This is a genomic window from Picosynechococcus sp. PCC 11901, from assembly GCF_005577135.1.
Lineage (GTDB): Bacteria > Cyanobacteriota > Cyanobacteriia > Cyanobacteriales > MRBY01 > MRBY01.
The window spans coordinates 1-115343 of record NZ_CP040361.1; the positions used below are offsets into that span (position 1 = coordinate 1).

The following is a 115343-nucleotide window of genomic DNA, read 5'->3' on the forward strand; positions in this document are numbered from 1 at the left end:
ATGACCAAAGTCGCGATCGCCGCCGATTCTAAACTTGCCGCCAATATCGGCGCAGAGATTATCGCCCAGGGAGGTAACGCCATCGATGCCGCCCTCGCCGCCACATTAACTTCCATGTGTTGCGAACTGGGGGTCATGGCACCGGGCGGTAGTGGTTTCATCACGATTTGGCCCCAGGATCGAGAACCCGTTGTCATTGATGCCTATGCAGCGATGCCTGGTAAAGATTTCCCTGGCGATCGCCCCTACCCAGAGTTACAAAAGACCTTGCTGAACTATGGTGGTGGCATTTATACCGGAATTGGTTATGGTGCGGTGGCAGTGCCAGGGATGTTCGCCGGGATCGCCAAAGCCTCAGCAGAATACGGCCAATTGTCTTGGGCAGAATTAATCAAGCCCGTGGCCAAAGTGGTAGAGCAAGGCAGTCCCCTGTCCCGTGTTTCAGGAATGTATTTAGAACAGGCCCATGCAGCGATTTTTGGGTGGCATCCCGAAAGTTATCAGCTTGTTCATCCAAACGGCAAAGATTATCTCAAGGCTGGTGAGATCGTCCGCTTACCGGGCCTCGCCAAAACCTTACAGCTGATAGCCGATGAAGGCCCTGACTGTTTGTATCAAGGCACTTTAGCCCAGGAATTAGTCGCTGCAATGGAGCGATCGCACGGTGCCATTACCCAAGCTGACTTAGCAAGCTACGAAGCGATTATCAGAGAACCAATTCGGCTGAACTACGGTGACTGGGAAATTGTTACCAACCCGGCCCCCGCAGTGGGTGGTGCTTGTTTAGCCGCTTTACTCCTCCTCCAGCAAACCCGTCAAAGTCTCGACCATAAAACCATTGCTGCGATCCAAGAGGCCGTCCTTAACTATCGTTTTGAACATCTCAATGTTGACCAAGATCGATGGCAAGCAGTCACGGATCTGCTACATTTTGCCCGGACAAATCAGCTCGATCATTACCGCAGTTCACCTTCTACGATCCATGTGTCCACGGTCGATGATCAAGGTTGTGCCTGTTCGCTGACGGCATCGGCGGGTTATGGTTCTGGGGCGGTGATTCCCGGTCGTAATTTTTGGTTAAATAATTCCCTGGGTGAGTTGGAGCTGCATCGAGAGCAGAGTGAACCCATTGCGCCAGGCACGAGATTGATTTCAAATATGGCCCCCACCATTGCGCGTCACCGGAATGGATCTGTACTGTCGATTGGTTCCCCTGGTGCGTCGCGGATCACCACGGCGATCGCCCAGTCATTGACCAACTTTATAGTGCATGGTGATTCTCTCAGTGAGGCGATCCGACACCCACGCCTCCATGTGGAAGCATTTGACGACCAATTGATGATTGCCTACGAAGAAAATTTAAGGGCTGAGACTTTGTCGAATCTGTCGATGCCGCTCCGGGGGTTTCCGCCGCTATCAATGTATTTTGGTGGCGTACAGGCTGCATTGTGGTCTGAAGAAGAGCAGCAATTACAGGCGATCGCCGATCCCCGACGGGAGGGCAGTGTCGCTTTTGCCTAAAATCCAAAATTTTAGGTGTGGTTACTGGAAAAGGCTACTTTTCTCTAATGAGAGGAAGTTTGGGATAAATTTTGCAACTTAAATTGGGGATATCTTTCGGCTGTTGGCACCTTGCAACCACCCCGGAGGTGGATGTTTTGTGTTGGGTCTTCGACAATCTCTGCGGTATAAATTATTTGGCGATCGCCTTCTTGTTGAGCCGTGATCTGACACCGAAAAAACGTCTCGTCTTTATTCGCGTCTAATATTTGAAAATCAATCTCGTAGTCTAACCATTGCCAACCATGACGGTACCATAATTCTCGCTCTAAGATTTGTACCGGCGCAGGTAAAACGCCCCAGCCTCGATAAACTTTTTTGAGAAAATCTAAATCGCCTTGACGGGTCAGTAAAGATTGCAAGGAAGCCTCATCTAACCTGCCATAATAACGTCCTCCAGGAAACTCGATGGCCGTGGGCGCAAAGCGATGTCCACCGAAATGAGTTGCTTGCCAAATGCGCACTCGATCTTCAAGGTTTAATTCTTGAACCAATCGTACTGCTTGCCGATAAAAGGGCTTGCCATATTTTCCACAACACTTGTCATAAGTGCCGTGGGTACAAATAAGAATATCTCGTTGTTGTTGGCTTGAATCTGTTGTAGCAAAAAAACTATCTGAATCAGTGAAACAAGTTTCTAGGATTGGAATAACTTCTGCTAACTTCGAAATTGTAAATTCTTGGCGTTTGTAACCTCGAATAAATCCTTGCTCTTGTTTTAATAAAATAGCTCGACTTCGATCTTTTGACGACGATTCACCCCAAATAAATATGGGCCGGATTTGGATTTTTCTCGGTGCCAAAAAAGTTTGGTAAAACTTTAGGAGCGGTATAAATTGGGGATCACTCTCTAAAATGTTTTCGCGCCAAGGCTGGGCATATTCTAACAAAAGATAATAGGTTGTATTGACACCCCAGCCGATAGGATCTTCTCCTAGTTTGTGGGATGACTCGGCACAAAAAAATGAATTCATATCTCGATTAGTTAATCCCCCAAAAATCCTGTAAGGCTTTGAGATGTAGGAGCGAAGCCTTGTAGCCGTAAATCATACTTCGTATTAATTAGTGCTAGTGGATGTTGTTTCTTTTTGGGCGGCGATCGCCAATCTTGCTCCTTCAATTTGCCGCAGTTCATCCATTACTTCAATCACGGATCCATGGCTAACTGCTTCATCGGCATTGATAATCACCAAGGTTTCTGGGTTCTCAACCATTAGATTTCGGACACCAGCTTGGAGTGTAGCGATTTCAACGGGTACTTCGTTGAGAAAAATATCTCCCGCCGCATCTATGGTCACCGTAATTTCAGTGCTCGGTTGCTGTTGTGCTGTATTTGCCCCAGGTAGATTGACCGGTAGGCCCTCAGATTTCGTCAAATAGAGGGTCGAAATAATAAAATAGGCCAAAATTGAAAAGATAATATCAATCATCGGCACAATATTAATGCCTGCGGATTTTTGTTCTTCCTGGGGAATACGCATAGTAATAAATTTAAAACAAAAGAATTAAGCTTAAATGGATGGCTTATACATAAAAAAATAGCTGCACATCGTTTGATTGGCAGGCATTAGCGGTTCATGATCGCTGCTTCACTCTTTTCATAGAAACGGCGATATAGCAATTCTAACTGGCCACCATATTCTTGGATAAATGCTAGGTTACGTTGATATAACCCATTAAAGAGATTGGCAAAGAGCAGGGTGAAGATTGCCACAACCAGACCCATCACAGTCGAAACCAATGCTTCACTAATTCCACCAGTCACCCCAGCGGCATTGGTATTACCCACATCACCGATGTTGAGCGCCGAAAAGGATTGCATCAAACCGAGGATCGTTCCCAACAATCCCAGTAGGGGCGCAACAGCAATAATTGTGTCAAACACAGTATTAAACCGTTTTAGGGTTGGGATTTCGGCTTGGGTTGCACTTTCGAGGGCGAGACGAAACTCTTCACTGTTGGGATTTTCTAAATCAAGGGCTTCTAAAAAAATCCGGGCAATGGGTAGATCCGCGTTACGCTTCAAAAATTTCATCGCATTGAACGGATCTTGCCGATACAGACCGAGAGCATCCCGGACAACTTGACGCTGCCGACGATTAATCCGCCACCAAAATACAGACCGTTCAATAATACAAGCCACGCCAGCCAAGGAAAAGAGCAGCAATGGGTAGGCGACGATGCCACCGGCGGCAAAGAAATTTGTAATGTTCATAGTGCTATGGGTTCAAATGTGTGAGGGCGTCTAAGAAGCATTATCTGGCACTGCTGCCCAGATGACTAGAGCCTAACTCAAACTATTTTCAATAAATTTACTCTGATATATCAGAAGTCTTAGCAAAAATAAAGCCTTTAATTTAGAGTTGTAATTCCTAAAAATCCTTTTAATCCCTAATCTCAGTGGCTTTTAGACGATAAATGTGGCTTTGTGAAAATTTTAAATACAAGAGATTCTCGATAAAGAACTTGACAGTGGTTGAGATAATCTCTTAATCTTCCTGATCTAACGCAAGTCTTTAGCAATAAGTGTGAGGGAAGTTTCTTGAAAGAGTTGACCTATAGTCTTGGTATCGCCAGTGGGATGCTGGTCGCCCTGGCCCCGGCGGTAGTTGCCCAAACAGTAATTAGTAATATTCGGATTAACCCGACCTCCTTGGGTGTAGAAGTTTTTCTGGAAAGTGATCAGGCGATCGCCCCTGAAGTAAATCAACGGCTGGAAGGCGATCGTCTCATCCTGGAAATTGAAAATGCCCAGCTAGTAGAAGGTACGATTCTGCCTGATTTTGCGCCCCAAGCTGGTCTAGAGGCCATTGAAATTACGCAAATATCTGAAAATACCGTTGAAATTATTCTTGTGGGTGAAACAGCAGCGCCCTTTGTTGATGTGCTGTCTCAACCCTCTGGTTTACTTGTACAGGTAACACCGGATGATTTTGTTGATAATTTGGAATTAATCGTTACGGCAACTCGGACGGAAGCAGAAGAAGCGGCGGTACCCCGGTCTGTGACAGTGATTTCCCAGGCAGAAATTGCCCGTCAAGCGGATCTCAACCGCGATCTTTCCAGCATTTTGGCAAAGTTAGTACCGGGTCTCTCACCTTCGACGGAAACCACCAGTATTTTTGGACAAAGCCTCCGGGGTCGTAATATTTCGGTCTTGGTTGATGGGATACCCCAGAGCACAAACCGTAATGCCCAACGGGATTTGCGCACCATTGATCCGGGCGTGATTGAACGGATTGAAATTGTCCGTGGCCCCAGCGCGATCTATGGAGATGGTGCCACTGGTGGGATTATCAATATTATTACTAAGCAGGGAGCCGCTGCAGGCGTAGAATCCCGCAGCACTATTGGTTTTGAATTTTCCACGACCAATCCAGAAGACAGTTTTGGTTACTCACTCCAGCATTCTGTGTCTGGTACAGAGGACAAGTTTGATTATGTTGCGGACTTTGCGATTTCCAAGACAGGCGGTTTCTTTGATGCCGATGGCGATCGCATTCCGCCCGATCCGTTGGGTCAAGGGGGTTTAGCTGACCTCAGAAGCATCAATTTATTTGGAAAATTGGGCTACAACATCGACGAAAACCAACGGCTCCAATTCAGCTTTAATTACTTCTCCGATGACCAAGATTCTGACTTTGCCCTGAATCCATCTCCTAGTGGCGATAAGGCAGAAGCCAGACCTGGTCTTGTCTTGCCTGACCAACCCGGCACCGAAAATACATTGGTTAGTTTGGCCTACAGCAATGATGATCTCTTTGGCAGTCAGTTAAACAGTCAGCTTTACTATCGAGATTACTCCACCCGTTTCTATCCTTTCGATGATGATTTTGGCACCTTCGGGGATGAAGTTTTGCAATCGGAAGTGGAGTCCGAAAAAATTGGTGGTCGTTTAGATATCAATACGCCCCTCGCGGCAGGCGATCGCCTCAGTTTACTTTGGGGTGTGGACTATTTTTACGAAGAATCTGCTCAACCTGCTGATCTCTTTGATGAACCTACCTTTGAAGCGAGTAATGGCCTAGTTTTTGAGCGAATTGGCACTGGTTTCCTTTCCCCACCCACAGAACAGAAAAATCTTGGTCTATTTGCCCAGTTAAATTGGAATGTGACCGATCAGTTAGTTCTCAATGGTGGGATTCGCCAAGAATTTATTGATGTCAGTGTGGATGATTTCACCACTCTAGCGGGCAATGATGTCACAGGGGGCGAACTGAACTACGATGCGACCCTCTTTAATGTGGGCGCTGTGTATGCCCTTAATGACAATGTAAATATTTTTGGGAACTTTGCCCAAGGCTTTTCCATTGCGGATGTGGCCCGTTCCCTACGGACTTCTCCGGGGGGCAGTGTGGAAAATCTACGGCCTGAAGCCCAACGGGTTGATAACTATGAGTTAGGGATTCGCGGCAACTGGGGTAATGTGCAAGCTTCCATTGCTGGCTTTTATAGTTACTCAGATCTCGGTACTACCTTTGATAGTGCGTTTACAACGATTCGTGATCCCCAGCGCATCTACGGTGTTGAGGCCGATCTACGTACTCAACTCAGTGAACAACTCGCCCTAGGGGGAACCTTTACTTACACCGATGGCGAGCGGGATGCCAATAACGATGGCGATTTTGAAAGTGGCTTACCTAGTTTCCAAATTCCCCCTGTTAAACTAACCGGTTTTGTGGAATATGAACCCGTTGAAGGTTGGGAAAATCGTCTGCAATTATTGTATTCAGCGGGCCGTGATCCCAAGGGTAATGGCTTTGGTTTAGGGGAAGTAGAAAGTTACTTAACTGCTGATTTTATCAGTAGCTATGACACTGGTGCTGGCAAGATTCAGCTCGGCGTTGAAAATCTTTTTAATGCTGAATATTTCCCCATCATTGCCCAGGTTTATGGGGGCAGAAATCAATTTGCTGGCAGAGGTCGTACCATCAGTTTAAGCTACAGTTTAGATTGGTAAAATCCAGGGCGATCGCCTGCGTATTTCAGAAGTTAATTACGTCTTAGTTTGGGATGGAGAGGAGGATTTTATTTTGCCTTTTCATCCTATTTTTTTAAAATTAAAAAACCTTTAAAATTTATGCAATATCAAAAAAATAAACCTACGATTCGACCCCAGATCCTTGGCTTAATCTGCCTAGTAAGTATGAGTTTAAGCGGCTGTTTTGCCACGACCCAAAATCCATCTCCCACAACGACCCCAGAGCCTGTTTCTCAAGTTTCTGACGAAGCAACCCGCACCATTGAACATGCCATGGGAACGACAGAAATTAGCGGCACTCCCCAACGAATCGTCGTGCTCACCAACGAAGGCACAGATATGTTAGTTGCTCTAGGGGTAACACCCGTCGGTGCCGTCAAGTCCTGGCAAGGAGAGCCTTATTATGGGTACCTTAGTGCTGAATTAGAAGATGTACCCGTGATTGGTGACGAATTTCAGCCAAATTTAGAAAATATTGTCGCTTTAAAGCCAGATTTGATTATCGGCTCTAAAGTCCGGCAGGAGCAACTCTATGGCAAATTACAGGCGATCGCCCCGACCGTTTTTTCCGAAACCCTGGGTGCCACCTGGAAAGAGAACTTCAAACTCTACGCCAAAGCCCTCAACCGGGAAGCCGAAGCCCAAACTTTACTTGAGCAATGGGATCAGCGGGTCGCCAACCTCAAAGAACAATTAGGTGATCAGCCGCCAACTGTTTCCCTCGTTCGGTTTATGCCAGGGACAGCGAGGATTTATTATGAACAATCCTTTCCGGGGCAAATTGTCGCTGAAGTGGGCTTACGACGGCCTGAAGTACAACAAAAAAATGACTTTGCCGCCGAGATAGGCCTAGAAAGTATCCAGGATCTCGAAGCCGACCATCTGTTTTATTTCACATTTAATGAGGCTGAAAACCGAGGTGAAGAAACCCAAAATCAATGGCAAGATCATCCCCTTTGGCAAAATCTTGCTGTGGTTGAAAATGGTAATGTTTACCAAGTTAATGATGGGGAATGGACAAGTTCTAGTGGTATTTTAGCGGCTAATCAAGTTCTCAATGATCTCGCGAAACACATTTTAGATGAAACACAAAATTAGTAATTATTTGAAGTGTGGCAACTAAAAAAGAGAGTATTTTTCAATACTCCCTGAAAAAAGAAATAATTTGCTATGTCAAATCACCCTGGGCAATCATTTGGATCAAGCGTGGCATCGTCGGATCAAACCCTCCTAAATCCCATGACAAAGGATCTTTTGGATCAACCAAACTCAATTTGTAGGGGGCCAGGGTCACATAAATGGCCTTGACATTAGGGTTTACTTTGCGGCGATATTCCGCCAGTTTTTGGCAGGGTTGCGTGCCCACCCAGGATTCGCAATCTGTCCAGAAGCAAATTACATCGGCATGAAAGCGATGTTTAAGCGCCCATTTGTAGACAGAGGAAGCATCGGTGCCACCGAAATTTTGATCACTCGTTTTTTGTAAAGCCGTGCGGAAACTATCGCTGGCGGTAATGCCTAGATCTTTAAACGCGGTAGAAAAGCCACGAATGGCATAATTTTTCTCGGCTTTTGCGGTGACCAGGGCCATGGTTGTGGCTATCTCGGCACAGGTTAAATGGACAGAACCCACAGAGTAATAGGACATCGACCCCGACACATCCACCGCATGGAGAAACGTTTTCCCGGTGGCAGGCACTGTTTCAAAGGACATCTCCAGGGCTTTTTCGAGGATGTCGATAATGCGGGGTACAGGTTCCCAGGTTTTTTTGCTGCGCCCCAATCGACCCCCAGATTGATAGGTTTTTAGGGCTTTGAGGATGTCAATGGGATGGATGCGACCTTTGCGCAGGCGTTGTTTATCGTTTAAAACCATCGCCGCGTGCTTGAGGTTTTTCTGGCGGTTGACCCGCAATACCCCAATTTCGGTTAGGGAACCCAGGTTCCGTAACAGGGCACCAATGGGCATCTCTAGCATCAACAGTTTCCAGGTCTGCTCATCCATTTGACCAATGGGGGCGACCATTTCGTGGGTAAGGTGGCCTTGGGCGATCGCCTTTTTCGTTTGATCGGGGTTGCGCTTTAGCCATTCGTACCACCAAATTTGTTCAAGGGCAGTTGCAGAGGGCTGTTTCGGTAACTGCTCCCAACCGTTAACGACCCAGTTATATAAGGTTTGATGCTCGACACTTGGGGGTTTAACGTGGAATAAACGCAACGCATCCCGGTGGCTAAACCCGTACCGTTGTTGATACTTCAGCAGTTGATAGGCCAAAGCTTGCACATCGTCCTGACTGAGCCAACCTTTACCGCACTCACGCACCACTTTTCCGAATCCCCGCAGGGCTTTGGTGTAGCTTAACCATTCATAGAAATGGCTCCCGGTGCGCACCACCTGGGGAAAGATTTTCATAAATGCCTGTTTCGCTGCTGGGGTTTCCCCCATGGATAACAGCGTTAATGCATATAAAGGGGCGCTATTGTTGAGCGATCGCCCATCGCTCGCATAGAAAATTTCCTGGGCGACCCGGCCTGGATCCGCCACCACGCACTGCTGCACAACCTGGGTAAACTCACCCGTCAACTCATGTTTATCAGCATAAAAAGTATTTTGGGCGGTACCGATTAATAAACAGCGCCGCAACATGACCCAAATCCCTGGATCGAAGTGATAACCACCAGCTCGCCCCTGCACCATTTCTGTCGCTCGACCCGGAATTGGTTGCGATTGGGGCGTTTGGCCACGGGCTGTAAAAAATTGATATGACATGACAACTCCGTCCCTTGCGGGATAACAACTTTAGATCAAAACCCCATGCGGGGAAGGGAGACGAGCCGGAATCGAACCCGCATCTCGGCGGACAAAAGGGAGATTCGTCCATAGCGATAACCTTTAGTCCTGCGGCCCCTAAGGGCAAATATTGCGCTCTACCATTGAGCTACCGTCTCCAGGTTTGCCATTTTTCTAAATGGGTGGACAGGGAAAGACTTGAACTTTCGACCCGATAATCTTGATGCAGCGACCCGTTGGGGTAAAAAAAGTGCAGCAAGAATCTGCTCTACCAACTGAGCTACCTGCCCAAGTCATTTAGGAAAGGATCTTGGCGAACGGAGGAGGAATCGAACCTCCATCTCCCGCTTAACAGGCGATAACCCTAAATTCAGCGACCCTTACGGATGAATAAATGAATCAGGGAAGATTGGTGTTTTGCCATTAAACTATCCGTTCATTGCGTTGCTTTTAATGTATGGGCTACTGCTCCCCTGATTCCAATGGGAGTTAAATCACCTGAAATGGTTACGATATCGGGCTTTGGGATTAGGGGGGCCGATAAAAGTTATGGTCTCCCCCCAACTTTCTAACAATGCGATGCTTAATCGGCGGCGATCGATCGCCCAAACTTCGCCTAAAATTTTCGCCGATGCTGGAAGCGTAACCTGCACATTTAGCCTCAAGGCATGAATTGAGTCTGAAATCAGGCAATAGTCGTGGCCCTTGCAAGAAAACCCTAGAGACTTCTGCACTAACCATGATCCGGATGACTATGTGTCAAGAATATGACAAGAAATATGTTTCTTCGCCGAGTTCCAGTAAGATGGATGTTAACTTTTGACACCATGGAGAAATGAAAAGAAAAATTCTCGACGGTCGTTATCGGATTTTGCAGAAATTGGGCCAGGGTGGTTTCGGGGATACATTTCTCGCTGAAGACTTGCATATGCCATCCCTAAGACGTTGTGTGATCAAACGTCTCAAACCCATTGCTAATGATCCCGTTGCCCATCAGCTCGTGCAGGATCGTTTTGAACGGGAAGCGGTGCTCCTCGAAAAATTAGGTGATGGCCATGGGCAAATACCTTGCTTATATGCGTATGTCGCGGGAGCAAAGGAGTTTTATCTCATTCAAGAATGGATTGAAGGAGTTACCCTACAGGATGCGCTGCAATACGAAGGCCCTTGGTCGAGTGCTGATGTCAAGAAATGGCTCTTGGAAATTTTGCCTGTCCTCGACTTTATCCATAGCCAAGGACTGGTACACCGAGATATCAAGCCAGACAATATCATTCTCCGCAAAGGCGATCGCCAACCCGTGTTGATTGATTTTGGTGCCGTCAAGGAGACCATGAACATGACAAAAGCTGGTTCAGACCAAAACAGCAAGTCAATTGTGATTGGTACGCCAGGTTTTATGGCCTCAGAACAAAGTATTGGTCGGCCTGTCTTCAGTAGCGATTTGTATAGTCTCGGTTTGACGGCGATTTATCTGTTGACCGGGAAGTTACCCGGTGAATTACCAAATGACCCCGTAACAGGCAAGATTCTCTGGCGTCTCTGGTTTCAGAGTAATAATGAAACTGACGAACATCTAGCCGCAGTTTTAGAACAGGCCATCCAACCCCAGGCCAAAGACCGTTTTAACGATGCCCAAGCGATGATTGCAGCTTTGCAAGCCGAGATTCCTGTTCCAACGCCATCGCCCATCGTTGTTCCTCCCACTCCTCAACCCCAAACAATTCACAATCCTACGGTTGCTGTGGCAGGCAGCAGTATGGCTATTGATAATAGTCAGATGCAGTTGCCTGCCAAGGGAATGGCTGATTGGCAGAAAGCACTGTTAACGGGAAGTGTAATCGGTGCTTTTTTATTAGGGGGGATTGTTCTTAGTACGCAATTGCTCAATCGTCCTAGTGGTGAAGAGATTATTTCACTGGGGAATGGTCAAGCTGAAACGAATTCTTCTGCTACGGATAGTTCAAAACAAGATGCAGAAACGCTGCCTTCTCTAGCTTATAAAGAGAGTTGCGGTGACTCGTTGGGTAATGCAAGCACTTGGTACCGGGTGGTTGGCGAGGCTACGGTATTAGAACGGATTAAAAATAACTATTGTGGTGATGCTTTCTTGCGGGGTGATAATACAGTTCAGGTGGCCAGTTTTGCCTCACGGGATAAAACCCAAAGCTTTATTGATCAATTAACCCAAGAAACAGGTCAAACTTTTCGGATCGAGGAAGCCCAAAAATCATCACCGCAACCTGCTGCAATATCCCAGGGAGAAGCGGCAAATGTGGTAGTTGATTGGCTGAACTGTAAGCAGGATTTGTTTGATTATCCCTATAATCGCGGTTGTGGCACGCAGATTTTGACAGGCAAAGCCTTTAATGACAATATTCGCCGCAGTGATGGCCAACAGAGCTCGGTGGAATGGCTTGAAAGTAATGGGGCTTACTATGCCTTTGCGAATCAAGTATTAGAAGAAGTCAGAAACCTCCAAGTTGTGGATGGACAACAGGCGATCGCCGATGTGGTTGTTACGGAACAGCGAACACTCTATAACGCTAATGGCAATATTGATCGCAATGCTAGTGGCTATGATCAGCGATTAGTGCGCTATAACCTCCGTCGAGTCAATGGTGCCTGGAAAATTGCCGACTACAACACCCTTGAAGTAATTTGGCGTCGGTGAGGTTGACTCAACTCAGCTTCGTAATTTTTTTATTTAATTCTGTGGAGGTTCACCCGTTTGAATCAGCCTACTCCAAAATCATCTCAGCCAAAACGCCGTCCCAGATCCCAAATTTCCATGAGTCCCCAGCAGTTTGTGGCCCTAGTGGGTGGCATGGCGATCGCCATTGTTGTTGGTGGTATTTGGCTGATTCGAGCTTCTCTGGGGCCACCTCAACAAGCAATTGAGTCAGCTCAGACTGCCGAAACTGAATCTCAAGAAGAGTTTCTTCCTCCTGTTAGTCCAAATTCAACTGATAATGAAGTAGCCATTGTTCCAGAACCCCTGTTAGTGCAACGAATTTGGAATGCTTGGTACAATGCCCAAGATCCACTGCTCAGTTACGCTTTTAGTGCCGACTTACAGGGCATTATCACAGAAATTCAAGGGCTAGCCCAGGCCGAAAATCTCCCCCTAGAAGCAATGTCTGTGGTGCTTGTGGATCTAAATCGTCAGGCGATCGCCAACTACCAACCCAATATTCTTCACTACCCTGCCAGTGTCCCTAAACTCTTTTGGCTCGTTGCGTTTTACGCCCAAGTTAAACAAGGTTTATTAAATTATGCTGACCATGCAGAGGATATTGCCCTCATGGTTGCGCAATCTGACAATAATGCCACCAGTCGAATTATTGATGCGATCACCCGCACGACCCAAACCCAAACCAGCGCAACTCCTGATAATTTCAACGCTTGGTATGCCCAACGCGAACAACTCAACAGCTTTTTTCAGGCTGCTGGCTATGGGGATTTAAATATCACCCAAAAAACCTATCCGATCACCGATGTAGAGATCATGGAACCCATCGGCTTTGATCGGCAAATGCGAGAAAATCCCGAAGATCCCACTAAACTAATTCGTAACCGTTTGAGTGCTTATCAAGCTGCTCGGTTAATGGCGGAAATCGCGCTTGGGGACGCTGTTTCACCTACTGCTAATCCAGAAATTTTGCGACTGTTAGAGCGAGATCTAAGCCAAGATTGGCAAAGTCCGAAGACCTATTTTAATCCGGTGCAGCATTTCTTTGGTGAAGGTCTTCCCCCAGACACAAAGCTTTATTCAAAGGCTGGTTGGACGAGTCAAGGCCGCCATGAGGTTGCTTATATTGAGAGTGTCGATGGTCAACAAAAGTACATTCTGAGCGTTTTTGCTGATCACCCTGCCTATTCAGAAAATGAAACTTTTTTCCCGGCGATCGCCCAACTTGTCCACTCGAAAATCAAGCCTTTTGCTAGCTCTACACCACAAACTGAGGCTCAGTCGAGGGTAGAGCCTACTAACTAACTACCTTCTGTTAGGTGACAATTGCCAGATTTAACTAACTTCCAAACACCATCTTTTTCTTCTTTGACTTCAGCGGGCTTAATCAAGTTTACAAGGGTACCTTGGCCATCATGCCTAAAAATATCTTTTCCCATATCGAGCCAATTTAACTGTCCGTAATAAGGAGAAAGAAAATCTGGCACCAAAAAACATTTTTTGTCAAATTTAATAATCATAAACTCTGCATCACGGTGGGTTTCTACTTGATCAAATTGGATAACTTCGTCTTTGTTAATTTGTGTACTTAACGTATGATGACTAATAGTAACGGGATAAGCACTATCAAAGAATGCTTGATTCTTTTCGTTAAAAGCTTCTACTAACATCTCAAATTCAGCGTTTTTACCAAAATATAAGCCTGATTCTTGAATGCGCCAGCTATGATCATCGATTTGTTGTACTTTAGCTGGTTTTTTTAATATTAGTTCTTCTCCGGAACCATATACTTTAAACATCTTGGTGCCTGAGTAAAGAGATTCTAAATCTTTGTAATGGGGAGACAAAAAATTAGGTACGACAAAATGCTCTTGGTTGACCTGTACGCTAATAAATGCGGCTTTTGAAAGACCTAAAACCTGCCTTAGGTCGGCTTTTGAGTTTTGTGTTCTCTCTTTTTTAGGGATTGGAGTGAGTAAAACCATGCCGCGTTCTGTGAAGAATGTTTCATCTTTATTACTAAAAGCGGTAACGACTGTGCGGGCGGAATAATTTTCGATGGAATGGTCAAAAATATTTTTGGGCTGCGCTGGTGGTTGAAATGATGTTTGGACAGAGATCTGGGTAAATATTTGAGATTGGGCTTCCTTAATGCCCGCAATAGAATCTTGTTGACTAATAATAATAGAGCTTAATTCTCTATTTTTACTTTTTAAGGTCTGGAGTTCTCTTTCTAATTTTTGAATAGTCTGCTCTAAGTAATTTAGTTTTTGATTATTTTGTTTGAGGGCTGCATTTTCTGAGCTATTATTGGCAAGATATTGGGAAACTTTGTTTTGGACTGTAGGAATATTAAACTTCTGTCTAAATTCGTCTTCGCTTAGAGAACAGTAATAAATTCCTTCAATTATGCCAATAATTGTTGGGATATAAGTCCAGAAAAATAAAAGATAAAGAACTCCAAGGAATACTTCTCCTAGATAAAATTTATGAATACCGAAGGAGCCTAATAAAATGGCGAGGAGTGCTGCTGAATTTCTGCGAACCATAATTATTTTCTAAAATATTTTTATTTGCGGATTCAATTTATAAACTAGAAAAAATTGATAAATTGTCCATATCGTCTAATTTTAGACATTCTCCTAGATGAGTTAAGAGCCAATTTCCATTAGCATCTTTCTCGACTTGTGCAGGTGTCTTTAGGTAAAATTCTTTACCGGAACCACTAGTGTTAAATGTGTCGGAAAAAGTTTCCTGAGAAATAAATTGCTGGTAATAAGGAGACATAAAGTCAGGTACTAACAGATGAGTATTGTCAACTTCAATAATCATAAATTCTGCGTCACGATGCTGTTCTACTTCATTAAAATAGATTTTTTGGGTGTCTTGTTTTTTTGCGTAATTTATTGTCACCAAATAAGCAGAGCGAAAATATCGTTGTGACTGTATGTTAAATGCGGAAATTAGTTGTTGATTTTTACTAGTATCTTGTTTAAGAGAATTTTGTTTCGCTTCGTTATTTGTAGTTTTCTTTATTTTAGATTTTGAATTTTGAGTTTTGAGTTTTTTATTATCTGACTTAGTTTGAGAATAATATTCATAGTCAAAAAGAAGAAGAGAGCAAGGTTCTATTAAATTCCATATACCATTTTCGCTTTGAGAATATTGGACAATGCCAGGTTTAATCAGTTCGATAGTTTGTCCGTGACCTTGGTAATCAAAAATATCGTTATTCTCAGATAACCATTGATCTAGATTTGCATAGTATGGACTAAAGAAATTAGGAATTAGTAAATATTCAGAGTTGAGAATGACGGCTAGACAAAGAGCATCTCTAGGGTTATCAATATTAAAAAATTTTACGATTCTTTTTGCTTCTGTGCTTGTATAATCACTAGCAAGCGTACTCTCATCTAAAGCCAAATAATAGGTGTTTTGCCGGAAGAAAGTTGTATCTTTGTTATTGAAAGCTGTAATGACCTCCTGATATGGATCTTGTTGTACAACTGAAGCAGGCTGTGAAAAACCCAAAAAGTGTGGATAGTCAGTTTTTTCTCTGATTTGATATTGTTGTTTTTCTTGAAACTTTGGTGCTGAAAAAGAGCTTTGAGAATGATCTGAAGAAATTTGTTTCTTAAATTGTTCGAATTCTTTCTCTAAATTTTGTATACTCTGATTTAATTCTTTGATTGTTTCAGACGAGCGCTTACGAAAATCACGACTTTTTTCCTCCCCTGTTTCAATCCAAGATTTCAATTGTGTGCATGCTAAAAAACTTCCAACTGAAAAGAATGTAACAATTAATAGACTTAAAATATCTAGTGGGAAATTTCTTCTGCCTGCTCTCTCAGAACTATCAGTATTTTGGGTCTCAAGATCTTCTTGATTATTGGGATTGCCAGACTCTGCTTGGGTTTCAATGTTATCTTGGGAAAATTGACTTTGAGCACGATCTCTTGGCCCACATGAGACAATATTCCCTGTAACAAGTAGAAGAATGAGTAACCATCTAAAATTTTTCATTATGGCTTAGATCTAGAATATGCTTTCTAAATTGAATTCATTAAATCAGTTTAAATTAACTGTAATCTTACGGGTTCCATTAGATTCCAGATGCCATTTCCGCTTTGAGAGTACTGGACTTTGCCAGGTTTAACCAGTTCGATAGTTTGTCCGTGACCTTGATAATTAAAAATATCGTTATTTTCAAACAACCATTGATCTAGACTTGCATAGTATGGACTAAAAAAATTAGGAACCAGTAAATATTCAAAGTTGACATTGATGGCTAAACAAAGAGCATCTCTAGGGTTATCGATATCGACGAATTTTACGATCCTTCTCGCTCCTGCACTAGTCTCACCACCAACAGTACTTTCGTCTAGGGCTAAATAATAGATATTTTGTCGGAAGAAGTTTGTATCTTGGGCATTGAAAGCTGTAATGACCTCTTGATATGGATCTCGCTGTACAACCGGAGCAGGTTGTGAATAAACAGGATAATTTATCTCATCTCCGATTTGATATTGTTGTTTGTCTTGAGATCTTGATGACGAAAAAGAGCTTTTAGAATTGTTAGAAGAAATTTGTTTCTTTAGTTCTTTGAATTGTTCCTTTAAACCTTGGGTCTGAAAAGCTAAATTTTGTACATTTCGATTTAGCTCATTAATTGTTTCAGACGAACGCTTACGAAAATCATGACTTTTTTTCCTCTCTGTGTCAATCCAAGATTTCAATTGTGTGTATCCTACAAAACCTCCAACTGAAAGTAATATAACAATCAATAGATTAAAAACACTTAGTAAATTTTTGCTACCTTCTTCTTCAGAACCATCAGTATTTTGGGTCTCAGGAGCTTCTTGATTAGTGGGATTGCCAGACTCTGCTTGGGTCTCAGGAGCTTCTTGATTAGTGGGATTGCCAGACTCTGCTTGGGTCTCAGGAGCTTCTTGATTAGTGGGATTGCCAGACTCTGCTTGGGTCTCAGGAGCTTCTTGATTAGTGGGATTGCCAGACTCTGCTTGGGAAGACTGACTTTGAGCACGATCTCTTGGCCCACATGAAATCATGTTTCCTGTAATAAGTAGAAGAATGAGTAACCATCTAAAATTTTTCATCTTCATTTTTATTTGCCTCCGTTACTACGAGCCCAACGACTAGCCAGAATATCCATAAAACAGCGTAACTGCAAGAGGAATGTAGACTCCAGCTCAAAATCTTCTTTCTTACCGAGTTTTCTCTGACAAGTATCTTTCACAACTTGCTGGAGCACTTCTTTTAGATCTTCTGGAATGATTTGATCTCCTTGAATTTGCATCCCAGGCAAAGCTTGGATACTACCAATTCTCTCCTGAGTAATGATTTGATTAAAATTTTGGATATACCGTTCTAGTTCTTGGGTACTGATAACATTAAAACTGGTGATTTTTTCCCATGCTTCAGGAAGATCAAGAACATCAAGAGCAGCAAATTCTTTTCCGTTAACTTCGCAGATCTCACCGACAAGAGGATTACTTTGTTCAACACGTTGGAGTGTACTTTCTTGGGGAATAATCAAACCTTCACATACCTCTGATTTTGGATGGACTGTTCGTTGGATCGGTTCACTTTTGGGATTAGGCTTAAGCTCAGAAGATCTTTCCATGACCCCTAATAGAACTTTATTAATTTCAGAGCTGCTATTGTATTCCCCAGTAGGTGTTAACCAATCTAAGAAACGAGAACCGTTGCCCCCAACAAAAACAGTAGCCGTACAATCATTTTTATCTTGGGATGCGTATTTTTGAACTAGCCCTAAATAGTGGTATAGTCCGCCGATGGCAAAAACGAGTAGAGTGCGAAATTCTTTGTTTTTCTGCTTACTTGCATTGACCGCATAGCCCCCTTCAAGAATTTTGCGGCCATTACCACGCAGGTAGTTATCAAGGGCAGAATTGAAATTATTACCCTTAAGAACCTCTTGTAAACTCTTGGCGTCACGCTCAGAAAGACCAAACACATCACCAATGGCATTCAGGTTTAGCTTGAGTAAACGGTGATAAATATCTCGACCTGCATAGGCAACCGAAGTTTGATAAATGACTTGACTATCTCGGAAAATTGCAATGTCTGAGGTTCCACCACCAATATCAACACAAATAGTATTCAGAAGATTATCTTCTACCCCTGCACAAACATTCCGGTAATATTCTGCAAAAGCAATACTCTCAGTTCGATGAATATTTTCGTCATACAAGTGGCGCTGATATGTAATTTGTTCCATATCCCGTAATGTCCGCTTCCAGGTCGCAAAGTACATTTGCTCTTCATGGGGAGAGAAGGCAGAAGGATAAGAAACGACCCAAGTAATACTCGTTACTCCCTCAAGGGCTGCTTGGGCTGCCACAAGCCGCTGGAGGTGTCGTAGGAACGGATCTTGGAAACGGATTTGATCCCACTTGATGTTGCTTTTAACGTGTTCAACATTAAAGTCAAACTTATCCAAACGGGGGACGAAAATTCGAGCTTCCTTGAGGGGTTCAGGAATGGCAGTACTAGAAGATTCTGTCCAACCTATCGTTGTCAACAAGGTCGCCATGGGTAGTCGTTCTCGCTCGTCCTTGATAAAGGTTTCCGGCACAAACATTTCTCGGTAGGCCCGATCTCGAATGGATAGGGGCGCTTCGGTAATCGAGAGCATTTGGGTTTGGAGATCCAGCCATTGGGGCTCACCATTGCCGCGACGGACAGCCAGATTAGTAAAGGATGTCCCAAAGTCAACGCCGACTGTCCATTCTCTCGTTTCTCCCAATTGGACTCGGGGAATTCTCAGGGGCAGTACTCCTAGAGGACGACCATCAGCATTTACTGCTTCAAGAATATTGGGGTGCTGGGGACATTCCCAATATTGATAACGGGCCTGTTGTCCCATATTGCGGAAGAAGGACGTCGCTCCCACCGTTGGTGGCGCTAGGGAAAATGCTGTTTCGACATTTTCTGAAGCATCTGTAAAAACAAAGAACTGCTTCCAAGTGCCGACGGGAACATTGGGCCACATCCCAACTACGGGGATCGCTCCTGATAGGCTATTTTCTGGCTTAAGGGGGAATTCTTTGGAAACTTCGTAAAATATGGGTCTACTACCATGGCCGGATAAAGGCACTTTGAGTGAAACTCTTACTTTACGGTCAGACCCTTGGCCGATTAAGCTAAGACTGGTTACTTTCTCAAGATCGGGACTCGCAAAATAATGTTTTAGTAGTGGGTTGAGTGGCAGTAAAAGTGTTTTTGCGCCTCGTACCCGATTGGTTTGCGCATCGATACTGTCATAAACATTTAATTTATCGGTGATCCAAGTCCCTGGGAGCAGTTTATCTCCTTCGATGTAGAACAATTCATCGAGGAAAAAATCTTCAGGTTTTAGGAAATAGGCATCGTCGCGCCCATGGGTGACTGGATTAAAGATCTGCAGGGAAATTGTGCCGTAGACAATAATTTCACCGGGGCGATGGCCTAATTTAGCGGGGAGACGTTCTTGATCAATGAGGTAAATGGGTCGCTCCGGAGAAAAACCTACTGACGGCAAGATTTGTACATTGGAACGGGGTGCACTCCCTTCTTCTGCGAGCTTCATCGGTGCGAGATATTTCAGAGGAGCGGGTTCCAATAAAATGCCGAAGCCGTCTTCATTTTGATTGATTTCGATTGGTGACAGTTGGCCACCACCAAGGTCGTTGGCAAAATCTTGGAGTTCTTGAATTAGGGAGTTGATGAGCTCTCGATTGCCACTGTCCCAAACATTATTCAGTTCATTACAGAGATTTTTGAGCCATTCGATCACCACATAACGCTCACGGCTGCTGAGGGACTGGGTAGGATCTGTAAAGCGATTGCCCTTAATCCAGTGAATTTGTTGTCCTAGGGTATCATCAACATGGGGCGCTGGTGTAACGAGGGTTGCGGGGCTAGTCATCCCCAGCACATGGTCATTGCAATAAAAAACATAGGGTTTCAGCCAGGGGTCTGCCTGACCAAAAGACCGACTTAAAACGCTCTGATTGGCATCGGGTTTGAGAGTGATGAGTGCCCTACTGAGTTTTGTCTGTCGTAGCTCCTCTTTTGCCAGGTTAATCTCTTGGGCTCTGATTGAGAGGTTTAAGTATTCTGATAGGGCCAAAGCCGCTAGGAAGCCCCGATATTGACGCAGTAAGCCTGCTCGAGCCTTATATTTTCGATCTGAGATTGCCGCCATAAATTGGAGGGGTCGAGCCCAGGGACTCGGAATGGAATGAATATCAGCATCGTCACTGGCTTCAAAATCAAGATCATCGGCCAAGTTTTTAATTTGGCTGAGGTTAACAGCATTAAATTTACCGGGTTCAACGGCGGGAATAGAGGTGCGGTCAGAAAGGAGGGCAGGGAGGCAGGGATGGGTACTTTCAGTCGTCATGGTAAATATCGGAAAAAAGAGTTAAAGAATTCAAGAAAAAAATTTGGGAAAAAAGACTCATTGATTAGGCATTCTTGAAAAGGGTGTGAACAAGACCAACAACACCATGTTCCTGAATGTCAGTGTTATCAAGGTCTGCTAGGGTGTTTTTGATAGTATCAACGCAATCTTGCCGTTCTTGCTCTGGGCTAACGGCTTGATCGGTGACCAGCTTACTGAGTTTGTCTTTGTAGGTTTTTTCTTGGGCATTGGCCTTGACATCATTTAGATTGAACAGGCGATCGCCCCGGTGGTGGGATTTAGAAAGTTGCTTTGCCCACAGAAGAAAAGCATCGGCCCAAATATCGAAAGCTTTAAGGGACTGAATTTGGTCATCATCGGCAACAGTAGGTAAAAAATCACCACTTGTTTTCTTATTATTTGTGCTGGTCTTAATACTATTCGTGTCAAAAAAGCGCGGGAACCAAGGGGCACCAATGGCAAATTGTTTCGGGCCAATTCGACTGGCGGCCTGAAGCTCAAGGGAAAAATTATGCATCCACATATAGGCAACCCGCACAGCTCCCCCTAGATTTTTTTTCAGACTAGAACCGTCCGGAAAATCTTCCCAAATTAAATGGTCTTGGTTGCGGCGACAGATGTAGTGGACCCGGGTATCGTCAGCGGAAGGAGTACTCAAGGCATCTTGACGACGTTTCATAATATCTTTAATTGCTAGGGCAGCATATAGTTCCACGAAGTGAGCATCATTTTTTTGCTCCTCGCCCCCTGTTTTTGAACCATAGGTTGTAGAGGCACTATTGCCAATGATGTAAATATCCTTAAAAATCTTTTCATGTTGGCTTTGTTGGTACAAAAACTTGAGTGCGGCCTGGGTGTTAAGGCTAAAGAAACGTTTCTCTGCAAAAACTTTTTCTTCCTCAGGGGGCTTCTCAAAATCAAAATAGGGCAGCAGGATGGATGTATTGATTTCAATGCCAATCCCCGTATCATTACGGAGGCGATCGCCGATTAATTTCGCCAAGCTTGGCACACCAGAAGCCCCAGTTCCCCCAAAAATACTGCCAAAGAGATGAATAAACGTCCCTGTCGCTCCCTCTGAATTTTGGACATCATTGAGCATTCGTTCAAGGGGAGTCTGTTGTCTACGAGAACCGCCGTCGATACCGAGAGTCCCTAAAATTGCTGAACCGACAGGCGGGCGACCCCGGAAACCCACATCAAAATCCATTACCCGCTCGTTGGGGCCATAAAGCACTTCAAATAAACCCCGGAGTGGATCATTAAGACGCAGTTCTAACATTTGCTCAAAAGAACTACCAACAGATTGCTCCAGGGGATTCCAAACCCCCCAATCTTTGATTTGTTCCGCCATAAAACGGGAAGAACGTTTTTGAAAATGCCGATAGCAATTGATCGTTTTTGTAATGTTTTGTTGGGTACGGGTTAAATTTCCATTGGTTGGGTCTGCATCGATCAATAAAATATTAAGTTCACAGTTTTCTCCGTAGGCACCGATGGCGTGTAAAAAAGTGACCGCCTCAATACATTTAGCACCACTACCACCAACACCAATCGCATAGATTTTTGACATGATTTTTTAACCTCCGTAAAATTTTCTGAGTTTGATTGCTAGGGGGGGAATATTTCTTAGGGAGCGTGGTGTAGCAAGGGCTGAAGGCAACCAAAAGATCAAGAGGGTATCCAGCAAAAGACAGCCTGGGTACCATAACCAGAACTCTATGTATCGGCCTTCATCGAGCCAGCCCAAAAAGTAAGAAGTGCCAAAAAAGATGAGTAGACAAGCAAAAAAATGAAATAGAGCGGATAGCCACCAAGTGAAGCGCTTGGCAAGAACTAATTCAGCACGGATGAATTGTTTGTTATAGGCTTTAAATATCCAAAAACCTAGCAATAAAAATCCTAAGACTAAGCTAATAATATTATTGAGCCAAAAAATATCAGCAAGCCAATCGTCGATTTCTGTATTCGTTGCGCTTAGGGGTAATATTGGCTGGTAGAAAAGATAGTATTTTCCTAGTAAGCTCCAAACTAAGGCGATCGCCACAGCAAAGACTAAAGCAAACCAGCTTTTTAAGGATTTTCCAGACATACAATTTAAGTACCTTTTACAAAAGAGACGACATAAACGTTAGTTAATACCGATACAGAATTTCACCGCATCATCGCTGGGGACTCGCGCTGTACCAGTATCCGGGTCGGTATTTTGGAGGGCCATTCCTTTAACGGCTTCCCGCAGACCATAGACAAAAAGCAGGAGATTTTGGGTTTTGGCACCATTGGGGTTAGCCGCCGTGGAATTCCAATCTGCCCAGACTGCCTCATCTAAATCCCGTTGGGAAAGCGTTAGGTAGGCGGTTTCTCCACGTCGTGACCCCTCACCAGCATTAATGCGGGTTTGGACATTGAGGCGATCGCCTTGGACATTTACTGCTTCAACATTCAAAATCGGATTAGAACTGACTAATTTTTCGGGACTAATTGTCGCGCCCAACAGAGATGTGGAAGGCTCAGACCAAACATCGATCACCGTTTCTGTTTCTCCCTGGCAACCCCGCTGCTCCAAGATGAGCCATTGGTTTGCCTGTTCCTTTGGCGGACGTTGACGGCCAATATTACCCCGCTGGATTGTACATTCATTGACAGGATCTGGTACAGATGTTTTATCTAAAGTGATCACATCTATATCTGAACTCGCAAAGGAAGTGACCCGGAATGCTTCACTCACATCTAGAGGTAAATTATTAAAACTATTGATGATTTCGTCTAAAGCTTTTTCTGGCCCCGTCATCACCAGATAAAAAGGGCGTCCAGATTCCGTGACATTTGTGTCATCAGTCGAATAGTCACCAATGACCACTTGCCCCGTTTCAGCAGAGAAGACATTACCGTTAAATTCGCTCCGTACTCCCACGAGAACGGCTTTGTAGTCTTGATTTTTTTGAAGTTCCTGGCTCACTCGACTCGATAATTCGGCGATCGCCGATTGATTAGGCTCTAGATCAGTAATCAAAATCTTGACGACTTTTTCTGAATCAACTACTTCATCTATTGCCGCGTCTTCCGTCTGGGCTACTGGGTCTTCATTAGAATCCGCAGATCCATCAAGCTCATAGATCTGATGTAAAGTGCTTGACACACAGGGATAGTCAGAGCCTGTCACTTTACAATCATAAAATTGGGGAAATTTTGCTTCTAAAAATTGTGCTGTTGTAATCGCCTGAGCCTGGGTTGTATCTGTTTCTAAAGATGAACCGATCCGCCAGTACCTTGTTGCGATATTACGATTACCAATTAGGGTACTGAGGGAGTCAATTGCTTGGGTATATAGGGTTCCAGAGCGACTGACAAAGCCAACCATCGAACCACTCCCATCAATGCCAATGTCTATGCTGACATTTTCAAAAGGATTACTTGAAGTTACTTCTGCAATTTCTGGCTTGTTTACGCAATCAAGCTGATTAGAACGGCTACGATTTCTTGTCCTGGTGCAAGATGTTAAAAGTAGGCCTAGCAAAATACAGAAAAAAAATTGACTCGATTTAAATTTAAAAAACTTTCCTGTCATGAAAAAATCCAAAGTCGTAAAAACGCAAGATCTTTACGGGTTAAGAGCGAGTTTGTTTCTTTTATTTTTTAGCATAGATCTTTATTTATTACTTTAAAATTACCCTAAATTTGAAGCTAGTTTTATTAGAGAAATTTACTAGAGCTAAATTTCTAAAAATCATATCACACACTATGAGTTGGTGCAATTAAAATTTCTCCACAAAATTACGTGCCTAGAAATAGCGATAAATGATAGAGATTAAATAGGCCAGAATAGACAATATGAAAAAAATGACTTTTTCTGAAATGCTTTGAATAATCTTCCTCGATTAATGAAAAAAATAGTTCGAGGGGTTTTCCTGCAATTCCACTAAGTTTTTGTGAGGCGGCTTTTGTTAAATAAAATTTTCGCAGAGAAGTATTAAGATAAATTAATAAAAAGACTGTACTACTTACGTGGATTACTAGAATAAAATGTTCAGCGTTAATTTTCTAGATCAAACATTGATATATAAATTGTGTTGAATCGAAATAACTTTCCTTTGTAAGACGCCATGTGTCCTAAATTATTGAATAATCAATACTCGTTTAGAAGCATCAAAGATTTATTGATAGATAGCATTGGCGATGTCGTCGTTAAAGGCCGTGGCGGGCATATCCAAAATAATCTGACCCGCACGCATCCCTAAAATGCGATCGCCGTAGCGTTTGGCGAGATGAACCTGATGGAGGCTACAAATCACAGTGAGGCGTTTTTCGTCACAGAGGGAGCGCAGTAGTTGTAGCACCAATGCCGCAGTTTCTGGATCAAGGCTTGCAATGGGTTCATCGGCCAGGAGCAGTTGGGCTTTTTGGGTCAGGGCGCGGGCGATCGCCACCCGTTGTTTTTGTCCCCCAGATAGTTGGTCAGCCCGTTGAAAAGCAACATCGAGGAGCTGCACCCGTTCTAGGGCGGCTAAAGCTTCACAGAGCATCGCTTCAGGAAAACGTCCCAGTAAACATCGCCAGAGAGGTAACTCTGGTAACCGTCCGCCCAGGCAATTTTCGAGGGCCGTGCGGCGTCGCACCAAGTTAAATTGTTGGGCAATCATCGCCATTTTTTGCCTGGCTTGGCGTAACTGTCGAGGTGATGCGGTGGTTAGATCGAGACCTTGAAAATAAACTTGGCCAGCATCGAGGGACACCAACTGGGGCAAGCAGCGCAGCAGGCTTGTTTTGCCCGCACCACTGGAGCCAAGGAGGACAGTAAAGCTATGGGGCTCGATGGTAAAGCTAATGTCCTGGAGGCTGAATTGACCGTGGGAATAGGCTTTTGTGAGTTGGTGAACCTGCAGCATAGAATTTTTTTGAAAATGAATTTTTTAACCCAACGTTAGTTGTGAGGTAAATGTAAAAGTGAATTTTTCAGTGCGGCGATCGCCCTTGATCTGCACCATCGGACGGCGTGATCAGGGCGAAACTTTGTTCAGTGCAATCAATATTCTAGAATTACTGTAAAAATACCTCAAATAAGACGGTAAAGCAGGAAAAATAAATAAATTAATCACAATTACATCGAATTAAGCGAAAATCTTCCTTTTTGAGGCCATAAAGGCTACTGTAAGCGACGGCGTAAATAGGCACTCAAGGCATCAATTAAACTCACCATAATCAAAATCAAGATCAAAATTGTGGCCAAGCGGGGAAAGTCGAGTAGCTTCAGGCTAACCAGCAATTCGTAGCCAATGCCGCCGGCACCGACAATGCCGAGGATTACGGAGGAACGCACGTTAAACTCCCAGAGGTAGAGACTAATGCCTACCAAACCCGGTAATGCTTCGGGAAATACCGCAAAGGCAAAGGTGCGCAGGCGATCGCTCCCGGTGACTTCGATGGCCTCGATGGGTTCAGGGGGAATTGATTCGAGCACTTCACCGTAGAGTTTGGCCATGGAACCTGCCGTGTGACAGGCGACCCCCAACACCCCAGCAAAGGGGCCAAGACCGACAATTGACACAAAAAAGAGGGCAAAGATCGCGGTATCAATGCCCCGCAGTAAATTTAAAAAACTCCGTAAGCCCGTGGCTAACCAGCGATTTGGGGTTGTATTGCGGGCCACGCACAGGGCGAGGGGTAAGGCCACCAGCATCGCCGCCCCTGTGCCGACAATGGCGATCGCCAACGTTTCCCAGATCGCCACCAAAAAATTGGGCAACTCCGAAAAATCCGGCGGAAATAATTGCTGCAGCCATTGACCCACCGTTGGTAAGCGCTGCCAAAACTGCTGGGGATCAATCTCGGCGGTGCGCACGGCCATGACCAGGATCGCTACTCCCAGGACTCCCCAAAAACCAGACCTGAGTAATCGCCACAAACTATATCGGCGGCGTCGTTCCTGTCGGAGGATTTGGGCAAAATCGCTTGCTTTGGCGGGTTGCTGCAAGAGGGTCACTACTCCAATACCTCTAGGGCAAGACCTGCTGCTTCGATGGGCTGATAATTGCTGCCATCGGAAGCGACAAAACCGGTGTAGTTCTCTGGTAAAAGGGCAGTGGCCTCGGCGGGAGTGAGATTAACTAATTTTTGTTGGAGTTGTTTTTTGTAGGCTTCTGGAAAATTGCCCCGCACCACAATGGGATCGTTGGGTAAAGGTTCAGACTGCCAAATGATTTTAATTTCGTCAGCCTGAATGCGTCCTTCAGCAATCATCACATCGAGATTACGGTTGTAATCGGAAGCAATGTCGATCTGGCCCGTGCTCACACCAATCACCTGGGCGGCATGGCTCGCTCCTTCGCTATAGTCAAATACGGCTTCGGGATCGAGGTTACGGCGTTTAAATTCTGCCTGGGGAATTAACCAACCAGATGTGGAACCGACATCGGCCAAGCTAAGTTTCAGTTTTTCACCCTGCTGACTGAGGGCGATCGCCTCTTCGAGGGTGTCAAAGGGGGCATCGGCGCGGGCAATCAAAACGCTGTAGTAAACAGGTTCGTCCTGGTATTTTACGGTGGCGATCGCCTCTAGGGAAGGATCATTATGGTGCGCCAGAACGTAACCCCAAGGCCCCAACCAAGCCACATCTAAGGTGCCAGAACGTAGGGCTTCAGAAATGCCAATCCAATCTTCGGTGACGGTGACATCTCCGGGGAGATCCAGTTCGGCGGCGAGGGCATCAAAGAAAGGCTCGAATTGTTGGCGGTTCTCGTTGGGCGTCGGGAAATAGGGGCCAACACCAAAGGAAATGCTATCGAGGGTCGTTGTACTTTCTGGCCCAGGATCAGACTGGTTATTGGCCGAGGCACAGCCCACTAACAAGACACCCACAGTCCCGATCAAGATATTTTTCCACTTTCTGATCCGTTGCATTTGCCTGATTATGCTTCCATCAAAATTTGATCAACAAAGCCTAAACCTTGATTTAGACCTAGCTACGTTCAGCATAGCGAAAATGGTTTGAGAAAAATGAAAAATACCTTAAAAATTTGTTGATTTCCCTGATTTATGACGGTCTGAAGCATGGTCTGATGTTTGCAATTCTCCACATTTGTGGCGGCCCTAGGGATCTTCGCTAGAGTGATGAAAAGCCTTCCAAAAGGCGATCGCCTTAATTTATCGCTCCCCATGCCATCGACCCACCAGCCGACAACAACCACAAACATTGGGAAAGTGGTTTCCGTGCGCGGTAGTGTCGTTGATGTGTGCTTTTCCCAACGGCTGCCCAGCTATCTCCATCAACTTAATGCCGGGGAAAAAGGTCAAATCATTATCGAAGTCGTCGCCCACCTAAACGCCACCCTTGTCCGGGGCATTGCCCTGACCCCCACCTCCGGCCTCGCCCGGGGAGCCACCGTGACGGATACCGGCCATCCCCTCAAAATGCCCGTGGGCCGCGCTTTACTCGGACGTATGTTTAATGTCTTTGGTGAGGCGATCGATCAAGGCAAACCCCTAACTGCAGTTAAGCATCGCTCAATTCACCAAGCCGCTATTCCCCTCGTCCAACAATCAACCCAAGCAGAAATCCTGGAAACAGGAATCAAAGTAATTGATGTCCTCGCCCCCATCGAACGGGGTGGAAAAGCAGGCCTCTTCGGGGGAGCGGGCGTTGGCAAAACGGTCTTAATTACCGAAATGATCCATAACATGGTCAGTCAACACCAGGGGATTAGTCTATTTTGCGGTATCGGTGAACGGAACCGAGAAGCTGAGGAACTCTATCGGGAAATGCAGGCGACGGGGGTACTAGACCAGACGGTGTTACTGTTTGGCCAGATGAATGAACCACCGGGAGCCAGGTTTCGGGTAGGCCATGCGGCCTTAACTATTGCTGAATATTTCCGGGACGAAGCCCGCCAGGATGTGTTGCTCTTGATTGACAATATTTTCCGCTTTATTCAAGCTGGCCAGGAGGTTTCGGGTCTAATGGGAGAGCTGCCCTCGCGGGTGGGCTATCAACCTACTTTGGCGACAGAATTGGCTGCCCTCGAAGAACGGATTACCAGCACAAAAAATGGGGCGATCACCTCGGTGCAGGCGGTGTATGTGCCCGCTGATGATTTTACCGATCCGGCTGCCGTACATACCTTTGGCCACTTATCGGCATCCATTGTGTTGTCACGCAAGCGGGCCAGTGAGGGGTTTTATCCAGCCGTCGATCCCCTACGTTCGAGTTCCAAAATGTTGATGCCCGCGATCGCCGGTCGGCGTCACTACGAAATTGCCCTGGCGGTGCGTCAGACCCTCGCCACCTACGAAGAACTCAAGGACATGATTGCGATGTTGGGGATGGCGGAACTTGCGGCGGGCGATCGCGCCATTGTGTACCGTGCCCGTCGGTTAGAACGATTTCTCACCCAGCCTTTTTTCTCAACGGAACAGTTCACCAACAAAACAGGACGAGTGGTCAGTTTAGAGGCGGCCTTAACGGGTTGTGAGCGAATTTTAAACGATGAATTTGCCGATGTACCCGAAAGCGCTCTTTATATGATCGGTGCCATTGGGGAGGTGCAGCGGCCATGATTGCCCAGATGGATCTCAAGGTACTGTGTTTGACAGAATTGCTGGTGGATCAGCCAGTACGAAAAGTGACGGCAGAAGGTGATGGGGGCGGCTTTTGTCTATTGCCCAACCATGTGGATTATGTGGCGGTTTTGCCAGCGGGTCTCTTGATCTTTGAGAGCATCACGGGAGAAGAACATTGTCTGGCCATTGATGAAGGCATTTTAGTGAAACAGGGGGCTGCCGTTTGGGTGTCGGTGCGCAATGCGGTGCGAGGGGATAATCTTGATGATTTACAGCAGGCAGTGCAAGCGCAATTTACCCAGTTAGATGAACAAGAAGAACGGGCAAGGAGTATGTTGGCGCGCCTAGAAAGTAGCATTGTGCGGGACTTTATCGATTTGGGAGGTGCCCTATGACCACACCAGAAGGCGATCGCCACCGGGAAGATTTTGAACGGCAGATCCAGCAAAAATCCCAACAAAAACTCCAGGCCAAACGGGAAGGCGATCGCAGTTTGTGGTTAGGATTTGGGGTCTTTGGGATGGTGGGTTGGTCGGTGATGGGGCCGACCCTACTGGGGATCTTTCTGGGGATTTGGCTCGACCGCCGCTTTCCGAGTCCCTATTCCTGGACATTAACGGGCTTATTTCTGGGGATTATTCTCGGCTGCTGGAATGCATGGTTATGGATTCAACGGGAGCAAAATCGATGAGGTCGAATTATTTAACTGTTCATGCAAAAGATAAAAATATCAAAGGCGATCGCCTAATCCAATCGCTAATCTAAACTCGATTAAAAAACGAATTTAAAAACTCAATTAAAATTACAATGAATCTATTTTTAGAAAAAATAACGCCTAATTTATTTGTTTTTCCCCTCGGCTTTGGTTTGGGATTATTTTACTTTACGGCACTGTGGTTTACCGTTAAACAATTAACTCGTTCTCAACATCCAGTATTACTAATAATTACCAGCGGTGTGGTGCGCTTAATGCTCGCTATGACAGCCTTATATTTTATGATTGGTGGCCATTGGGAACGGGTACTAATCGCCCTTGCAGGTTTTTTATTAGCACGAACGATTTTAATCAATCGTTGGCGACCACAAACTTCATTATCGGAACTGTTGCTGGAGGAATAAATGTAAGATGCAAATTACACCGGATAACATCATTTTTTATCAATATCAGTTTGTGGTGATTAATGCCACTTTGGTTTACACATGGCTCACCATGGCCCTATTAGTAATAGGAGCAGCTTGGGTAACAAAAAAATTAGTGGTGCGTCCGAAACTTCCCCCTTGGCAAAATTTTTTAGAAATAGTTGTTGATGGCATTTATCAACACATTGCAGAGGTCACCCAACAGGAACCGGAACCCTATCTTGCTTTTGTGGGCACTTTATTTTTATTCATTTTAACGGCTAACTTATTAACTGTAGTTCCCGGTTATCAAGCCCCCACTGGCTCCCTTTCAACCACCACTGCTTTGGCGATCGCCGTATTTATTGCGGTGCCGATCTACGGAATCCGTCAGCGGGGAATTTTAGGGTATCTCAAAAGTTATCTCCAGCCGACGCCGATTATGTTGCCCTTTCAAATCATTGGTGAATTTTCCCGAACTTTAGCCCTGGCCGTGCGTCTTTTTGGCAATATTATGAGTGGAAACCTTTTGGCGGCAATTTTATTAGCCCTTGTCCCGTTATTTGTACCTGTGGCGATGAATTTACTGGGACTTGTATTTGGCGTCATTCAAGCCTATGTGTTTGCGATTTTAGCCTTGGTTTACATTGCTTCTGCCGCGACGGTGCAGGAGAAAAAACAAAGTATTTCGATGGAGGAAAATTCATGAGTGATCTCGCATTAATCGGCTCGGTAGCGATGGTGACCGCTGGTATTACCATTGCCATTGGCTCCATTGGCCCGGCCCTAGGGGAAGGCATGGCCGTAGCCAGGGCTTTGGGGGCGATCGCCCAACAACCCGATAAGGCCAATATGATTACTCGCACTCTATTTGTGGGCCTCGCGATGGTGGAATCAACGGCGATTTATTGCTTGGTGGTGTCAATGATTTTGTTGTTTGTCAATCCATTCTGGAACTATTTTCTCAACCAGGGGGGTTAACGGTGTTAATTGACTGGTTTACGGTGTTTGCCCAAATCCTCAACTTTGTCATTTTGCTGGGGTTGTTGCGCTGGTTTTTGTATAAGCCCATTTTGCAGGTGATGGCCAAGCGTCAGGCCCAACTCGCCGAACAATGGCAAACGGCCACGGATCTCCAAGTCCAGGCCCACCAAGCCCTAGAACAATATCACCAGGAACAACAGTCACTTCAAGCGCAACGGGCTTCATTTTTGGCGGCAGCGCGGGCAGCAGCAGATGAGGAGCGACAACGGCAATTATCAACCCTGCGTGAGGATATCCAAGCCCAACGGGAAGCCTGGGAAGCGGATCTGCACCAGGAACAGAGGGCTTTTTTCCATACGCTCCGGCAACAGGTCAGCCAACAGGTGGTGGCGATCGCCCGGCAAGCCCTCCGGGATTTGGCGAATGTAAACCTCGAGCAACAAATAGTAGAGCGTTTCTGTGAACAACTGCAACACCTTTCTCCGGCCCAACGACAACAGATCAATCATTTAGAAACCCCACCAGAAGCTGTCTTTATCCGGACAGCATTCCCCCTGGATGTCACCCACCAAGCGCAAATCAAACAAAGTCTTGCCACCGTTCTAGAGCTTGACCGAACGCCCATTCATTTTGTCACGGTGCCGGAGTTGGGCTGTGGCATTGAACTGAAACTGGCTGGCCAAGAAATTGTTTGGGGCCTTGATCCTTATCTCGATCAACTCGAAGAAACCCTGGCGATCGCCACCCGTTAATGCCCTGAATTTTTTGACCCACTGCTCACCATGGAATCCCTGGCCCAATCCCTCCAAGGCACTTACACAGAGGCCTTACAGCAAATTCAGCAAACTTTGGCAACCTTTCCGGCCCAACTGACATTCCGGGAAACGGGGGTTGTGGAATCCGTCCGGCCTGGCATCGCCAGAGTGAAGGGATTACCCAACGTCCAGGCCGATGAATTGGTTTATTTTTCGCACTCCAGTGCTGGGGGTGAACCGCTGCTGGGGATCGCCTTTAACCTCGATCCCGATGAAGTGGGCGTAATTTTGCTAGGAGATAGTCACGCCCTCCAGGCAGGGGATGAGGTCTACCGCACCGAAAGGGTGATGGATGTGCCCGTGGGAGAAATGCTACTAGGGCGGGTGTTGACCGTCCTGGGAGAGCCTTTGGATGGTCGGGGTGCCCTCAAAGCAGTGGAATGGAAACCCGTCGAACGAGAAGCCGCTGCAATTTTGGACCGCGCCCCGGTAACGGTGCCTTTGCAGACAGGGCTGAAAGTGGTGGATGCCCTGATTCCCATTGGTCGGGGGCAGCGGGAACTGATCATTGGCGATCGCCAAACGGGAAAAACCACCATCGCCATCGATACGATCCTCAACCAAAAAGACCAGGATGTGATTTGTCTCTACTGTGCCATCGGTCAACGGTCAGCGGCGATCGCCAAGGTGATTGCGACCCTCCGGGAACAGGGGGCCATGGACTACACCATCGTGATTGTGGCGGCGGGCCAGGATCCCCTTGGACTGCAATACATTACCCCCTATGGCGCGACGACGATGGCGGAATATTTTATGGAACAGGGGCGCGATGTGTTGATCGTTTACGATGACTTGACCCACCATGCCCGCACCTACCGTGAACTGTCCCTTTTGCTGCGACGGCCACCGGGGCGCGAGGCGTATCCTGGGGACATTTTTTACCTCCATTCGCGGCTTTTGGAACGGGCAACCCACCTGGCGGAAGCTTTGGGGGGCGGCTCCCTGACCGCTTTGCCGATTATCGAAACCCAAGCCCAAAACCTTTCGGCCTACATTCCCACAAATTTAATTTCCATTACCGACGGCCAAATTTATCTCTCCCCGGAACTGTTCCAAAAGAGCATTTTCCCAGCGGTGGATGTGGGTAAATCCGTGTCCCGGGTCGGTGGAAAAACCCAACTGGCCGCCTACCAAGCTGTTTCTGGAGCGCTGCGCCTTGCCTATGCCCAATTCCAAGAGGTCGAAGTATTTTCCCGGTTTGGGACGCAACTGGATGAACAAACCAAACAAACCCTCCAACGGGGAAAACGCATCCGGGAGGTGCTCAAACAAAATCAAAGTCAACCCCTCACGGCGGCGGCGCAGATTGCCATTTTGATCGCTGTGACCCAAGGCTTATTAGACCATGTGGCCCTAGAAGACATTCCAGCGGTAGAACAAAAACTGGCCCAGGCGATCGCCCAAGAATTACCCGACCTTGTGGAACGCATTCAATATTCCTATCCCCTCACCGAGGCCGATCAAACCCTCCTTTTGGAAACCCTCCAAGCCGCCATCAAAACCTAAGCAATGCACACCCTCGAATCCCTGCGCAACACCATCAACAGTATTGAAGATCTCCGGGCCGTTGTCCGCACCATGAAAGCCTTGGCCATGGTTAGCATTCGGCAATATGAACAGGCCCGCACGGCTCTCCAAGATTACAACCACAGCCTCGACCTAGGTTTTCAAGCCCTGCTCCAGCATCGGCGTTTTGCAGAAACCGATCTTGATCAGCCGTTGCCCTTGGTTAGCAATTCCCCACAGGGAAAAGTGGGGTTGATTTTGTTTGGCTCTGACCATGGTCTGTGTGGTCAATTTAACGAACAGCTTGCCACCTATGCTCTGCAAGCTTGCCAACAACGGCATCTGACAACTGCTGATTATGCTTTGGCTACCGTCGGCGATCGCCTTTTGCCCTATTTACAGCCCTTAAACCACCCCCACCACACAACCTTCCGACTGCCCAATTCCCTCGCAGGAACGCCCCGCTTGATCCAAAACCTCCTAGGCTTGATTGATCAATGGTATTTCGAGGCCGAAACATCACCCGTTCGCCAGATTCTCTTGATCTATCATCAATCCCAATCCAAAACCCTTTACCAGCCCGTCACCCGACAACTATTACCCCTAGACCGTCAATGGCTCCGGGAAATGGGCGATCGCCCCTGGCAATCCACCGCCTTTCCCCTCCTCAATGGCCCCTGGGCACCAACCTTTGCGGGTGTTGTTCGCCAATACCTTTTTTTAAGCCTGTACCGTGCCGCCGTAGAATCCCTCGCCAGTGAAAATGCAGCTCGTCTTGCATCCATGCAGGCTGCCGAAAAAAATATCGAAGAGCGACTGGGCGATCTCCAGGCCAACTATCGTCAGCAACGACAAAATTCCATTACCGAAGAACTCTTAGACATCGTTTCTGGGTTTGAAGCCCTCAACCCCAACCGTACCCGTTAGTAACAACACCCAAACATCTAACCCACACAAACTTGATTACGTCCACTGCGTTTGGCGCGGTAACAAGCCTGATCCGCCTGGGCCATCAAATCATCCACGGAAGGCAAAGGAGCCGATTCTGACGTGAGCAAAATTAAACCAATGCTGATTGTGATCTGAAAGATTTCTTGTTGCCAAGTAAACGTATAGTTTTTGAGAACGCTGACTATTGCCTCTGCAATGGAAAGACCATTTTCTAGGGTGCAATTCCGCAATAACAGGGCAAATTCGTCACCCCCGACCCGGGCGACTTGGTCTTCGGCACGGACTTGTTGGGCGAGCAAACGAGCAATATTTTGTAGGAGGACATCCCCAGCATTGTGACCGACGGTGTCATTGACGGGCTTGAAATGGTCGAGGTCGCAAAATAACAACACATGGTGGGCCAGACCAGAATTTGCTTCACTCCGGGCTTGTTCTAAGGTGGCAAAAAAGGCCCGCCGATTTAACAAATCCGTCAACGGATCATGGCTGGCCTGGTAGCTATTGATGACTGCTTGGCGACGCTCGGCCAATTCCTCGGCGGTGACCAATAACAGGAAAGATTCGTTGAACAATAACAAAATAAGGGCAATGGTTAAGACCAACTGAGGTGTGTAGGATTTTTTGGCCCAAATTAAAGCTTCAGTGGGCTGAATTTGGAGTTGCCAAGTGCGCCCCCAGTAACGAATGGGTACAGTAATGGGCTCGGTTTCGGTGGTGGCGATCTCTCCGAGATCCGCTTTGCGGTGCGCCGTTGGATTGGGTGGATCTAACTGGTCAAGATTAAGGGTCTGACCCGATTCCGTAGTGTAGAGCAAGGCCACCCGTAAATTTTGTTGCTGGGCGCAGGTGCCGACTGAAAAAACTTCCGCCAAGAGATTGTCCAAGCGGTAAACACCCACCGCAAATCCTCGCACCGATTCTCCTTGTGAATTGACCGGTAGTAGCACGAGGATACTCCGTTGTCCATTGGTGTCTTGGAGCAAGGTCAGGGGTTCTGTGGCATAGGCTTGGTCGGTTTCCATGCTGTTGATAACTGCCGCTGCCCGTTGGGGATCCGATTGAATATCAAAGCCTTGGACGATTCGATGTTTTTCATTAAAGGGTTCGATAAACTGCACGACCACGTAGGAAGGCCGTTTTTGAGCCGGAATTAGTTCGCCATTGGGGAGCCGTTCGGTAATTTGAAAATCGTCTGGTATCAAGGGATCGAGCCGTTGCTGGGTCTCGAAGGCTTGGCGTTCTGTATCAAGGACAAATGGATTCCAAGAGAGGGCAGATAAACCAGGCAAGTTCTCTAAACTGTGGCGGGTAAAGGTGCGAAATTCGCTGGCTGTAACGGTTTCGCTAGAGAGGATAAAACTTTCAACACCTTGGAGGGCTTCGGTGTGGCGGGTTAGATTTTTCTCAAATTGGTGCGCCATATTTTGGGCACATTCTTGTAACTCTAGGCGAATCCGTTGTGTTTCAAAGGCGTAAATTTGGTCGTAGGCGATCGCCGCCATGATCATCAACAGGAGAGACGGAAAAAGTACCTTTGTGCGACGTCCCTGCCACTGATACTGCATTGTGGGGAGAAACATCAAAGTTGCTGGGGTAAACACAATGATCCCCAAAACATCGCCAGCCCACCAGGTAAAGGCAGAAAAAGGAATTTGGCTAGCGGTGATTTCCCCAAAAAAATATTGAGCGTAGGCTCCCACACTACTGCCCAAGAGACTACAAATTGGCCCCATCACAATCAAGAAAGGCAGAATTTCTTTGGGATGACGCAGGGCGGGAGTAACCCCAGAGATGCGACGGCCACACCAAGCTGCGAGGGCTATTTGCAAAGTCGATCCAGCCGCTAAAGTCAGCGCTAAAGGCAGATGCCAATCGCTTAAAACCCCATCGACCAGTACAGACCCCAGGGCGATCGCCGGTAGGTAACGGTATCCATGGGCCAAAACAATGGCGATCGCCAAGCCCGCCGCAGGCCAGAAGGGAAAAGATAGACTTAAACCCTGGGCGAGATAACTTGTGCTGAGGCCGATCCCTGCATAGGCTAATGTCAGAGCAACACTGCGCCATAATAATTTTGTTCGAGCCTTCACCCTGAAAAAAGTCTCCCTGTGCCGTGGAATGGAACTTTTAAAATCAATGCCAAAACGAAAGCAACGCTAACAGACATTAATTATATGGCTTACTGGATAGCTAAGTGTTTATTTTTCTGTTTGCTCTGGTCTGCATCGGACTGATTGTTGCTAGAAAAATATCGAGGCGATCGCCAAAAGACCTAGTCTTAAAATTCCCTGAAGAATTTCTGCGGAAATCACCGTAGTGAACTAAGTTTCCAATAATGTCGTGAAAATGATTACCATTAAAAATGTCTTCTCAATTGATAATCAATGTAAAAAAAATCTCAGTAAATTTTGTCTTATGAGAAGGATGAAAAATCTTAGATTTTGCATAACTAAATTAATCTGCTAATTTCTGCCAAACGGAATTTACATAATATTTTTGTTGATCTGAAAAAGTATGTAGTACCCGAAAGTGATGCTGCTCCGCCAGTTCCTTAATCTGTTTGCGGGAATATTTCCGGGAGGTTTCCATGTGAATCGCCTCCCATGCCTCGAAAATATAACTCTGGGACAGTTTATTGAGAGTAACGGTTTGGGTACAGGTACTAACGAGATAACTTTGCGCCTCGCCGGTGAGGGGATGATAAATGGGGCAATGTTGAAAATGATCCAGTTGAAAATCACCCTCTAGTTCTCGATTAATTCGTTCGAGTAAATTGAGGTTAAAAGCACGGGTCACTCCCTGGCTATCGTCGTAAGCTTTGAGGATAATTTGGGGATCTTTCATCAGATCAAAACCCAACATAATCAAGTCACCTGGATCAAGATTGCGGGTAATATTTTGCAGAAAATCAGCGGTTTCTTGGTCTGAAAGATTACCAATGGTTGAACCTAAGAATAATAAAATCTTGCGCCGACTTAAATCATGATCCAGAAAATCGGTATGAAAATAATCTCCTTGAATTGGGGCGATGGTTAGATTGGGTAAATCAGCCTGAATGGTCTCTGTTAAATGGGTCAGAATATTTTCAGAAATATCGACGGGGGCATAGATAAAATCAACAGCTTGACTTAGAAAGTAATCAAGTAAAATCTTGGTTTTTGAACCATCCCCAGCACCCAACTCCACCAGGGTAAACGGTTGGCGATCGCCATAAAATAAGTCTAGGATATGTTGCTTTTGGGTTAAAAAAATTTCCCGCTCACAACGGGTTAAATAATATTCATCTAAGGTCATAATTTGCTGAAATAAAGCATCACCTTGGGCATCATAAAAATATTTACAAGGTAAACTTTTAGGATAGTGAGATAAGCCCCGGTGGACATCTAAAGCAAAGGAATTAAGGGTTAAATTTTGACTGGGCATAACATTTTGAATTAGTAAAAATAAAAAAAGTGGCAAATTTTCTTGGTCTTAACAATATTCCGCAAGGCGTAAGCCGGAAAATTGCCAACGCATTTGTGGGTGAAAAAAGTTACGGTATGTGGGGCGGATATGTTCCCTTAAGGTCGCACAGGAACCACCCCGGAGTACCATCTGATTCACCATAAATTTACCGTTATATTCCCCCAGGGCACCCGCCGGAATTTCATAGTACGGATAGGGGCAATAGGGACTACTAGTCCATTCCCAAACATCCCCATAAAATTGTTTACTGTGTTGTCCCCGTGGTTGGGGATGTAGCTGCTGCGGGTCTAAAAAATTAGCAGTTTGAGGAATCTCAGGTTCGGACAAATTGCAAGCTACTTCCCACTCAAATTCGGTGGGTAGACGTTTTCCGGCCCACCGAGCAAAAGCATCGGCTTCGTAGAAACTAATGTGGGTGACGGGAGCGTCCCAATCGAGGGCTTCATAACCATGCAATGTGTAGTGGCACCAACCTTGCTGCTCTGGGCTTTGATCCAAGTGCCAATATAGGGGAGCTGTGAGGTTTTCTGTCTGGATCCATTCCCAACCTTCCATGAGCCAATATTGGGAATTTTGATAGCCGCCAGATTCGATAAATTCTCGGTATTCACCGCAAGTAATTAGACGGTCGAGGATGCGGTACTGATGCAAAAAAACTTGATGTCTGCCCCGTTCATTATCAAAATAAAATGAGTCACCTTGATGGCCAATTTTATAGATACCTTCGGGGATTTCTAAATAATGTTGTGGTGGAGTTGATGTTAGTTTATGGGGTGTTTGTTGGGTCTCCAAAAGAAATTTGGTTACATAGGCCGGAAACAAAGGATTATGACCGAGAATATATTTTAAGTCGTATAACAATAGTTCTTGGTGTTGCTGTTCGTGGTGGATACCGAGGGTAATTGTTTCGTAGATTTGTTCTTGTTCGGATAAATCAAATGCTTCGATATCTAGTAATAATGTTTCGAGGGATTGATCAACAGCATGACGGTATTCGATAATTTCAGCAACCGTTGGCCGTGATAAAAAACCCCGTTGCGATCGCCCCCATCTTTCTCCAGCCTGTTCATAGTAACTATTGAAAAGATAGGCATATTGGGGATGATGAGCTTGGTAATCTTTAAGGTTTTTTTGGAGAACAAAAGTTTCAAAGAACCAAGTGGTATGGGCGAGGTGCCATTTAGGGGGGCTCACGTAGGGCACAGGCTGAACAACCTGATCTTCTGGGGCGAGGGGCTCGGCCAGTTTAAGGGTGAGCGATCGCGTTTTTTGATAGTTTTCAAGGAGTGAAGCAAACATGGGCGATGTGATCATGCAGGTAAAGTAAAAGTAATTTTAGAAGAGGCATTTACCAACCCCATGTGCCCACTTCTCCTTTAAAGGGGCCGACAATATCAGCGGTAATCCAACCGCCATAAAAATTACCCGCTTGGGGAGTGACTTTTTCTCCATTAACGTAGCAGGCATCCATTCCCTTGGCACTAAAGCCATAGAAATTTTCAATGTCTTGGAAGGCTGGGGTCGGTTGAAAAAAGCGCCAGGCAGCAGCTTCAAGACGGCGATCGCCCACCACTACATCGTAGTATTCGTAGCGGCCTTTCCATTCACAGATTCCCCGTTGGCGGTTGGGCACGAGGTACTGGCATTGGACGGCGGCGGCGGGAAAATAATAGCTTGGTGGATGGCTGGTTTCGAGCACCCGTTTTCCCCCAGTGGTCTCGGCAATGGTGATCTGATTACAGATAACGATGAGATGTTTCGCTGTGTCTTCTAGGCGGGCGGGACGGGGATAGTCCCAGACAGACTCTTGGTGGGGTTCAGGCTGAATTGGAATTGGGCGCATGAAAACATTCTTCCTCTCGAAAAATTATCCCGCCAAAGGCGATCGCCTTCTAGTGTGTGCTGTTTTGGCCTGGAAATTCAAGTCTGAGAGGTTTTCCGAGGGATGCTGTCTAAAATTTCAATGCACCACTATAAGCTTGGGGTAACTTGTCCATAGGGAATTGCCTTCTCGGAGCCAGACTGTTCTACGAAGACACGACCGATTTCTCTGTCTACTCTTGCCACGGTGTATTCGCCAAATGAAGCCCCAAAAACCGCTTGCACTGTATCCCCTGCCTCTACATCGGGGACGAGCGGTACAGGTTTACAATCTGCTTTGTCATAAACCTTCATTCTGCCCGCAAAACCCAGGGTCAAGACTTTTTCGCCCGCAACTTTGACAATTTGCACAGAATTCCATCTTTCGCCATCATTGGCCGCAATCATATTGCCTTCTTGCCAAGGGTCGGTAATCTTTACGAAGGAATCGGGCGCAAGTGGATATTCCGTTGCACCGATAGATTTACCGCTGTCTTGGTCTGTTGCCGGATTGTCATAGGCCAAATCCAAATACATAACCACGGGTTCTTGGGGGTTTGCATCATCCACAACGATTGCGCGTTGCATCCCGGAGCCAGTTTGCCACCAGGTCAGGACGATGTCGCCTTTTTGCGCTGTTTGCCCTTTTGGGATCGGGATAATCATCGCGTTCGGCATTGTGACAATCCCGTCAAAGGTTGAGTCAATATCTGATTCAACCTCTCCTGGTGCGGACATCTGTGCAGAATAGTAAATGTAGGTTTCGTTCGCCGGGTTTTCTGAGGTTATGGCATTTGTCCACATCCTGTTTGTGGGGGTCAGTACATAATCTCCGGCTTCGGCTGTGATGCCCACTGTCGGGAAATCGAAGGGAGTCATGCCAGGGGCGATCGCTGTTGTTTCTTCTGTCACTTCGACTTCTGAAGTTTCAACTTGTGGCGTATTCTCGGTGTTGCTGTCTTCATTAGTACCGCAACTGCTCAAGGACACCAGCATACCGCTCGCTATTAGGGCTGTGGCAACAAATTTTTTGAACGTCATAATCCAGAGAGTTTAACTTTTTTCTAATCTATTTGTTTCTCAGATTAGGAGAGACTTACCTCAACAAAAATTAATCCTAAGAAAACCCTTAGAAAGTCTCTGGTTATGATGGTGACTACACAACTTTTACTGGATTTACTGCCTGAATAGTTTATCTTTGGGTTGAGATGGTTGCGATAAAAGCTATTATTAAATCTTTTTTGAATATCTTTTTAGTTGTAAATTAAATCTATTGATTCCCCTTGGCAATTGTGAAATAATCAGAATAAAATCAAGAAAAATTTGTGATAATTTGCGGTTTGAATCCACTAAAATTTTGTCTAAATAAAAACTATTTTGGCGAGAAAAATAGTGACAACTAAATAAGCTTTATTGCACTTTAGTTTCATGTGCTCAAAATTGCTTTGAAATTTATTTCAAGACATAGCCCACACTGCGTACCGTATGGATCAATCGCTTCGGATTGGTTGCTTCGAGTTTCAGCCGTAAAGCCCGAATGTAGACTTCAATCACGTTGGATTCTCCCATAAAGTCATAGCCCCAAACTTTTTCGAGGATCTGCTCGCGGGTTAAGACTTGCCGTGGGTGGCGCAGGAGTAACTCTAACAAATCAAATTCCTTGGCGGTGAGCTGGATCAGTTGGCGATCGCGGTAAACTTCGCGGGTAATACCATTGAGAGAAAGATCCTCAAATTCTAATTGGTCAACCACTTCCCGGCGAGCACGGCGGAGATGGGCATTGACACGGGCCAGTAGTTCTTCAATGCTAAAGGGCTTTGTGACATAATCATCAGCCCCGGCATTTAACCCAGAGACCCGATCAGAAATTTCATCCTTTGCGGTCAACAGAAGAATCGGCGTTTCGATGCCACTAGAGCGGAGTCGTAGACATAAATCTAGCCCCGACAAGCCCGGCATGAGCCAATCGAAAATCAATAGGTCATAGGTATTTTCTCGGATTAAATTTAGACTATCGATGCCGTTGTGGGCAACGGTGATCAAATAACCTTCTAGGCGTAATTCGGAGGCAACGAATTGAGCGAGGTTTTGGTCATCTTCGGCCAGTAAAATATGGGGTTTCATGGTCAGTGGGTGGTCGTTGGTAAGGGAAATTAATAAAGATGTGGTGGTGCATATTTGCAGAAAACTCAATGATCAACGTCTTTGTAAAGGAGAAATGCTTGGGGTTTAACCATGACGGCGTAGTCCATCCTGCTCAGAGTTGTGGCTTGTGGAGACGGACTGAATATCCCACAGGGGAAGCTTTAGGGTAAAGCAACTGCCTTGGTGGGGCTGGGAACGGAGGCTAATTTTGCCGCCCATGCCTTCGATGAGACTTTTGGCGATCGCCAAACCTAAACCCGTGCCATCCCGGGAGCGGGTCATGGTTTCATCCACCCGATAAAATCGTTCAAAAATGCGAGCTTGGTGGGCTAAGGCAATGCCAATACCCTGATCAACGATGTGAATCAAAGCTAGTGGTGAAGCGGTTTCGAGGCAAATTTCAATGGCCTGGTCAGGAGCAGAATACTTTAGGGCATTATCAATTAGATTTAACATCACCTGTTGCAGTCGGTCTTGATCGGCGCGAATCACGACATCTTCTGGGGGTGTTTTGAGGTGAATGGGGCGTTGGTTGATCTGTTGACCCATGGCGCTGACTTCTTCGAGAAATGTATTGAGCATGACGGGCTGGGTGCGGAAATGTAAATGGCCCCCGTCGGCCCTGGCCAAATCCAACAAATCTTGGAGCATTTGAATGGTGTGGGTTGTTTCGGTGGCAGCGGTGGCGATTGCCTGTTGTTGATATTCACTAAGGCTATCCTCGCGACGTAGGAGACTCTGGAGATAACCTTCGATAATCGTCAGGGGAGTACGGAGTTCGTGGGAAACATTGCCGACAAACTGCCGTTGGTTGTCCCAGGCACTCGATAACCGGGACAACATTTCGTTAAATACCTGGGCCAAACCTAAAATTTCATCGGGCGCTTGCTGGAGTTCTAATTTTGCCCCTTGGAGGTCATCCGCAGAAATCGCCTGGGCCATGTGACTCATTTGGGCGAGGGGTTGGGTGACTTTTTGAATGCGGTGTATGATCGCGGCGATCAATAAAATAAGTGTTACCCCACTGACCAGACGTAACCGCCACAAACTGACGTAGAGTTTTTGCAGATCGGCGGTGATGTCCTGGGATAAATACAGTTGGCCTACGGGTTCCCCCGCGATCGCTAGGGGACTAATGCAAAGGACAATTTGGCGATCGCCTACGCGCACAATTTGGGGGGGCATTGCCCCTTGCTCAAAGGTCATCAGATCGGGCACTTGGGCGACAAAATCAGCCGTCGCCGTTGATTGGGTCACCAGTTGACCGTCAGGATCTTTCACCCAAGCCATAACATCAGCAGTCGTCACCCGCTGGAGAGTTCGTACCAGACTGGTTTCCACGGGTTCCATTTCGCTATACAGTTCTAACTGTTCCGGGAATCGCGAGGCAATGTAATCTAGGGTTTGTTTGTGGGCTGCCACGAGGTTTTGCTCCATCTGCCAGCCCGCCCAAATGGCAACGATGCCGAGGCCACAGATCGATAAACCAGCCAGCTCAAAGGTGAGGCGAAATTGCAGGGAACTCGTCGAAAAATGCCAATGATTTAATTTCAAGCGTTTGGCGATCGCCTTTTTTAGTTTTTTTAGCCCCATCGCTTACTACCGGAAAAAAGATTAAAAATTTGTTGCTCTACCCTGGTCGAGATCAAATTCAAAGCGCTGGTCATAGTCAGTTTCTCCATACACATTAAAGCTAATGGTTGGCGTCGTGCCCAATGCCTTCACCCGATGGATCGCGTCTGGCATTAAACAAACCAAATCCCCAGGATTTAATACTAAGCTCCCAGCCTCCACTAACTGGGTCGAATCTCCAGGCGATCGCCGCCAAAATTGATTTTCCTCTTGGCCTTGCAATAGAGCGACCAAGCCCCAACATCCATGGTTATGGATCGGCGAGACCCGTTGGGGTTCCCAGGCCACAAGCTGCACTGTGAGCGGAAAATCCGGTTCATCATACAAAATTTCCACAGCCCAACCTGTTTTTGGATCTGGCGCAATGGGGATCAGTTGCAGCCATTCTGAACTCTGCAACAAACGCTGCACTAAAGGATATAGGGCCTGTAAACGTTGGCGATCGCCTGGCTCACGGTTTAGCAGATCTTCCAAATCTGTCAGGAAACGATAAAGCCGATAGGGTTGTGTTTTCGATGTCGGGAACTCAGTGGCTGGCCAAAGCTCCTGGGTGCCGCCGCGATCAATAAACCAAGTTTGTGGGGCCATAAATTCATGCAAAAGATGGGACGGCTTGTTTTTCTACAATGACATTTTTGCCTGAGCGATCGCTGATGGTAGTCTGAATTTTTCCTGAAGATTGCTCGATATTGTATTGCTCAATATTTTTAAGTTTTCTCTAGTTTCCCCTCATCTGCGCTTCATGTTTAGCCGATTTAATCAAGCTCAAGAACCACGGCAAAGCTTTGGTTTTAACTCAGCAATCTAATTAATTTCAGGAGAATGACCATGAAAATTCGCTATGCTGCCACCCTCGTATCGATCTCTTTGCTAAGTCTGGGGGCGATCGCCGGCTGTTCCGGTGTCAAAAACCCTTGCGCTGGACTGTTTAAAAATCCCTGTGCGAGTAAAACAGAAACAACCGATCCCTGTGCCTCTAAAGCAAACCCTTGTGCGGCGAAGGAAAACCCCTGTGCTTCTAAAACCAATCCTTGTGCGGCAAAAGAAAATCCTTGCGCTTCTAAGGCAAATCCCTGTGCCGCGAAGGCCAATGAAGCGGAATAAAAATACTTGCTGGCGATCGCTGCTGAAAACATTATGAATTTACGAAAAAAATTATGAAACAGGTGTCGCGTCTTGCGTTGTCGTTATTGCTGTTACGGCTCAGTGTTTTTATTGTGATGTTTGTCTGGACATTGGATAAATTTTTTAACCCAGACCATGCCAGGGCCGTTTTCGAGAATTTTTATCTGATTTCTGGCCTCAGCAACGGGGTGATTTTTCTCATCGGTATTGTGCAACTGGCCATTGTGTTGGGTTTCGTGACGGGGTTCCAAAAAAATCGTTGTTATTTTTTGGTGCTGCTGCTCCATGCAGGATCAACTTTTGCTTCCTTTCGGCAATACCTCGATCCCTTTAATAACCTCCTCTTCTTTGCGGCCTTACCGATGCTAGCGGCTTGTTTTACGCTCTTTCTGTTGCGGGATGCAGACACCCTCTGGACGGTGGATTAGAGGCGATCGCCGGATAAAAAGAATGATTAACTTGAGGGAAATTTGATGAAACCTGCTAACTTAAAGGGTGACACCAATCAAAAAATTAGGCATCAACGGCAACCAAAAAAATTACCTTGTTGGAAAAGCTTTACGGGTTTAGCCTTGGGTGCATTCGGGGTAAGTATGCTTTTAGAAGTGGTTGCACTCTCAACATTTTTCGCTGGCATGGCGACGGCGGCCAGTTCAACATCAACCTTTGTCCAGGGGCTTTTTGGCACAGGATTTGATCCCCAGGCTTGGTTACTCCAGGGCTTGCAATGGATCGATAGTCTGGGTGCCTTAGGGGCGATCGCCTTTATGGTGCTTTATGTGGTGGCGACGGTGGCTTTTCTGCCGGGGTCGATTCTGACCTTGGGAGCCGGGGTTGTTTTTGGTGTCGCTTTAGGATCAATTTACGTCTTTGTTGGCGCAACCCTAGGGGCGATCGCTGCTTTCCTAGTGGGTCGTTATCTGGCCCGCCAATGGGTGAGCCAAAAAATCGCCGACAACCCGAAATTTCGTGCCATCGACGAAGCTGTGGGCAAGGAAGGCCTGAAGATTGTTCTCCTGACGCGTCTCTCACCTGTATTTCCCTTTAATCTCCTTAACTATGCCTATGGGGTCACGGGTGTTTCCCTAAAAGACTATGTTCTCGGCTCTGTGGGGATGATCCCTGGCACCATCATGTATGTCTACATTGGCTCCCTGGCCGGAAATCTCGCAACCCTCGGCACAGGAAGCACCAGCGCTAACCCCATTGCCCAGTGGTCGATCCGGATTCTTGGTTTTGTGGCTACTGTTGCTGTGACTGTCTATGTCACCAAAATCGCCAGACAGGCCCTAAACAAAACCGTGACTGATTTGAAGTGAGCTATTCTTGGCGCAGTTTCTAGGGACATAACTGATTCGTGCAAGCTTTGCCTTTCTCCAGTGCCTGTAAATTATCTAAGGTCGTCGTTGCAATATTTCCCAAAGCTTCCTGGGTGAAAAAGGCTTGGTGGGCAGTGATCACTACATTCGGAAAAGATTGTAATAACTGAAACGTATCATCTTGAATCACCGTATCCGATAGATCTTCAAAAAAGAGGTTTTCTTCTTCTTCGTAGACATCGGTGCCAAAATAACCCAACTGACCTGTTTTTAGCGCTTCGATGACAGCCCTGGTATCAATTAAGCCACCTCGACTGGTATTAATCAGCATGGCACCGGGTTTGATCTGGGCGAGGGAGTTGGTGTTAATCAGGTGATAGGTGTCGGGTACTAAAGGACAGTGGAGGGAAATCACATCGGCTTGGGTGAGCAAATCTGGTAAATCTTTGTATTGGACACCCAAATCTAAACAGACAGAATTTTCTTGGGGATCGTGGGCCAGTAAACGACAGCCAAACCCTTGCATAATTTTGGCAAAGCATTCGCCAATTTTTCCGGTGCCAATAATCCCGACTGTTTTACCGTGGAGATCGAAACCCAGGAGGCCATTAAGGGCAAAGTTATCGTCCCGGACACGGTTGTAGGCGCGATAGAGTTTGCGGTTGAGCATCAAAATCAGTCCCACGGCATGTTCGGCCACGGCATAGGGGGAGTAGGCAGGCACCCGAACAACGGTCAAGCCTAATTTGCGGGCGACCTCAAGGTTGATATTGTTGAACCCGGCACAGCGTAGGGCAATGTATTGAGTGCCGTTGTGGGCGAGTTGTTTGAGGACAGCTTCTCCTAGGTCGTCGTTGATAAATGCACAAATGGCCGGAAAACCAGCGGCGAGGCTAACGGTATCGGGGGTGAGGCGTGGTTCGAGGAAGACCAGTTCGTGGTGAAAACGTTGGTTGGTGTTGTTAAAGGAGACTTGATCGTAGGGCTTGCTGCTAAAGAAGGCGATTTTCATGGTGCTTTGGGGTAATGGAGATGGTTTTTTTGGTGATTTCTTAATAATTAGGGTTAGAATCACAAAATAGGTCACAAAACAGACGGTATTGGCTGTGATGTTGGCCAGAATTTTTTAATACTGTAGCGATTTCAGGATTATCTTGCGGCGCTAGGTTTAGATGAAACATTCTTCTCGATATTCTGATGATTGGCAGGCGATCGCCTTACAAGTAAAAGAGGATGCAGACTGGCGCTGTGAACTCTGTGGCTTGGTTTGTATTCCGTCGGATGTGAAGGTCAAAGGCATTGATCGTCACCTGCGGGCTGTTTTAACCTTAAGCGTTCACCACAAAAATTACATCCCCGAAGACAATCGTCGGGAAAATCTCATCGCCCTTTGCTCGGCCTGTCATTTACGCCAACACCAACGCCGTTATGGCTCCCTCCCCCTTGGTCAGTTGAGTTTGTTCGGGGAAGCTTAGGTGCTTCTGGTCTTCTGGGTCTGGGGGGAAGTGGGTTAAACTTTCAGCTAGATCAATTGCTGTAATTTGATGTGGTCTGTGGGAAATGTCTATGAAAAAAATTGCGATTGTTAGTCGAAAAGGGGGCGTCGGCAAATCTACATTAACGATGAATTTGGCTGTGGTGGCTGGGCCATCAACGATTATTGATACCGACCCCCAGGCGAGTTGTGCCGATTGGGGTGATCGCCGCGCCGATGATCCGCCGTTAGTCCACACCGTCCCCGCAGGTCGCGTCCAAGTTTCCCTCAAGCGTTGTCAGACCGATTGGCTGTTTGTTGATACCCAACCCAGTGCCGAAGCGAGTTTGATTGAAATTGCCCAAATTGCCGATCTCTGTGTGGTGGTGTTACGACCTGGCCAACTCGAACTCGATGCTCTAGGAGCGACCCTCGCGGCAATCCGGGCGGCCCAAGCCCAAGCGGTTTTTTGCATTAACCAAGCCCATCCCCAGGCCAATTTGACGGAATTAATCGAAGGGCTCGCCGTCTACTACCCTGTCGGGCCATTGATTCGCAGTCGTGCCGATTTTCCTGCTTCTGTTGCCGAGGGGCGTGCTGTTACAGAATGGAACCCAGACGGCAAAGCAGCGACAGAAATTAAAAATTATTGGTTGTGGCTCCAGGAGTACCTAAACTAATGGCCCGTAAAAAAGCGACCCTGAATCTTGATCGACTCAACCAACGGGCGACGGCAGAATTCACCGCCGAAAAAGCCTATGAAAATGAAGTTAACCAAAATCTAAAGCTCCTGTTGTTTGAGGATATTTTGGATCGTCCGGGGGGAGATGCCCGTCCCCTCAATGATAAACACGTCCAAGAATTGGTCGATTCGATCCTGGTGCTGGGTCTGATTACTCCTTTGACGGTGGATCGCCATGGCCATTTGCTAGCTGGGGGACATCGTCGGGAGGCCCTTTATCAAATTAAACTAGCCCACCCCGATCAATATGCGAGTTTATTTCCCGAAGGAATTCCGGTGCGGGTGGTGGATATTGACGCGGCGGCAGATGCTGTGGATGCCCTGCAAATTGAAATTGAAGAAAATACCCAACGGAAAAATTTTACGGTGACAGAAATTCGGGAGGCGGCAAAAAAGCTAGAAACTGCTGGTTATAAACGCTTACGGGGCCGACCCAAGACGGGAGAAAAATCCTTGAAACGGGAACTGGCTAAGGTTTTTCGGCTTTCTGAGGATCGGATTCAGCGCATTTTAAATGATTCTGCCCCAAAAGGTAGGCGTACACCTACCTTTTCGCCGGAGTCGGCGATCGCCACCGTCGAGAAATGGTCAAAACAACTGGCAGACAGTGAGGATCCAACCCTGGGGCCAGTCCAAGGGCAATTAAAAAAACTCCTCGGAGAACTGCGCAAACTACCACCGTCGAATTCTTAAGGGAAGAGGGGTAGAGTAGTCTGGAAGTGTCCAAACTAAACCAATCTACTCACCCCATGTCTAGTCTAGAAGAACTTTTCTGTAATGTGGATGACTTCTGTCAAATCTTTGAGCCTCTCTGGCATCAAGAGTTAATTCAAGGCGGTACAGTGACTCGACTTCGCTCCCGTCGTTTATGCCTCAGCGAAATTCTGACAATCTTGATCTCCTTTCATCGCGAATCCTACCGTAATTTCAAACATTTCTACGAAAAGTATGTTTGTCAACATTGGCGAGAAGCCTTTCCACACCTCGTCAGCTATCAGCGTTTTATCGAGTGGATACCTTCGACGATTGTGCCTTTATGTGTGTATTTAAAGCATTGTTTCGGGAGCTGCACAGGTATCAGTTTCATTGATGCGACAAGCCTAAAAGTCTGTCACAGTAGGCGTATTCACAGTCACAAGGTCTTTGATGGTCTTGTGGCTCTCGGCAAAACTTCCGTGGGTTGGTTCTATGGTTTTAAGCTTCATTTAGTGGTCAATGAACTGGGAGAGTTGCTCAATGTTCAAATCACCGCAGGTAATGTAGATGACAGAAAACCCGTAGAGGAGTTAGTGCAGCAATTATTTGGCAAAGTCTTTGCAGACAGAGGCTACGTTTCTCAACCGTTAACGGAGAAGTTACGGGAAACCTATGGGATTGAGTTTTTTGCGAAGCCAAAACGCAACATGAAGAACAGATTAATGCGTTTGACAGATAAATTATTATCGAGAAAGCGCTTCATTATTGAGACAGTGATTGACCAGTTAAAGAATATTTCACAAATTGAGCATTCCCGCCATCGTAGTCCGGTGAATTGCTTTGTGAATATACTTTGTGGCTTAATCGCCTACTGCCATCAGCCGAAAAAGCCCTCGCTACAGTTAGACTGGGCATTACAGCCTTCGGCTTAACCCGAACTCACGTTAAAAAAGGTATGTTTCTAAAAGGTAGGTGCGCACCTACCTTTTTTTTTAACTTTCCGAAGACCCAATGGAATTAACCCAAGACATGGAGTAAAAAGCGCGATGTATCATCAACCGTCGGAAATTTGTTTTCGTTTGCCCCAATGGTTGCAGGCATACAGCAGCCAATATCAACCGACCCCAGGCGATCGCCAAAAAATGCGCTTTGTGGTGGGTGCCGCCCGGGAAAATATTATTCAAAAAACAGGCGGGCCTTTCGGGGCCGGGATTTTTAACATCGAAACCGGGGAACTGATCGCCCTAGGGGTGAACCTCGTGACTAGCGAAAATTTATCATTGCTCCACGCGGAGATGGTGGCAATGGCGATCGCCCAACGCAAATTTAACCAATACAATCTCAGCACTGCAAATTTGCCTGCCCTGGAGTTGGTTACCAGTACCGAACCCTGTGCGATGTGTCTGGGGGGAATCCATTGGTCAGGTTTAAAGCGCGTAGTCAGCGGAGCTAGGGGTGCTGATGCGGAGGCCATTGGTTTTGACGAAGGGCCAAAACCCCCAAATTGGCAAACGGCCCTTGAACAGCGCGGCATCGTCGTGAAAACAGAAGTGGAGCTGGCTTTTGCCCAGGGGGTCTTGCAGTTTTATCAAGGGCAACAGGGGCCAATTTATAATGCCTAGGCCAGGGTATGAAACGGAAAATTTGCCCGAACTTGCCAATGGCGGCCATTGTGTTGCAGCAAACTTAAACCCCCAGCGGTAAAACAATGGTTTAGAGAACGCTCCCGAAAAAAGGCCCAGGCCCGGTCAAAATTAGTACGGCTTAAATCTTTAAAAGCGATGGTCACATGGGGACAAAAAGGGCGATCGCCGTAACGTTGATCCTGAATGTTTAATTGTGTCCCAAAGGCCGTTTTTAATTGGGATTGGCAGTCTTGGAGTGGGGGAGTCAGTTGGACATCAATGTAAACCACGCGCGGTGCAAAACAGTTAAAACCCGTCAACTGTACCGGGAAACTAATTTGGCTCTGGGCAAAGGTTTGGAGAACGTTTTCGAGGTGATCAATGTCTTCGACTGGAAATTTAAAGGGCGGTTGCAGGGTGACGTGGGGCGGCGAATTGAGCGCCTTTTTAGTTTGGAATCGCTCAACACAATAATGTTGCCAACCAGAGGCGATCGCCCCTAGGTCGGGCGGTAACAACAACGCGACGAAAAATAACGATTGGGCCATAGAGATAAATTTAAAAAGACGATCAAGCCTGTTGAAAGACTTCGTAAGGCAAAGTTTTTGACCAGTCCCAGAGCAATTTATAACAGTAGCGCCGATTGGGAGAATTGGGGTTTACTGTCTGATAAATGTGTTTCACCTGGGGCAAAATGAGGGGTAATTGTTCCGTCTCAATTAATTGACCGAGGGTGTCAACGGTCAACTTGAGGGTACTTTTTCGGTGGGCCTGACGAAGGGCTATGAGTAGATTGGGAATAATCTCCGGGTGGTCAGGCAGATAACCACTGAGACGGGCAACTAGCCTTGTGCGCTGATCAAGGTTGGTTTCTAGGCTTAATTTTTTTAAGAGACTTTGGCTGGCCAGGGACTGCTCACGGGACGATTTAGGCTGGAGCGATCTCTCCGAAATCCGCTTTGCGGTGCGCCGTCGAGTGGGCAGAGTTTGACTAACAGTATCTGTTTGCACGAAAGGATGATCCGGACAAATTTCCCGGAGGGTGGCGATCGCCTGGGGAGACGTTGCCGCAAGCTCTAACAAAGTGGCGATCGCCTGGGGGTGATGGGGCTGGAGTTTACCGAGACGCAGGGCGGCTTTACGGCGGATAGTTGCTTTTTGATCCGCTGCCAGCAGGCGGGTAAGACTGGCAATGACTAGGGCATTATCGGGAACGATGGCCCCTAAACTACGGCAGAGATTAAGTTGAAAATTCGGATCTGCGGTTTCCGTCAGCAGATCTTCGAGGTTGGCGATCGCCGTGGGATTGCCGAAATCATGGTTTTTGCCGAGGCTATGGGCTGCTAACCAACGGTCAAAGGCAGCGGGATGGGTCGCTAAAAATTGTTCGAGGGTAGTCACCACCTGCTGGCGATCGCTTCTGGAGAGCGCAATGCCTGCCTCTTCAACTAGGGGCGATGGTAACTTGGGTTGTCTCTGGGCGGTGACAAAGCGCCATTGCACCAGTTGATCGATCACTGCTTGCCCTTGGGAAAATTCCGGAAACTCGGCTAAAGCTTTGCCAACAAAACAGGTGGCGCGTACTTCGTAGAAACCACCACAATGGTCTTGCCAGTGTAAAAGCGCTTGCAGAAAATTTTCTTTTTCGCCTGCGGCAATCTCTTCGCGTCCCAGCCACAGCAAAATCGTTTCCTGCCAACCCAACGAAAATATCGGATATTCGCCGCCTTCGTCAATAAAAATCTCCCAGTGGGCGATCGCCGTTCCCGCAAAGTATTCTTGAAACGTTAAATGATGGAAAGCGTAGACATTTTCCCCCGTTGTTGCAGAGCGACTGACCCGCTTTAACCACCCCAATTGGAGCGCGAGGGTAAAAAAATCAGGATCAACGGCATCGAAAAACGGTTGAATTTCAGCCTGACGAAACCGAGCTTTTGCGGGATTTTTTTGCAGCACCTTGAGAGCGCACTGCCCTAAAATCTGATTGAGTTGCTGGCGTTGGGCTTGGGTCGTGGGAAAAGTATCCTGTTTCCAGTCATAGAAAGCCTCCACAAACTGGCGATACAAAATGGCTTTTGTCCCCGGTAATTTGCCTTGGGTGAGCTGCCAGGTGCGACACAGTAAGGTCAAATACAGCGGCTGGCGCGCAACCCCACGAATGCGACTGTGGATACTGCGGTTTAGTTCACCATAGAGGCGATCGCCGAGTTGAGGTTGTCCTTGAAACCATTTTTGGATAAAGCATTGCACTTGTTTGCGCTGGGCATCATCACTAAAGCCTTGGCAACGGTGGATCACAAAATCAGTGAGGGCATTTTTCCCTGTGTCCCACATCGCACTGCGACAACTCAAAACGACTGAAGCATTGCCTAACCAGCCCTGGAGTTCCCGGTCGAGTTTGAATGACGCTTGGCTGAGATTGTCTCCCATTTCATCAAGGGCATCTAAAAATAACCAGACCCGTTTGTTTTGAATCAGTTCAGCAAATTCAGTCTGGATTTTTGGCGCGATGGTAAATTGCTTAAAAAGCTGCTTTAGCCAAACGTCCAACAAATAATTCTCTAGCGATCGCCCCCCCACATCGGCCAGGGGGATCCAAACAGGTAGATCTTTGGTTGCCGACAAAGCCAGGGCCAACTGTTGCAAAAAAGTCGTTTTTCCAGCCCCTGGCTCCCCAATAATCGCCAGTCGATTATGGGAGAGATGGTGATATTGCGCCAAAAAATCCTGGGGATCATCGCTTAGAGAATCTTCCTCTGCATGGGTGGCAGTTACTCCCAAGGGCACGTACAAATCCGCCAACTCAAAGGCCATGCCATCCCCCGCCGTTAGGGGATTACTGGTTAAGTGGGTATCCAGCGCTTGCCGACACAGGCTTTGCCAGTCCGGGTGAGTTGCGCCGTGATTTGTTTGGGAATTCTCCTGAAAATTATTTTGCTTCTTCTCGGATATCCCCAAGCGACGCGCGGCCCAAGTTTGATTAAACTGCTGTATATTTTCTGCCCGTGCCCAGCGATCGCCCCAGAAATTTAAGGAAAAATGCCAAGTATCAGACCCCCGGATCGTCGTGCGATGATCCTCTAAAATCCCCAAAAAACTTTCTAAATCCTTGAGGGCCGTTTTCAATTGGGGTACGGTTAAAGGCGTAGTAGTGAGTGCCGTTAAAGTTTGCAAATAGCGCAATTTTGTCTGCACCACCAGTCGTCTGGGCGATTGCCAATGGACTTTTATCGTCGCCCGTAGTCGGTCTAGTTGGCGTTCATCTGCATCGAGGGCATCATTCGCGAAATCAAGCAAGCCAAACAGTAGCGTTTGCGATCGCCCCTGGGGAATTTTTCCGTAACTTTGCTTTGGCATACCCTCTAGTGTCCCATAAGGATCACCAACCAAAACAACCACAACCCATTGGCGATCGCCTTAACCCTTCAAATCCTAAGACTCGACTTTGACGCCGCGCCAAAACGCCACGTAGCCTTTAATATTCGCCGCTTTCTCCTTGGGTTCTGGGTAATACCAAGCCGCATCCTTATTTTCTTCTCCGGCTACGGACAAGGTGTAATAGCTAGCCTGACCCTTCCAAGAACAAGTGGTGTGGGTGTTACTCGGCTTAAAATACTCTGTTTTAATGGCATCGGGGGGAAAATAATAGTTGCCTTCTACCACCTCACAGCGATCGCTTTCTGCCACCACTGCACCATTCCAAATTGCCTGGGCCATCGATATAATCTCCTAATTTTTGCCGTAAAATTATTACGTTTAGAGTTTAACGCACCTGCCTACCTGCTGTGGCGAAAACTAAGTCAACTTAGTCTTACAAGCTGCTTTGAATTGTGGGCCTGATCGCCAAGCTTTGATCAGAATTAATTCTGTCAGAAATTATTCTAGGGATAGTCAGCTTAGTGACGAATTCAAAAAATTAAATGAACAGTCACAATATTATTGGAATTTATAAAATCAAACACTATATTTTAGGTTGGTACAGTGCAAAGAATCCACGTAATAAAATAGATGAACTGCTATTATTTGCCTCCGGATTCTGCCTTAAGCGCAAAAAAAATTCGCCCCAATTGCCTAGATCGGGACGAATATAGCTTGATGGAGGAAACTTGTAAAAAACTATGGACGACACCCGGTTGTCATGGGTCAGGTAACTGTGGCGAGAATCGGGGGCGTAGTCGGGCATTCAGTTAAGGGTCGCAATAACCAAAAAATCAGAATGCTTGTATTGGTACATAGTTTCTTTTTGTAATGCTGTAATTGACTGAGACGTTAGAGGACAAGGGAATTTTGAGGGAAAAGGCAAAACCCCATAGAACTTTGCCTTTAGGGTTGGTGATATAAGTTTGAAAATAGTATTTAAACTATGGACTTGAAATTTAGTATAGCTATTATTCAATGAAATGTAAACAGGTTCAGCCTTAGTATTCCGAGGAAAAATATAAGCAAAACTTATGATAGTGCTGTTTTTTAGGGTGGCGATCACCTTCAAAGTAGCGACAGTGATGCTGAAATGCCCCAAGCTACCGGAGATTGAGGGGAGTTTTGGTTTAAATTTCTAGAAAAAATTTTTTAATGTTTGGAATGAAGAGGTCTTTTTAGATCAAAGAAAAGAGTCAATTATTCAAGAGTTGTATGGATAAGAGAAAAACTTCTACACGTAAAACCCTCCCCAGGAATAGCCTCAATGGACAAACGGCGAGAATCAACTGAATAAAGCATCGTCGGGTTTTGCAATTCAGCGAGAATTCCATCCATTGCACTGGGAGATTGCGCTTCAACAATTGCCCTTTCTCCTGCATTTAAAAACGCAATGGTTTCTGATGTTTCATTTATACTTTCTGAACAACGCAGCAGAACTGCCTCAGCGGGAATTTCTATGGCATCTAAGATTCGATTATAAGCTCTACCATCATCAAAATTAGAGATTGAATCAAAGAATAAAAAATATTGCTGCTCAAATTGAAAAATATTGACACCCAAGGAACTAGGCGCGAACACGTCATTACTCGGAATATCCAACAACCACCCCCCTTGATTGCTCCCTTGCTGGGGCAGACCGATGAAAATACCAGGGCGATTAATGGGCATTCCCCTCGTATTTGGGTTTTGGTAATAAACCAAACCCTGGAAATCTTCGGCTTGTAATAAGGGAGTAGCACTAATTTGGGAACTTGCCCCAGGAATAACGGCTATAGAACCTAAAAGTACAAACGCGATCGCCGCACTATTTTTAATTAAAGTTTTGAACATGGGCCATAGAAGTAAATATTAAGGTGACAGACCTAGACTAAATTGTGAGTCTAATCTTTCTATTAGTCGCTCTCTCTGGATTTAGTTAAGATATCCTGTGAGATATTGCTTTAATTCTAGCTAATTTTTTCCATTAAATTTCCCTAAAGAGCCGACATCAATGCAGTGGTGTAAATAAGTCATGCAAGCAAATAATGATGTAAAGAATCGTTGACGCTTATCAGAAGAGATGTTTGTCTTAGCATGGGTTGTGACAGCATCAAATTAATTGTTTGTCCTGGTGGATCGCTGTGATGGAACCAAGTCATATTTGGACATTTGCTCCGGAAGATGTTTATGCTGTTTTGGAATCCCGGCCTGGTGGTTTATCGGCCCAAGTAGCGCAGCGACGTTTAGAAAAATTTGGGCCAAATGCGCTACCGGAACCGCCCCAACGGCCCCTATGGTTGCGTTTTTTAGATCAAGTCACTCACTTTATGGCCTTGTTACTCTGGGTGGCGGGAATTTTGGCGTTTGTATCGGGGACGCCGGAACTGGGTTGGGCGATTTGGGCCGTGATCTGGGTGAATGGCATTTTTAGCTTTTGGCAAGAATTCCAGGCAGAAAAATCCCTAGCAGCTTTGAAAAAGGTGTTGCCCGCACAGGTGAAGGTGTACCGAGATGGTGCGCTCCAATCGATTCCGGCGGTGGAACTGGTACCGGGAGATGTGATGCAACTGGAAGAAGGCGATCGCCTTTCTGCGGATGCACGGTTGGTCGCTTCGGAAAGTTTATATCTTGATCTTTCGGTGATGACGGGGGAATCATTGCCTGTGGCGCGGAATGCCTATCCGGTACGGGTGCGAGAAACGGCGTCCGTGCGTGATGGCCAGCCCCTCCGCCGGGGAGAACAACCCACCCGAGAAAAAACAAATCCTGCAGAAATTGCCAATTTACTCTTGGCGGGGGCGACAGTTTCGTCGGGGCGGGGGGTGGCGGTGGTTTATGGCACCGGTGCCCAAACAGAATTTGGTCATGTGGCCCATCTAACAACCAATGTGAAACGGGAACCCAGTAGCCTCGAAATTCAGGTGGGTAAGATTGTCCGCGTTATTACGGCGATCGCCTTGACGATGGGCGTGATTGTTTTTCTGTTGACGGAATTTTTAGTGGGGATGGAACTGCGGGAAAGTTTCGTCTTTGCCATTGGCATTATCGTTGCCCTCGTGCCAGAAGGATTGCTGCCGACTGTTACCCTCGCCCTTGCCATGGGTGTCCGGCGGATGGTGCGCAAAAATGCCCTGGTGCGCCGTCTTTCTGCGGTGGAAACCCTCAGCGCCACTACGGTGATCTGCACGGATAAAACGGGCACCCTCACGAAAAATGAAATGACCGTTCATTACCTCTGGTTGCCCTGGTTAACCGAAGCAGAATTGCCTGTTCAACCGCCTTTACAAACCCCTAATCACGGCCAACCCGGAGAAATTCAACCCTTTTTAATTGAAGTCACTGGTGCCGGTTATGACCCTGGATCGGGCAGCGTGAATTTAGCCGCAGACTTCACCGCCCGCTGGAAAATTGACCTGTTATTGACGGGGGCTGCCCTTTGTTCTAATGCCCAGCTCATCCACCTCGACACACCGAGCCGCTGGCAGGAAATAGGCGATCCCACCGAAGCTGCTTTGATCGTCGTTGCGGTTAAGGCCGGCTTAAATATTGAACACTTACAACAACAATATCCCCGGTTACGGGAGATTCCCTTTGATTCTCGCCGGCGACTGATGACTGTGGTCTTAGATTGGCAGGAGTCAGATATTTGGCAGAGCGAACTGCCCTGTATGGCCTTTACAAAAGGGGCACCGCTAGAGGTGTTGCGCCATTGTCAGGCGGTGTTGCGCAATGGGGCGATCCAAACTTTGGGCCATGAACAGTGGGAAGAAGTGGTACAAGCCAATGATCGCCTTGCAGCCCAGGGGTTTCGGGTGTTGGGGGTGGCGGCGCGACGGGGACAACGGGATTTGGTTAATCTGCGCGCCCAGGATCTTGAGCGGGATTTAATTTTTATTGGTTTGATTGCGATGTTTGATCCGCCCCGGCCGGAGGTGAAACAGGCGATCGCCCAATGTCATACCGCTGGCATTAAGGTGACGATGGTGACGGGGGACTATGGCCTCACAGCCCAGGCGATCGCCCAACAAATTGGCATTGTCAATCAGCAAGTCCGGGTCGTCACCGGAGAAGGCATGGGTCATCTGTCTGATGCTCAACTGCGGCAAATCCTGAAATATCGTTCGGGCCTCGTGTTTGCGCGGATGTCTCCCGAACAAAAATTACGTCTCGTGCAAGCCTATAAAGATATTGGGGAAGTGGTTGCTGTGACAGGGGATGGGGTGAATGATGCTCCGGCTTTACGGGCGGCCCACATTGGCATTGCCATGGGGTTAAATGGTACCGATGTCGCCAGGGAAGCGGCGGATATCGTCCTTACCGATGACAACTTTGCGACGATCATTAGCGCTGTAGAACAGGGCCGCGCCGTTTACCAAAATATCCGCAAATTTATCACCTATATCTTGGCTTCTAATGTCGCGGAGGTGGTGCCTTTTCTGTTGATGGTGGCCCTCAAAATTCCCCCAGCTTTGGTCATTATGCAAATTTTAGCGGTGGATTTGGGCACGGATATGATCCCGGCTTTGGCATTGGGCACCGAAGCAGCAGAAGTGGGCATTATGACCCAACCCCCCCGTAAGAAATCCCAAAATCTCCTGGGGCGATCGCTCCTTGTGCGCGCCTACTGTTTTTTGGGTCTCATTGAAGCGGCTTTAGGTATGGTGGGCTTTTTTATTGTCTGGTGGGGCCATGGCTATAGTCTGGCGGAGCTCCAGGCCATTACCCCTAACCTTTTGCAGCACAGCGCTGATGCGGCTACCACTGCCATCTATGCCCAGGCTACTACCATGACCCTTGCCGTGATTGTCGCTTGCCAAGATGGAAATGTGTTTGCCTGTCGTTCTGAAAACATCTCGATTTTTCGCCTGGGATTTTTTTCCAATCCATTAATTTGGGTAGGTATTGCTACTGAGTGGATGTTGGTGATTATGATTACCAAAAGTGCGTTTTTTCAGAATATTTTCCAGACCGCCCCCCTCGATCCGTGGCAATGGCTTTTGTTAATTATTTGCCCGCCGCTAATCTTGGGCATCGATGAGCTACGCAAAGTATTTTTTACCCCGCGTTGACCCTGATGCCGGGTGCAATTTTATCGAAAAATGACTTGAAAAATATTACTCCCCGTCCACATTAGGCCAATGATGACCCCCATAAAAATTAAGGCGATCGCCATACCGAGCAAGCTTAAAACCCCATCATCTTCCTGGAGGCCGAGGGCCGCAAAAAAAATGGCGATCGCCGGCACCGTATTCGCCCCCGGAATCGGTAAAACCACCAATAGGGCCATGGCCGACAAAATAATTCCCAAAATAATTCGTCCCGGTAGACTGTGACAAATGGGCGTCAGACGGGGTTTTGTGATTTTCTCGACCCTTTTTAACCAGGGAATCAGATAACCCATAAACCGCTGAATTTGCGGTAGGGAAAAGGACGTTTGGAGAACTTTGCGGGGCACCCAAGGTTTAGACTGCCCCAGACATAGTTGCAGGGTGATCGACAGCATCGCCATGCCAAAAATAAAGGAAGTGCCAGGAATTGCAAAAATACTCAAAAAAGCAATGAGCGCCAGGGGAAAACCAAATAATCTTTCCTCGGTGAGGGCAAAAACATTGGCCAGGCTCACCTTCTCCGGACGTTCCTCCTCAAAAAAATAGTGGTGTAGTTTTTCAGAAAGTTTTTTCATACTGACTGGGCGAGCCAAAAAACGGCTTGTTTACTGATAGCGTTCGAGAAAATCCAGGGCTTCATTGCGCAGATCATAGTATTTTTGAGTTTCCCGCAGTTCGTGGATATGTCGGGGTCGAGGGAGATCCACCGTTAAAACTTGCCCAATTGTAGCCTGGGGGCCATTGGTCAGCATCACGATTTTGTCAGACATAAACAGGGCTTCATCAACGTCATGGGTAATCATCATCACGGCCTGGCGGTGGTTTTCCCAAATGTCGAGGACTTGGGTTTGCAGTTTCGGTCGGGTCAGGGCATCGAGGGCACCAAAGGGTTCATCGAGGAGGAGCATTTTTGGTCGGGTCGCTAAAGCCCTAGCCACTCCTACCCGTTGTTTCATCCCGCCAGAAAGTTCGTGGGGATATTTGTCGGCGGCGGCAGTGAGATTGACCATGTGGATATGTTCGTTAACAAGGTGGCGGCGATCGCCTTTAGAAAGATGCTTGTGAACTTCATCCACAGCTAGGCGGATATTGTCCCGGACCGTTAACCAGGGTAAGAGTGCGTAGCCTTGGAAAACCATCATCCGGTCAGCACCAGGGCGGCGAATCAGTTTCCCCTCTAAGGTGACATGGCCGGCGCTGGGTTTTTCTAAACCCGCAACGATCCGCAGCAGGGTCGATTTACCGCAACCAGAATGGCCAATCACAGAAACATATTCCTGGGCGCCAATGGTGAGGTTGATATCTTCGAGGACAACAAACTGGCTCCCATCGGCCTTGGGATATTGTTTGTGAATATGCTCAATGGCTAGAAAAGTATCGTTGGGAGATTCCATGGCGGCAGGGGAGGGGAAAGATTGGGGTCTAGTCATAGATTTGGGATGCTAATTTTGTAATGGGGTTTAGCTGACGGGATAGATTTGGGGACGGTTGGCCCGCAGTTCAAAACTATTGAGGTAACCGACTGGATCGCTTGGATCAAAGGCTTTTTGGTCGATAAAGGCAGTGGCTGGTTCTACCTTGTAATCTTCGCTGGGACTGGTAATCCCCATTTCGGCGGCAATGTCCCGGTAAAGATCGGTGCGCCAGGCTCGCTTGGCGATCGCCTCTAGATCGGTTGGCAATGTTTCAATTTGGCCCCAGCGGGCTGCTTGGGTCATTAACCAAATCCCCTGGGACTGCCAGAGAAACGTGGAATGATCATGGGGAATTGTCGAAGTTTCGGGGTGCAGCTCAAAAAAGGTCGTCGTATCTAAACTGCTCTCTAGCCGTTGCTGGGCATCAAAACCGCCGTAGTCGTAATCCCCGACGATGGCCGGGCGAGTATAGTTCACGTTGGCCCCTGTAAAGGCCCGTTCAGCAATAATGCTTGCCACTTCTTGCCGATGACTGGGGTCGCCACAATACTGACAGGCTTCGATTAAGGCTTTGACGAGGGAGCGGTAGGTTTTGGGGTATTGTTCAATGAAAGATTCTGCCACTGCCAGCACCCGATCCGGATGGCCCCGCCACACATCTCGCCCTTGAATGAACGTAAACCCAATGCCTTCATTTTTGGCGATCGCCCTAGTATTCCAAGGTTCTGCCACCATGTAGGCTTGCATCGCCCCAATCCGCATATTGCTTACCATCTGGGGTGGCGGCGTAATCACTAACCGTAATTCCCGCATCGGATCAAGGCCAATGGCGGCGACTAAATAACGGGCAAAATATTCATAAATTGAAGAACTTAAGGGAATCCCCCAAGCGCGGTCATCAAGGGGAGATTTTTGCCAAAAACTGCGAAGATCTCGGCCAAATTTAGCCAAATCACCTTGGTAATCTGGCCATGGTCTCATCCCAGCCTCCCAAAGCTGTCGGTTCATGGTCAAGGCATTGCCATGGCGGTGGAGGGTCATCGCTGCCACCAACGGAAAAGCCCTAGCTCCTTCGGCACCAATTCGCGCATTGGTCACAGCCCCAGAAACCACCGGCGACGCATCTAACCGACCGAAGATCAACCCATCACGGGCATTGGCCCAACTGGCTTCGCGACTGAGTTGGACATTCAAACCGTATTTCTGGAAAAAACCTTTTCTGTAGGCGATCGCCAGGGGCGCACAATCATTCACCGGCACGAAGCCCACCGTTAAATTCGGTTTTTCCAAACTTTCTGGCCGTACCAAGGGCTCAACCGCTAAAGCATGGGGCAAACGACCCTGAATCTTTTTACCCGTTGGGGCAGTACAAGCACCATAAACTAATGCCGAAGCCGTTGCCCCCATCCCAAACACAAAGGAGCGTCTACTTATTTTATTCATTGCAGTGATGCTCCTAATGCTGGGCCGGACGATGGGTAATCGCCGTTTGCAGATAAGCGAGGGCCGAATCTAGGATCAAGCCTGTGATGCCGATGACAAAGACCGCCAAAAATACCGAACTCACATTGAGGCGGTTCCATTCGTCCCACACAAAAAAACCAATGCCAATGCCCCCGGTAAGCATTTCCACCGCGACAATGACGAGCCAAGCGACTCCCATGCTGATCCGCAGACCTGTGAAAATGTAGGGTAAACTCGCTGGCAAAATAACCCGCCATAGTTGTTTCCAGCGGGGCATTTCTAACATTCGCGCCACTTCGAGATAATCCCTCGGTACCTGGGCCACACCTTCTGCGGTGTTGATAATCGTTGACCAGAGTGAGGTGATAAAAATGACAAAAATCGCCGAGGGTTCTGCCCCATTAAAAATAGACAAGGCGATCGGTAGCCAAACTAAGGGCGATACAGGTTTGAGAATTTGAATGATCGGGTTAATCGCGAGCCAGGCATTACGGGAGAGGCCAATCCAGATTCCCACTGGGATCGCCACCAAAGCCCCCAAAATAAAACCAATAATTACCCGGCGCAAACTGGCCAGAAGCAACCAACCTAAACCCAAATCTCCAGGGCCGCGCCGATAAAAGGGATGCAGAATAAAATCCAGGTTATTGACCAATGCTTCTAGGGGCGTCGGCATCATTTCGCCCCGCACTAAGGCGATCGCCCACCAGAGCAGTAACAATCCCCCAAAACCATAGAGGGGTAGCCAAACTTCTTTCCGGAGACTTCCTTGCCAAAAAGGTGGTACCAAAAACTTTCTGACCCCACGGGCCAAACTTGATAATAAAACCATGCAAAATTACCTACCCTTTCACAATAAATAGAGGGAAGTGATTGGTAACTGACAGTCGTTGTGTGGGAATTCTGATTTACGGTGCGATCGCCGTGCTTCAGTCTTCTTCCGATGCTGACGAGGTTAGCTGACGGGCTAGGACTGGAAGATGTCCCTTTTCTATGTATCCCAGAAAATAAGCCCCGGTGTCTTCCCGGTTGGGTTGACGGGTGGTTCCCCCGCTTCAAGGCTTCGTAACCTTGAACTAAGCTGACTTACTCAGTTGGCCTATAAGCTAGCATTTCTCCAAGGACTTTGTAAATTACCGTAGGGATCAAAAAATCAAAAATCCAATCAAGCCCAGGGGACTGAACTCCCTTTGCCTCTGCCAGGAGATATCCCATTGGGGGGCGATCGCTGGGAGATTTTCGGCCCAGCGCTTCAGATCCAACGCCCATGCAATTCCATCGAGCACGGGCTTCCCTGTGGCCAGACCCCACCGGGCGTTTCCTGGGCTTGCTTCAAAATTCCCAAAATCCTGACTTCCACTCGTGAGTTGACCCTATTGCCGCAACAGTCACCACAAGATTTATCTTTGAGATTTCCTTAAAATTAGCGACTCTTTTTGGCACTTTTAATTTTCAACAATCCTCAGCATAAATTTATGATTTGTCTGAAGAATATTCGCCTTTAGCACTAAGAATATGAATTCAATGATATTATAGAATCTACTTTCGGTTCTAGTGGGGATCAGCCACTAGAGGAAACGGGGAAAGAGCAGTGAAAATCTGCCGCTGTCCCGCAGCTGTAAGCCAGTTTTAGCGCTGTAATTTTAGGGGTCATTGTCATGGTCAATCTAAAATTAAGCCCTAAAAATTGTGTAAGTCAGAATGCCCGCCGATCGCCAACCACCTTCTAAAACATCTGCGAGGTACGGATGATCACTGTTTTAGTCTTGGCACGTTCTTGAACGTGCCGCCATAGAAGCGTTTCGAACAAGCTTCTCCCCCAAGTCTTCAAAACCACTCAGGCATCACTGTCAAAATATTCCTAACGATTTTGTCGATTAAGTTGTGGTCATTGGCGCTGTTTCGATTCAGGGCCTGGGCGTTTTTTGCTGCCTCAATTTAATGGGCGATCGCCTTTTTCTTTTTAGTTTGTTTAATCCCTAAATGGGGTAATTTTTTGCTGCATTCATAGCGTTAGTTTTCCCAGGTTAGTGGTCAAGCTTCCTAACAATTTGCCGTTCAATTTTTTAGCATCAAATTCATTCAGGACAATACATAATGACGACATTTCAAACAATGACTCTCGGCTATGCTCGCATGGGTAAACGCCGGGAACTCAAGAAAGCATTAGAAACTTTTTGGGGCGGAACTTCTAGCGCGGATGAGTTATTGGCCCTACGGCAGGATCTTGAGGTCAAAACCTGGCAAGCACAGTTAACGGCGGGCATTGATCGCATTGCCGTAGGGGATCAAACCCTCTACGACCATGTCCTAGACTGGACGGTGCGTTTGGGGCTGATTCCCCGGCGGTTCCAGGGTTTGAGCGGGCTTGATCGCTACTTTGCCATGGCTCGGGGCCGGGATGCTTTACCCGCGCTGGAAATGACCAAGTGGTTCGACACAAACTACCACTACCTGGTGCCTGAGATCGAAGACAAGATGCAACCCCTGGGGAACTTTGGGGAATTTTTGGCGATGGTGCAGCGATCGCAAGCCGTTTTGGGCGATCGCGCCGTACCCGTAGTCCTCAGTCCGGTGACCCTCTTGGCCCTGAGCCGCCACAACGGGGATTTGATGGCTTGGTTGGATCAGTTACTGCCGCTATATGTCGATCTCCTAGGCCAGCTCAAAGCCCTGGGGGTAAAGGAAGTCCAACTGCATGAGCCAATTTTGGTCACAAGCCAAGCCACCGATCTCAAGGCAGCGGTGCAGAAGACTTACCACCAACTAGCCGGAGTCGGCTTGCCCATACAGCTAATCACCTACTTTGATGACCTGGGGGTGAACTATGGCTGGGTGACGCAGCTACCTATGGCAGGGATCAGCTTAGATTTTACCCGGGGTCACAACTTAGATCTGCTGATATCCCAAGGATTCCCCACCGACAAAATTCTGGGGGCGGGGGTCGTCGATGGACGTAATATCTGGCAAATTCATCCCGATGTCACCTTGGCATTGTTGAAAAAATTACAGGCGATCGCCCCCAACTTACGGGTACAGCCATCCGCCTCACTGCAGTTTGTCCCCCACGATGCCACCTCAGAAACCCAGTTGCCTGAACCCTTACGCCAGGTTTTAAGCTTTGCGGAACAAAAGTTAGCGGAGGTGACCTTTCTCGCTCGCACGTTAGCTGGTGATGAGACGACGACCCAACAAAGGGCCATTGAGCAGCAGTGGCAAACCTTTAAGCAGTTCAATCCGCCAAATGTCGCAGTGCAGAGTGCAATCCAGAAATTGACTGCAACAGATTTTCAGCGATCGCTCCCCTATGACCTCCGTTTAGCCAAACAGATCCAATTGCCTCCCTTGCCCACCACAACCATCGGCTCCTTCCCCCAAACGAAGGCTGTACGTCAGTTGCGAGTGAAATACAAAAAAGGGGAGATTTCCCAAACAGACTACCAAGCAGCGATTGATGGGCACATTGTCGATTGCATCAAGCTCCAGGAAGACATCGGCTTGGATGTGCTGGTGCACGGGGAATTTGAGCGCACCGATATGGTGGAATATTTCGGCCAACAACTGCAAGGGTTTGCCTTTACAGTCCACGGTTGGGTACAGAGCTATGGCAGCCGTTGCGTGCGGCCACCGATTATCTATGGTGATGTTTCATGGCTCCAGCCGATGACGGTGCGAGAGTTTCAGGTCGCCCAATCCCTAACGAACAAACCAGTGAAGGGTATGCTCACTGGGCCAGTGACGATGATCAATTGGTCGTTTACCCGCACTGATATTCCCCGCCGTGACCAGGCAATGCAAATCGCCCTCGCCCTACGGAAGGAAGTAGCGAGCCTAGAAGCGGCTGGAGCGACCCTTATTCAAGTGGATGAACCAGCCCTACGGGAAGGGTTACCCCTAAAAATCAAACGTTGGCAAGCATACCTAGATTGGGCAGTCGATGCTTTCCGGTTGGCCACCAGTGCTGTTCAACCAAAGACCCAGGTTCATACCCATATGTGTTACTCCGAATTTGGCGACATCATTGAACATATTGAACGCCTAGATGCGGATGTGCTCTCTATTGAAAACAGTCGCAGTAATAATGAAACCCTGTTTGAAATTACTAATGCTGGCTATCGCTACCAAGTAGGAAATGGGGTTTACGACGTCCATAGTCCAGCTGTTCCGAGCGTTGAACAGATGGTGCAGCAGCTCCGCACGGGCATTGACCACCTGGCGATTGCTCAAACTTGGATCAACCCAGACTGTGGCCTCAAAACTCGCCGTTGGGAAGAGGTCATACCGGCCCTCAAAAATATGGTGGTTGCGACTCAAAAATTACGGGAGGAAATTCAAAATGCTGTTCAGTGATCTTTGGCAGTGCCGCGACACGACTTGGCAAGCTGCTTTTATTCGGGAAAACCTATTGTCCTTAGGTCATGGAGCCTGGCAAGGATATTTGACCCAAGGGCGCGGCCTGGTTGTTTGTGAGGTGGGCGCGACAGATCTGACTCGCTTGAATTGGCGTCAAGCAGTGGTGCCCTATCATCTCCAATACCGGCCAGCCGCGACCGTTTATCCATACCTAAAGTCCCGTGGTCTACCGAGCGACGTGCTGGATCATCTCTTAAAGGTGTTACAAACCTATACCCCTGAGCGGGAGATGCTCCTCGTTCTCAACCATGGTGCCGCCATTGAGGTGGATTGGTTCCAGAACTTGGCGATCGCCCCTCCCGACTGTTACCAACAAGTTTGCGATCGCTGGGAAGAATTCAATCTGACCCCTGAATCTACCAGGAAGTATCGAAGTGGCGAACCATGAAAAATTAACACTATCGCCAAATCGGAGTACAGACTCAGCCTCAGCGATCAAAAGTCGCCAGCTCCAGCAGTATCTCCACTACCCTGGGCGCATTCCTGCCACTGTCCATCCCTTTGTCAAAATGGCCCAGGGTCAATCGAATTTGCCCCAATCAGGGCCCCAGCGCCACAATCTGATCAAGGTAAGGCGATCGCCCTTGGCAGCGCTGTCATCCTTGGGGGTCTTGCTCTTGGTCAAATTTCCCAAAGCCATCCTGATCAAATTGCCAGGACGATCAAAGCACAACTGCAAAGATTCACCTTTCGCTTTTGATTCTGGCCAGGCCGAGGAACGTTAGACAGCCTCAAGCAGTAGTACGGTTTGCCTCGATATGGACTTCGAAAATCATCAAGTAATATCATGATCAAAAAGTCAGATTTTGTTTTAGCGCCCTACATGCAGCGCAGCGATCGCCACGCCACCAATCAAATGCTCAATACGGTACTGCCCTATGTTGGGCTATGGATTTTAACGATTAAAGCCGCATCGATTTCCCTTTGGCTGTTACCGCCCATTGTTGGCTTAATGGTGCTATTTTTGTTGCGCTGCTTTTCGTTGATGCATGACTGCGGTCATTACTCTCTGTTTCGGACAAGACAGATGAATCGAGGGGCTGGTTTTTTGCTGGGAATTATTAACGCCATCCCCCCCTATGCCTGGTCACGGGATCATGCCTACCACCATAAAACCAACGGCGATTGGCAACGGTATCGAGGCATTGCCGATTTTTTGTCCACAGAGGAGTTTGCCCAACTCAGTGCCCCTAAGCAAAAGCTTTATGCTTTCCTAAGGCAGCCAATTATGGCCCTGCCCGGTGGCTTTTTTTACCTCGTCATTCAGCCCAGACTAACTTTAGGATTGGGCTTTTGGGAATTTTTTCGCCACAGCTTAGCCCACCTTAATCAACAGGGTTTAAGTAATTTTGGGGCGATCGCCACCACCTATCGATCTCAATACTGGCAGACCTGGGAAGAATTTTGGGACGTGCTATTAAACAATATTTTTGTGGTGGGTAGCTGGATTATATTGAGCGATCTCATTGGGCCAGGGCTATTTTGGAGCCTCTATGCCTCCGTGATGACCTTTGCTGGAGCCATTTTTATCTGCATCTTCTTTGTCCAGCACAATTTTGAAGGGGCCTATGCCCACAGCACCGCAGATTGGGATTATCTACGTGGCGCTATTGAAGGCAGCAGCTACCTCGATCTGCCCCCTTGGCTACGGTGGTTTACCGCTGATATTAGCTACCACAGCATCCATCATCTCTCCGAAAAAATCCCCAATTACCATCTAGCCGCTTGTCATCAGGTCAATCGTCATCTGCTCTCCCAGGTGAAGACTCTCCGCCTGGGCGACCTACACCACTGTGCCAAATTTATTCTCTGGGATGCGGCAACCCATCAATTAGTCCCCATACCAACCCAGTCAGCCGTAGCGCCCAAAAATAGCGCGATGATTCCCACGACAGTATCGAAGCTACGCCCCAAAGGAAAGGGTTAATTATCTAAAAATTCTTTAAATGACTGTTTTAGTTCAATAAAAAGCCAAAATTGAGTGAATATAATGTCTATTCTTGCATTTTTTGTTGTTTTTTGCCTACTTTTACTGTTGGGCAGCCTAATGGTTTATCTGTTGACTGCCCATAAATACCAGTCTTCTGCATCCGTTGCCCAGTCCTATGATGCCTGGACCCAGGACGGCATTCTGGAATTTTATTGGGGAGAACATATTCACCTCGGCCACTATGGATCTCCCCCCTATCGGAAAGATTTTCTGCAATCTAAACATGACTTTGTCCATGAAATGGTGCGTTGGGGTGGCCTCGATGGACCAGGTGGCAACTGCTTCCTAGATTACTTGCCACTATGAAACATAGGTACAGACAGTGACCTATGGTGAGACAGCCGCAACGGTGACGGTAGAGACAAAGCAAGGAAAACAGAACCTTAATGCTACTTTGGTGGTGGCGGCCGATGGCAGGCGATCACCGCCCTACCCCCTGCAGAATTCATTGCCGCCATGGAACGCCACTATGGTGATCACTTTGGGCTACTACGCTTTGCTGTTTACTGATGCTCTGAACCGTATTTTTTCTAACAATTGGTGGCCCCTGGTGACAGGGCGGCGGTGGGTGCTGTAGCTCATGCATCGCTGGTCACTTCTGAGGCGCGCAATGTTACATCTGATGACAGGTCTCTGGGGAGATCACCCTTCAAATTTTGCTGTACCAAAAATAACGGTTAACCCAAGAAAGGATCGTGCCCTTGGAGTAAATAAAACTAGTACAGTCACAAATTCTGCTAAAAGTAGTGGCAAAAATAGAGAAAATCCTTTAGAGGCAAAGTTTTTAGATAAAAATATACCTAATTGAGTCCATAAAATTGTGTTTTTAAACTATTTGCAATTTCATGACAAGCTACTTTCGCTGCTTGCACCACATGAATTGAGCGAATAAAACTATGGATTAGGGTCGGGTATCGAAGAATTTTGACCGGAACTCCAAATGACCGGAGGCGATCGCCATACATTAACCCATCATCCAGGAGGGGATCCTGTTCCGCAACTGCAATAATTGCGGGTGGTAGTTGACTGGCATCCTTAACTCTTAGTGGAGACACTTGCCATGCTTCTGCTTGAGAAAAATCTTCTAAATACTGCTGCCAGAACCAAGCCATTGTTTCTTTTGATAACCCAAGCTGATGACCTGCTTGATAGGAGTTTGTCTCAAAGCCGTACTGGGTAACGGGAGTAATCAGTAATTGGGCAATGGGCGAAATTTTCCTCTCATTGCGTAACTGGATTGCTGCCACCGCTGCTAAATTACCCCCTGCACTTTCTCCACCAAGGGCTAATCGTTGGCGATCGCCTCCCAAACTAGCTGCTTGTTGATCCGCCCAATAAATCGCATCAAGGGCATCATGGACGGCTGCGGGATACTTATGTTCTGGAGAGCGTCGATAATCTACAGAGATCACAATACATTGCCCATATTTAGCTAAAAAAGAACAAGTATCGTCTGCACTATCCAAGGAACCAAAAACCCAACCACCCCCTTGAAAATAGACAAGTATTGGTAAAGATAAGTCAACACCTTTATCACAAATAGGACGATAGATTCTAATTGGAATTGCTGGTGAATGAGGACGTTTAATTAATTGATTCTCAAATTTTACGCCAACTTCTAACCTGAGATCGTAGAGTTTAATGGCTTCTTGAAAAAAAAATCGCCCCTGCGCTGCTGTTAGTTGCGTGATCGGAGGATGTCCTAATGTTGTCATCCGCTTTTTGATTTTTTCAATGATTTTAAGAACCTCTAGATCGATTTTGCTTTGAGTGATCATAGTTATTTCTACCAGCAAAAGCTGCCAATTATTTTTGTTTAAGAAATGTATTGATTCCCTAAAAAATATAGGGAATCAATTGAATTTGTCAGAATTAAAGTACATTAATGTCGGACAAAATTATGGCTTGTTTGAATTTTGGAAAATTCTGAAAAAAAGGTGTGTTTTTCTAAAATCATCAAAGTTGCTTTTTTGTGGGGTAGCTTAACTGTGTCATAGATTTTAAAACCCATATTAGTTAAAAGAGGGATTAAAATTCGATTTTTGGCGTCAGGTTCAATAATAATTCGCTCCGTATCATAGGTTTTAAAAGCAAACTGAAACGATGCCCGAAAGATCGGTATAAGATATTCAGGGGTCAAATGACGTCTTTCACCTATGGCAATGTGCCCACCAATATCAGATTTTTGATAGGGATAAAAATGGCGAATATTATCTGCTGCGACCTGATAAAAAATACCATAACAAATAGGTTCCCCTTCCAAAGAAGTAATTACCAAATCCTTTTGGATTGCTGTAAGAGATTTTCTCAGGAACTTCTGAAATTCTGTAAATGAAAGATTAAGCTTCCAAAAAGGAACCAAATGTCTTTGGTGCATCCAGTTAAAAATACGTTCTAAATCTTGCCCATAATCAACAGTACGGATAGAGGCTGTCTTGTTATATTGCGCATCATAGTAATCAAAAGGAGTTGTTAAGGCTGCTTGAAACTTTTTTTTTCGAGCAATTAACTGATCATAATCTGCATCGTGCAATACGGTATGCAAAGCGTTATTGACCTTTCCATAGGCAGCAGCATGGGGGCGATCGCTGTCGTCGTTATAGCCGTAGGTAATTAAACGATTACGGTTTAAACAGAGCTTTGTAAATTTTGGAGCCAAAAGATTAAACAACTCAAAACGATCTTGAAGCTGTGGAAATTTCTCTTGGTAATTCAGAATGGCTTGTCGTACTTGCCGCCAGAATTTTACTTCGGGATAGCAAATATGTTGATCTAAAAGGTCAGAAAGATAACGATGGTGACAAATAAATAAGCCTGCAAAAATAAACTGACATAAGCCTTCGGGAGGTTCAGTGAGCAAGACTTCTTTAAGATCTGCAGAAAGATTGAGTAGTTCCGGTAGCGGCTGATCACTGATATTAACATCATCCACAAAATCCTTCATCGCAAGGCGACTGGGAATATTATTTTTGAGGACAAGAATTGTATTTTCACCGTGGGGTGAGAACACCGTGCCATATTGATAGAGGTAGTGAAGTAACGGTGGTAAAACAGTATTGAAAAGACGATCTAACCAATCTTCAAGGGTTAAACCGGACACATCAACTAACTTAAGAATCAGGGGATAACCATCAGCATCGAGGTGCACTAAAGACGCGAGAGTAACGGGTCTTTCGTCGGGGTCGGTATAGCTCAGAACACTTTCTCGCCAGAGACAACCCAACATTTCTTTGTATTGGTAAGGGGCACTGGAAAGTTGCTTGTAGTAATTGTGATTGTAATTTAGACTTGCCACTTCACCGGGCAGAATCATCCGGCATTCTTCACTCAAAAAAGGATCGTTGGCATGGATAGATTTGATGTACTCGGTAACCTTCGGGGCAATTTGGGTACGCTCATTGGGCAAACCACGATAAACCAACGTATTCAGAATGCTGAGAGGCAACTTCACATGGCGCTTCTGGCTGTGGCTAGTGTTGACAAATGTCCGGATGGATTGCTGCGGTAGATAGAGATCTTCGCTCTTACCGAGGTAAACAATCGACTGCAATGCCACCGCTTCACCAAAGATCGGCACAACGATGTTTTTCCATTGCCAATCATGGACGGGCATGAAGTAATACTTAGCTGGCTCTAAACCACGCTCCTCTAACAGACCACTGAATCTGGCAACCGCTTCAGGAGATAATTCTTCTTCGATTAAACGCTCATACTCAAGATCGGTAACGCCGTTGTAACTAGACTGCTCGCGGGCGATCGCCAACCAAGTCATCTGGATAGATTGCTTGCTTTCGGGGGCATGTTCTAAATAATCGTCATAACCAAAACCAATGCGACCCTTATTAAAAGTAATCCAAGGGTGACCTTCCATTTCCCCTTCCAGCTCGGCATAGTTGAGGTTGAGGAGATCAACATTTTTGCTTTGTTTGCGCTGATAAATGTGGGCATCAGCAATCAAAGTATTGGTGAGTTCCTTCAACAAATGGGCGGTTGTTTCACCGGTCATCCCCACTATTTCATGGATATCTAATGCAAACTGAAAGGGGTTAGTTGCAGGTGTCCATTCATCATTTTCGCCGCGATAAATCGACTTTGGATCAACGCGATAACTATCAAACACTCGCAGCTTGGCAGTAAAGCGATAACCTAATCCATCAGGCAAGTTCAGTTGATAGGTAACAATGTCTTCTTTGTCATCAATAACATCTGGTTTAATGATCTCCTCATACATAAACTCAGAGAGCATTTTTGTTAGGAGATTGAGACTAACGGTTTTCCAGATTTCAGGAGTTAAGGCGGCATTCAAAGCTTGAATATTATTCATGATCACTAGGTAAATAAGTTAATTAATAGAAGAAAAAATCTGCTTTTTCAAGCATTATGTTGATATCGAGTTATCGTTTTTGCTAACACTGGATGTAATCCGAGTGACCAAGTATAGGCTAATGTAAATACTGATAAAATACCGGCTAGAATTAAAGGAAAAGCAAGATTATATTGCGCGATGACATAAGAGGCTGTTAAGGGAGATAAAACCATACCAATATTAGCAAAAGCAAACATTAAAGTGTAATTAAGAGGAATTTTTTGTGGGTCACTATTGTTAAATAAATAGAGTTCTAAAGTCGCTTGGGTGACAGCAAGAAAGAAACCATAAACTACTCTCGAAAATACAAACAGCGATAAAGAATTTGTTGACCCTTGGATTAGTAATGTCACTGCCAACAGCAAAGATCCCATGGTATAGAGCAATGAAATGCGATGAGGTTTGGCGTAACTGCGGATAAAAGGCAATGCGGCGATCGCCATTAAACTGGGAATGGCAAATAGAATACCGCCAGTCGTTAAAGTTGTGCCAAAATAATCTGCCCCAGTGACATAGCTAACAAAATAGGGCCGCACGAGATTGTGAATAAACTGAAACAATAAACAAATCACGCCAATAGCTGGGATAAATGCCCAATGGGTTTGCAGAATATCTATCGGTGAATTGTCTGATTTGACTTTTTTAATTGACTGTTTATTTTCAGGTAATGCTTCTAAGAAAAACCAACATAGAGCGAATTGCAATATATCTGATAAAGCCACAATAAAAAATGCATTAAGGGGATTTTGAAGCTGAATAATCCAGACTCCAACGATACTAGAAACAACAATTCCTGTGTGAAAAACAGCCTGGTAAGTTCCAGCCATCATCTCCCGTCTTTCTTCACCACCTAACTGAATAATTAGGGGATAAAGAATCACAAAATTACTCCGAAACATTAACAAAATTACTGTGGCGATCGTAAACTGCGTCACATTTTGAGTCAAGGTTATGGCTATGCAAACTAACGCAGAACAAATTTGCCCAGAATAAAGTAAAATTTTGATATTTAATCTATTCGAAAAAAATCCCCAAAACGGTGTAGTCAACACTACTGTCACCCGACAAATAAAAATATAGAAGCCAGTATAGCTTAAATCTTCAACACCGAATACTTTTTCAAAGAAAACAGGATAAAAAGGTGCGAGTAATACTTCTGAAAAAATATAAGTAAAGGCACAAACGAATAAGACTGAAATTGAACGATTTAAAGTGTGATTCATATCAGCTTACACCGAAGTTTTGGAAGACATTTTTCTGGGCTATCGGATAAACTTCTTGACCAAGTAGGGTATTAATAATTACCGAGCTGCGATGGGCACCTAAACCAAGATCTGGGGCACCAATGCCGTGGGTGTGAAGTTCGCCATTCTGTACAAAAATTGAATTAGGAATAGATTTTGTGAGAGTAATGCGATAGTTAAAGTCGATGCAGAAGCGGTCTTTATAATCCCACTCGATTAGATCGCGGATGGGTTCGATAAATTCTGGGACTCGATGCTTATAGCCTGTGGCAAGGACAATGCAATCGGTGTTGTGTTCAAAATAATGATTTTGCTGTACCTGGCGATAACCGAGACGATAGCCGTTCTCTGTAACTTCTGCCTCCTTTACCTCCAGAGAGGAGCATAGTTTCACATCTAACTCAGTGCCACCAATAGTTAATTCGTAGAAGCGATTGTAAATTTGGGCAATTAATTCTGCAGCCATGCCTTTGTACAAAAGATTTTGACCGGAACGAATTTCATCACGTTTTTCGATAGGCAAATTGTAAAAATATTCGATGTAATCAGGGGAAAAATATTCGAGACCTAGTTTAGAGTATTCCATGGGAAAAAACCCTGGGGAACGAGTATGCCATTCGAGGTGATAACCGCATTCTACTTGAGTATTTAACAGCTCATAAAATGTTTCGCCAGCACTTTGTCCAGAGCCAATTACAGTCACAGACTTTGCATTTTGCCATTGTTCTTTGCGGTGGAGAAATTCACTAGAATGGAAGATATTATCTTGCTTCCCAAGTTTCTTTAGACAATCAGGAATACTTGCGGTACTACCGACCCCAATTGCTAAATGTTTCGCGTGATAAGTGATGGCGTTATTGGTTTCATAATCACGAGCTGTCACGGTGAAGTAACCTGCTTCATTCCAGGCGATCGCCTCGACGTTTTTTCCGAACTGACAGGTATCACCCAACTGCTCGGAAACCCATTGACAATAGTGGTTATATTCTCGGCGATAAATCTTAAATTCCTCAAGGAAATAGAAATTATAAAGACGAGAATTTTCGCGGAGATAATTCAGAAATGTAAAACGACTACGGGGATCTGCCATAGTAACTAAATCCGCCAAGAAAGGTACTTGAATTGTTGCTGATTTAAGTAACAAACCGGAATGCCAATCAAATCGTGATTTCTGTTCAAGAAATACTGAATTGACTTCAGAAATCGGGTCTAGCAGAGCCGCTAAACTTAAATTAAATGGTCCAATACCGACTCCAAGTAAATCATAAATTTGGTTATTCATTGCTACACTTATTGATTTTTATTGATAAAGTTCAGTCAGAGACCACATTTGTTCAAACCTTTGGCGATCACAGAACATTAAAGCGCCTGTTTTATCGGGAAGATCAACATTCTTTTGGAACTCAAAACCGCACTTTTTAAAAATGTGAATTATCTTGGCATTACGGGCATCTGGTTCTGTCACCGTTTTTGTGGTCGGAGTATGTTGAAACTGGAACATTGTCATCGCTCGTAGTAAAGGTAAGGCTAAACCTTTACCAAGAAAATATGGCTCCCCAATTAATAAGTGAATACCTTGATCTGCTTCTTCTGCTGGATAATGTTTACCGAGAATATCGGCGATTGTCCAGTAAGATTCCCAGTAACTCATTGGTTCATTATTTATACAACCAATGTAAGCAGTTTGATGAGAATCTGCTAGAACTTTCTTCAGGTAAGCTTCAATTTTTTCAATAGGCCAGGCCATTTGCCAAAAGGGAATAACATGTTCGTGATTCATCCAGCAATGGATACGCTCTAAGTCCTTTTCTAATGTCATCGGATGAAAAGAAAGGTATGCTGAAACAGTTTTGTCATAGACTTTATAAACAGGCTGAATTTGAGTCTCTAAACTAGGCATAAACTTCCTCCTTTACACTTGCTTTCAAGAAATACAAAGGATTTTGGATGTTGATGTAAACTGATTGATTTGCTACAGAACCAACTAGTTCATCCATGTTATTAAAGCGCGTCAAAAGATTGGCTTTAGTACGGAAGGTTTCTCCTTGCAAATTATCAAGAAGCTGAGAACCTGCTAAATCAAAATCAGCAAATTCAGTGATGGCATTATTCAGTTCTTGAAGGAGAAGATTTTCATCAACGAGTTCAGCAACACCTAAAGCATTAATGATACCAAAGACATTGTTAATAAAGACGTAATAAACAAGCCGTTCGTCAATTACCTCATCAGGGCAAAAAGTTTCACTCTTTTGACTAATCCCTTCAAGGATACCATCTAATTTATCTGTAAAAGATTCGCGGTAATAGTAACCTTGGTTGTCGCGGTAATAGAAATACTTGGGATAGCCATTCTTAAGCTCTAAAATACTGTTTTGTTGGTGCGCTTCTAGGGCAATGCCATAGGTGAAGTACATCCATAATATTGGTCTCACTGACAGGGCTAGGTACTGCTTAAACCAATCAACGCTGACTGCTTCCGTAGAGCGATTTTCCTGGTTAGCTAAGGTACGAATAATATTTGCAAGGCGAGAACTGCTGCCATCAATCGCATCCTGACAAAGACCAATTAAGCAACTGGCATCGGTATTAGCATCAGTGGAATAATTATCTACTTGTTTCGCTTTGGTTTGAAAGGGATTAGCCCGTAAAATTGTGGCAAAACCTGATTCTTTGCCATCCAGAGGAATCGTGATATAAGCCGGATCACGAATCACTTCAAAATGAGGGAAATGGGCGCGTAAATCTTCACCGATAGTGCTAGAAAAGATTTTATTCACTTCTAAGCCTCGCTCCAATTCTTTAAAGAGGTTTGCCCGCACTGAATTAGTGATTTTAATATTAAGAGAAAGTTTCACCATAAAGCGGGCATCTTCGTTGTAGACAGTCCGCACGGAGGATGTAGGTTTAAATTTACGACCTTGCTGTCCCAAATCTTCCAGCAAACCCTGACTAATGAAATCCTGAACTTTTTCAGAGTGCAGTAACCAGCGACCTTGCCAAGGATGAACAGGCACTAACGCATATTCGTCGTCGCCACAGTAAGCGGCTTTAAAGTCTTCGGGAACAGTCTCATCATTGCGTAATTCTGTTTTGATTAGCTCGGTGGCGCTGGCTTCTAAGGTAGAGCCTTCAACGACGATGGATTTGTGGGCGCGGAAATAATGGAGGGCAAATTTCCCTTCTGTTTCTGGAGAATAATCATTCATCTCCTCAGGTAAAAACCCTTGTCTACTTTTTGGCGTGGGATGCAAGTGATGTCCTAGGATTAAGGATTGCTCTGTTTCACTGAAGTTGCGTTTGAAGTTGTATAGTTCAGAGACATTGGGCTGTCTGGCTTCGACAAATTGCTGAATGTTGTTGCAGCTTTGGATCATCCTTTCAATTAGCTCGTCATAGGGTTCTGCTGATCCCGTGTTGAGGCTAAGTTCCTTGAGGAGTAGGGTACTCAGGGTTAAATAATCTAGTTCGAGCAGCTGGTCGCGGGCGGCGCATTTATAGAAGAGCGGAAAGGTAAAGAGGTGGCGATCGCTGGGAGACCAGTATTTTACACCTACCAGAATCTCGATATTTTGCTGAGGGAGGGGACAAATAATCGCGGATTTTGCGTCAGTGCGCTCTTTCACTTGGAAGGTGAGGGGATCATCGGTGGTGAGGGAGTTAAAATTCCCTGTTTCACGTAAATAACAGTTTAAAAAGCTCTGAATTGTTGCTGCTTCGGCAATTTGTCTACTATTCATTTTTTTTGATAGTCTTGCTCTAATTGTTGACCTAATACTTTAATTTCTGCCAGTAGGGACTGGAGATGTTCAACTTGAGTTAGGGGATTTAGGAGGGTGAATTTTAACTGGGTTTTTTGGTGGACTTGGGTTTGGGCAATGACGGCTTTTCCCATCAGCATGAGCTGCTTTGGAATTTGCTGATTAATTGCTTCTAAGTTCACTGCGTTTGGGCGATCGCCAACATACCGGAACACCACGGCATTAATGGCAGGATTTTTGGTAACCAACTCAAAACGGCGATCGCCGTCAATCAATTTCGCGGTAGACTGGGCGAGGTCGATGGTGGTATTAACCATTGCGTCAAAAGCCTCGACCCCAAGCACTTGCAGGGATAACCATAATTTCAACGCATCAAATCGCCGCGTCGTTTGAATCGATTTCGTCACCAGATCGGGAATGCCTTGCGCTTCATTAATTTCCGGATTGAGATAATCTGCATTGAGCCGAATTAAGCTGAAATTTGCCCGATTTTTCAGCAAAAACGCACCACAACTAATAGGCTGATAAAACAGTTTATGGAAATCAACGGTGATCGAATCCGCTTGCTCGATGCCCGATAATTTGTGGGCGTGCTGCGTACTCAGTTGTAAAGCGCCGCCAAATGCCGCATCAACATGGAACCAAATGCCTTGCGATTGAGCAATTTGGGCAACTTCTGCGAGGGGGTCAATACTGCCAAAATCAGTAGTACCAGCCGTGCCGACAATCAAGATTGGTCGTAAACCTTGGTCTTGCAGCGCCGTTAACTTTCCTTTTAGAGCCGCCGTCTCCATGCAAAAATTTGCATCGACAGACACTGGAATAACAGCATTTTCTCCCAAACCCAATAACGCTGCTCCCTGACGCACGGTGAAATGCGCTACTTCCGAACATAAAATTCGAAATGTGGCAGCCTCTGGCGGCAAACCCTGTTTTTGGATCTGCCAATTTAAATGGGTTTTAGCATAATTATCCCGAGCCAACAGCAGGCCCATCAAATTAGACTGTGTTCCACCACTGGTAAAAATCCCGTCTGCGTTACTGCCATAACCGAAGGTTTGACAGAGCCAGTTTGTCAGGTTCTGCTCAAGAATTGTGGCACAGGGACTTTGATCCCATGAATCCATCGACTGATTCGTCGCGCCAATGATCAATTCAGCGGCGATCGCCGGAATGAGAGGCGGACAATGGAGGTGGGCAATGCAAGTAGGATTTGTTACCGAAATCGTATGGGCCAGCACTTGTGCGAGCTGAGTTTGCAGCTGGGAGTAATGTTTGGGTGTGAAATCGAGGTAATTATTTTTGTGAAAATTCTCTAACAATTTTTGGGGTGATGCCCCTGAATAGGGTTGCTTACTTTGAGAAATATTCTGAATAAGCAGCTCTTGTGTAAAAGCAATTATCTCAGAATAGTAGTCAATACTTTCTGATTGATGGGTCAGAAAATATTGTTCAAGACGATGGGTCGCTTGGGAAAGTGCCATATCAAGTTTGCAAAATAACCGGACTGTAAGAACACTGGCAAAAAACTAGCCTAGTTTTTGCATCGCAGCTTGGACAGATTGTGCAAAAATGTCGCTAATTGCATCAATTTGAGCTGTTGTAATAATTAAAGGTGGTAAAAAGCGCACCACAGTACCAAAACGTCCACCTAGCTCTAAAATTAGACCCCGTTGCAAACATTCTGCCTGGATCTGTTTCGCCAGTTCAGGGTAGGCCGTTGTGCCAGCATGGGGATTAATAATCTCGACGCCGATCATCAAACCACGACCGCGTATGTCTCCAAGGCAAGGAGATTCCTGCTGAATTTGGCGCAGTTGTCCCAACAGGTGCGCCCCTAAAATTCCTGCTTGATCGGCCAGCTCGTTCTTTATAATGAACTTGAGCGTGGCGGTACCTGCTGCCATGGCTAACTGATTACCCCGGAACGTGCCTGCATGGGCTCCTGGTTTCCATAAATCAAGGGCTTCATTGTACAAAACCACTGACAAAGGCAAAGAACCACCAATCGCCTTTGAAAGTAGCACGACATCCGGGGTTATACCTGCATGGTCAAAAGCGTAAAGCTTCCCGGTGCGCCCCCAACCTGTTTGAATTTCATCCACAATTAAAGGAATGCCCCGTTCACTGGTAATCCGTGCCATCTCCCGTAGCCAAGGATCCGGCGCTGGAATCACGCCCCCTTCTCCCTGAACAACTTCGAGAATCATCCCAGCTGGCGGCACAATGCCACTTTCTGGATCATCTAAAAGATGTTCGATGTATTTGGCACTCATGCGCTGGCTGTCTTCTCCTCCTAGGCCAAAAGGACAACGGTAGGCGTAGGGATAGGGCAAGAAATGGACGTCTGCCATCAGTCCGGCGATCGCCTGCTTCGGGGCAAGATTACCCGTGAGGCTCAAAGCCCCATGACTCATACCGTGGTAACCTCCCGAAAAAGACAAAATACTACGGCGTCCGGTGGCTGTTTTGACCAATTTCAACGCCGCTTCGACCGCATCAGCCCCCGTCGGGCCACAAAATTGAATCTTGGCACGCCTCGCAAAATTTGGCGGTAAACTCGCAAATAATTCTTCTACAAACCGATCCTTAATTGGTGTTGTGAGATCCAGAGTGTGTAAGGGATAGCGACCTGTCAACGTTTGTTGCATCGCTTCCAGCACAACTGGATGATTGTGCCCAAGGGCCAAAGTTCCTGCTCCTGCCAGGCAATCAAAATATTCATTGCCATCGACATCTTTGAGGAAAATGCCCTGGGCTTCTTGGATTGCTAACTGAATGCGCCGAGGATAGCTGCGTGCATTAGATTCCCTGGCTCCTTGGCGTTCTAAGAAAGCTTGGGATGAGGGTCCCGGTAGCGATCGCCATTGACCGGAGCCAGCAGATCCAGACCCTGGCCTCGGCTTTATCTCATTTCGATAGAGCTGCTGCATAATGACACCCTTTTGAGTAAATTAATTTTATTGAGAAAGACTCTCTAAAATAGAAGTGGTAACACCATATTCTTTTTAAGAAAGTTTGTCAATAAATTTGATTGTGTCACTGCCAGGCGTCACTACTAAATTCTCTCCTAGGCATCTTGCAATTTAAGCAATTTTATTAACCTAAGATTCTGGGCTTTTATCTAAAGTTGACCGATCAAAACATGGTGTTTTGGGAAATGCGAGTTAGTTAACCTATCTCAGAAATAGTCAACTCAGCGTAAAAAATGTTTACGATCAGAGTGAAGTTAAATTGTTGAGACCGACGATTATAGATTCCATGTTAAATTTCGACCGTGATACCCGCCGCCAGTCCCTAAATCTTGTGGCGATCGCCGCGGCCTTTGTGACTAATATCTTGGCAAATATTAAGCCTCTGGACGGTTTAACCATTGCCGAGATTTCTGACCAATACTTTGCTGCAGTGCCCATTGTGCCCGCCGGTTATGCCTTTTCTATTTGGGGCTTGATCTATCTCGGTTTGATTTCCCTGGCCATTTACCAAGCTTTACCTAGCCAGAAACAAAAACCCCACGCTCGCAAATTGGGTTATGCCCTCGTTTGGAGTAGCTTGGCGCAAATTTTGTGGGTTATTGCCTTTCAATACCAGCGCTTTGTCTTGTCTTTGGGGTTAATTGCCCTCGTGTTATTGTCTTTGGTCTTGCTCTATCAACGGTTCGCGAGTGGGCCAAAACCATTGCCCAAAAAAGTGAAGTGGTTTATGCAAATGCCGGTCTCGCTTTATTGTGCTTGGATTACGGTGGCGACGATCGTGAACGGGGCCTGCGTTTTAGATTACCTGGGTTGGCAGGGATGGGGCTTAGGGGCAGCCTTCTGGACAGTTAGTTTGTTGATTGTGGGGATTCTCTTGGCGATCGCCGTGACAATGAAACATCGAGATGTCGTCTATGGCAGTGTGTTTGTCTGGGCTTGGGTGGCGATCGCTGTCAAAAATTGGAGTCAGGGAATTATTCCCCTAGTGGCGATCGCTGCTGCCCTCGGTTTAGCCGGTTTATGTGGTGTGATTCTTTGGTTTCCCCAGCGCCTCTCGATTTATCCTACGTCGCAAAAATGAAAGTAACTAATTTTCAGGTTTTCTAATCTCCCGTAAGCATCATGGCGTTGGCGATCGCCTGGGGGGAATTAAGGTCACGGGTGTCTATCAAAGAGTATATAACATACTCTTTGTCTTTAAAGCTTAACTAAGCGTTTGTGACTCAATATTGCTCTTTTATAGCTTAGCTATAGCTTAGTTGACTGTTAATGTTTAGTTTGAAGCTTGAATGAGCGTTGCTAAGGCTTCTTTGGCAATGGTCTCTGCTCTCTGGGATGTCACCTTTTGGTAGCGTAAGGTTGTCTGGATATTTTCGTGGCCCATGAGGGCTCTCAGGGTTTCAATACCCATCAACCCAACCCGCTCGGTGGCAAAGGTGTGGCGCAAATCATGGAACCGGAGGCCCTGGAGTTGGGGTTCTCGTTGGGTCATGGTGCGCCAATCACTGTAGGCGGTGCGATAACTGAGGCGACTAACGGCTTTTGTTAAGGGTTGTTGGGCGGTAAATAGGGCTGGATGCTCTGGATGGCGGTAGTACTTTAAATAAATCCCCAGGCTTTCATCAACGTCTGGGCTGTAGAAACACCAGCGCTGTTTGTTTCCTTTACCAATCACCTGGAAGCGGCGTTCCTGTAAATCTACTTGGTCATAGTCCAGGGACAATAATTCGGCAATGCGGGCCCCGGTGCGGTGGAGTAAGCGCACGAGGCAATGGAGACGGGGCTGCTGGGCGCTGGCTTGGTAGAGAATTTGGAGTTGGTCTGGGGTCAAGTAACGGATGGTCTGGTCACTGTGGTGTTCACCTTTGTTTGGATTAGGTTTGCGTTGGGGCAGACGGGCCAGGGGATTGGTGACTAAATACTGCTGTTCAACAGCAAAGTTCAGTAGGGATTGGAGAATCGCTTGGTGGCGACGGTGGGTGGTGTAGCTGAGGTGTTCTAACTGTTGGAGGTAATCCTGTAGGGTCTTGCGGTCGAGGTGGGTAATGGGCCAAGCACCATAGTCTGCTAAGAGGGGTAGCAGGGCCGTTGTATAGGAACGCACCGTGCTGGGGGCAAGACCGGGTCGTTCTAAAAACTCTGTGGCGACGGTGGCAAGGGTGGGCATTATCTCTGGTCTTAAAGCTAAACTCTATAGTAGAAAAATAAAGTAGGTTAAAAATAGCATATTAAAGATATTTAGATAAATGCTAGCTGATATAAAAAAGTAAAGAAATTATGGATAAATTAGAAGCGCTAATAACACCGCAATCTAACGAGTCTTTGGGAGATTATGTTCAGCGTCAACGGCGGCGGTTAGGGCTCACCCAACGGGAGGTGGCCCTAAAGGCGGAGATCCATCCCCAGAGCTATGGGAAGGTAGAACGGGGTCAGACGACGCAACTTAACCAGCGCACAAAGCAGGGTCTAGCCTACGCGCTCCAGGTGCCGGAGGAATATTTAGAGGCCTTAAGTCGCGGCATCGCGGTGGCGGTGGAGAAGCAACGGGCGTTACGGTTTTGTCCTCAATGTTGGACGCCAGGGTCAGCACCGGATCCATTATGGTTGGTCTTACGGGCGCAATATTGTTTTGCTTGTGGGACGAAGTTGCAGAGTCGCTGTCAGGGTTGTCAACAGCCAATCACTTCTTTAAAACATCGTTTTTGTCCCTATTGTGGTAAACCTTATAAAAGTTCAGTCAATCGCCCTGCTTCCCAGGCGTGATTGTCGTCTTTAAATAATTTAGGTAAAGGCTAGGATTAGATTTCACGGTAGTTAGCTCGATGGGTATACGATGACTCGACCAATCAAACATTGCTACTGGGTTCTACCTGGTAAGGAGTTATGTTTATTTCTGGTGTATGGAGGAGAGGAAAGAAAAAGCGTATCCTGCTGAATTAAGCAAAAACCAACAAGGATACACCCATGGATAAAGATAGTCTGATTTCGTTACCATCACCAGAAGCAACAGGAACTTTCCAAGACACATTAACGGAAATCCTACGTAAAGGTGCCTGTCAACTCATCGCCCAAGCAGTAGAAGAAGAGTTACAAAATTTTCTAGCTCAGTACAAAGACCAACGAGACAAACAGGGACGAAAAATGGTGGTACGCAATGGCTATTTGCCAGAACGCTCAGTCATCACAGGTATCGGAGAAGTCCAGGTAAAAGTACCAAAGGTACGAGACCGCAGCGGCAGCGGCATAAAATTCAATTCCTTGCTGCTGCCACCCTACCTAAAACGCAGCAAGAGCACAGAGGAGTTACTGCCATGGCTATATCTAAAGGGCATCTCAACAGGAGATTTCCAAGAAGCCCTAGGGTCATTACTGGGAGAGGAAGCAAGTGGATTGTCTCCAGCAACGATTAGTCGCCTGAAGCAGAAATGGGTCGGGGAGCATCAAGCCTGGCAACAGCGTTCCTTGCAACAAAAGCGCTATGTGTATGTGTGGGCAGATGGGATTTATTTCAACATCCGCGCCGAAGAAAGACAATGCATTCTGGTGCTCATCGGTGTGACGGAAAACGGCGAGAAAGAATTGCTAGCCCTAGCGGCAGGATATCGTGAATCGGCATTGAGCTGGAAACCCCTGCTGCTGAGCCTCAAACAGCGCGGCTTGGCCATCGCTCCAGAACTGGCCATTGGCGATGGTTCTCTGGGATTCTGGAATGCCTTGGCTCAGGTTTATCCCGAGACCCGCAAACAACGATGTTGGGTACACAAAACGGCAAATATCCTCGATAAATTACCCAAGAAACAACAAATGGAAGCGAAGGAGGGCATTTGGCAGATTTATCGCGCTGGGACTAAAGCCGATGCTCTACAAGCCTATGAGCGTTTTATCCAAACCTATGAAGCCAAATATCCAGAAGCGACAAAATGTCTGGAAAAAGACCGCGATAGTCTGTTTACCTTCTTTGATTTTCCAGCACCCCATTGGCAGCATATTCGCAGTACCAATCCCATTGAATCGACTTTTGCGACCGTGAGATTGAGAACCGATAAAACCAGAGGATGTGTTTCCAAGGCAACGATTCTGGCCTTGGTATTCAAACTAATGCAGAGTGCTCAGAAACGGTGGTTGCGCATTCGAGGCTTCAAATATCTTGCCGATGTCATTGAAGGAGTTCCATTTAAAGATGGATTGAAAGTTCAAAAAACACCCCCATCATCTCAACAACAGGATGCCGCTTAATTCTTTCTCATACACCAGATTTGACAATAGCCCTTTATCCATGGGTGTATCCTTGTTGGTTTTTGCTTAATTCAGCAGGATACGCTTTTTCTTTCCTCTCCTCCATACACCAGAAATAAACATAACTCACATCTTTATAAGCTGTGTTTTTCTGAAATTGGTAGAAAGCATCAATTAAGCGCTTGCTAAGTACAGGACAAAAATTGTATGGGGTGAAACCCTGACCCAAGTAGAGGTTGAGTAGAAACGGTAAAAAAGCGACGTAATAAGTCAAAACCATAGCGAAACAAACTCCGCGCTCGACGGCCATGGGCCTTGATGATGCGAATCGGCCTCTGACTATGTCGCCATAAACCCGCTTTCATCGCCCAGACAAACGCAATGGCCAACAGAGCCAGCAGCTTCGACAAACGTCTCTTATCGATAAAATGAGTCGATTCCAAGCAAAAGCCACGGGTTTTGAGGGCTCCAAACAGAGTCTCAATCCCCCAACGCCGACGGTAATCGGCCAAAGCATTTTGAGGCTCATGGGCCGTGATGATAATCAGAAAATCATCATCCGTTTGCTTCGATTTTTGTTTCGAGTCAAGACGAGTAGCGATGACATAGACCAGACGACCCCAGACCCACCGTTTTCCCGGCAGAATTCTTGTCTCACCCATGGCCAATGACCGAAATAAGTGAGTTCCCGCAATCGCTGGTTGTCCTTTACCTTTGCTAATCTTGTCGGTCTGACGGATGCGCAGACGAAAGGGAATGGGCTTATCCAGCATCAGGTATGACAGCCAGGGCTTACCAATAAACTCTCGGTCCCCTGTAAGATAGGCAATTTCCGCATCGGGGAATAAGATTTCAAAACGCTCGAACAAATCCATGCGCTCTGTACTGTTGCTGTTGCCCTTCTTCTTCTCCAGCATTGTCCACATCAGTGGATAACCGATGCCTTCATGGACAACACCCAGCATCAAGATATTGAAATCCGTTGTTCCGAATGACCAGTTGGTGCGGTCAATACTCAGGACCCAAGGTTGCGGGATAGCCGCGATATTCATCACCATCTGGGCGATTTTATCCAGGTTGACCTCAAAGGACTTGAAGAATCGCTGCATGCGCTTGTAATTGGACTCCTCAGTGGCGTCACCTCCCCAGACTGTGGCGAGTTCGGCGAGATTGACGGTTTTCGCCCGGAATAATGCTATCAGGAACATCGCAACGAAGGAGAGTCTGGCTCCATGCCATCCAATATGGGGTCGCAATTGGTCGCGAATTTCGCTAATCTGACTCATGAGGGTTTGCTTGGTTATCTTCTAATTCCTATCAAACCCTCTCCCTCTATCCTTTTCAAGTTTTTGTCCTGTACTGAGAAGCGCTTGAGGTTTTTATGGGAATCATGGCGGCCGATATAAAGAAAATAAAACTCAGTAGATTTTACTGCCATAGGCTGAAAATACTTAGAATCATATGCCAAGAGAATAGGGGTGATTTTTTGACTAGAAATTCCATAAGTCGTAACTAAATCGTCCGCCGTCGATTGAGAGACTGTGAGAATATGTTGTGCTTGCCGACAAACTTGAGGAACATAATATTGATAGTAAAAAGATAAAGGGGAAAATCGACCCGGAAAACGAACCGGGATCAAATCATGCACTGTTGTAACAAAACTTACTTTCTGGCAAAGAGGAGCTTCTGGTACAGGAGAAAATAATAATTGAGAAGATATTTGTTTGTATATTTTGGGCAGCTCATATTGCGTCCAAAACAAACGCTTAAAATGTCCTTTTTTGCCATTTTCAGAAGTCATTCCTCGGGGAATAGAATATCTTTTAAACTCTGAATAAATTTTGTTGCTTAATAGGGTGGGGTTAAGCGAGCATAGATGAGGAATGATATTTTTTAAATAGGTGCCAATTCCCGTAGGTTTATCAAAGTCAACAGAAAGATTAACTAAAAAATTTGAGGTGAGCATTTATAAATGTTTATTTTTGAAATTTATTGATTACAACATAAAAATCCTAGATGTTTTTTTCTAAATAATGGATTGAATGGCATCGGCATTACCTGTACTGGTCAGGTAATCCATCATCTGCTGCTCGCTCTGATAGTTCGCATATTGGATATTTCCATCCGCATGCATCAGTGACCGTAGATACGCCGTCCCATCTGCCACCTTCCAGTACAACTCCTGGAATCCATCGCCATCATAATCATTTGCATCTCGCATGATTAAATTGTCTATCTCTAGATCATTCTGGAAGCGACGTTGGCTATCAAATGGCCCACCGATCTTTTCTGGTTCATCGGCTAGGGTTGGGTCGATGTAAATCCCCACTACACGGGTAGTTCCTCCGGCTCCATTACGAGAATAGTCAATTTCTCCCGTGAGGGGATCAGCTTCTACTGTTGCCCATCGTCCCGATACACGATTCGTAAAGATTCCTTCCCGACGACCATTCCCTTGCACATCAAATTGCCCTTGGTATTTGTAGCCGTTGACAACATCACTGGCGGCATTATCTAGGCCATGCAGATTGCCATCATAGTCTCTTATCGAGGGTAGGGCATAGGTTTGACCCTGAACAAACGATAAATCAGGGTCTTCATTGACATCACTGACATTAATGGTCAGGACTTTTGTGAAAGTACCGCCATTGCCATCATCTGTTTGTATTTGGACTTCAAAACTATTTTGGGTTTCGTAATCGAAGACAGCATTTGTCTTGAGTTGCTCGCCGTCAATGGTAAAGAGACTGTTGTCACCGTAGCCATTCGTCAGGCTATAGGTGTGACTATCTCCTATATCTGGGTCTATCGTGGATAAATTGCCTACGAAAGAGCCGACGGGGGAGTTTTCATCAACTTCGGCACTGCTTAGAATAATATTCGTTGGTGCTTGGTTATCTACAAATACAATATCTGTATTCCCTGATGATAAGTTTGTTTGAAAGAGACCACCACGGTAGTCCCCTTCTAGGGTCACTATTGCATCTACAGTTCCATCATTATTGATATCTAACTCTAAACTAGTTTCTGTTTCATTTTGGCTTACCCTAATTTGCTGATTACCCATGCTGCTATTAAAAACTCGCAGCACATCGTCTTCACCAAAGCCAATAATTCTGTCTTGTTCTAGCTGTGTTGCTGTCCCCTGTACTCGATCTTGACCGCCTGCGATTAAATCAAAAGTATCTGGGGCAGTGCTTCCCAACATCACATCATTTCCCATTGTCCCCTCAAACAACGATGCTGTATCCGGGGTTGTCGGGATTAATGTGACTCCCTCGACTATTTCTGGTGTCACTGAGAGGGTAAAAGTCGTGCTAGCTGTAGCATTTCCTTCGTCTGTCGCGATGATTTCTAGATCCAGCTCTCCTAGATCTGATTCTTGAGGTGTACCGCTCAAGGTCGAGGTTTCACTGTCAAATATTAGCCATTTTGGTAGTGGGCTACCATCTGCTAGTCTCACGCTGTAGCTTAGGCTGTCTCCTTTTGCTATGTCTGGATCATCGAATATGCCATCTAAAATCGTTAATAACCAAGTTTCGTTTACTGCGACAGACTGACCTTCAATTGGCTCGACTACTGTTGGGGCTGTATTCGGATTAACTATCACTGTTAATTCAGCATTTTCTCCTAGAAAAACTACATTTTGTGGATTTGTAAAACTTAATTTAAAGCTTTTTGTGCTGCTGAGGCTGTCCAAATTTAGTAGTTCTACTGGCACTAATTTTTCTGTTTCTCCAGGTAGAAATGTCACAGTACCATTTGTTGCAACATAATCTTGACCAGCGACCGCTGTACCGTCGACTGTTTGATAGTCGAGTGTAATCGTCTGGTCGCTTGCTGTAGATATACTCACTAAGATATTGCGATTACCGCCACTCTCTGTCGCTGCACCAAGGGCATTGCGCGTTGAAAAACTAGATGCATTGGCCGCACGCAACAGCAATGGGCTAATACTAATGAGATTATCTACTACATTCAGAAATACACCGCCAGAAGAAAGAATTAAGGGAAGCTTTGAGATGTAATTATCCCATTGCTCGCCCTCCCACTGGGAGACCCCTTGCCATGTCTGTGATGTCCATTGAGCGACATTATCGAGGGCCGTGTCTGATAAACTGACAAATTTTCCCCAACTTTCTTCTGTAAAGTTTCCAACCGCTTCTAATGCATCTTGCCCACCTTGAATAAATGCGGTCTTTGCTTTCTGTATAAAGGAACTTGCTGCTGCTTGGACGAAATCAATTCCATCTAAGAAAATTCCAAGGTTTAGTGACAGAGCATTAGCACCAAGACGAGTTCCTAAAGCGGTAGCCACTGTCGCTCCTGATAATCCGCCGGATATTACACCAACAGTCTTGGCAATAATTAATCTAATTAAAATATAGTCTAGGTCATTGTCATAGTTAAATAGCGGTGATTTCAAAAAATTAAAACTACCTTGGTTCAAGCTCATCCCTGGATTTTCTTTGCCATTAGGGAGTTCCCCGACAATGATTGGTTCCAGGTGAGGCCCCAACGGATCTGGGAATGAAGAGTAATCCGCTTCTCTATACTTTCCTTCTAGATAATCTAGGCCGAACAGGCTGACGATATCTGCTGAGGTGATATAGTGTGTCGTCTGACCGACTTCATTACTCTCAAAGAATTTAGCGCCATAGCTTTGACCATTTTCGTTCACCTCACTCATAATTCCAGGGGCATTGAAGGTGACGATTTCTCCTAGTCCTCCATCGTTACGAGCCGTAAAATATGACCCTATCCATTGACTGAGAGCGCCGCCTAAACTGTGCCCAGTGATATAAGTAGGGAGCGGACTACCATTCTCTTTTAACCAGTTTTCTAGCTCTGTTTTGTATTCATAAAATTGTCTAAAGCCAACACCTTTGGTATCTGCATTATCTCTCCAGTCTTGACCATCATTCGTCCCACGGATTGCTAATATCGGTACTTTATTTTCTCCTGTGAGACCAATGGCGTAGAATCCTTCTGCTCCCTCACTCCATACCTTGTCTATTTGGTAGTTGCTATATTCACCGTAGCCTAAGCTCTCTAGATCTACTCGATCTCCTAGTTTCTCACCCTCGTTCCAGTCTTGATACACTAAGGCCTTTGCTAGTATTTCCAAAAAGCCATGATTTGGTTTGACTACTTGGATAGCGCTGACTTTACCATCACTCACCCATAACTCTCGACCATTGATGTCATCTAATGCACTAAAAAAGAGTCTATCTCCCACTGCTATTAAATCACGCGGATCGGACGAGTTACTACCAGGGCGAATATCTTTGAAGAGTTGAGTACCCGCAGGAGTACCATCACTCACCCATAATTCATCACCATTGACGTCATCACTAGCCTGAAAAAAAAACAAATCCCCTAATGCGGCGGTCGAACCATTAATACCAAGCGGACCAAAGCCAGGGAGGATTTGTGTGCCAGCTTCAGTACCATCGCTCACCCATAACTCTCGACCATTAACACCATCATCAGCAGTGAACAAGAGCTTATCCCCTACTGCTATTAAATTTTGAAGCGAAGACGTAATAGGGCCAGGGCGAATATCTTTAACGAGTTGGGTGCCAGCCGCCGTACCATCACTCACCCACAATTCCTCACCACTGACGCCATCATTGACAGTGAAAAAGAGTCGATCTCCTACTGCTGTTAAATTCCCAGGATTAGACGAGTTAGAGCCGGGGCGAATATCTTTGAAGAGTTGGGTACCAGCTTCGGTACCATCACTCACCCACAATTCTCGACCATTAACGCCATCAAAGGCCGTGAAAAAAAGTCGATCTCCTACTGCTGTCAGCCAGGCAAGACCAGACGAGTTAGAGCCAGGATTGATATCTTTAACGAGTTGGGTACCAGCGGCTGTGCCATCACTCACCCATAATTCAAAGCCATTTTCGCCATCATTTGCTCTGAAAAAAAGCCTATCTCTCAATGCTGTCAGCTCGTCAAGACCAGATGTACTAGAGCCAGGGTTAATATCCTTAACGAGCTGAGTGCCAGCTTCTGTGCCATCACTCACCCATAACTCAATACCGTTGAGGCGGTCATTCGCTCTGAAAAAGAGCCGATCTCCCACCGCTGTTAAATCTCTAAGATCAGATGAAATATCCTTAACGAGCTGAGTGCCTGTTTCTGTGCCATCACTCACCCACAACTCAATACCGTTGACACCATCGTTCGCATTGAAAAAGAGCCGATCTCCCACCGCTGTTAAATCTCTGGGGTTAGACGAGTCGGTGCCAGGGTTAATATCCTTGACCAGTCGCGTGCCAGCAGCGGTACCGTCACTCACCCACAATTCAAAGCCATTTTCGCCGTTAGCTCCATTTAAGCCGTTACTGGCAGTAAAAAAGAATCGATCTCCTACTACTGTCAAAAAGGAAGGATCGGATGAGCCAGAGCCAGGAAGGATATCTTTAACGAGTCGCGTATTGGCAGCAATAGTGCCATTACTCGCTTCAATCTCAATCTCCTGACCATCAAGTTGAATCGTCGTAGTGTCATCTTCATTCTGTAGCCGCGTCAGTTCGGCCCCAGAGAATTCCTGCCCGACCACTAACCCCGCAAAATATTCCCCTTCATCGCCTGGAGTATCTGTCGCTTTCAGTTCCCCATCTAGCCAATGGCCAATCTCCTCCAGGAGCACCGCTGTGATCTGTTCCCCACTACCCTGACTGAGTAAGTCTGCCGAGAGGTAAATCCGATCAGTCTGGGCCGCAAAGGCACCATTCGCCTCACCCAACACATCTGCAGGCAAAATCTCGATGGGAGCAATGTCACTAAAATCACTCGTGAGCCATCTCTGTCGGATAGTCTCAATTACCCCAGGGTCAACCTCATCCCCAAAAACGGTGCGAATAATCTCTGAAAAGCGAATCCCATCACTGGCAACCTCCGTAAGTAGAGTTTCAATGGCGCTCACTTGAGAAGAAAGTTCTGCAGCGAGGGTATCGGGGAGGGTTCCTTTGATGATAAAACTCATGGCGGGCACAAGGGCAGATTGTGAAGAGTACTATAAGACTAATCACCCACCGCCTAAGTGTCAATACTTTTATTTGGGCTATTGTCAAATCTGGTGTATGAGAAAGAATTAAGCGGCATCCTGTTGTTGAGATGATGGGGGTGTTTTTTGAACTTTCAATCCATCTTTAAATGGAACTCCTTCAATGACATCGGCAAGATATTTGAAGCCTCGAATGCGCAACCACCGTTTCTGAGCACTCTGCATTAGTTTGAATACCAAGGCCAGAATCGTTGCCTTGGAAACACATCCTCTGGTTTTATCGGTTCTCAATCTCACGGTCGCAAAAGTCGATTCAATGGGATTGGTACTGCGAATATGCTGCCAATGGGGTGCTGGAAAATCAAAGAAGGTAAACAGACTATCGCGGTCTTTTTCCAGACATTTTGTCGCTTCTGGATATTTGGCTTCATAGGTTTGGATAAAACGCTCATAGGCTTGTAGAGCATCGGCTTTAGTCCCAGCGCGATAAATCTGCCAAATGCCCTCCTTCGCTTCCATTTGTTGTTTCTTGGGTAATTTATCGAGGATATTTGCCGTTTTGTGTACCCAACATCGTTGTTTGCGGGTCTCGGGATAAACCTGAGCCAAGGCATTCCAGAATCCCAGAGAACCATCGCCAATGGCCAGTTCTGGAGCGATGGCCAAGCCGCGCTGTTTGAGGCTCAGCAGCAGGGGTTTCCAGCTCAATGCCGATTCACGATATCCTGCCGCTAGGGCTAGCAATTCTTTCTCGCCGTTTTCCGTCACACCGATGAGCACCAGAATGCATTGTCTTTCTTCGGCGCGGATGTTGAAATAAATCCCATCTGCCCACACATACACATAGCGCTTTTGTTGCAAGGAACGCTGTTGCCAGGCTTGATGCTCCCCGACCCATTTCTGCTTCAGGCGACTAATCGTTGCTGGAGACAATCCACTTGCTTCCTCTCCCAGTAATGACCCTAGGGCTTCTTGGAAATCTCCTGTTGAGATGCCCTTTAGATATAGCCATGGCAGTAACTCCTCTGTGCTCTTGCTGCGTTTTAGGTAGGGTGGCAGCAGCAAGGAATTGAATTTTATGCCGCTGCCGCTGCGGTCTCGTACCTTTGGTACTTTTACCTGGACTTCTCCGATACCTGTGATGACTGAGCGTTCTGGCAAATAGCCATTGCGTACCACCATTTTTCGTCCCTGTTTGTCTCGTTGGTCTTTGTACTGAGCTAGAAAATTTTGTAACTCTTCTTCTACTGCTTGGGCGATGAGTTGACAGGCACCTTTACGTAGGATTTCCGTTAATGTGTCTTGGAAAGTTCCTGTTGCTTCTGGTGATGGTAACGAAATCAGACTATCTTTATCCATGGGTGTATCCTTGTTGGTTTTTGCTTAATTCAGCAGGATACGCTTTTTCTTTCCTCTCCTCCATACACCAGAAATAAACATAACTCTTCATGAGGGGTTAATTGATTTGTGCTTATTTCGATCAAACCCTCTCTCTTTCTATTCTTTTCAAGCTTTTTGTCCCGTACTGAGATATCGATATTTATAATCGGCAGTTTATCTAATAATCAACAGGGTGACAATTGTGGGAAAAAAGGCAAATAAAATTACATCTTGGATCTTTAGTCTAGGTTTGGGATTGATTCCCATGATGACTTTGGGCGCGTCATCACAGGCTGCTGAAAAGATTTATTTTATCTACAGCCCACTGATGGAATCTTTAAAGATTGACTCCCTGAAAAGTTTTGCTGAAACGGGGAATGTTCCCCTCGACCTAAAATTTTACTTGGATATTGTGGGGGCAGATGCAGAAGAACGCCAATTACTGCAAACGGCTCTCACCCGAAAAATTGACATTGATCCGGTGCTATTGGCTCGCAGTTTAAAAACCGACGAAGGGGAAAGGTTATTAGAATCTTTTGGTCAAGTGGTTAATATTCGTGGAGGACGCAATGGCAAGTACGCGCTGCGGGGGGCAATTATTAAATCTGCCTTTGAGGAAAATGGCCTGACGTTATTAAATGTTCTGGATAATTTGGGTGTTGATGTTCAGGTTGATTTAGAACAATTATTTGGTTTTGCGGAAAATGTCTCCACGATTTTAGCGGGAACAGAACGGTTTATTGAGGAAGTTGAACAATTGGCTAAGCAGGAGGCAAAATTTGCGGCGGTGGCTGATTATGGGCAACGCCCTGATTTGAGAAAGATGGGAATGTTCGCTGTGGAGATGGAGACGTGGCAGTTGGCTGATCAAAAACGCGATCGCCAATTTTATGCCCAGATCTATCGTCCTCAAAAACCTTTGGGGGAGAAAGTGCCTGTTATTTTGATTTCCCATGGATTAGCCTCTGCCCCCGAAAAGCATCGTAATTTGGCGCAACACTTGGCCAGTTATGGGTTTGTGGTGGTGGTACCGCAACATCCGGGGAGCGATTTGGCCTATCTGGAGGAATTTGCAGTGGGTTACCAGCGCCAGGTGTCTGATTTGCAGGAATTTGTGAATCGCCCCCTCGATATTAGTTTTACGTTGGACGAGTTGGAACGGCGCAATGACACTGAGTTTGGGGGACGGTTGGATTTAGAAAATGTGGGTATTTACGGTCACTCCTACGGCGGTTATACAGCTTTGGCCGTGGCCGGGGCTTTTCCGACGCCAAATTTTGAGCAGTTAAATGAGGATTGTGCGGCGGAATGGGGCATTTTTAATAATGCGTTGTTGTTGCAATGTCGGGCGTTGCAGCTTTCTCCGGAGAATTATAATTTTCGGGATCAACGGATCCAGGCGGTAATTGCGGCAAATCCGGTTAATGCCAGTATTTTTGGGGAAGCGGCGTTAAGTCAAATTGAGATTCCCATTGCGGTGGTGGCAGGGAGCTATGATCCGGCGACGCCCTTTATTTTTGAGCAGGTGCGTTCGTTTCCGTGGATTCGCAGTGAGCAAAAATATTTAATCCTGGAGGAGGGTCAAGCCCATGTGGATATTTCTCGCCTCGATCTGGGGATTACGGGTTTGCTTGATCGCATTCCCCGTTTGAATTTACCGAGCCCCCAACTGTTGAATGATTACAGTGAGGCGATCGCCCTCGCATTTTTCCAGGTCTACACGGCAGAGGATAACCAGTACCGTGCTTATTTAGATCCGGCCTATGGGCAGTACCTCAGTCAAAATGAGGAATTTAAAACGTTCATGATTACCCAAGATTCGTTGCCGGAGTTAGAAGCGGCGATCGCCGAATTCAAACAAGAAAATCAGATCGATATTAATTAGAACCTGAGCTTGCTTCAATAATCACCACAGGTAAAGGGCTTTTTTCTAAAATGGCCTGGGATACCGAACCGATCAGCAAGTTATTGGGCGGGTGATGGTTGCGTTTACCCATAATAATTTCGCTCACTTGATGGGTATGGGCAATGTCCATAATCGTTGCGGGGACTGGCCCTGAGGTTGCGATAAACTGATAGCGGATGTCTGCAAGGTTACGGCGGGTCTGTTGTCGCAGCCGTTGCAACTCAGCCGGGTTATCGGTGCGAATCACATGGAGAACAATCACCTCCGCATCGCTACGACGGGCCAATTCAGCGGTTTTGATTAAAATTTGCTGGGCCAGGGGCGATGTGTCTACGGCAGCCAGGAGAACAGTGCGGCGATTCACAGAAACTTTAGTCGGGTCAATGTCGCCCCGTTCGAGGAGTTTGGGGGCAAAGGTGGGAATTGCCCAGGCACCGAGGGGAGCTGTCACCAAAATAGAGAGGGCCGATAAAGCGAGGATAATTTCACCACCAGCAACGCCTTGGCTGAGGGGAATCGCTCCAATGGCCGCTTGCACCGTCGCTTTGGCAGAGTTGCCAGGCAGCAAAAAAAGTCGCTCTCGCCCAGTCCAGTTACTCCCCAGGGTCGAGAGATACCAGCCGAGCGATCGCCCCCCCAAAGTACCGACCCCTAACACCAAGAGACCCAGCCAGAACGTATCACCGAGGACATCCAATTGGATACTGGCCCCTAGCAAAACAAAGAGAATAATCTGGGCGATCGCCCACAAACTATCAAAACTTCCCCGCAGGCGACGGGCCAGGGGCGCATCCAACTCAATTAAGAAAAAACCCGTCCCCATCACCGCCAGATAACCAGAGAAAATCGGTAAATATTCCGCCCCAATGACCAACAGTAGCGCCACACCAGCGGCGATCAACCCATCTTGCACCGCATTATCTGTCCAATTTTGTCGCGCTAACAGGGAAACCAACAGGCGCGCCGTCACCCAACCGAGGACAACACCAAGGCTAATTTGAGTCACGATTTGCAGTGGCAGCAATTGCCAGGGACTCAAACTTAAACCCCCGATTAATGTCGCCCCTGTCGCCGTGGTTTGGGTGAGAAAAGCCAGCAGCAGACTAAACACTAATAGCAACAGCACATCAGACAGGGCACTCCCCGTTAAAATTGCGTCGGGAATCCCTTTTTTGACGCCCCAACCGAGACTCTTTAGCCGCAGCATTCCTGGGACGATCACCGCCGGTGATTCGGCCCCCAGCACACATCCCAACAAAAGTCCCGTCGCCCAATCAAATTGGAAAAGTTGCACCGCAATCAACATAATGGCGATCGCCTCACAGGTCGCAGGTAAAAAACCGAGGCGGAGGGCAACACTACCCTGTTGGGCTAATTTCTCCCGGTCGAGGCCCAGACCCGCTTTCATCAAGATCACCATCACCGCCATTGTCCGCAGATCAGCGGCGATCGCTAAAACTTCTGGGGCGATCGCATTCCCCACCTGAGGGCCGAGAACAATACCAACAAGCACCATTCCTACCAGGGCCGGAATCCTGAGCCGTTGGGCGATTTGCCCCCCAAAAAAACCGAGTAAAAGAATCCAAATAATACTCTCTAACATGGGATCACGTTGTCGTTAGGGTGGTTAATCAACGTGACTTGTAGCGAAAAAAATTAGTGCAGCCTAGATCAAAACAGCCCTACTGCTTCACCACAAGTCGGAAGCGTAGGAGCCATTAGCCGAGGCGCAATTTAAAAAAATCCTGGGCGGTTTCGGTGAGCTCCATCACCATCGCTAAATTTATATCACAAAAACTGACTGATTGACCCTAAGGAAGTCTACTGCACCAAAATCCTCGAAAAACTTAGAGATTAATCTTGTTGCAGTGGGTTACGGCACTGGTGAGATTAATTTTTAGGCGAACAAAATCCGCACCGTCCGTCCAGTCGTTTTTGTCTGTCCATTACTGTTTAACAAACTTAGAATTCCATCAACCAGACAGTGAGAGAGCCTACAATGTAAGTGGTAAGCAGCCCATTCTATACACACTGAATTTATTGGCTTGGCCCTGGGTATTGCCCCCCGCAAATTAAGCTTGGATAAACACCTAGTTTCTACCTGATTTGTCCTCGCCAAACTCACTGCATCCTCCTAAATTGCATGGCTCATATTGTTGTAATCGGTGCTGGTATTGGTGGTCTGCCGACGGCCTATGAACTGAGGCACCTGTTGACTACCGACCACACTGTTACCCTCATTGCTGATACACCCCACTTTACGTTTATCCCTTCTTTGCCCTGGGTGGCCCTTGGTCTAAAAAGATTAGATCAGGTGCAATTACCCTTGCCAGCGTTGGCCCGTCGCCATGGTCTGCATTGGGTACAGGGGGCTGTGCAGCAGATTAGTCCCCAGGAAAGGTATGTTTTGGTTGGGTCAGACGCAAAACGAATTGACTATGACTATGTGGTGATTGCGCCGGGCGCAGCTTTAAACCTCGATGCTTTACCGGGTCTCGGCCCAGAGACAGGCTTTACCCAGTCAGTTTGTAATCCCCACCATGCGCTGCTTGCCCACCAAGCTTGGGAAAAATTTATCCAAAATCCAGGCCCGTTGGTCGTAGGGGCAGCACCGGGGGCCAGTTGTTTTGGCCCGGCCTATGAGTTTGCGCTGTTGGCAGATTGGCAACTGCGACGGTTGGGTTTGCGGGAGCAGGTACCGATCACATTGGTCACCTCAGAACCCTATTTGGGTCATTTGGGGATTGGGGGCATGGCCCACTCGCAGGAATTGGTCGAGCAGGTTCTCCAGCAACAGGATATTGCGACCCGTGCCAATGCTGAGATTACCGCCATTAAACCGGATATGATTTGTTTGGCGGATGGGGAACAGCTACCCTTTGCCTACAGTATGGTTTTGCCGTCGTTCCAGGGGCCTACTTTTTTGCGGGACTGTCCGGCGATCGCCAATCCCCAGGGGTTTATTCCCGTCTTGCCCACCTATCAACATCCAGAGTTCGATTCCGTGTATGCGGCGGGGGTGATTGTTGAACTAACGCCCCATGAAGCCACACCCATTCCCACGGGTCTACCGAAAACAGGACAAATGACGGAGGCGATGGGGATGGCCGTCGCCCACAATATTGCCCGACAGCTTAACTCCAATCTGGGTGCTCCGGTCACGGCGACCCTCGCCGCAATTTGTATGAGTGATTTTGGCGATCGCGGCATTATCTTCATCGCCGATCCGGTACAGCGAGAGCCAGGCATGGTCAAACGTCGCCGCTGTGTCGCCCTTGAAGGACGGTGGGTGAGTTGGAGCAAAACCCTTTTTGAACTGTTTTTCCTGACGAAAATGCATTGGGGTCTAACGATACCTTGGTTTGAGAAACTGGGCTTAAAGGCATTGGGATTGCAGCTTGTGCGTCCCCTTGCTCCAGACTAAGTGCAGTGAAAATTTTGTCTTTTCAATGCTGAGAAAATCGAGATCTAGGATAATATTCCCAGGGGCTAAAATTTCCATTAATAGAGTCTTTAAAAAAGAAAAAGTTAGTGTTTTAAATTTAGTTTCAATAATGCAGTTAGTGGATTACATTTATTTAATAAATGTGTGTTTAAATTCGTACTTGATTGATTCAGTAGAATTATTTTGAGAAATAAAAAGAGCACAGTTTTAGTTGAGATGCAAAATTTAACTTTTTGAGCATCTTTTAACTGTGCTGAATTGCACGCAGGAAAGTTTTTAAAAACCGAAAGTCATTAGACCCACCAGGGTTTTTTGCCAGTACGTGGATCAAGTTCTACCCAAGGGGCAATGCGGACATAATCTCCCTCTAAATAGATGTGGGCAAGCCGTAGGGGAAGGGGTGCTGGGCCGCGAACCACACGACCTTCGGCATCATAGCGGGAACCATGGCAGGGACATTGAAACTGGTCGTCATTTTCATTCCACGGAAAGGTACAACCCAGATGAGTGCAGTTGTCGACAATACCCCAGGGATGAAGGGTACTGTCCTCTTGGATCGTGAGATAAGTGGGTTCCCCGGCTAACCCGGCGACTAGGGCTCTTGTGCCTGGTGCTTCGGCCAATAACTGGCTTGCTGGAATTAAATTGCCATTAATATCTTTGGCAAGAATTGATCCATCTGCTCCCACTTCTTTAGGGGGACTAAAAAATTTTGCGACGGGATAAAGGGCGGGGCCAATGGTACTGGCAACCACTGCACCTGTGAGAAAGTTTAATAATTGCCGCCGGGAAAGGGAAGGGCTATCGATGGGCAAACTATTTTCCATGAATAATGCTCCTTTCTTCAATAAAATTTGCTGAATTGCTAAACAAAATAGAGACTACTGACGGGTATTGATCTTGAATAAACCGTAGAGCATACAAGAACCCAACACTGCACTTATCGTCAGCACAGCGGCAACAGCCACCAAAGTGGTACCGAGGACAGAGCCACTGTAGATAAACAAGCCCAAGTAAGCCAGGACGCTTGCGAATAAAAGGCGAATGAGGCGATCGCCAGTGCCAACATTGTTAAACATTTTGTTGATCTCCGACCGAAAGGTTGAGCAGTAGAGCCGATGGAGCCAAGTCTCTTGCGAACATATTGAGATTGTTTTTGGCTGACATCTGACCTATTTATCAATATAAAGCTAATTAGTTATGTAGTCAATATTTTTAGCTTGTTTTGGTTTGTCCACTTGCCCAAGCAGAATTCAGCGCAAAACGCCTTAAATCTTGTTCTGACCTGACTTGGGCAGCTAGTGATGTCGATCCAGCTTTAATTGAAAAAGATTTCTAGTAGTTTGCTTGACAGGACAAGAATGATCCACTAAAGTCTCTAGGTTAATGCTAATTAATTGCAACTTCAGGGAGATGTCATCAACCCCATGACATTAGTCAATCGCGGTTAATGGGCCATGGGGTTTTTATTTCAGTTAAGTCATCGACGGTTATTTTTCTAAGGTTTTAAAACGTCCTAGGCCCAGTCAATATTTCTGGGCTGTTTATCAGTGGACTTTAATTTTTGCTATTAAATTTCAACTATTTAGATCGATGCTTAGGTGTTTTCAGTTTTCAATTCAGGATTATTCTCAACAGCGGATTGCGTGGACATCTGTGCTACTTGCTGTCTTAGTGGTAATTACGAGTATTGTTGCCCTATGTCAGGGGGCCGTCTCCATGGGGCCAGATCAAGTTTGGCAAGCGTTGCGACATCAGGGAGACCCGATGTTTCAAACGATTATTTGGGACTTGCGGTTACCTCGTATTGTGGTGGCCTTGGTAGTGGGGGCTGCTTTGGGGTTATCCGGTGCGCTCCTCCAAGGGTTACTCCGCAATAGTCTCGCCGATCCGTTTATCCTCGGTATTTCGGCGGGGGCTGGTTTAGTGGCGATCGCCTTTATTACCCTCAATGTCCTGGCGATTTGGATTCCCCTGGGGGCTTGGCTGGGGGCTTTGGTCACCGCAGCGGTAGTCTATGGCCTCGGCTATGTGGGCGGCGGTCTGTCGGTGGAACGTCTGGTACTGGCGGGGGTGGCGGTAAGTTCTCTGTTTGGAGCAGTGCAAACCACCCTCATTCTTTTGGCGGATGATAGTCGCATCCAGGCGGCCCTCAATTGGCTAATCGGTAGCCTCAATGGTCGTGGTTGGCAGGATTTGAGCCTAGTTGCGCCCTATCTGAGCGTGGCTTTGATTGTCGGCTGTTTATTGGGACGGTCTTTAAATTTGCTGAATCTCGGTGATGATGCGGCGGTGGGTCTGGGGGTTTCCCTAGGGCGATCGCGGTTACTGATTGGCGGCATTGCCAGCTTATTGGCGGCCAGTGCAGTGAGTATTTCTGGCCTCATCGGCTTTGTGGGTTTGGTGGTGCCCCATGGGGTACGGCTCTTAGTAGGGGCTGACTACCGCTGGATTTTGCCCCTCTCGGCCCTGGCTGGGGCATGGGTTCTAACCTTGGCGGATCTCCTATCTCGCTCTGGGGCGGTGGAATTACCCGTGGGAGCCGTCACAGCTTTATTGGGATCACCATTATTTATTGCGTTGCTTTATCGGCGGGGTCGGGAGGCTCAGGCATGACATTATCACAGGCATTACAGGTACAACCGCCAGAATCTTCATGGTCATCTTTGCTTGAAGGGGAGCATCTGTTTGGGGGCTATACCAAAAGGTCGGTTGTTCAGGATGTCAACTTAACGGTTCATCCAGGGGAATGGCTGACTATTGTGGGGGGCAATGGGTCGGGAAAATCCACCCTACTCCGACTTCTCAGTCGCATTCTCAAACCCCAACGGGGGGTAGTGCGCTTGGATGGCAAAGCAATTCAGCGGCGATCGCCCCAGGAAATTGCCCGGAGTCTGGCGATTTTGCCCCAACAATCCCGAATTCCGATGGGCTTAACGGTGCGGCAATTGGTCGGTTTAGGGAGAGCCCCCCACCAGCGCTGGTGGCAGTGGGAATATAGCGAGGCGGATCAGGCCCAAATTCATCAAGCCTTGGCCCAAACTCAACTGTTACCTTTTGCGGATCGCCCTGTGGCGCAACTGTCTGGCGGGGAACGTCAACGGGCTTTTTTGGCTCTAGCCCTCGCCCAAAAGCCAAAGATTCTCATCTTGGATGAACCGACGACTTTTTTAGATATCCATTACCAACTGGAACTGTTGGAGCTGCTTAAGCAGTTAAACCGCCAGCAAAATTTGACCATTGTCACCGTTCTCCATGAGCTCAATTTGGCGACCCGTTACAGCGATCGCCTGGCCATGATTAAGGACGGCAAACTCTTTGCCCTAGGGACACCCGCTGCGGTGATCACCCCGGAAAATCTGCGGTTTGGCTTTGGGGTAGAAGCGGTGACAATGCCGACCCCCGTAGGGTTACAAGTCTGCGTTTTAGGGCCAGCCTCGGTTTAATTACAGACACCACTACTCTCTCTCAAGTTTGGTCTTTCCCTACATCAGATCGTGCTCTATTTGTTCTAATTACATCTATTTATACTCATTAATTTATTTATTCATGGAACGTTCTTCTCTGCGTTATAGCTTGGCGTTGTGTGGCTTGGTGCCGTTGATGTTTTGGATGTCCCCGGACAAAGCGATCGCCCAAACAAATCCGGAAACGAACCAGTTGGCCCAAGCCCAACCAGCTACCATCACTGGAATTCGCCTCGACACCCGACCCAATCGTGTCAATATCATTCTCGAAACGGCGGCGGGGCAGCCCTTAACCTTGCCTGGTCAGCCCTTTATTCAGCGGGGAACAGATCTGGTCGCAACTATCGAACCCGCCATCCTCACTTTACCTGATGGTCAAACTTGGCAATTTACCGCACCAACCGCCGATATTGCCGCCATTACAGTCGAACAACAGGGAGGCGATCGCCTAGAAATTATTGTCCAGGGTCAAGGGGAATTACCCACAACCGCTGTCTCCCTCGAAACCATGGCTACCATTGCAACCAAGGACGATATGGCAGATTTGACGGAAATGCCTTTGGATCTAGATGCGATGCCCATCGAAGAACTCGAAATTACGGTATTGGGCACGCGATCGCCGCGCCTGGTGAGTCGTACCCCCGGCTCGATTAGTGTCATTGATGCCGAAGAAATTGATGATAATCTCGTGCAAGATTTGCGGGATCTTGTCCGCTACGAACCCAATGTTTCTGTGGGAAATGACCGACGCTATGGCCTGCAAGATGTCAACATTCGCGGCCTCGGCGGCAATCGGGTGCTGATTCTCAATGACGGTATTCGCATCCCAACTCAATTTACCTTTGGCACTCCGGCCCTGGGACGAGATTATGTGGATCTCGATAGCTTGCAACGGGTAGAAATTATTCGCGGCCCGGCCTCTGCTCTCTATGGCAGTGATGCCCTCGGTGGGGTAGTTAGTTTCCAAACCATTGATCCCAGCGATCTCCTCGCTTTAACCGATAAAAATAACTTTACGCGCATCTCCACGGGCTTTGAAACCACCGACAAAAGCCTCAATTATGGCGCAGTAACCGCCTTCCGAGCCGATTCCCTCGAAGCATTAATTGGCTATACCGGACGCAGTGGATTTGAGGCCCGCCTCCCCGAAGGAAATGAATTTGTCGATGACCGCTATGGCGATCGCGATAATTTCCTTGGGAAGTTAAATTTCAAGCTCAGTGAAAATTCTACCCTGGCCTTCACCACCGAAATTTTCCGCAGCACCAATGAATTCCAAGTCGCCCCGATTACTGCGGCCCTGCTCCAAGGCCCCCGGGGGTTCCAAGGTCAAAATGAAACCCTCGAAGCCGATTCCTACCGCGAACGATACAGCCTTGCCTATCTCTACGACAACCCCGACGGAGAGGGTTTTATTGATAATGCCAAGGCGCAAGTTTATTACCAAAATGCTGGTGTTGATGAATTGCGCACCCAGGACTTTTTAAATTTTGCCGGGACAGAACGACGTTTCCGTAATCTCAGCAATATCTTTACCGACGAACTGTTTGGCGGTGAAGTACAGCTCCAAAGTAATTTCCGTTGGGGCAATATTGATAACCGTTTGACCTATGGCTTCGATTTATCAAAGACAAATAACGAGCGAACCAGAGATGGCCTAGAAACTCGCTTTGATAGCGCTGGCAATGTCACCCTCACGACCAACCAAGTAGGTAGCGATAATTTCCCGGTAAAAGATTTCCCAGATTCGGAAACCACCCGCTTTGGCGTCTATCTGCAAAATGAAATGGCCCTTTCGGATACCTTTACTCTCTTGCCTGGTCTGCGCTATGACACCTATCGCCTCGATACTACTATTGACGAGCTTTACCAACGCAACAGTCCCGATGCCGAAGCTGCTGACTTTAGTGATTCTGCCCTTTCCCCTAACCTAGGGTTTGTTTGGCAAACTTCCCCAGAAATTGCCCTAGTTGGTCGTTACGCCCGGGGCTTCCGATCGCCTTTGTATAGTGAAATCAATGCCGGTTTTACAAATTTAACCAGTCCTTTCTTCCGCTATAAAACCCTATCAAATCCGAATCTCAAACCGGAAACCAGCGACACCTTTGAATTAGGAATTCGTGGTGATTTTCCCCGGGGGAATTTTAGTGTGACGGGTTTCTATAGCTATTACGAAAATTTTATTGAAACCTTTGCCAATGCAGGTACAACACTCATCAACGGCAATTTGGTGAATTTGTTCCAATCCCAAAATGTCGGTGCTGCCCGCACCTACGGTGTCGAACTGGCCGGGGAATATCGCTTTAGTGAGCAACCCCATGGGTTTAGTGTGATTGGTAGTTTGGGGCTCACGGTGGGGGATGACCTAGAAGATGATGAACCCCTTGAAAGCGTAGAACCCCTCAAAGCAGTATTGGGACTACGTTATCGAGCAAAGGAAGATCGGTGGGGTACAGATCTCATTGCCACCTTGGTCGGTGAACCAAGACTCCGGGGCGATCGCCCGGCGGGTTCCTACAGTCCAGAGGGCTATGCCGTGGTGGATCTGTTGGGCTATTACAACATCAATCCCAATCTCAAGTTGAATGCGGGGATTTTTAATCTATTTAACAACCAATATTTCCTCTATTCCGACGTCCGGCCCCTCTTGAATTCGCCAGAACCTGTTGATATTGCCCGCTATGCCCAACCGGGAATTAGTCTGCGGGCTGGGTTGACGTGGCAATTCTAAGCTTGGTTTCACCCTAATTTTCCAGGGATCAATCGCTATGTTTTTGCTGTATCGTTCGCTCTTCGTTTCGCTATTTTTACTCAATTTTGTTGTTTACCTATTGGAGACAATCCATGTCTGAAATGATTACTGCTCAATTTCGTCACGTCATGTTGATGGTTGAAGATGTGGCCGCTGCTATTGACTTTTTCCATCGGGGGTTAGGGCTACCGATCAAGGCCCAAAGTCCCACCTGGGGAGAAGTAGAAGCCAATGGCACCACCATTGCTTTTCACAGTGTTGCGGAACCACCAAAAACGGGCAGCACACCAATTCTCAGTTTTTGTGTAGCGGATGTGTACGGGGCGATCGCCCAACTCGAAGCCCTCGGTGGCAGCCTCGAAGGTCGTGTGCGGGAACCTTCCTTTGGCAAAGTGGCCGCAGTGCGGAGTCCCCAGGGGCAGTTAATTAGTCTCCTGCAACCGGTTGCTGTCTCTACCGTTTCAAAATAACTCCTTTCTTTCGCCGCCTCACACCCCACAGTTTTTTTAGTTTTCCTAATTGAATTACGATGCAAATGCCCTATTTTAAACGTTGCCTAAGCCTGTCCTTGTTGCTGTTAATGGTTGGTTGCAGCCAAAGTCCGTCGAATGTTGCGGATATCGCCCCAACTGCCCCGGAGATTAGCAATGCAGCAACCACCGAACCGGAAACGATCACCAAAATTGTCGCCCTCACTTCCCTGTCAGCGGATATTATTGCCCGTCTCGATGCAGAAAAATTAGTGGGAATTCCGGGAAGCCGCTTACTGGCAGACAACCCCACCTTTGCGGGACTGCCCACGGTCAGCGAAGGCCAAACGCCCCCCAGCCTCGAAAAAATTGTTGCCCTCAAACCAGATTTAGTCGTTGGTGCAACGGGATTCCATGATCAAGTGTTGGCAAGATTGGAGGAGTTGGGCATTCAAACCCTCGCCACTGCTGTCCCCGATTGGCGATCGCTCGAAGCATTAACTCAGACCCTCGCCGAAAAAACCCAAACCGACCCAACGCCACTCCTCGAAAGCTACGCTCAATGCGTGCCCCAAGGTGCTTCTCCAGACGATCCGACCCTTGTTCTAGTGAGTAATCAGCCGATGCTTGCTCCTAATAAGGAGAGTTGGGCCGGGGATCTTTTGCAACGATTTCAGTTAAATAATCTCGTCGCCGATCTCCAGGGTGATAGTCCCCAGCAGGGTTACGTCACCCTTTCCCCTGAAAAAGTCTTGGCCGCTAACCCTGAAATGTTAATCATGGTGGATGTGGGGGACGATTCGATCAATCAGCTCAAATCGGCTCCTTTTTGGCAGGACTTAGCAGCCGTGAAAAATGATCGCATTTATACTTTTGATTATTATGGCTTGGTAAATCCGGGGGGCCTTGAGGCAATTCAAAGCACCTGCGAAAAGCTCCAAAGTATCACCTAGGCACTGCCCCCACTCGGCCTTGTTCGTCTTGTAAAAATTCCACGATTTTGGACAAATTTATCCCATGACTGCTTTAAACGTCACAGATCTCAACGCCCTTTCTTTCCCAGAGGCGATCGCCTTTACCCAAACCTGGCTCGAACAGGTTGAATCCCAAAAATTAACGGATACGGAAATTCTGGCGCAGATGCAGGCATTGTTGAGTCACCGGGATGGGGTGCGGGGCTTTTTTGTGAGTTATTTAACGGGCAATAGCCCCCTTGCGGATCAACCGCCAGGGATTTTTCTGGACGGATTTACTCAAGTGGCGGAACACATCTACGAGATTTTGGTGAAAAATGTGGCGATGTCTACGGCCATGGCGATCGCCCACCGACGCAACGGTGATTTTAACCAGCAGCAGGGTTCGGAACGGGTCAAAACACGCTCTTTGAATCTCCTCAAACAACTAGAACAGCGCAATGTCATTTTTAGAAATGAGCGATTACGCCTGCTGCAAACCCTTGAAGCTGGCTCAGGGGATTACCAAGATTTTTTGGCGCGTTGGCAATATGACCCAGAGCAGTGCGAAGCAATTCGGCGATCGCTGCAACGCATTTAGGGGATTACAGTTAGCGAGGTCAGGTGAATTTTGATTGAAAACTTTTGTAGAACAAGACTGACCTAAGTCAAAAGAGGCTCTAACCTCGCGAGTACTTCATTAAGAGTGTCAAGGGGAAGTTGTTCCACAATTTTTGCTTTCCTGGCTCGACAGTCCACCGCCCGAATTTGATCGACCAGAATGACGCCTTGGGTTTTGAGATTAGGCGGAAGTTTCACCTCAAACACCCAGCCTTTTTCTTTACTCGTGATTGGACAGATTAGGGTCAGATTAGAAATACGGTTATATTCCTCAGGGGAAATCACGATCGCCGGACGATAACCTGATTGTTCACTACCTGTGCGGGGATTCAGTTCGAGAAAAATAATATCCCCCCGCTTAGGAACCATGCCGTTAATTTTTACCAAGACTCTTCTCCTTGGGCTTCCCCCCAATCCACTTCAGAATGCTGTGCTTCAGGTTTTGCATCCTTGAGTAATTCCGCAAGGCTATATTTTGGTCGAGCAAGGCTCAAAATAATTTGGTTGTTTTCCATTGATATCGTCACCTGTTCCCCTTCCTGCCAACCGCATTGCTGGAGCATGGATTGAGGCAAGCGAATACCAAAAGAGTTGCCCCATTTCGTGATTTTTTGGGTGATCATGTGGGGGATCTCCAAATACAGTGTTTATACATTAAGTATACAACACGATCATTATTAAAGTCGTTAGTGCTAAAGCTGACCTGTTTTCTATAGAGGCGATCGCCTAATATTTCTGATGATCTTTGACGAGTTGGCGATCGCCTTGGGAAATGGGAATACACATCGGCGTGTGGGTGATCGGGTCGGGGATAATCTCCGCCTGCAATCGGAACACATCCGCCACCATCGTTTGGGTCATCACCTCGCTGGGGTGGCCCTGGCTATAGAGTTTGCCGTTTTTAATTGTGACGAGGTGATCCGCATAACGGCAGGCCAAATTCAACTCATGGAGCACCATCACAATGGTTTTACCCTCCGTGCGGTTGAGGTGAAACAGCAGATCTAAAACTTCAATTTGATGAGCCAAATCTAAGAAAGTTGTCGGTTCATCCAGTAATAAAATGTCAGTGTTTTGCGCCAAGGCGATCGCAATCCAAGCCCGCTGCCGTTGACCACCAGACAGAGTATCCAGATCCCGGTCTGCAAATTCTTGCATCCCCGTAATTTGCAACGCTTTTTCGACGTAATATTCATCTTCCTTTGACCACTGCTGCCACCAAGTTTGGTGAGGATAGCGGCCCTGAGCAACGAGATCCCGCACCGTTAACCCTTCTGGGGCTGTGGGATTTTGGGGGAGAATGCCCAACCGTTTGGCGATCGCCTGATTGGAATACTTTTGAATTGCCTTACCATCGAGGTAAATATTGCCTTGTTTTGGGGGGAGCAGTCGCGCTAAACCCCGCAACAGCGTTGATTTTCCTGAGCCATTCGCCCCTACTAAAATCGTAATTTTTTCAGCAGGAATCGCCAGATTAAACTGCTCGACAATTGTCTTCTTGCCATAATTTAAGGTGAGTTGCTTCGCGCTCAATTGGCTCATGGTTTAATGTTGTTTGATCAATAAATAGAGAAAATAGGGGGCACCGAGGATTGCGGTAATAATGCCACAGGGCAATTCCAAGGGCGCAAATAAAACGCGACCAATCAAGTCCGCCACCACCACCAAGCAGCCGCCCATCAAAGCCGCAGTCGGCAATAATCCTTGGTGAACATTGCCGACCCACTGGCGCGCAATGTGGGGCGCAACTAAACCGACAAACCCAATGGCCCCCGCCGTTGCCACCGATGCCCCAGCCAAGGCCGTACTGACCAAGATTAATAATCCCCGTCGCATTTCAATAGAAACCCCTAAACCTTGGGCGAGGTCATCACCGAGATGAAAGCCGTTTAATTCTTTACTCATGAGCCAAGCGACGCTACTGCCAATCACGATCCACGGCACGAGGGCGATCGCCTGCTCCCAACTGCGCCCATAGACACTACCCGCCAGCCACACCAACGCTTGGGAAACTTGATTGATGTTGCCGAAGGTGACGAGTAAATTGGTCAGGGCCGCCGCAATTAGGTTAAAACCAATGCCCACTAAAATGAGGCGCAAGGGTGAACTGCCTCCCTGCCAAGCGATCAGATAAATCAACACCGTCACCGCCAAAGCCCCCCCAAAGGCCGCTAAGGGTAATACCGCCACAGACACGCCCGGAAAGATCACAATTAAACTCACTGCTGCCAGGGCCGCACCGCTATTGATGCCGATAATGCCCGGTTCCGCTAAGGGATTGCGGGTTAAGCTCTGGATAATTGTCCCGGCGATCGCCAAGCCCACTCCCACCAGCCAGGCCACTAAAATTCGGGGCAAACGCAGGATCAACAAGACAAAGCTGGCATCACTATCGCCGTTAAAACCCAGTAATGTTTGGAGAATTTCAAGGGGCGGAATAAAAAATTCCCCCACGCCCAAGCTGATGATCATCGCCGCGAGGGTACTTATGAATAAAAAGGCGATCGCCAAGGGCACCCGTCGGTCTAACTGCAACGAAAAGGGTAAGAAATTAGGCCGAAAAGTTAGGGGGGTTTTGCTCATCGTTTCACCTTGGCGCGAATCAGATAAATAAAGAATGGCGCACCAATGAGAGGCATCACCAAACCAACGGGTAACTCCTGGGGCTGAATGAGCAACCGCGCCAGAATATCCGCCCACAGCAGCAAAATTCCGCCCATTGCCGCTGCATAGGGCAAGATCCAGCGGTATTCCGTCCCCACCAAAAATCGGGTCATGTGCGGCACAATCAGTCCCACAAAGCCAATCGGCCCGGCGATCGCCACACTCCCCCCAGCCAACAGCAGCACACAAACCGCCGCCAAGATCTTAATCACGAGGGTATTTTGTCCCAATCCCTGGGCCATATCCTGCCCCAAACTGAGCAGGGTGATTTGTTTACCGAGGCTCAAAGAAAGCAATAAACCCACCACTAAATAGGGCAAAACCTGGAGAAGCAAATCAAGATCTCGACCGGCCACCGAACCCGCTAACCAAAAACGAATTTGATCTAGGGTTTGTTGACTGACGATTAAAATGCCGCTGGTCATGGACGCGAGAAAAGCGGTAAAAGAGGCTCCCACCAAGGTCAAATTGAGCGGCGAAGCCCCACCCCGACCCAGGGAGGCAAAGCCATAGACTAAAACCGCCGTTAAACCCGCACCTAATAGAGCAAAACCCGCATAAAGATTCAGAGAAGCCCCCCCACCGATTAACGTCGCTAACACCACCGCAAAGGCCGCCCCCGCATTTACCCCCAAAATCGCCGGCGAAGCTAAAGGATTTCCGGTAATCCCCTGCATCAGGCTCCCCGCAACGGCCAGAGCCGAACCGACCACCAAGGCAATGAGCGATCGCGGTAAACGAACTGTCCGAATTACAAGCTGTTCCGTAGACCCATCAAATTGAAAAATTGACCCATAAATTTCTGCCGCAGAAATATCCGCCGCCCCAAAATTCAGACTAGCTAAAAAACTCACCAGAAGTAGGGCAAAGCTAATCAATAAACCTCCCATGAGACGTATTGATCGGGGTAAAAATAAAGCGGAAAAAAAATTGGTTTGGGTCACAACAATTGAAAAATCAACCGAAACGGCATAGGGCAAGCTTAAAAAAAATCAGAAATAGGAATATTATTCAACTAATTCCCCTTCATCCCAGGTGCCTTCAATGCGCGTGCCATCGCTGAAGATGTAAACACCGGCCCCCTGGTAAAGATCATTTTGAAAATTGCCTTCGTAGCGATCGCCATCGGCATATTCACAGACCCCTTGGCCGTTGAGCAGATTATCGGCAAACTCCCCTTCGCAGCGATCGCCATTTTGGTAAGTAAAAGTGCCTTGGCCCACAAAGTTACCACCCACAAATTCGCCAGCATATTCATTGCCATTGGCGAGGGTATAAACCCCTTGGCCGGTAATTGCGCCGAGGGCCACTGCTCCGGTGTACTGGCTGCCATCACTAAAGGTAAATGTTCCTTCCCCATCTGGGAGATCGTTTTTTAGCTCACCTTCATAGCGATCGCCATTGCTGTATTCACAGAAACCCGGCCCCGTGAGATTTCCCTCTACAACTGTACCCGTACAGCGATCGCCATTTTGGTAGGTGAAAGTCCCCTCGCCGCTGGGTACCCCGGCAACAAATTTGCCAGTATAGCTGCCGCCATCGGTAGTGGTAAAAGTGCCTTGGCCATGGGGTTGTCCTGCTGCAAACTCGCCTTCGTAGCGATCGCCGTTGCCATATTCCCGGATACCTTCACCTTGGATCTGTCCACCTTGGAATTCCCCTTCATAGCGGCCATCCGTCGCAAAAGTATAGATTCCTTCCCCTTCTTTTTGCCCCGCGACAAATTCGCCCTCATAGCGATCACCATTGCCATATTCACAAGTGACCTGGCCCTGAAGTTGGCCTTCCACCAGTTCCCCCTCGCATTGGCCCCCATTCGGTAAAGAGATAGTCACCGCATTGGCGATCGCCCCTGTAGAGAGAGTGCCTAAAGCTGCTAAACCCAAAGAAAAAAATGTCTTATAAATGACCATAATCTAATTGCAATCTTCAAATATTCAAATAAAGTAATGACTCAAAACATACGAACCAATCAGACCTAACCACCCGTTTCCGATGTGGGTACCGCCTGTTGCTGTTGTTGCTGTTGACGCTGCCGTTCAGCTTCCGCCTGTCTCTGACGCTCAAGCTCAGCCTGGCGTTGTCTTTCCTGTTCAGCTTGTCTTTGACGCTCCAATTCTGCCTGACGTTGGCGCTCAGCTTCCGCCTGTCTCTGCCTTTCCGCTTCTGCTTGTTGCTGTCGTTCGGCCTCGGCCTGTCTTTGTTGCTCGGCTTCCGCCTGGCGTTGTTGTTCTTGGGCTGCTTGATTCTGTTCTTGGGCTGCTTGATTCTGTTCTTGACGTTGTTGTTCAGCTTCGGCCTGTTGTTCTTGAGCGGCTTGCTGTTCTTGGGCTTGATTTTCCTGTTGTTCTTGTTGTTGGCGCGCTAATTCCGCCTGGCGTTGACGTTCGGCCTCGGCTTGTCGCTGCCGTTCCAGTTCAGCTTGGCGTTGCTCCTCTGCTTCCATTTGGCGCTGTTTAGCCTCCCGTTCAAAGTCAGTGCCCGGTTGCGCAAAGTTAATCGCTAAACGTACCCGCCGCTGTTCACCACTGGGACAACGAATGCCCCGGGCAGCGGAGAGGGCCGCCTGATCAAGGGCTGAGTAATTACTAGAGCGCAGGATTCTTGCTTGGGCCACACTGCCATTTGTACTTGTAATCACCTCAACCACAGGTCTTGCCTCAATTCCCCTAGAGGCAAGGGAAGCAGGAAACTGCGGTTGGCTGGGGGCAGAACAACCGGCTCCAGATGCGACAGGGGCCGCAGGGGGATTATTGCTTGGGCGAGTTGGAGCAGACCGTTGAGCTGCTGTTTGATTGCCGGGCCTACCGCTACTGTTTGTGTTGGGATTACCTTGGCGATTTTCGTTCTGCAGGCTGCCACGGAGACCTGCATTATTGGCTGCACTAAGGGGGGCGGAGGAAACACCAGGACTTGTTGGCTTAGAACGGTTCGCTCCGGTTGCCGTGCTCCCAGGCTTTGTGGTGGCATTGCGCTCGGCTCCTGATGCGGCGGCCTGTAGTTGACCCCGCAATGGGTTTGAATTTTCAGGCGATAGGGGAGCAGGGGCATCCTCGGACACCGGAGGTTCCGGTTCGGACGCAGATTCCTGGGATTCTGGCTCAGAGGTCGTTTCCTGAACCTGGGGTTCTGGCGGTGCTTCCTGGGGGCGAACTGTAGGAGCCGCAGCCGTTACCGTTGGCTGGGGGATTGGCACAGGGATATTGGTCACTGCACTTGGAGCAGGCACACTCGGAGTTGCCGCAGATGTTGGCAGAGTGTCCAGGGGTTCTGGAGGTGTTTCTTCCGTGACTTCCGGCTCTTCAACAGGCGGCGTTTCAGTGACGATAAATTCTAAGGGCGGTTGTTCCGTAGAGACCGTTTCTACCGGGGGTAACCAGCGCAACCCTAACAAAGCCCCTGCGTGGAGGACAACAGAGCCTGTCAACCCGCAGGCCAACCATTTTTTCAGGACTTCTTGTTCATTTTGCCGCTCTTGCTGACAAAGGTCAGACATACTCATGGGGCTTTCCTTACCATCAGTTGCAAAGTTACTGTAAAGCAACCTACAGCTTATCAGTAATAAGAATTTATTTCAATAAAAATTCTTCAACAAAATAAAGTTATTCGGTGGTACTAAAAGGGTAATGACGGTTTTGTTAAGGTAGAACGGAAGTCATTGACTCCGACCCATGCCTCAATGTCCCAGCTGTCAATCCCAACATACAGTCAAAAATGGGCACATCCACAACGGTAAACAGCGCTTTCTCTGCAAGCAATGCGGTCGTCAATTCGTGGAACATCCCACCAATAAACTCATTGATGCTGAAACCCGCGCTCTGATTGACCGTCTGCTTTTCGAACGTATTTCGATGGCCGGCATCGCCAGAGCTGTTCAAGTTTCTGAACAATGGCTGCAAAATTACGTCAATATGAAAGCAGCACAAGTACCAAGAAGAGCCAAGGTTGTCCCCAAAAAAAGGGGTCTTTAAAGGTGCAGTGTGACGAACTCTGGTCTTTTGTTGACCACAAAGGCAATAAACAGTGGGTCTGGCTGGCCCTTGACGTTCAAACCCGGGAAATTATTGGTCTGCACGTTGGTTGCCGTGGTCGAGAGAGTGCAAAAGCACTGTGGGCGTCATTGCCTGGGGTATATCGGCAATGTGGAGTCTTCTACACGGATGAGTGGGAAGCCTACCGTGGCGTATTCCCTTCAAAGCGTCATCGGGTGGTTAGCAAACAGAGTGGTAAAACCAGTTATATTGAGCGCTTTAATTGTACTGTGAGGCAAAGGATGTCACGGTTTGTGAGACGCAGTCTAGCCTTCTCCAAGTGTGTATTTAATCACATTGGACTATTGTGGAATTTCATCCATCACTACAATTCCTCATTACCCCTTTAGTACTACCAGTTATTCAAGGATGCTTTAGAAAAATAAAGCTAAAATCAATTGTTAATGGGTTTATTGGTAAATTTCTGGCAAAAATACGGCAATTCTTACAAATTATGTCTTACGTACTAGATTTTTGGATAACTTTAAGTGATTCCATACCTGGAGACTTTCCAAAAAGTTTCCTAACCTGCTACAACTGCAAGACATTACCAGACAAAATAATGCCTCCCTTTCTCAAAGAGAAACATTCTAGAGAGCAAAAGCATAATTTCTGATACTGCTTAAGTCTCCTTCCGTGGGTCAAGGTTTGGTACGAGTTAGTTTTCAAGAAATTCCAAAGATAATAAGTCATCAATGACTGCCTGGGCAGCAAGGGGGCCACTAACAAGCCAATGACCGCCTACCAGATAGACTTGATCTTGTTTGACTGCTCCTAAACGAGACCAGAGTGGAGTATCTGCTAATTTTTTGAGCTGCGCTTGGGACTCTTTTTCAATGCGAGGCTGGTAATCATAAACTACGACAAAAATAATATCCCCATCGGCATCTTGTAAGCGTTCTTGACTAAGAGACATCTGAATTGGGTTTCCTACGATGGCTAAGGCTTGGTTTTGATCTAAATTTTGGGCTGCAGGTCGCCCCAAACCAATATCTGCCAAAATTTGGCCAATAAACGAATCTTTGAGATAAACGCTAATTTTGTCTGGATAGAGACGGATTACTGATACTTCTATTTCTGAACGTTGCTCACCTAGTTGTTGTTTTAGATTGGTAATCTGCCCTTGATAATCTGTGATGACCCGGTTCGCCATTTCGGGTTCCTGGAAGACCTCACCCATAAACCGAACAATTTCTTGCCAATGGCCACTATTTTGATTGTTGGCGAGAACCGTGGGGGCAATTTGGCTCAGTAAGTCATAGGTCGTTTGTTCTTGGCCATCGGCCAACCCGATAATCAGATCAGGCTTCAGGGCGACAATCTTTTCTAAGTTGAGGGGCCAACCGAGAATTTCGATGTCTGCTAGCTGTGTTTCTAGGTGTAGTAGGACATCCGTTTGGGCAGCTAGGGGCTGGATGTCCATGGCCAAGGCAGATTCTAGGGTTGTTCCTCCTAAGGTTACAATCCGCTGAGGCTCTAGGGGAACGCAGGTTTCTCCCAGGGCGTGTTGCATCAGATGACAGTCTGGGCGCAGATTGGTCTCAACTGAGCGATCGCCAGTGCAACTGGTCATCAACCAGAAGGTTAAAAGTGTAAAAATAATGAATCGCCTTGGTTTGAACATGCAGCCTTATCCACCAAAATTAGAACATTTTCTTTGTTCTACCCATTACCAACTCAGGCGATAACTTGCCGTGAGGGTTCTCCCGGATTCAGCTAAGTTAGATGCTCTTAGAGCCTGTGAGTAGACAGAAGAATATTGATGATCAAATAAATTTTGG

General features: G+C 46.9%; 96 protein-coding genes, 3 tRNA genes, 1 pseudogene and 3 riboswitches (1 of these 103 running past the window's edge). Of the genes and pseudogenes, 40 read left to right on the plus strand and 60 right to left on the minus strand.

The window, feature by feature from the left end:
* The gene (locus FEK30_RS15880) at positions 1–1521 is read left to right on the plus strand and encodes a gamma-glutamyltransferase (RefSeq protein WP_138073838.1); all 1521 of its coding nucleotides are present in this window, start codon (positions 1–3) and stop codon (positions 1519–1521) included.
* Between the two features lie 44 nt (positions 1522–1565).
* On the opposite strand, the gene FEK30_RS15885 is transcribed toward FEK30_RS15880, so the two are convergent.
* From FEK30_RS15885 to FEK30_RS15895, 3 genes are all read right to left on the minus strand, one after another.
* Positions 1566–2534, minus strand: coding sequence for a ferredoxin family protein (locus FEK30_RS15885; protein ID WP_138073839.1), 969 nt, complete (start codon positions 2532–2534; stop codon positions 1566–1568).
* 84 nt (positions 2535–2618) lie between these two features.
* A complete protein-coding gene (locus FEK30_RS15890) occupies positions 2619–3041 on the minus strand; it encodes an ExbD/TolR family protein (protein WP_138073840.1) in 423 nt (140 codons plus the stop codon).
* An 86-nt stretch (positions 3042–3127) separates the two neighbouring features.
* Positions 3128–3775: a MotA/TolQ/ExbB proton channel family protein gene (locus tag FEK30_RS15895; RefSeq protein WP_138073841.1), complete on the minus strand. Its 648-nt coding sequence runs from the start codon at positions 3773–3775 to the stop codon at positions 3128–3130.
* A 327-nt stretch (positions 3776–4102) separates the two neighbouring features.
* Here FEK30_RS15895 and FEK30_RS15900 point away from each other — a divergent pair, with 327 nt between their 5' ends.
* Both FEK30_RS15900 and FEK30_RS15905 read left to right on the plus strand, forming a co-directional pair.
* Complete coding sequence (locus tag FEK30_RS15900) at positions 4103–6520, plus strand: TonB-dependent siderophore receptor (protein WP_138073842.1); 2418 nt, start codon at positions 4103–4105, stop codon at positions 6518–6520.
* Between the two features lie 186 nt (positions 6521–6706).
* On the plus strand, positions 6707–7639 hold the full coding sequence (locus FEK30_RS15905) for an ABC transporter substrate-binding protein (RefSeq protein ID WP_255448042.1): 933 nt from the start codon (positions 6707–6709) through the stop codon (positions 7637–7639).
* A 70-nt stretch (positions 7640–7709) separates the two neighbouring features.
* On the opposite strand, the gene FEK30_RS15910 is transcribed toward FEK30_RS15905, so the two are convergent.
* From FEK30_RS15910 to FEK30_RS16820, 4 genes are all read right to left on the minus strand, one after another.
* A complete protein-coding gene (locus FEK30_RS15910) occupies positions 7710–9311 on the minus strand; it encodes a TROVE domain-containing protein (RefSeq protein ID WP_138073844.1) in 1602 nt (533 codons plus the stop codon).
* Between the two features lie 56 nt (positions 9312–9367).
* Positions 9368–9490 (minus strand) — tRNA-OTHER (locus FEK30_RS16810).
* 25 nt (positions 9491–9515) lie between these two features.
* A tRNA-OTHER gene (locus FEK30_RS16815) sits at positions 9516–9622 on the minus strand.
* 21 nt (positions 9623–9643) lie between these two features.
* Positions 9644–9770 (minus strand) — tRNA-OTHER (locus tag FEK30_RS16820).
* A 397-nt stretch (positions 9771–10167) separates the two neighbouring features.
* On the opposite strand from FEK30_RS16820, the gene FEK30_RS16825 reads away from it, so the two are divergent.
* The gene (locus FEK30_RS16825) at positions 10168–12006 is read left to right on the plus strand and encodes a protein kinase domain-containing protein (RefSeq protein ID WP_168191173.1); all 1839 of its coding nucleotides are present in this window, start codon (positions 10168–10170) and stop codon (positions 12004–12006) included.
* Between the two features lie 117 nt (positions 12007–12123).
* Complete coding sequence (locus FEK30_RS15920) at positions 12124–13329, plus strand: serine hydrolase (protein WP_138073845.1); 1206 nt, start codon at positions 12124–12126, stop codon at positions 13327–13329.
* Here the strand turns inward: FEK30_RS15920 and FEK30_RS15925 are convergent.
* The 10 genes from FEK30_RS15925 to FEK30_RS15970 all read right to left on the minus strand — a co-directional run bounded on the left by FEK30_RS15925 (position 13326) and on the right by FEK30_RS15970 (position 27370).
* Positions 13326–14573: a TM2 domain-containing protein gene (locus tag FEK30_RS15925; RefSeq protein ID WP_138073846.1), complete on the minus strand. Its 1248-nt coding sequence runs from the start codon at positions 14571–14573 to the stop codon at positions 13326–13328. The genes FEK30_RS15920 and FEK30_RS15925 overlap by 4 nt on opposite strands.
* Before the next feature lie 37 nt (positions 14574–14610).
* A complete protein-coding gene (locus FEK30_RS15930) occupies positions 14611–16047 on the minus strand; it encodes a hypothetical protein (RefSeq protein ID WP_138073847.1) in 1437 nt (478 codons plus the stop codon).
* A 50-nt stretch (positions 16048–16097) separates the two neighbouring features.
* Entirely contained in the window at positions 16098–17147 is a 1050-nt protein-coding gene (locus FEK30_RS15935; protein ID WP_138073848.1) for a hypothetical protein, read from the minus strand.
* 2 nt (positions 17148–17149) lie between these two features.
* The gene (locus FEK30_RS15940) at positions 17150–20452 is read right to left on the minus strand and encodes a cell division protein FtsA (protein WP_138073849.1); all 3303 of its coding nucleotides are present in this window, start codon (positions 20450–20452) and stop codon (positions 17150–17152) included.
* Between the two features lie 64 nt (positions 20453–20516).
* Entirely contained in the window at positions 20517–22046 is a 1530-nt protein-coding gene (locus FEK30_RS15945; protein WP_062437060.1) for a hypothetical protein, read from the minus strand.
* 6 nt (positions 22047–22052) lie between these two features.
* Positions 22053–22565, minus strand: coding sequence for a hypothetical protein (locus FEK30_RS15950; protein ID WP_138073850.1), 513 nt, complete (start codon positions 22563–22565; stop codon positions 22053–22055).
* 39 nt (positions 22566–22604) lie between these two features.
* Positions 22605–23834: a hypothetical protein gene (locus tag FEK30_RS15955; RefSeq protein ID WP_138073851.1), complete on the minus strand. Its 1230-nt coding sequence runs from the start codon at positions 23832–23834 to the stop codon at positions 22605–22607.
* 793 nt (positions 23835–24627) lie between these two features.
* Positions 24628–25359, minus strand: a complete 732-nt coding sequence (phnC, locus tag FEK30_RS15960; protein ID WP_138073852.1) for a phosphonate ABC transporter ATP-binding protein — start codon at positions 25357–25359, stop codon at positions 24628–24630.
* A 257-nt stretch (positions 25360–25616) separates the two neighbouring features.
* Complete coding sequence (gene phnE / locus FEK30_RS15965; protein WP_012305619.1) at positions 25617–26453, minus strand: phosphonate ABC transporter, permease protein PhnE; 837 nt, start codon at positions 26451–26453, stop codon at positions 25617–25619.
* Entirely contained in the window at positions 26453–27370 is a 918-nt protein-coding gene (locus tag FEK30_RS15970; protein WP_138073853.1) for a phosphate/phosphite/phosphonate ABC transporter substrate-binding protein, read from the minus strand. Before FEK30_RS15970 ends, phnE begins: the two co-directional genes overlap by 1 nt.
* 255 nt (positions 27371–27625) lie before the next feature.
* On the opposite strand from FEK30_RS15970, the gene atpD reads away from it, so the two are divergent.
* The 9 genes from atpD to FEK30_RS16015 all read left to right on the plus strand — a co-directional run bounded on the left by atpD (position 27626) and on the right by FEK30_RS16015 (position 34377).
* Positions 27626–29023: a F0F1 ATP synthase subunit beta gene (atpD, locus tag FEK30_RS15975; protein WP_030007913.1), complete on the plus strand. Its 1398-nt coding sequence runs from the start codon at positions 27626–27628 to the stop codon at positions 29021–29023.
* Positions 29020–29421, plus strand: a complete 402-nt coding sequence (locus FEK30_RS15980; protein ID WP_232309024.1) for a F0F1 ATP synthase subunit epsilon — start codon at positions 29020–29022, stop codon at positions 29419–29421. Before atpD ends, FEK30_RS15980 begins: the two co-directional genes overlap by 4 nt.
* Positions 29418–29717: an AtpZ/AtpI family protein gene (locus FEK30_RS15985; protein ID WP_012305623.1), complete on the plus strand. Its 300-nt coding sequence runs from the start codon at positions 29418–29420 to the stop codon at positions 29715–29717. The genes FEK30_RS15980 and FEK30_RS15985 overlap by 4 nt, the downstream gene beginning before the upstream one ends.
* Before the next feature lie 116 nt (positions 29718–29833).
* Positions 29834–30145: an ATP synthase subunit I gene (locus FEK30_RS15990; RefSeq protein ID WP_138073854.1), complete on the plus strand. Its 312-nt coding sequence runs from the start codon at positions 29834–29836 to the stop codon at positions 30143–30145.
* A 7-nt stretch (positions 30146–30152) separates the two neighbouring features.
* Positions 30153–30854 carry a F0F1 ATP synthase subunit A gene (locus FEK30_RS15995; RefSeq protein WP_012305625.1) on the plus strand — a complete coding sequence of 234 codons (702 nt, stop codon included), beginning with the start codon at positions 30153–30155 and terminating at the stop codon, positions 30852–30854.
* Positions 30851–31126: a F0F1 ATP synthase subunit C gene (locus FEK30_RS16000; protein ID WP_012305626.1), complete on the plus strand. Its 276-nt coding sequence runs from the start codon at positions 30851–30853 to the stop codon at positions 31124–31126. The genes FEK30_RS15995 and FEK30_RS16000 overlap by 4 nt, the downstream gene beginning before the upstream one ends.
* A gap of 2 nt (positions 31127–31128) precedes the next feature.
* Complete coding sequence (locus FEK30_RS16005) at positions 31129–31881, plus strand: F0F1 ATP synthase subunit B (RefSeq protein ID WP_138073855.1); 753 nt, start codon at positions 31129–31131, stop codon at positions 31879–31881.
* A gap of 30 nt (positions 31882–31911) precedes the next feature.
* Positions 31912–33450, plus strand: a complete 1539-nt coding sequence (locus FEK30_RS16010; protein WP_138073856.1) for an alternate F1F0 ATPase, F1 subunit alpha — start codon at positions 31912–31914, stop codon at positions 33448–33450.
* Between the two features lie 3 nt (positions 33451–33453).
* The gene (locus FEK30_RS16015; protein ID WP_138073857.1) at positions 33454–34377 is read left to right on the plus strand and encodes a F0F1 ATP synthase subunit gamma; all 924 of its coding nucleotides are present in this window, start codon (positions 33454–33456) and stop codon (positions 34375–34377) included.
* 17 nt (positions 34378–34394) lie between these two features.
* On the opposite strand, the gene FEK30_RS16020 is transcribed toward FEK30_RS16015, so the two are convergent.
* The 9 genes from FEK30_RS16020 to FEK30_RS16830 all read right to left on the minus strand — a co-directional run bounded on the left by FEK30_RS16020 (position 34395) and on the right by FEK30_RS16830 (position 44639).
* Positions 34395–36491 (minus strand): diguanylate cyclase domain-containing protein, encoded by a 2097-nt coding sequence (locus tag FEK30_RS16020; RefSeq protein WP_138073858.1) that lies wholly within the window; start codon positions 36489–36491, stop codon positions 34395–34397.
* Positions 36492–36855: 364 nt separating this feature from the next.
* Positions 36856–37824, minus strand: coding sequence for an L-histidine N(alpha)-methyltransferase (egtD, locus tag FEK30_RS16025; RefSeq protein WP_138073859.1), 969 nt, complete (start codon positions 37822–37824; stop codon positions 36856–36858).
* A gap of 48 nt (positions 37825–37872) precedes the next feature.
* Complete coding sequence (egtB, locus tag FEK30_RS16030) at positions 37873–39165, minus strand: ergothioneine biosynthesis protein EgtB (protein WP_255448044.1); 1293 nt, start codon at positions 39163–39165, stop codon at positions 37873–37875.
* Between the two features lie 49 nt (positions 39166–39214).
* Positions 39215–39709: a DUF427 domain-containing protein gene (locus tag FEK30_RS16035; RefSeq protein ID WP_030008000.1), complete on the minus strand. Its 495-nt coding sequence runs from the start codon at positions 39707–39709 to the stop codon at positions 39215–39217.
* 128 nt (positions 39710–39837) lie between these two features.
* Entirely contained in the window at positions 39838–40767 is a 930-nt protein-coding gene (locus FEK30_RS16040; protein ID WP_012305634.1) for a hypothetical protein, read from the minus strand.
* Positions 40768–41178: 411 nt separating this feature from the next.
* Positions 41179–41850, minus strand: coding sequence for a response regulator transcription factor (locus tag FEK30_RS16045; RefSeq protein ID WP_012305635.1), 672 nt, complete (start codon positions 41848–41850; stop codon positions 41179–41181).
* A 105-nt stretch (positions 41851–41955) separates the two neighbouring features.
* Positions 41956–43464: a sensor histidine kinase gene (locus FEK30_RS16050; RefSeq protein WP_255448045.1), complete on the minus strand. Its 1509-nt coding sequence runs from the start codon at positions 43462–43464 to the stop codon at positions 41956–41958.
* A 21-nt stretch (positions 43465–43485) separates the two neighbouring features.
* Positions 43486–44091: a cysteine dioxygenase family protein gene (locus FEK30_RS16055; protein ID WP_138073861.1), complete on the minus strand. Its 606-nt coding sequence runs from the start codon at positions 44089–44091 to the stop codon at positions 43486–43488.
* A gap of 251 nt (positions 44092–44342) precedes the next feature.
* On the minus strand, positions 44343–44639 hold the full coding sequence (locus FEK30_RS16830) for a hypothetical protein (protein ID WP_168191174.1): 297 nt from the start codon (positions 44637–44639) through the stop codon (positions 44343–44345).
* A gap of 21 nt (positions 44640–44660) precedes the next feature.
* Here FEK30_RS16830 and FEK30_RS16065 point away from each other — a divergent pair, with 21 nt between their 5' ends.
* Together FEK30_RS16065 and FEK30_RS16070 are read left to right on the plus strand one after the other, a co-directional pair.
* A complete protein-coding gene (locus FEK30_RS16065) occupies positions 44661–45056 on the plus strand; it encodes a hypothetical protein (protein WP_138073862.1) in 396 nt (131 codons plus the stop codon).
* 207 nt (positions 45057–45263) lie between these two features.
* Positions 45264–45947: a TVP38/TMEM64 family protein gene (locus tag FEK30_RS16070; protein WP_255448047.1), complete on the plus strand. Its 684-nt coding sequence runs from the start codon at positions 45264–45266 to the stop codon at positions 45945–45947.
* 19 nt (positions 45948–45966) lie between these two features.
* Here the strand turns inward: FEK30_RS16070 and FEK30_RS16075 are convergent, their stop codons facing one another.
* Positions 45967–46959 (minus strand): 2-hydroxyacid dehydrogenase, encoded by a 993-nt coding sequence (locus FEK30_RS16075; protein ID WP_138073864.1) that lies wholly within the window; start codon positions 46957–46959, stop codon positions 45967–45969.
* 160 nt (positions 46960–47119) lie between these two features.
* Here FEK30_RS16075 and FEK30_RS16080 point away from each other — a divergent pair, with 160 nt between their 5' ends.
* The 5 genes from FEK30_RS16080 to FEK30_RS16100 all read left to right on the plus strand — a co-directional run bounded on the left by FEK30_RS16080 (position 47120) and on the right by FEK30_RS16100 (position 50481).
* The gene (locus FEK30_RS16080) at positions 47120–47422 is read left to right on the plus strand and encodes an HNH endonuclease (RefSeq protein ID WP_012305642.1); all 303 of its coding nucleotides are present in this window, start codon (positions 47120–47122) and stop codon (positions 47420–47422) included.
* Positions 47423–47513: 91 nt separating this feature from the next.
* The gene (locus tag FEK30_RS16085; RefSeq protein WP_012305478.1) at positions 47514–48101 is read left to right on the plus strand and encodes a nucleotide-binding protein; all 588 of its coding nucleotides are present in this window, start codon (positions 47514–47516) and stop codon (positions 48099–48101) included.
* Positions 48101–48856 carry a ParB/RepB/Spo0J family partition protein gene (locus FEK30_RS16090; protein ID WP_065717499.1) on the plus strand — a complete coding sequence of 252 codons (756 nt, stop codon included), beginning with the start codon at positions 48101–48103 and terminating at the stop codon, positions 48854–48856. The genes FEK30_RS16085 and FEK30_RS16090 overlap by 1 nt, the downstream gene beginning before the upstream one ends.
* Before the next feature lie 56 nt (positions 48857–48912).
* Positions 48913–49791, plus strand: coding sequence for an IS982 family transposase (locus tag FEK30_RS16095; RefSeq protein WP_138071026.1), 879 nt, complete (start codon positions 48913–48915; stop codon positions 49789–49791).
* 114 nt (positions 49792–49905) lie between these two features.
* Positions 49906–50481 carry a nucleoside deaminase gene (locus FEK30_RS16100; RefSeq protein WP_138073866.1) on the plus strand — a complete coding sequence of 192 codons (576 nt, stop codon included), beginning with the start codon at positions 49906–49908 and terminating at the stop codon, positions 50479–50481.
* On the opposite strand, the gene FEK30_RS16105 is transcribed toward FEK30_RS16100, so the two are convergent.
* From FEK30_RS16105 to FEK30_RS16120, 4 genes are all read right to left on the minus strand, one after another.
* Entirely contained in the window at positions 50478–51032 is a 555-nt protein-coding gene (locus FEK30_RS16105) for a 2'-5' RNA ligase family protein (protein WP_255448046.1), read from the minus strand. The two genes, FEK30_RS16100 and FEK30_RS16105, sit on opposite strands and share 4 nt — an antisense overlap.
* Positions 51033–51054: 22 nt before the next feature.
* Complete coding sequence (locus FEK30_RS16110) at positions 51055–53841, minus strand: NACHT domain-containing protein (RefSeq protein ID WP_138073867.1); 2787 nt, start codon at positions 53839–53841, stop codon at positions 51055–51057.
* A gap of 75 nt (positions 53842–53916) precedes the next feature.
* On the minus strand, positions 53917–54201 hold the full coding sequence (locus FEK30_RS16115; protein ID WP_062437105.1) for a DUF427 domain-containing protein: 285 nt from the start codon (positions 54199–54201) through the stop codon (positions 53917–53919).
* Between the two features lie 900 nt (positions 54202–55101).
* On the minus strand, positions 55102–55734 hold the full coding sequence (locus FEK30_RS16120; RefSeq protein ID WP_138073868.1) for a hypothetical protein: 633 nt from the start codon (positions 55732–55734) through the stop codon (positions 55102–55104).
* A gap of 293 nt (positions 55735–56027) precedes the next feature.
* On the opposite strand from FEK30_RS16120, the gene FEK30_RS16125 reads away from it, so the two are divergent.
* Entirely contained in the window at positions 56028–58952 is a 2925-nt protein-coding gene (locus FEK30_RS16125) for a cation-translocating P-type ATPase (protein ID WP_138073869.1), read from the plus strand.
* 20 nt (positions 58953–58972) lie between these two features.
* Here FEK30_RS16125 and FEK30_RS16130 read toward each other — a convergent pair whose 3' ends face one another.
* The 4 genes from FEK30_RS16130 to ntrB are packed head-to-tail and all read right to left on the minus strand — an operon-like array spanning position 58973 to position 62702.
* Complete coding sequence (locus tag FEK30_RS16130; RefSeq protein WP_138073870.1) at positions 58973–59566, minus strand: exopolysaccharide biosynthesis protein; 594 nt, start codon at positions 59564–59566, stop codon at positions 58973–58975.
* Positions 59567–59596: 30 nt separating this feature from the next.
* Positions 59597–60421 (minus strand): ABC transporter ATP-binding protein, encoded by an 825-nt coding sequence (locus FEK30_RS16135; protein WP_012305491.1) that lies wholly within the window; start codon positions 60419–60421, stop codon positions 59597–59599.
* A gap of 30 nt (positions 60422–60451) precedes the next feature.
* Complete coding sequence (locus tag FEK30_RS16140; RefSeq protein WP_065711912.1) at positions 60452–61849, minus strand: CmpA/NrtA family ABC transporter substrate-binding protein; 1398 nt, start codon at positions 61847–61849, stop codon at positions 60452–60454.
* Between the two features lie 13 nt (positions 61850–61862).
* Positions 61863–62702, minus strand: a complete 840-nt coding sequence (gene ntrB, locus FEK30_RS16145) for a nitrate ABC transporter permease (RefSeq protein WP_138073871.1) — start codon at positions 62700–62702, stop codon at positions 61863–61865.
* A gap of 97 nt (positions 62703–62799) precedes the next feature.
* Positions 62800–62963, minus strand: a riboswitch (cyclic di-AMP (ydaO/yuaA leader).
* A gap of 436 nt (positions 62964–63399) precedes the next feature.
* Positions 63400–63597: riboswitch (cobalamin riboswitch) on the plus strand.
* Positions 63598–63967: 370 nt separating this feature from the next.
* Between ntrB and metE the strand changes: the two genes are divergently transcribed.
* The 6 genes and pseudogenes from metE (at position 63968) to FEK30_RS16175 (ending at position 69081) form a co-directional block, all read left to right on the plus strand.
* Entirely contained in the window at positions 63968–66220 is a 2253-nt protein-coding gene (gene metE / locus FEK30_RS16150; RefSeq protein ID WP_138073872.1) for a 5-methyltetrahydropteroyltriglutamate--homocysteine S-methyltransferase, read from the plus strand.
* Positions 66207–66671: a hypothetical protein gene (locus FEK30_RS16155; RefSeq protein ID WP_065711915.1), complete on the plus strand. Its 465-nt coding sequence runs from the start codon at positions 66207–66209 to the stop codon at positions 66669–66671. Before metE ends, FEK30_RS16155 begins: the two co-directional genes overlap by 14 nt.
* A complete protein-coding gene (locus FEK30_RS16160) occupies positions 66658–67008 on the plus strand; it encodes a hypothetical protein (RefSeq protein WP_138073873.1) in 351 nt (116 codons plus the stop codon). Before FEK30_RS16155 ends, FEK30_RS16160 begins: the two co-directional genes overlap by 14 nt.
* A gap of 62 nt (positions 67009–67070) precedes the next feature.
* Positions 67071–68210, plus strand: coding sequence for a fatty acid desaturase (locus tag FEK30_RS16165; protein ID WP_099238341.1), 1140 nt, complete (start codon positions 67071–67073; stop codon positions 68208–68210).
* Positions 68211–68273: 63 nt separating this feature from the next.
* Positions 68274–68564, plus strand: a pseudogene (locus FEK30_RS16170) (SAM-dependent methyltransferase); the annotation flags it as partial.
* 331 nt (positions 68565–68895) lie between these two features.
* Complete coding sequence (locus FEK30_RS16175; RefSeq protein ID WP_143596762.1) at positions 68896–69081, plus strand: hypothetical protein; 186 nt, start codon at positions 68896–68898, stop codon at positions 69079–69081.
* On the opposite strand, the gene FEK30_RS16180 is transcribed toward FEK30_RS16175, so the two are convergent.
* The 8 genes from FEK30_RS16180 to FEK30_RS16215 form a co-directional block, all read right to left on the minus strand.
* A complete protein-coding gene (locus FEK30_RS16180) occupies positions 69074–70051 on the minus strand; it encodes an alpha/beta hydrolase (RefSeq protein ID WP_138073875.1) in 978 nt (325 codons plus the stop codon). The genes FEK30_RS16175 and FEK30_RS16180 overlap by 8 nt on opposite strands.
* 104 nt (positions 70052–70155) lie before the next feature.
* The gene (locus tag FEK30_RS16185; protein ID WP_138073876.1) at positions 70156–72597 is read right to left on the minus strand and encodes a GNAT family N-acetyltransferase; all 2442 of its coding nucleotides are present in this window, start codon (positions 72595–72597) and stop codon (positions 70156–70158) included.
* A 47-nt stretch (positions 72598–72644) separates the two neighbouring features.
* Positions 72645–73862 carry an MFS transporter gene (locus tag FEK30_RS16190; RefSeq protein ID WP_138073877.1) on the minus strand — a complete coding sequence of 406 codons (1218 nt, stop codon included), beginning with the start codon at positions 73860–73862 and terminating at the stop codon, positions 72645–72647.
* A 1-nt stretch (position 73863) separates the two neighbouring features.
* Positions 73864–75165, minus strand: a complete 1302-nt coding sequence (locus tag FEK30_RS16195) for a lysine N(6)-hydroxylase/L-ornithine N(5)-oxygenase family protein (protein WP_138073878.1) — start codon at positions 75163–75165, stop codon at positions 73864–73866.
* Between the two features lie 18 nt (positions 75166–75183).
* Complete coding sequence (locus FEK30_RS16200; protein WP_065711921.1) at positions 75184–75783, minus strand: GNAT family N-acetyltransferase; 600 nt, start codon at positions 75781–75783, stop codon at positions 75184–75186.
* Positions 75776–77620 carry an IucA/IucC family protein gene (locus FEK30_RS16205; protein WP_065711922.1) on the minus strand — a complete coding sequence of 615 codons (1845 nt, stop codon included), beginning with the start codon at positions 77618–77620 and terminating at the stop codon, positions 75776–75778. The genes FEK30_RS16200 and FEK30_RS16205 overlap by 8 nt, the downstream gene beginning before the upstream one ends.
* On the minus strand, positions 77617–79125 hold the full coding sequence (locus FEK30_RS16210) for a pyridoxal phosphate-dependent decarboxylase family protein (RefSeq protein WP_065711923.1): 1509 nt from the start codon (positions 79123–79125) through the stop codon (positions 77617–77619). Before FEK30_RS16210 ends, FEK30_RS16205 begins: the two co-directional genes overlap by 4 nt.
* 45 nt (positions 79126–79170) lie before the next feature.
* Positions 79171–80574 carry an aspartate aminotransferase family protein gene (locus FEK30_RS16215; protein ID WP_065711924.1) on the minus strand — a complete coding sequence of 468 codons (1404 nt, stop codon included), beginning with the start codon at positions 80572–80574 and terminating at the stop codon, positions 79171–79173.
* A 328-nt stretch (positions 80575–80902) separates the two neighbouring features.
* Here FEK30_RS16215 and FEK30_RS16220 point away from each other — a divergent pair, with 328 nt between their 5' ends.
* A complete protein-coding gene (locus tag FEK30_RS16220; protein WP_168191175.1) occupies positions 80903–81697 on the plus strand; it encodes a TspO-related membrane protein in 795 nt (264 codons plus the stop codon).
* A gap of 192 nt (positions 81698–81889) precedes the next feature.
* On the opposite strand, the gene FEK30_RS16225 is transcribed toward FEK30_RS16220, so the two are convergent.
* On the minus strand, positions 81890–82783 hold the full coding sequence (locus FEK30_RS16225; protein WP_138073880.1) for a tyrosine-type recombinase/integrase: 894 nt from the start codon (positions 82781–82783) through the stop codon (positions 81890–81892).
* Positions 82784–82893: 110 nt separating this feature from the next.
* Between FEK30_RS16225 and FEK30_RS16230 the strand changes: the two genes are divergently transcribed.
* A complete protein-coding gene (locus tag FEK30_RS16230) occupies positions 82894–83379 on the plus strand; it encodes a double zinc ribbon domain-containing protein (protein WP_138073881.1) in 486 nt (161 codons plus the stop codon).
* A 201-nt stretch (positions 83380–83580) separates the two neighbouring features.
* Entirely contained in the window at positions 83581–84852 is a 1272-nt protein-coding gene (locus FEK30_RS16235; RefSeq protein WP_138071019.1) for an IS256 family transposase, read from the plus strand.
* A gap of 185 nt (positions 84853–85037) precedes the next feature.
* Here FEK30_RS16235 and FEK30_RS16240 read toward each other — a convergent pair whose 3' ends face one another.
* From FEK30_RS16240 to FEK30_RS16255, 4 genes are all read right to left on the minus strand, one after another.
* Positions 85038–86138 carry an IS4 family transposase gene (locus FEK30_RS16240; RefSeq protein WP_138072190.1) on the minus strand — a complete coding sequence of 367 codons (1101 nt, stop codon included), beginning with the start codon at positions 86136–86138 and terminating at the stop codon, positions 85038–85040.
* 14 nt (positions 86139–86152) lie between these two features.
* On the minus strand, positions 86153–86818 hold the full coding sequence (locus tag FEK30_RS16245; RefSeq protein WP_138073882.1) for a glycosyltransferase: 666 nt from the start codon (positions 86816–86818) through the stop codon (positions 86153–86155).
* A gap of 60 nt (positions 86819–86878) precedes the next feature.
* Entirely contained in the window at positions 86879–91852 is a 4974-nt protein-coding gene (locus tag FEK30_RS16250) for an ELWxxDGT repeat protein (RefSeq protein ID WP_138073883.1), read from the minus strand.
* A gap of 108 nt (positions 91853–91960) precedes the next feature.
* The gene (locus FEK30_RS16255) at positions 91961–93232 is read right to left on the minus strand and encodes an IS256 family transposase (protein ID WP_138071019.1); all 1272 of its coding nucleotides are present in this window, start codon (positions 93230–93232) and stop codon (positions 91961–91963) included.
* Between the two features lie 289 nt (positions 93233–93521).
* Between FEK30_RS16255 and FEK30_RS16260 the strand changes: the two genes are divergently transcribed.
* Positions 93522–95138 (plus strand): alpha/beta hydrolase, encoded by a 1617-nt coding sequence (locus tag FEK30_RS16260; protein WP_255448048.1) that lies wholly within the window; start codon positions 93522–93524, stop codon positions 95136–95138.
* Here FEK30_RS16260 and FEK30_RS16265 read toward each other — a convergent pair.
* On the minus strand, positions 95131–96762 hold the full coding sequence (locus FEK30_RS16265) for a cation:proton antiporter (protein WP_138073885.1): 1632 nt from the start codon (positions 96760–96762) through the stop codon (positions 95131–95133). The two genes, FEK30_RS16260 and FEK30_RS16265, sit on opposite strands and share 8 nt — an antisense overlap.
* Before the next feature lie 99 nt (positions 96763–96861).
* Positions 96862–96941, minus strand: a riboswitch (Fluoride riboswitch).
* A 361-nt stretch (positions 96942–97302) separates the two neighbouring features.
* Here FEK30_RS16265 and FEK30_RS16270 point away from each other — a divergent pair.
* Positions 97303–98583 (plus strand): NAD(P)/FAD-dependent oxidoreductase, encoded by a 1281-nt coding sequence (locus FEK30_RS16270; RefSeq protein WP_138073886.1) that lies wholly within the window; start codon positions 97303–97305, stop codon positions 98581–98583.
* Positions 98584–98897: 314 nt separating this feature from the next.
* On the opposite strand, the gene petC is transcribed toward FEK30_RS16270, so the two are convergent.
* Together petC and FEK30_RS16280 are read right to left on the minus strand one after the other, a co-directional pair.
* Complete coding sequence (gene petC, locus FEK30_RS16275) at positions 98898–99431, minus strand: cytochrome b6-f complex iron-sulfur subunit (protein ID WP_138073887.1); 534 nt, start codon at positions 99429–99431, stop codon at positions 98898–98900.
* Positions 99432–99485: 54 nt separating this feature from the next.
* Positions 99486–99683, minus strand: a complete 198-nt coding sequence (locus FEK30_RS16280) for a YgaP family membrane protein (protein WP_138073888.1) — start codon at positions 99681–99683, stop codon at positions 99486–99488.
* Positions 99684–100197: 514 nt separating this feature from the next.
* Between FEK30_RS16280 and FEK30_RS16285 the strand changes: the two genes are divergently transcribed.
* The 6 genes from FEK30_RS16285 to FEK30_RS16310 all read left to right on the plus strand — a co-directional run bounded on the left by FEK30_RS16285 (position 100198) and on the right by FEK30_RS16310 (position 106847).
* Positions 100198–101220 carry a FecCD family ABC transporter permease gene (locus FEK30_RS16285; protein ID WP_138073889.1) on the plus strand — a complete coding sequence of 341 codons (1023 nt, stop codon included), beginning with the start codon at positions 100198–100200 and terminating at the stop codon, positions 101218–101220.
* Positions 101217–102050, plus strand: a complete 834-nt coding sequence (locus FEK30_RS16290) for an ABC transporter ATP-binding protein (protein ID WP_099239011.1) — start codon at positions 101217–101219, stop codon at positions 102048–102050. Before FEK30_RS16285 ends, FEK30_RS16290 begins: the two co-directional genes overlap by 4 nt.
* A gap of 103 nt (positions 102051–102153) precedes the next feature.
* Positions 102154–104802: a TonB-dependent hemoglobin/transferrin/lactoferrin family receptor gene (locus FEK30_RS16295; protein WP_255448034.1), complete on the plus strand. Its 2649-nt coding sequence runs from the start codon at positions 102154–102156 to the stop codon at positions 104800–104802.
* Positions 104803–104915: 113 nt separating this feature from the next.
* Positions 104916–105293 carry a VOC family protein gene (locus tag FEK30_RS16300; RefSeq protein WP_030008111.1) on the plus strand — a complete coding sequence of 126 codons (378 nt, stop codon included), beginning with the start codon at positions 104916–104918 and terminating at the stop codon, positions 105291–105293.
* Positions 105294–105352: 59 nt separating this feature from the next.
* Positions 105353–106246, plus strand: a complete 894-nt coding sequence (locus FEK30_RS16305) for an ABC transporter substrate-binding protein (RefSeq protein WP_138073890.1) — start codon at positions 105353–105355, stop codon at positions 106244–106246.
* A gap of 64 nt (positions 106247–106310) precedes the next feature.
* Positions 106311–106847: a sll1618 family protein gene (locus FEK30_RS16310; protein WP_138073891.1), complete on the plus strand. Its 537-nt coding sequence runs from the start codon at positions 106311–106313 to the stop codon at positions 106845–106847.
* A 62-nt stretch (positions 106848–106909) separates the two neighbouring features.
* On the opposite strand, the gene FEK30_RS16315 is transcribed toward FEK30_RS16310, so the two are convergent.
* From FEK30_RS16315 to FEK30_RS16345, 7 genes are all read right to left on the minus strand, one after another.
* Positions 106910–107236, minus strand: coding sequence for a type II toxin-antitoxin system PemK/MazF family toxin (locus tag FEK30_RS16315; protein WP_138073892.1), 327 nt, complete (start codon positions 107234–107236; stop codon positions 106910–106912).
* 11 nt (positions 107237–107247) lie between these two features.
* Positions 107248–107490 (minus strand): AbrB/MazE/SpoVT family DNA-binding domain-containing protein, encoded by a 243-nt coding sequence (locus tag FEK30_RS16320; protein ID WP_030008115.1) that lies wholly within the window; start codon positions 107488–107490, stop codon positions 107248–107250.
* Positions 107491–107593: 103 nt separating this feature from the next.
* Positions 107594–108409, minus strand: a complete 816-nt coding sequence (locus FEK30_RS16325; protein ID WP_065711842.1) for an ABC transporter ATP-binding protein — start codon at positions 108407–108409, stop codon at positions 107594–107596.
* A 3-nt stretch (positions 108410–108412) separates the two neighbouring features.
* On the minus strand, positions 108413–109450 hold the full coding sequence (locus tag FEK30_RS16330) for a FecCD family ABC transporter permease (RefSeq protein WP_138073893.1): 1038 nt from the start codon (positions 109448–109450) through the stop codon (positions 108413–108415).
* Positions 109447–110421 (minus strand): FecCD family ABC transporter permease, encoded by a 975-nt coding sequence (locus tag FEK30_RS16335; protein WP_138073894.1) that lies wholly within the window; start codon positions 110419–110421, stop codon positions 109447–109449. Before FEK30_RS16335 ends, FEK30_RS16330 begins: the two co-directional genes overlap by 4 nt.
* 117 nt (positions 110422–110538) lie before the next feature.
* Positions 110539–111444, minus strand: a complete 906-nt coding sequence (locus FEK30_RS16340; RefSeq protein ID WP_138073895.1) for an MORN repeat-containing protein — start codon at positions 111442–111444, stop codon at positions 110539–110541.
* A 65-nt stretch (positions 111445–111509) separates the two neighbouring features.
* Positions 111510–113033, minus strand: a complete 1524-nt coding sequence (locus FEK30_RS16345) for an energy transducer TonB (protein ID WP_255448035.1) — start codon at positions 113031–113033, stop codon at positions 111510–111512.
* Between the two features lie 169 nt (positions 113034–113202).
* On the opposite strand from FEK30_RS16345, the gene FEK30_RS16350 reads away from it, so the two are divergent.
* A protein-coding gene (locus FEK30_RS16350; RefSeq protein ID WP_397428282.1) for an IS1 family transposase occupies positions 113203–113912 on the plus strand; the annotation gives its coding sequence in 2 pieces (ribosomal slippage) (positions 113203–113488 and positions 113488–113912; 711 coding nt in all).
* A gap of 308 nt (positions 113913–114220) precedes the next feature.
* Here FEK30_RS16350 and FEK30_RS16355 read toward each other — a convergent pair.
* Positions 114221–115135: an iron-siderophore ABC transporter substrate-binding protein gene (locus tag FEK30_RS16355; protein ID WP_181445701.1), complete on the minus strand. Its 915-nt coding sequence runs from the start codon at positions 115133–115135 to the stop codon at positions 114221–114223.
* A gap of 96 nt (positions 115136–115231) precedes the next feature.
* On the minus strand, positions 115232–115343 hold the end of the coding sequence (locus FEK30_RS16360) for a TonB-dependent receptor domain-containing protein (protein ID WP_255448036.1). Its footprint extends 2408 nt past the window's final position; 112 of the gene's 2520 nt are visible here — the last part of the coding sequence; the start codon falls outside the window, past its right edge — the gene reads right to left on this strand; its stop codon occupies positions 115232–115234.

Coding starts and splice junctions, on each gene's coding strand:
- FEK30_RS15880 (WP_138073838.1), top strand. CDS start 1: ATGACCAAAGTCGCGATCGCCGCCGATTCTAAACTTGCCGCCAATATC.
- FEK30_RS15885 (WP_138073839.1), bottom strand. CDS start 2,534: ATGAATTCATTTTTTTGTGCCGAGTCATCCCACAAACTAGGAGAAGAT.
- FEK30_RS15890 (WP_138073840.1), bottom strand. CDS start 3,041: ATGCGTATTCCCCAGGAAGAACAAAAATCCGCAGGCATTAATATTGTG.
- FEK30_RS15895 (WP_138073841.1), bottom strand. CDS start 3,775: ATGAACATTACAAATTTCTTTGCCGCCGGTGGCATCGTCGCCTACCCA.
- FEK30_RS15905 (WP_255448042.1), top strand. CDS start 6,707: ATGAGTTTAAGCGGCTGTTTTGCCACGACCCAAAATCCATCTCCCACA.
- FEK30_RS15910 (WP_138073844.1), bottom strand. CDS start 9,311: ATGTCATATCAATTTTTTACAGCCCGTGGCCAAACGCCCCAATCGCAA.
- FEK30_RS16825 (WP_168191173.1), top strand. CDS start 10,168: ATGAAAAGAAAAATTCTCGACGGTCGTTATCGGATTTTGCAGAAATTG.
- FEK30_RS15920 (WP_138073845.1), top strand. CDS start 12,124: ATGAGTCCCCAGCAGTTTGTGGCCCTAGTGGGTGGCATGGCGATCGCC.
- FEK30_RS15925 (WP_138073846.1), bottom strand. CDS start 14,573: ATGGTTCGCAGAAATTCAGCAGCACTCCTCGCCATTTTATTAGGCTCC.
- FEK30_RS15930 (WP_138073847.1), bottom strand. CDS start 16,047: ATGAAAAATTTTAGATGGTTACTCATTCTTCTACTTGTTACAGGGAAT.
- FEK30_RS15935 (WP_138073848.1), bottom strand. CDS start 17,147: ATGAAGATGAAAAATTTTAGATGGTTACTCATTCTTCTACTTATTACA.
- FEK30_RS15940 (WP_138073849.1), bottom strand. CDS start 20,452: ATGACGACTGAAAGTACCCATCCCTGCCTCCCTGCCCTCCTTTCTGAC.
- FEK30_RS15945 (WP_062437060.1), bottom strand. CDS start 22,046: ATGTCAAAAATCTATGCGATTGGTGTTGGTGGTAGTGGTGCTAAATGT.
- FEK30_RS15950 (WP_138073850.1), bottom strand. CDS start 22,565: ATGTCTGGAAAATCCTTAAAAAGCTGGTTTGCTTTAGTCTTTGCTGTG.
- FEK30_RS15955 (WP_138073851.1), bottom strand. CDS start 23,834: ATGGTTGGCTTTGTCAGTCGCTCTGGAACCCTATATACCCAAGCAATT.
- phnC (WP_138073852.1), bottom strand. CDS start 25,359: ATGCTGCAGGTTCACCAACTCACAAAAGCCTATTCCCACGGTCAATTC.
- FEK30_RS15970 (WP_138073853.1), bottom strand. CDS start 27,370: ATGCAACGGATCAGAAAGTGGAAAAATATCTTGATCGGGACTGTGGGT.
- atpD (WP_030007913.1), top strand. CDS start 27,626: ATGCCATCGACCCACCAGCCGACAACAACCACAAACATTGGGAAAGTG.
- FEK30_RS15980 (WP_232309024.1), top strand. CDS start 29,020: ATGATTGCCCAGATGGATCTCAAGGTACTGTGTTTGACAGAATTGCTG.
- FEK30_RS15985 (WP_012305623.1), top strand. CDS start 29,418: ATGACCACACCAGAAGGCGATCGCCACCGGGAAGATTTTGAACGGCAG.
- FEK30_RS15990 (WP_138073854.1), top strand. CDS start 29,834: ATGAATCTATTTTTAGAAAAAATAACGCCTAATTTATTTGTTTTTCCC.
- FEK30_RS15995 (WP_012305625.1), top strand. CDS start 30,153: ATGCAAATTACACCGGATAACATCATTTTTTATCAATATCAGTTTGTG.
- FEK30_RS16000 (WP_012305626.1), top strand. CDS start 30,851: ATGAGTGATCTCGCATTAATCGGCTCGGTAGCGATGGTGACCGCTGGT.
- FEK30_RS16010 (WP_138073856.1), top strand. CDS start 31,912: ATGGAATCCCTGGCCCAATCCCTCCAAGGCACTTACACAGAGGCCTTA.
- FEK30_RS16015 (WP_138073857.1), top strand. CDS start 33,454: ATGCACACCCTCGAATCCCTGCGCAACACCATCAACAGTATTGAAGAT.
- egtD (WP_138073859.1), bottom strand. CDS start 37,824: ATGCCCAGTCAAAATTTAACCCTTAATTCCTTTGCTTTAGATGTCCAC.
- egtB (WP_255448044.1), bottom strand. CDS start 39,165: ATGTTTGCTTCACTCCTTGAAAACTATCAAAAAACGCGATCGCTCACC.
- FEK30_RS16035 (WP_030008000.1), bottom strand. CDS start 39,709: ATGCGCCCAATTCCAATTCAGCCTGAACCCCACCAAGAGTCTGTCTGG.
- FEK30_RS16040 (WP_012305634.1), bottom strand. CDS start 40,767: ATGACGTTCAAAAAATTTGTTGCCACAGCCCTAATAGCGAGCGGTATG.
- FEK30_RS16045 (WP_012305635.1), bottom strand. CDS start 41,850: ATGAAACCCCATATTTTACTGGCCGAAGATGACCAAAACCTCGCTCAA.
- FEK30_RS16050 (WP_255448045.1), bottom strand. CDS start 43,464: ATGGGGCTAAAAAAACTAAAAAAGGCGATCGCCAAACGCTTGAAATTA.
- FEK30_RS16055 (WP_138073861.1), bottom strand. CDS start 44,091: ATGGCCCCACAAACTTGGTTTATTGATCGCGGCGGCACCCAGGAGCTT.
- FEK30_RS16830 (WP_168191174.1), bottom strand. CDS start 44,639: ATGTTTTCAGCAGCGATCGCCAGCAAGTATTTTTATTCCGCTTCATTG.
- FEK30_RS16065 (WP_138073862.1), top strand. CDS start 44,661: ATGAAACAGGTGTCGCGTCTTGCGTTGTCGTTATTGCTGTTACGGCTC.
- FEK30_RS16070 (WP_255448047.1), top strand. CDS start 45,264: ATGGCGACGGCGGCCAGTTCAACATCAACCTTTGTCCAGGGGCTTTTT.
- FEK30_RS16075 (WP_138073864.1), bottom strand. CDS start 46,959: ATGAAAATCGCCTTCTTTAGCAGCAAGCCCTACGATCAAGTCTCCTTT.
- FEK30_RS16080 (WP_012305642.1), top strand. CDS start 47,120: ATGAAACATTCTTCTCGATATTCTGATGATTGGCAGGCGATCGCCTTA.
- FEK30_RS16085 (WP_012305478.1), top strand. CDS start 47,514: ATGAAAAAAATTGCGATTGTTAGTCGAAAAGGGGGCGTCGGCAAATCT.
- FEK30_RS16090 (WP_065717499.1), top strand. CDS start 48,101: ATGGCCCGTAAAAAAGCGACCCTGAATCTTGATCGACTCAACCAACGG.
- FEK30_RS16095 (WP_138071026.1), top strand. CDS start 48,913: ATGTCTAGTCTAGAAGAACTTTTCTGTAATGTGGATGACTTCTGTCAA.
- FEK30_RS16100 (WP_138073866.1), top strand. CDS start 49,906: ATGTATCATCAACCGTCGGAAATTTGTTTTCGTTTGCCCCAATGGTTG.
- FEK30_RS16105 (WP_255448046.1), bottom strand. CDS start 51,032: ATGGCCCAATCGTTATTTTTCGTCGCGTTGTTGTTACCGCCCGACCTA.
- FEK30_RS16110 (WP_138073867.1), bottom strand. CDS start 53,841: ATGCCAAAGCAAAGTTACGGAAAAATTCCCCAGGGGCGATCGCAAACG.
- FEK30_RS16115 (WP_062437105.1), bottom strand. CDS start 54,201: ATGGCCCAGGCAATTTGGAATGGTGCAGTGGTGGCAGAAAGCGATCGC.
- FEK30_RS16120 (WP_138073868.1), bottom strand. CDS start 55,734: ATGTTCAAAACTTTAATTAAAAATAGTGCGGCGATCGCGTTTGTACTT.
- FEK30_RS16125 (WP_138073869.1), top strand. CDS start 56,028: ATGGAACCAAGTCATATTTGGACATTTGCTCCGGAAGATGTTTATGCT.
- FEK30_RS16130 (WP_138073870.1), bottom strand. CDS start 59,566: ATGAAAAAACTTTCTGAAAAACTACACCACTATTTTTTTGAGGAGGAA.
- FEK30_RS16135 (WP_012305491.1), bottom strand. CDS start 60,421: ATGACTAGACCCCAATCTTTCCCCTCCCCTGCCGCCATGGAATCTCCC.
- FEK30_RS16140 (WP_065711912.1), bottom strand. CDS start 61,849: ATGAATAAAATAAGTAGACGCTCCTTTGTGTTTGGGATGGGGGCAACG.
- ntrB (WP_138073871.1), bottom strand. CDS start 62,702: ATGGTTTTATTATCAAGTTTGGCCCGTGGGGTCAGAAAGTTTTTGGTA.
- metE (WP_138073872.1), top strand. CDS start 63,968: ATGACGACATTTCAAACAATGACTCTCGGCTATGCTCGCATGGGTAAA.
- FEK30_RS16155 (WP_065711915.1), top strand. CDS start 66,207: ATGCTGTTCAGTGATCTTTGGCAGTGCCGCGACACGACTTGGCAAGCT.
- FEK30_RS16165 (WP_099238341.1), top strand. CDS start 67,071: ATGATCAAAAAGTCAGATTTTGTTTTAGCGCCCTACATGCAGCGCAGC.
- FEK30_RS16175 (WP_143596762.1), top strand. CDS start 68,896: ATGACAGGTCTCTGGGGAGATCACCCTTCAAATTTTGCTGTACCAAAA.
- FEK30_RS16180 (WP_138073875.1), bottom strand. CDS start 70,051: ATGATCACTCAAAGCAAAATCGATCTAGAGGTTCTTAAAATCATTGAA.
- FEK30_RS16185 (WP_138073876.1), bottom strand. CDS start 72,597: ATGAATAATATTCAAGCTTTGAATGCCGCCTTAACTCCTGAAATCTGG.
- FEK30_RS16190 (WP_138073877.1), bottom strand. CDS start 73,862: ATGAATCACACTTTAAATCGTTCAATTTCAGTCTTATTCGTTTGTGCC.
- FEK30_RS16195 (WP_138073878.1), bottom strand. CDS start 75,165: ATGAATAACCAAATTTATGATTTACTTGGAGTCGGTATTGGACCATTT.
- FEK30_RS16200 (WP_065711921.1), bottom strand. CDS start 75,783: ATGCCTAGTTTAGAGACTCAAATTCAGCCTGTTTATAAAGTCTATGAC.
- FEK30_RS16205 (WP_065711922.1), bottom strand. CDS start 77,620: ATGAATAGTAGACAAATTGCCGAAGCAGCAACAATTCAGAGCTTTTTA.
- FEK30_RS16210 (WP_065711923.1), bottom strand. CDS start 79,125: ATGGCACTTTCCCAAGCGACCCATCGTCTTGAACAATATTTTCTGACC.
- FEK30_RS16215 (WP_065711924.1), bottom strand. CDS start 80,574: ATGCAGCAGCTCTATCGAAATGAGATAAAGCCGAGGCCAGGGTCTGGA.
- FEK30_RS16220 (WP_168191175.1), top strand. CDS start 80,903: ATGTTAAATTTCGACCGTGATACCCGCCGCCAGTCCCTAAATCTTGTG.
- FEK30_RS16225 (WP_138073880.1), bottom strand. CDS start 82,783: ATGCCCACCCTTGCCACCGTCGCCACAGAGTTTTTAGAACGACCCGGT.
- FEK30_RS16230 (WP_138073881.1), top strand. CDS start 82,894: ATGGATAAATTAGAAGCGCTAATAACACCGCAATCTAACGAGTCTTTG.
- FEK30_RS16235 (WP_138071019.1), top strand. CDS start 83,581: ATGGATAAAGATAGTCTGATTTCGTTACCATCACCAGAAGCAACAGGA.
- FEK30_RS16240 (WP_138072190.1), bottom strand. CDS start 86,138: ATGAGTCAGATTAGCGAAATTCGCGACCAATTGCGACCCCATATTGGA.
- FEK30_RS16245 (WP_138073882.1), bottom strand. CDS start 86,818: ATGCTCACCTCAAATTTTTTAGTTAATCTTTCTGTTGACTTTGATAAA.
- FEK30_RS16250 (WP_138073883.1), bottom strand. CDS start 91,852: ATGAGTTTTATCATCAAAGGAACCCTCCCCGATACCCTCGCTGCAGAA.
- FEK30_RS16255 (WP_138071019.1), bottom strand. CDS start 93,232: ATGGATAAAGATAGTCTGATTTCGTTACCATCACCAGAAGCAACAGGA.
- FEK30_RS16260 (WP_255448048.1), top strand. CDS start 93,522: ATGACTTTGGGCGCGTCATCACAGGCTGCTGAAAAGATTTATTTTATC.
- FEK30_RS16265 (WP_138073885.1), bottom strand. CDS start 96,762: ATGTTAGAGAGTATTATTTGGATTCTTTTACTCGGTTTTTTTGGGGGG.
- FEK30_RS16270 (WP_138073886.1), top strand. CDS start 97,303: ATGGCTCATATTGTTGTAATCGGTGCTGGTATTGGTGGTCTGCCGACG.
- petC (WP_138073887.1), bottom strand. CDS start 99,431: ATGGAAAATAGTTTGCCCATCGATAGCCCTTCCCTTTCCCGGCGGCAA.
- FEK30_RS16280 (WP_138073888.1), bottom strand. CDS start 99,683: ATGTTTAACAATGTTGGCACTGGCGATCGCCTCATTCGCCTTTTATTC.
- FEK30_RS16285 (WP_138073889.1), top strand. CDS start 100,198: ATGCTTAGGTGTTTTCAGTTTTCAATTCAGGATTATTCTCAACAGCGG.
- FEK30_RS16290 (WP_099239011.1), top strand. CDS start 101,217: ATGACATTATCACAGGCATTACAGGTACAACCGCCAGAATCTTCATGG.
- FEK30_RS16295 (WP_255448034.1), top strand. CDS start 102,154: ATGGAACGTTCTTCTCTGCGTTATAGCTTGGCGTTGTGTGGCTTGGTG.
- FEK30_RS16300 (WP_030008111.1), top strand. CDS start 104,916: ATGTCTGAAATGATTACTGCTCAATTTCGTCACGTCATGTTGATGGTT.
- FEK30_RS16305 (WP_138073890.1), top strand. CDS start 105,353: ATGCAAATGCCCTATTTTAAACGTTGCCTAAGCCTGTCCTTGTTGCTG.
- FEK30_RS16310 (WP_138073891.1), top strand. CDS start 106,311: ATGACTGCTTTAAACGTCACAGATCTCAACGCCCTTTCTTTCCCAGAG.
- FEK30_RS16315 (WP_138073892.1), bottom strand. CDS start 107,236: ATGGTTCCTAAGCGGGGGGATATTATTTTTCTCGAACTGAATCCCCGC.
- FEK30_RS16320 (WP_030008115.1), bottom strand. CDS start 107,490: ATGATCACCCAAAAAATCACGAAATGGGGCAACTCTTTTGGTATTCGC.
- FEK30_RS16325 (WP_065711842.1), bottom strand. CDS start 108,409: ATGAGCCAATTGAGCGCGAAGCAACTCACCTTAAATTATGGCAAGAAG.
- FEK30_RS16330 (WP_138073893.1), bottom strand. CDS start 109,450: ATGAGCAAAACCCCCCTAACTTTTCGGCCTAATTTCTTACCCTTTTCG.
- FEK30_RS16335 (WP_138073894.1), bottom strand. CDS start 110,421: ATGGGAGGTTTATTGATTAGCTTTGCCCTACTTCTGGTGAGTTTTTTA.
- FEK30_RS16340 (WP_138073895.1), bottom strand. CDS start 111,444: ATGGTCATTTATAAGACATTTTTTTCTTTGGGTTTAGCAGCTTTAGGC.
- FEK30_RS16345 (WP_255448035.1), bottom strand. CDS start 113,033: ATGAGTATGTCTGACCTTTGTCAGCAAGAGCGGCAAAATGAACAAGAA.
- FEK30_RS16355 (WP_181445701.1), bottom strand. CDS start 115,135: ATGACCAGTTGCACTGGCGATCGCTCAGTTGAGACCAATCTGCGCCCA.